The sequence below is a fragment of the Pseudoalteromonas sp. 2CM39R genome (genome assembly GCF_023161845.1).
On the sequence record NZ_JALNTM010000001.1, the window covers coordinates 1 to 115,343 of the forward strand.

Consider the following 115,343-nt stretch of genomic DNA (forward strand, 5'->3'; position numbering starts at 1 on the left):
TCTCCTCCATGAGTTGAACAATTTAAGTTTAGTCATAATTTTGAGAAGTGAGAAATTTTAAGTTGGGTGTCTAGTTATTCTTGTGGAAGTGTAGTGAGTAAAGTGGGTGTCTAGTTTTATGTTGAGGTTTTACTAAAAAGATAAAAGTGGATGTCCAATTAAGTATTCAATTTAATAGAGGGTATAAAAAAGCCAGTCGGAGACTGGCTTTTGCAAAGAGGTGTTTAAGGGTTATTAGCTTGTCATAAGCCTTAAACAAGTATTCTCTTATAGACGCTCAATTACAGCTTGAGTGAAGTCTGTAGTACCGTGGCTGCCGCCTAGGTCGCGAGTTGTACGGTCGCCTGATTTGATAACATCAGCAACTGCGCTGCGGATGCGCTCTGCAGTATCGCCCATACCTAGGTGCTCTAGCATTTGGATAGATGCTAAGATCACTGACGTTGGGTTTGCAAGGTTTTTACCAGCGATGTCTGGTGCGCTACCGTGTACTGCTTCGAAGATTGCTGCATCTTCACTGATGTTTGCACCAGGAGCCATACCTAAACCACCAACAAGACCAGCACATAAGTCAGATAGGATGTCACCGAATAAGTTTGTAGTAACGATTACATCAAACTCATCTGGAGTCATAACTAGTTTCATACAAGTTGCATCAACAATCATTTCTGTTGATTCGATTTGTGGGTAACGCTCAGCTACTTCACGTGCAACTTTTAAGAATAAACCAGATGTTGATTTAAGGATGTTAGCTTTGTGTACAGCAGTCACTTTTTTACGGCCTTCACGTACCGCTAGTTCGTATGCAAAAGTAACGATTTTTTCTGCACCTTCGCGGGTGATTTTTGACATTGCTTCTGCTTCGTTACCATCTTCAGAAACCACTTGGCCAAGACCTGAGTACATGCCTTGTGTGTTTTCACGAATAGTGATGATATCGATGTCGTCGTAACGAGCTTGTGTACCTGCGAATGACTTAACAGGACGAACGTTAGCGTAAAGGCCAAACTTTTTACGTAAAGTTACGTTGATTGAAGTGAAACCTTCACCAACTGGCGTCGTTAATGGACCTTTTAAAGTGATCTTGTTACGCGCGATTGTGTCGATTGTTTCTTGCGGAAGTAACTCACCAGTTTTTTCTAGGGCAGCAAGGCCAGCATCAACGAATTCATAATCAAAATCGCAACCTGCAGCTTTAAGGATCTCAAGTGCTGAATCAATAATGCTAGGACCAATGCCGTCGCCTTTGATCACTGTGATGGTTTGTTTAGCCATTTACTTTTCCTATTTATGAGTAGATAAACACGTAAACTTATCGCGAAATAGCATGCGATTTACTTGTTAGAGGGTTCACGTGGATGTGTTTGAAAATTTAAGCGGCTTTTATAGCAATTTATTCAGCTTTTTGCCAGTTTATCCTGTGAATACTGACTATAAACAGACTAAAGTTCATATTTATTTAACGTTTTCGCACTTTTTAACAACACAATCTAAAAATTGTCTGCAAATTCACAGTTTTTCAGATATGCATAAAAATCTGCTTTTGATTGCCATCCAGCAGCCGATAAGCTGTCGAAAATAATCTGTTCTTGCCAACTACTAAATAGCGCTTTGGGTTGAAAAACATAATAAGTAAATAGCTTAATCGCGACCCAATGTTTTTCATTGATATCGAGAGTTTGTTTTTTATGTTGCTCACTACCAAGTAAATGCTGTGTCCAACTGTTATCGCCAATCAGTTGATTTAAATACGCCGTTAGTGGCTCTTGGTTTAAGTGACTAATGCCAAACAAACAGGCAAGCGGTGGGCTTATTACTAGCTCTTCGGCCTGCTCAAATACAGTTTTACGAGAAATACTGGTTGCTTGATGTTCACAAAGATAAAGAACGTAGGCATATAAGGGCAAAGTAACTTGCTCAAATTGAATTGAATCGGTGTGCTTAAATAGCGCCTGAATAATGCGCACCATGTTCTCAAGGCGCTTAGATATATGCTGAAAAAGCGGGTGAGAGGTGGTTGCAACCAAGCGTTGAAATAATACTTTTTGAATAATCGCAGGGGCGTTATCGTATCCGACCATAGACAAACAATGGCGCAAGTCTTTAGCTCTTTGCTGCTCTTTATTATAGGGTTTAGAGGCAACGGTAAGCTGTGTAATCAATTCAGGGTAGGGGCTTAAAAGCTTATTTAAGCCACGAAAGCTATATTCTTGCGATACTTTTAACGTGCTAATTAACTCTAAATAGTGCTGCCTACGCTGCTGATTTATTGGCTGTGGCTCAGCAAAGTTAATGTTTTCACTAAACCAAACTGTGTACAGCAAACGAGAGTCTTTACAATGCCTTTGTTTGTCAAAAATAGTTAAGCTTGCTTTGAAGCGATGCCAACGAATTTTTTCAGGGCGGCTGGCATCAACCAATATATGGCGGCCATGTTCATCTGTGGCTAAATAAATAAGTATTTGTTCGGCGTACTTTACTTCACTAGCCGGAATGTAAGGGCCAATATGCGCAATCAGTGCTTTTATAGCATTTTGGGCAAATTCGTTAGGGGTGCGTAAATATATATCAGCCAAGGCTTTGTGAACACTAATGTGACCACCCGACTCGCGGTAAGTCGTATTCATGGCAATAATATTAGCCAAAGCAACTAAGGTTGTTGCGCCATCGTAAATCATAATTTTCGGCGCGCTTAATAAGGCTTGTTTATATTTATTTAAACGCGCTAATAAATGCTGAATAGAGAGCGTATGTGGGCCTGAGTCTTTTAGTAATTTTGCAGCTAACTGATGGCGGCACTGCCAAAGCTTTTTATCTTGAGCCGATAGGGTCTGTCCTGCCGCTAACTTATTACTTTGGGATTGCACGCAAAGGTAATTGGCTAAACAGCAGCTAATAATTTGTTCGCTAATGGCTTGGTTGTAGTTAAGGCTGCGGCACAAAATACAGGCTACAACACATTGGTTTACAACTAAGTTTGTGGTGTAACCATGATTCGGTACATACAAGCTTAGTTGTGCTTGCATACCTTTTGGGCAGGCTTGATACAGCTGGTAATATCGCTCAGCTAGGTTACTTAATAAAGGGAAAATTTGTGACCATTTTTGCTTTTGATGATAAAGCTTAAGTAGCTGGTGTGTACTATCAAATAAGCGTGCCAATTCCCGTGGCGTCACGTTTTCCATCATAAGCGGTTAGGTTTCTTGTTGATAGCTTTCATAGGCACTTGGCCCCCATAATACCAGCTGACCATTTTTAAAAAGTAGGCCTGTGCATTCATCGATGGTGGTTATGCCATCAGATTTAACATGCTGAGTGCGGTAAAAAATAATCTGCCAAACATTGTCTTCGACTCGTTTAGCATAGGTTAGATCGGGGCTACCTAAATAATCAAGCACCGCATTAAGGTTTTCAGGCTTATCAATCGATAGTTTTGCGATATAGCGTTTATTAAAAGCTTCACGGTCTTGCCAGATCATGGCTTGCGGATCATCTTTATAAAAAGTGATCACTAGGGTTGCTATCAGTGCATAAACACCTAACCCAAGTACCAGATATTGGAAAACCTTTTTAAACATGTGTAACTCTATAAAACTAACGCGAATTTTCAGTATACGCTCAGTTGGCAAACTGTGCTACGAGATTGCGACTAATTGAGCCTTAACTGCTTTAAACTAAAGCCTAAGTTAATATCTGTACGCAGCATAACAAGGTTTTTTGATATTACGAACATGTCCATTTCTGAACTCAGCTTACGTTTAAGAGTAGGGTTCAGCTCATCATCGTTCATGGCCGCTTCTATCGACTCATAATCGTTGATTAATTGCTGCGCCGTCTTATTACCTATCCCTTTAACGCCCGGGATATCATTGGTTTTATCACCAGCTAAAGCCCAAAAATCCGCAAGTCGATGTTTTGGTACATCAAAGCGCTGTTTGATATCTTCAAACTCAATATACTGCTTTTTAAAGTAATCAAAAATTGCAATTTGCTCAGATAAAAACGGCAAAAACCCTTTATCTGTCGAAACGATGGTAGAAGGCACATTATTAGTTGCGGCCTTGTAAGCAAGAGTAGCAATTATATCGTCGGCTTCATCATTATCAGGTGAAAACACCACAATGCCAGTGTCTTCAATTGCTTGTTTAAAGCGTGATAAGTTTTGTTTGAGAGTGTCAGGCATTGGTGAGCGAGTGCTTTTGTAGGCCTCAAAGTAGTGATAACGCCAACTTCTTTCACCATCAAATACGGCAATCGCGTGAGTCGCATTCGTTTGCTGGCGTAACTTTTTACAAGCATGTGCCACTCGGGCACAGCTTGCTTTTATCATATGCTCTTCACTGTGATGACTCTGATTACTATCAACAGCATAGATGCGCCTAATAAGATTTAGCGCATCTATTAAAAGTAATTGGGTTGTCACATAGGCTCCTGTTAGGCTTTTATCTCATAGCAAGGAATATACTTACTGCCAGGCAACTTCATTCGGCCTTGCTCAACAAATGCTGCCAGTAGTTTGTCCATATCAGCCATAAGCGCAGGTTCACCACTTAGCACAAAGCGGCCATGTTGTTTGATGGCTTGTAAGCCTTCGTCTTTAACATTACCAGCTACAATGCCTGAAAACGCACGGCGTAAATTAGCTGCGAGTTGCTGAGTTGGTTGATCTAAATGTAAATCTAAGCTCGACATATTAGCATGAGTTGGTGCAAACGGCTGTTGGAAATCATTATCGATTTTTAATGTCCAGTTAAAGTAGTAAGCATCACCTTGGCTTTTACGGTATTCGCGCACTTCAGCCATCTTCGCTTTAAGCGTTTTACCAACTCGTTCTGGATCATCGATGATCACTTCAAACTTATCTAGTGCCGCTTTACCGAGTGTTTTCTCAACGAATTTACACAGCTCAATAAAGTAGTTTTCACTTTCTTTAGGGCCAGTAAGGATCACTGGTAAACATTGTTTTTCGTTATCTGGGTGCAACAAAATACCTAAAAGGTATAACAGCTCTTCTGCAGTACCCGCCCCACCAGGGAAAATAATTATGCCATGGGCTGTACGAATAAATGCCTCTAAACGTTTTTCGATATCAGGCAAAATAACTAGCTCGTTTACAATCGGGTTAGGTGGCTCAGCGGCAATAATGCTTGGTTCGGTTAAACCTAAGTAACGATTATTAGTAATACGTTGCTTGGCATGGCCAATGGTTGCGCCTTTCATTGGGCCTTTCATTGCCCCTGGGCCACAGCCGGTACAAATGTTTAAGCCACGAAGGCCAAGCTCATAGCCAACTTGTTTGGTATATTTGTATTCCACTTCATTAATAGAGTGACCGCCCCAACAAACTATCATGCTCGGGTCACTATTTACTCTCAATGCGCCTGCGTTTCGCAGCATATCGAATACCATATGAGTAATGGCTTTTTGCTCTGTTAAGTCTTTTTCGTATTTTTGACAAATAAACAGAATATCGCGAATAACAGAGAAGATATGTTCATGAATACCGGTAATGATTTCGCCGTCAACAAAGGCAGATTCCGGTGGGTTTTCAAGTTCGATCTTAATCCCGCGTTCGCGGCTTAATAAGCGAATATCAAAGTCTTCGTATTTATTGTAAATTTCTAAGCTTGAATCGGTGTGGCTGCCCACATTGAGAACCGCGAGTACACAGTTTCTAAATAATTTATAGCGCTCGCTGGTGGATGATTGTTCGAGTAGATCAACTTCTAGTTGCGATAGTAAATCCAGTACACCTGTAGGATTCAGTTGTTTTAACATAAGCACTCTCCCGGCTCGTCTATGAGCCTTTATCATTGTGTGTCAAAGACCTCACATACTAGATGAGGCCTTTATTTGCTAATGCAAACTCTATTTCGTCCCTCATTCTTGGCTTTGTATAGTGCTTCGTCTGCACGGTCAAAGGCAATCAGCGGGGTATCACCTTTTTTCAACTGGGTTGCACCAAGAGAAATGGTGATTTCTACTTGCTTATTTTTAAATTTAAACGGAATGCCTTGAATTGTTTTGCGCAGTTTTTCAAGCGGCACAGTGGCATTTTCAATCGACATTCCACTCATTAGTAACACAAACTCTTCGCCGCCGTAACGAGCAATAAAGTCTGATTTACGAATTGATTTTTGTAATGCTTTAGCAATTACTTGCAGTGTTTTATCACCGGCACTGTGGCCATATTGATCATTGATTGATTTAAAGTGGTCTACATCAATCACTACAAAGGTAATGTCTGATTCTTGCACATTAAATAAGTTAAACTCATGATTAAAGCGTTCATCAAACGCTGCACGGTTTGGCAACTTAGTTAGGCCATCGAGTAAGCTTTTAAAGCGCTGCTCATTTAGGCGCTGCTTATAGGTCGAAAGCTTGGTTTCTAAATGACTAATTCGGCTATTAATATCGTTAAAGCTAGCGAGTAAGCTTTCGCGTTCTGTTTGTTCAAGCTTTTCTTTTGCGATTAAATCATCACTTAATGATTTTAATTCTTCTTCTACAAGCTCTTTAAGCGAAGAAATAGACGTCGCTTGCTGTGTTTGCGTATGCAGGTTTTTAATCTTTGCTTCAATTTGTTTGTTAAGCGTGTCGTATTCAGCGCTCAGAGATTCTGAATGCTTGCTGGTAGAAACAATGGAATGATGTAAATCTTCGATTGTTTGATTTAATGAGATCAAAAAGCTTTGCGCTGATTGGCGCTCTTTGCTCATATTGCGCGTAACGATGCTAATAATATTCAGTGCAGAATCAAGCAGATCGTCAACACTATCATTATGGGTTATTTTACTTTTGATAGTCTTAATTTGCTCGGCACTTTCATCTTCGAGCACTAAGTCATTGGCAAGAGAAAGCAGCTGTGTGGCAAGCTCTGGTCTTATTTGCGCCTCAGCTGTATTTGATGTTGTAAGCTTGGCTTGTAAGGCTTGATGATAAATTAAAATCAGCTTTGAAAGTAGTGGCACAAAGTCATGATTAGACTGAATATTATTTAATTCGTGATCGAGTAAATAACGTAGCGAGCGACGAGCATCTTCAGGCAAGCCTCGTACTTTTTGCAGCTGCTTGCCAGCGTCAGTGACACTTTCATTTAGCTCACGTTGCAGTGCCATTTGCTTAGTTTCTTGTTGTTTTAACAGGCCAAGCACATCATCGATAAAGGGGGTGAGTAATTCGAATTTAACCCCTTTTTTAAGGGCATTTCTAAATTTCGCTAAACGATTGTCTAGTTCAATGTCTAGTCCTTTACAGCTTAGCGATAATTTCGCTGCAAACTGAGAAAGAACTTCAACTTGATGTTTGCGCGCATCTTCGACCACTGTTCGAGCGTCGATCGCTTGCTTTAACTTTTTATTAAGAACATCATGCTGTTGCTGCACCTAGTAATACCGCCATCAAAAATTCAAATTTCTATTAGCTAAGTTTACAACAAATTAATACGAAATGTAGGTTCCAAGTCAAAAACTTAGCTATTTTGTCTATCAAACTTGTTGCAATGGCTGTTTATCGGTTTTTAATTCACATTTTTTCTCGCAATTGTTAGGCTATTTCGCAATTTTGATAGTAATAAAAAGAGTTGTTATGAAAAAGTTTTTGGCAATGTCTATTTTGGCGGCCTGTTCTAGCAGTGTGTTTGCAGATGTAAACTACTCACTGTCTATCACTCAGCCAGAGCACCATTTAGGTAATGTAAGTGTTGAGTTTCCGCAAACAGCACAAGCACATTTAGATATTAAACTTCCAGCTTGGCGTACTGGCCGTTACGAAATTTTAAATCTTGCCAATGGCGTGCGCTTTTTCGAAGCAAAAGATGATGATGGTAAGGCATTAAAGTGGGAAAAAATTGACCACAGCACTTGGCGTGTTCACCTAAACGAACCAACACAAGTCAATGTAGATTACCAAGTTTACGCTAACGAGCTAGGTAAACGAGCTCGTCATATTGATGACAGTCATGCTTTCATTGATGCTTCTGGCTTTTTCATGTTCAGCGAATCATTCCGCCAAGACCCAGTTAAAGTTGAGCTAAATGTACCAAAAGAATGGCGCTCAGTATCGGGTATGGAAAATGCGGGTTCTAAACACAGCTTTAAAGCCGGTGATTACGATATTTTAGTTGATTCACCAATCGAATCGGGTATCAATGAACTACACAAGTTCACTGTTGATGGTCGTGAATATGAACTCGTTATTTGGGGTGAAGGCAACTACGATGTAGATCAAATGCTAACTGACCTTAAAAAGCTAGTGACAACCGGTAATGTCATTTGGGATAACTACCCATATGAGCGTTATGTATTTATGGTACATGCTACGTCAGGTGCAGGCGGTGCGACAGAACATTTAAACTCAACAATTATCCAGCGCCCACGTGACCGTTTTGGTTCTCGTAAAGATTACCTTGCGTTTATCAGCACCGCAGCTCACGAATTTATTCATACTTGGAACGTAAAAGCATACCGCCCTAAAGGTATTGCACCGTACGACTACACCAATATTAACTACGCGAAAACATTATGGATTGCAGAGGGCTCAACCAGCTACTTTGAAGATCACTTAATGGTGCGTGCTGGCATTGAAACAACTGATGAGTTCTTCGGTACGTTAACGAAAACCGTTAATCGTCACTTACAAACACCGGGTCGCGAAGTACAAAGCGCAACTGAAACAAGCTTTGATAAGTGGATCAACCAAGGCGGCGACCACGCTCGCAACTATAGCACCAATATCTATTTAGAAGGTGCATTGATTTCAATGGCGCTTGATATTGATTTGCTAGAAAAAAGCGATGGCAAAATCAGTTACCGCGACGTTCACCGCGCGCTTTATAACAAGCATCGTTTACCAGATGGTTTTACGCCAGATGATGTTAAAGCAATTTTAAAAGAGCTTACAGGTCGTGATTATAGCGCTTGGTGGCAAGCGAATGTGGATGAGCCAGCTGCTATCGACTTTGATGAGCTACTTGCAAAAGTAGGCTTAGGTTTAATTCGCCCTGAAGGCGCAAAATCAGTACCTAGTATTGATTCGTTTGCAAAAAACAGCGGTGAGTTATTAACCCTAACTCATGTTCGCCGTGGTGGCGCTGCATGGCAAGCGGGCTTAACGACTGATGACAAAATTGTTGCGTTTAACAAAAAGCATGTTGGTAAAGATTTAACAGCCAGCCTCGAAACGTTTAAAGCAGGCGACACAGTGACTGTTGATTTCATTAGACGCGATGCATTACAAAGCACAACGCTAACACTTAGCGAAGACTTTGATAAAGAGAAAAAGGTCAAAGCATTAAAAGATGCAACACCAGCTCAAATGGCATTGTTTAAAGCGTGGATGGGTGTTGACCACCCAAACCAGGCAAAATAATAGGCAAGCTAAATAAATCTTTAATGATTTTTTATTGGTAAGAGAGGAGCTGCGGCTCCTTTCTTTTTGTTCGGTACTAGCTGCGCTTTTACAAACTGCTTTGTGTACTTTGTGTTTAGAAGTGCACTATGAAGTTGCTGTTTTTTACGTCGCCAGAACGACTTTTTAACTTTGGTTGATCTATCCCGAATATCGCTTTGTGAATTATCGGGTTGTGACACTGGGTAGGGCAGCAAAGAGTATCCATAAACACCCGTTTCCCACACATGCTGTAAATCGCAGTCAACGGGGCGGCCAAATGTGGCTGTGGCTTTTAACAGCGCTTTTGCACCTTCAAAACTAACAGCCGTTGCACAGCAGCCAGACATAAGCTTTTTATGAATGACTAAGTGTTGCTCATCAGCAAGGTGTTTTGTAAAGGCAATTTCCCTACTTCGGTCTTTATAAGCGGCCAATTTTATTAGCTGCCAAGGCTGTTTTAATGTACTAATGTTTTCAATTGCACTGTGAATAGAGCGGTCGAGCACAAAGTCATCTTCTAAAATAATGGCGTAATCTAATTGCCTATCGACAATGGTTTGCCATGCTTTCCTGTGACTCAGGTAACAGCCAATTTCACCTTTACTCAAGGGCTTATGGTATTTTTTTAGGTTTAAATCAGCACTATAGTGCTTGGTTATCTCTGTATCAGACAGCTCTCTACCATCAATTGCATCAAGGCGTTCAAATGCCAAATTTTGTGCATTTAGCTCATGGCTAACACGGTTTAATCGTTCAGTAGAGCTTGCTAAGTTAATTACAAAAATAGCGGTCATTATCGTTACCTGATGGTCAGTTTGAATCAGGCTAACAAGCTTTAATGACGCTTGGGTGTCAGAACTATTTCGCTTTTATGTCAGGGCGAGGAGTATTTAAAATCGCTTGCTTTTCTTGCTCGGATAAAATGATCCAATCAAAAATTTCATCATTACTGCGACCACAGCCAGTGCAATAGCCATTTAGGCGATGACATTGACCGATGCAATCTGTTTTAAATTGGCTGGTTGTTTTTTTTGATTTTGTCATAGTGATGTGAAGGCTAATGTAGCCTTCATGAGTGTATTACTTACCTTCAATTGGCTTACCAATTTCAAGAGTGGTAGACCAAGGCTGTTTACGCGATAGGGTTTTACCCGAATGAATTGAGATAACAGGGTTGTTTTCGTCAAGCACAAACGTGGTGCGTAACGATTCAGCTGACTCTTTTTGTGTTTGGTGCCAATTATTACCCGCTAAACAAGCTTGGGTAAAATTAACCGCACGGGTGTGATCAGCGACAGCTTGTTGCTGTTGCTCGTAGTTGCCTACACAGCGGTAGGTAACATTGTCTTTATCAAGCGCCGTGATTTGACAGTTATCGGCAATAAGGTTGTATTTCGCTGTCCATGTTTCCATGTATTTAGTATTTACACGGCTACGTTTTAAGCCTTCAAAGCGGTTGTCGTAAGCACCTAATAAGGCGTTAATTTTCTCGCAAGGGGTTAAGTTATCAATGGCCGTTTGTTGTTCAGTTGTTAGTCCTGTACAACCTGTTAAAACAAGGCCAGTTAGTAAGGCGGCGAGTGGCTTTTTCATATCAGGCTATCCTTTTAAATAGCAGTTCCTTAAACGTTTCCTAAAGGATACCTAAGCCCTTGTAAAAATGCTAATAAAGATTGGTAATTACAATTTAAAATGCCTTCGCAAAGGAAGGCATTTTAGTTGCTAAAAACTATAAAAGCGTGAGCTTACATCTTGGTTTTGCCTGCAATGTTGGTTACTTTTACTGAGCCAGAGCCATCACTTAGTAACTCAAAGTTTGCTGCAGTATCAACGCGAATGCTGCCTGAGCCATCTGAAACGACAACATCACCCGAAATATCATTTAAGTCGATACCACCAGAGCCATCGTGTACTTCAATATTGCCCTGTGCGTTGGCAACATCAATATTACCTGAGCCGTCATGAATTTTAATATCACGGCTGATATTACGTGCTTCTATGCTACCCGAACCATCATTAATTTCTAATGTGCCAGTAATGTCATTTGCGGTAATTGAACCTGAACCATCGTTGATCACAGTATTTGCAACTTTGCTAATGATAATTTCGCCAGAGCCATCATGCACATTTACATTAAATGAGCGAGGGATAGCAACGGTTAAATCAATGCGAGTTTGCTTATTGGTATGGTAATCACATTGACCTGCACTAAGTGCTGCGTTATTTCCTTTGGCTTCAAGGTTTAAGCAGTATTCATCATGAGGCTTTTCTTGATAAATCTCGGCTTTAACGGTTACTTCATAACTGTCACTACCGGTAATGTGTAAAAAACCAGAGCCCGCTTCTACTTTTAAAGCGCTTAATGAGGCTGCATCTAGCGTTAGGTTTTTAGTTTCTTGTAGTGGCATATCACCCCAAGCAAATGTTTGTGCTGATAATAAGCCTGCGGCAATTAGCGAGAGTGTTTTTACTGTACTTAACATGGTTCTTCCCTTTCATATGTGTGGTGTTATTAGCTTAGTCGCAGGTGCTGATAAAAAAGGTTTAAAGGCTTTAAAAACTTTTTTACACAAATAGGCAAGAAAGCGCGAGCTTCAGGCATTTATGGTTTTTCGCGATGCTTTAGACTGAAATAGTAGACTAAAACCTAAGCAACCCAAGGAGAAACATATGAGTGATTCAGCGCAAACAAACGATATGCAAGTAATTAAGTCAGGTTCTCAAGATCCAATCGCAGGGCCAGCAGAATGTTTCACAGGTAAAGTGCAAATCAGTACTTTATTTAATGCACCAGCACCTGCTCGCGTTGGTGTTGCTGTGGTGGAGTTTTCAAAAGGAGCTCGCACAAATTGGCATTCTCACCCACTCGGCCAAGTTTTATTAGTTACAGAAGGTCAAGGTTGGACACAGTGCGAGGGGGGTGAGAAAACAGTCATCAACCCAGGTGATTTAATTTGGTGTAACTGCGGAAAAAGGCACTGGCATGGTGCGACTGCTGATAGTGCAATGAAGCATGTAGCAGTTCAAGAAGCACTCGATGGTAAACCTGTTGATTGGTTCGAAGCTGTTTCAGATGAAGATTATTTAGCATAAGGTACATTGAGATGTGTGACAAACATGAAACGCAAGACTTATCACGTCGTAATTTTATTAAAACGAGTTCAGCTTTGGGTGCAGGTCTTTTACTAGGTGGCTTTGCGGCGCCTTCGTTTGCAGCATCATCTGAGCAGCTTGCAAATGGCAATATAAAATCTCGTGGCTATGCGGCTTTTGATAATTCAGGCTTACTAAAACCATGGGAGTTTGAAAGACGTCCAGTAGGCGATAACGATATTTTAATCGAAATTAAATTCGCCAGTATTTGCCACTCAGATATTCATCAGATGAAAGGGCATTGGGGCGCACAGCAATACCCTCAAGTACCAGGTCATGAAATTGCAGGTACCGTAACAGCAGTCGGTAAGAATGTGACTAAGTTTAAAGTGGGCGACCGTGCTGGTGTAGGCTGTATGGTTGATAGCTGTCTTGACTGTAATAGCTGTAAAGATCAAGGCGAGCAATATTGCCCAGAAACAAAATTCACTTATGGCTACCCTGATGAACGCTCACCGACTGGTATCACACAAGGTGGTTACTCGAATAACATTGTTGTTCGCGATCATTTTGCAGTGCATATTCCTGAAAACATTAGTTTAGAGCATGCTGCTCCTTTATTATGTGCCGGCATTACAACGTATTCTCCGTTGCTTAAATTTAACTTGAAAAAAGGCGATAAAGTAGGTGTTGTTGGTATCGGTGGACTTGGACACTTAGCTGTTAAATTGGCTGTGTCGCAAGGTGCTGATGTCTACGCGTTCACAAGCTCTAAAGATAAAGTAGCCGATATTAAAGCCTTTGGCGCTAAAGTGGTTGTTGTTGACGGTGAAGACGCTTACAACGAGCATAAGTCGCAGCTTGATTATTTAATTAATACCTTGCCAGTGAAATATGATATCGCTAAATATGCTTCATTAGTAAAACCATTCGGAACGTATACCCAAGTGGGCATGCCAGAAGAGTTTTCATTAAATATGAATGCATTAGCATTGGCTGCAAGCCGCGTAAACTTTAATGCTTCGTTAATTGGTGATATGCAAGAAACGCAAGAAGTTGTTGATTACTGCGCTAAGAATAATATTCTGCCAGCAACCCAGTTAATCAAAGCCTCTGAAATCAATAATGCATGGCAAAGCGTGGTGGAGAAAAAAGCGCGCTATCGTTATGTAATTGATGCCTCGACATTTTAATTTCAGTTTAGGTTGAGTAAGCCAAACGCCATACCTAGTATGGCGTTTTTTGTTGTTCCTTTTTAATTCGGTGATTTGTCGCTTACAGAGCGAATACTGCCGTAAAAACATATCATTATTTTTTTCTTTTGCTAACTTAAACTCTTTGGCCCCTAAGGAGTAATAATGAAAAAAATAACCTTCCTAAGTACGTTGTTGTGCACTAGCTTTTTTGTTTGTAGCGAAGAAACAGATACAACCTTGAACGCTTATGCCGCTGGGTACGTCGCCAATTTTACCTGTAGTGCCACGTTTAACGCTGGCAAAAGCAAAGATCAAATTGATATTGATGAACTTACCGGTATTTATCCTTTAATTGCAGATACTGTAAAAACACTAAAAGCGAACATTGATACTGAGCATAAACGAGTCATTGTTGATTACGATAAAGATAAGCAACGTATATCGGTGTGGCGGCCTCGTTTAGGCTGTGTTGATTTACCTGTAGGGGCAAGTCTTAAGGCTGCATCAATTGTGCAAGCACCATTTAAAGAAAACTTAGCCTATCAAAAGGATGATGGTAAGCCTTGGCAAACGCTAAGTGGTGTTAATAAAGCGACGGGCAATAAGGCACTTGATGAGGTTATTGCTCAGGCTTTTACTCGTCATTATGGCGAAGGTGCACGAACTTCGGCAATTTTAATAGCAAGCCCTGAGGCGATTCTAGCAGAGCAATATAAAGCAGGTTTTACCCCTGAAACCGCCCAGCGTACTTGGTCTGTTGCAAAAAGTATTGGCGCGAGCATTATTGGTGTGGCGGTAGCGCAAAAGCGACTTGATGTTACAAAGCCTGCGGGGCTTGAAAGCTGGTCTCACCCGCTTGACCCACGTGGCGAAATTACCCTTGAAAACTTGCTTCACATGGCATCAGGTTTAGACAGTAATAAAGCGGGCAATCGTACGGATCGTGTCTATATGGGCGGCGGTTTAGTGTCTGATACTGCGACACATACCGCATTAGAAGTAAAGCCTGGTAGCCGTTGGAAATACGCCAATAACGACACCATGTTAGCGCTACGTACCTTACGAGAAACGTTCAACGATGAAGCGAGCTATTTGCGTTATCCATATGACAACTTACTCGATAAAATCGGCATGCAGCACACATTTTTAGAGTCAGATTGGCAAAGTGACTTTATTTTGTCATCGCAAGTGTGGACTACTTCGCGGGATCTTGCTCGCTTAGGGCTATTACACCTGAATAATGGCCGCTGGCAAGGGGAGCAAATATTACCAAAAGACTGGTTAAGTTATATTAGTAAACCTGCCCCTGCTCAACCCCCTGTAACGGCACCAGGATACGGCGCACAGTGGTGGCTTTATAACGAACGTTTTCCTGAGTTACCAAACGATACCATTGCAGCGCGAGGCAACCGTGGTCAATTTTTAGTGATCATTCCAAGCGAGCAGTTAGTTATTGTTAGGCGAGGGTACGACCTTGCAGGACTTAAAGGCTTTAGTGAGCATGATTTTGCTCGTGATGTTTTAAAAGCACTGGGCAGATAAAGTCAGGCAATAAAAAAGCTGCTTTGTGGCGTACAGAAGCAGCTTTGCTAACTGGAGAGTTAGTATCTACTACAAGGGCTCTATAGTGACATCCGCTTGGCCTAAACTTTTAAAAAACTGACTATCGCCCGTTATTTTGCCAAGTTTTATCAGACCATTTGCATAACTTTGCTGCTTATAAAAGAGCGCAAGGTTACCCCAAGGTGCGTAATAAGTGATGTCTCCTGCGTCGGCATCGGTGCCAGCAGGTAAGCCTTGTAGATTTAATTTCTCTGGTAAAGTGGCAATTTTCTCAGTATTGGCGAAGTCTTCTACTTTTAAAGTCAATGGTAGAAGTTGATAAAAATGCTTAGCGGCATTGTTACTTTCTAGAGTCGCTTGCATAGTTTTGCCGTTACTGGTGAACTTTATTTGCATTTCACTTACCATCTTTACTGCTTTTTTAAATATTGCTTATCTGTTACTGGCTCTAACCAATCAACAACCTTACCGTCTTTTGATTCTTGAATAGCTAAGTGCATCATGGCTGTTTTATCTGTAGCACCGTGCCAATGTTTAACATTAGCAGGAATATGTACAACGTCACCTGGTTTTATGACCTGAGGTTGTCCATGCCACTGATTAACCCAGCCCATACCTGATGTAACAATTAAGGTTTGGCCAACAGGGTGGGTGTGCCAGTTTGTTCGAGCGCCGGGCTCAAACGTTACCATGGCACCAGCGGCTTTCGCTTCGCCATGAGCTTGGAAACTAGGCTCGACGCGTACTTTGCCCGTGAAATACTTGTCGAGCCCAGTCATTGGGTACTGAGTGCCATTTTTTTGCACTGTGATTTGCGGTAATTCTAAACGTTGTGAAGAGGCGTTTTCTGCATGACTAAATGCACTCATCGTTAAGATAAGGGTACCGATAATATACTTCATACTTTTCTCCATGTGTTTGTAACCGAACGAATCTTAATTTTGGCTAAAAACTGTGCCTTTAAAAAGTACAATGCACGCAAGTTATTGCCTATTAGTCCGAGGCGGCAAATTTATCACTGGTCAATACTGTATAACCGAGCGTATAGTTAAGTATCTTGAATTTAATTGGGTTGGTTATGCATTCAGATTATGATGCTGTTGCTAAAATGAGCGCCGCTTTAGCAGATAAGATTGCGCCGCTTATCGGTCAGCAAGAAACCGCTGATAGCGTGATTGAGGATTTGTTTTTTTATCGACAAACACAGGCTGCCACCTCTTGTTCAATGTGTGTGGTTGAACCAAGTATTGCACTGGTGCTACAAGGGGCAAAAAGCATGACCTTGGGCGAAGATGTTTTCAAGTATGACCCACACAAGTATTTGATTACCTCCATTGATTTACCTGCAAAAATGCAAGTTCTCGAAGCAAAAGACGACGCGCCTTATTTAGGTTTAGTGTTAAAGCTTGATTTGGCTATGTTAGGTGAACTGATTTCGCAAATACCGCTCGACAAATTAAACAAGCAATCACTCAATAAGGGAATGACTTTAGGTGAGATGACAGAACCGCTCCTTAACGCTTTTACACGATTAATTGAGCTGGTTGATGATCCGGAGTCTATGCCAGTGCTTGCGCCATTAATTAAACGCGAAATTTTTTGGCGTGTACTTAACAGTGAGCATGGGGCGGAGCTTCGCCATATAGTGTCAACAGGTAGCCAAGGGCTTAGAATTGCACGTAGTGTTAAGTGGTTAAAAGAAAACTATGATCAACCCTTGAGTGTAGAGGACTTAGCGGGTCTGGCGAAAATGAGTAAATCGACTTTCCACCATCATTTTCGAGATCTAACTTCAATGAGTCCGTTGCAATATCAAAAGCGTTTAAGGTTAATGGAAGCAAGAAGGTTGATGGTTGGCGAGAGTATGGACGCCTCAGGTGCTGCTTTTAAAGTTGGCTACGAAAGCCCCTCACAGTTTTCTCGCGAGTATTCCCGGTTTTTTGGTTTATCACCAAAACGAGATGTTGAGGCGTTTTTAGCAACGGCTAAATAGCCGGCTACTTATAATACCAATGGGCAATAATAGTTAATTAAGCGAATTGGTATAAAAAACGAATGGGCATATCCCTATGTCCCATTCGTTACCATGACACGTTTTAGTTAAAGACTTGCTGTGAAAAATTCAGCAATTTTAGTGAATGGAATTAAACCCACATCATCATATAAATCAACATGACCTGCATTTGGTACAACCAATAATTGTTTAGGTTCAGCGGCTAAATCATAGGCTTGTTGGCTAAACTCAAATGAGTGAGCGTGTTCACCAGCAACAAACAGTAATGGACGTGGTGAAATAGTCTCAATATCGTTAAATGGATAAAAGTTCATAAAACGCACATTGCTGCTTAATGTTGGGTGTGTTGTTAAATCTGCTGATGAACGCTCTGGTGTATATTCACCACGTTCAGTGCGGTAAAAGTCATAAAACTCTTTTGCAATTGGGTGTGAGCTTTCATCAATGTGATGCGGGCAGCCGCCGGTGTATTGTACTTCGCCACCAAGGTACTCAACATTACGTTGCTCTGCAGCTTCATCAAGCATATCTTTACGCATATCAAGGTCAATAGAGTTGCCTAAACCATTGCGCGTTGCGCCACCCATGTCATACATACTAACTGTTGCCACAGCTTTGATACGTGGGTCAATTTTTGCGGCACTAATGATGAAACCACCACTACCACATACACCTAAACCACCAATGCTTTCTTTGTTGACGTAAGAACGGCTAGCAAGGTAATCAACACCCGCACTGAATGACTCTGCGTATAAATCAGGTAGTACAGTATTACGCGGTTCGCCGTCACTTTCGCCCCAGAAGCTAAGATCAACTGCCAAAGTTACAAAGCCTAGCTCTGCAAGTTTAGTTGCATATAAAGTAGCACTTTGCTCTTTTACCGCACCCATAGGGTGACCAATAACAAGTGCTGGAAGGTTTGCACCTTTCTCTGCATTTTTAGGTGTAAAAAGGTTACCGACTACATTCATTTGTAATTGGTTTTTGAAAATTACTTTTTCAAAGTTAACAGCATCGCTTTGGTAAAAATTATCAGTTGAGGTTGTCATAACACTCTCCTATTTTGTGATTAACAGGGACTGCAATTTGTTTTCACAATGCAGCTTTGATGAGGTTATTGTCGGTTATTTGTGCAGTTTAGCGTTATATTAGAACAGTCGATTTATTGCCTAAAAGTGTCGAATGTATTTTTAGGTGCTTAAAATGAACATTAGGTAGCCCAAATATGAGCTACCTAGTGATTTTTTAGGGTGTTTTTATAGTGAAATAGCTGGCAATAGCTGCAAAAAATAAGATAGCTGCGCTAACTAAGAAGGTAATAGGGTAGTCATAAACATCGAATAATATGCCGCCGCATGTTGAGCCAAGCGCTATCGAAAATTGAATAATTGCTACCATCAACCCTCCTGCAACTTCAGCATCTTTTGGTAAAGCACGAGCTACCCAGCTCCACCAAGCGACAGGCGCTGCAGTTGCAATAAACCCCCATAATCCAAGTAATACGATGTTGATGTTAAAAAGGGATATTTGATTAGCTAAACAAAATGCAATTAAAGCCATAACCGCAGGAGCAGCTATTAATGCAAACGCTAAACTGAGTTTTATGACCTTACTGATCAATAAGGTGCCAATAAAGCCTGCAAAACCAATAACAAATAACACCATAGAGACTTGTTGGCTGGTGGCCTGAAACGCTGACTCTAAAAAGGGCCTTACATAGGTAAATAAAGTAAATTGCCCCATAAATAGCAGCGCGACAGCTAGCATACCAAAACGGACGAGTGGCTTTTTAAATAACTTAAATGCAGAAAAAGGTCCTTTTGATTGCTGCTGAGCTGGCATGCTAGGCAAAGCCTGCCATTGCCAAAATACAGCAATAGCAATAAATGGCACTAAACACATAAATGCGCCTCGCCAGCCAAGAACACTGCCTAAATAACTGCCAAGTGGTGCTGCAATTATCATGGCAAGACCATTACCACCATTAAATACTGCCAGTGCTTTAGGCACTTTTTCCTCGGGAACTAAGCGCATTGCAGAAGCAGTTGAAAGTGACCAATAGCCGCCAATAACTAAGCCGATTAACGCACGACCAAGCATATAAACAGCGTAACTATCAGCTACAGAGATTGTTAAAGTTGACAGTAGCATTATCAAGGTCAGAGCGACTAGTAAGGTCTTTCGATCACTTTTAGCAAATAAAGGACTCATGAATAGACTTGTGATAACCGCAAAAAAGCCCGATATTGCTAACCCCTGACCAACCATGCCTTTACTAATTGATAAATCTTCAGCCATAGGTGTTAATAAGCTTACAGGCATAAACTCGCAGGCTATTAAGGCGAAAATACATAATGTCATCGCAAAAACCCCACTCCAATTAGCTTGCTGCTCGATAGGGTGATCATCTTGATAGGTTGAGTAATTTGTCATGCTAGTCCATACAGTTAAATGTGATGGAGTATTTTTTCAGACATAGGTTGAATAGACTAGCTAATGAATACTAATATGCTTTATTAGTAATACTTATTAATAGGCTGGTGGATGATCAAACAAAACCTCAATGAATTGAACTATTTTGTCATTGTGGCAAGAACGGGAAGTTTTACGCGTGCTGCGGCCCAGTTAGGCGTAACTCAGTCTGCCTTGAGTCAGGCTATTCGTTCACTAGAAGCAAATTTAGATATTCGTTTGTTAACCAGAACAACTCGAAGCGTATCGCCGACTCTCGCCGGGGAGCGTTTACTCAATGCAATAGGGCATCGTTTTGATGATATTGAAAATGAGTTAGAAGCGTTAACTGAACTCAGAGATAAACCTGCGGGCACGGTAAAAATTACTTGTGGTGATTTTATAATTCAGAGCACATTACTCCCAAAACTGGCCAATGTATTAAAGCAATACCCAGATATTAATATTGAATTTAATGTTAACTATGGCTACACAGACATTGTTGCTCAGCGTATCGACGCTGGTGTTCGCCTTGGCGAAACTATAGATAAAGATATGATTGCAGTGCCTATTGGTAAAGAGCTCAATATGGCAGCTGTTGCAAGCCCTGAGTATTTTGCTAAGCATCAAAAGCCTAACACGCCAAAGGAGCTTACTGCACATAATTGTATCAACATTCGCTTTCCGACCCATGGCGGTTTATATGCATGGGAGTTTGAAAAAGAGGGGGAGGAGCTCAATGTGAATGTACGTGGTCAATTAATCTTTAATACCTCTCATCATATTGTTGAGGCTGCATTACAGGGGTTAGGTATTGCGTTTCTACCTGAAGAAGAGTTTGGTGAGCATATAAAAAATGGTAATTTAATTAAAGTGCTAGCTGATTGGTGCCCCGCATTTCCCGGTTATTATTTGTATTACCCGAGCCGCAGACAACCGTCTCCGGCATTTAAAATTGTGTTAGAAGCATTAAAACAGCAATAGAGTGCGGTATTGAGATACCACACTCTATAATTATTACTTATGGCGGCCTTGTAAACAGCTCACCACATCAGCCAATGATAGGCCTTGGCGCTGTAATAACACAGTTAAGTGATACAGTAAGTCTGCCGATTCATTGGTTAATTCATCGTTATCATGTTTCATAGCTGCAAGGGCAACTTCAACGCCTTCTTCACCCACTTTTTGGCAACTACGGCTTAAGTCTTTTGCAAACAAAGACGCTGTGTAGCTTTTACTTGGATCATCGTCTTTACGCGAGACAATCACTTGTTCAAGCTCAGCTAAAAACGACAAGCTAGGTTTAGCATCATCGCCGAAGCAGCTTTGTGTACCAAGGTGGCATGTTGGCCCAAGTGGGTTCGCTAGCACTAATAGTGAGTCGTAATCGCAGTCGGTGTGTACTGAGACTACTTCAAGGTAGTTTTCTGATGTTTCGCCTTTGGTCCATAAACGCTCTTTAGAGCGCGAGTAAAAGGTTACTTTTTGTTTGTCGAAAGTGGCAGCTAATGCGTCTTGATTCATAAAGCCTTGCATTAAAATGACACCAGAGCGTGCATCTTGCACAATAGCTGGGATCAATTCGCTTTTGGCAAAATCGACTTGAGAAAGAGTGTCTTTGGTTAATTGCATAGTCTTGCCGCTACATTATTATCAGTTAAAAATTGTTTTAGTTCGCCAATATCAATGACGTTCTTGTGAAATACGCTGGCAGCGAGCGCGCCATCAACTTGGCTTTGTTGAAACACATCAACAAAGTCTTGCATCGTACCTGCGCCGCCCGATGCAATTAGTGGAATATCGCACAGTGCACGCATTTTTGATAGCTGAACATTGTCGTAGCCTTTACGCACGCCGTCTTGATTCATGCAGTTGAGTACAATTTCACCAGCGCCTAGGTCTTGCACGCGCTTAACCCATTCTTCGGTTTTATAGCGAGTACGGCTTGATGCATTTGGGTCGCCAGTCAGCTGGTACACTAAATACTCGCCAGTGTTTTCATCATAAAAGCTATCAATACCTACGACCACACATTGTTTACCAAACTCATCGTGTAATTCTTTGATAAGCTCTGGGCGAGCAATTGCAGGGCTGTTAATACTGATTTTATCTGCGCCACGTTCTAAAACACGTGCTGCATCAGCAACAGACTTAATGCCGCCCGCCACACAAAATGGAATATCAATGTGGCGCGCAATGTTCTCTACCCAATTGACATCGAGTAGGCGTTTTTCGACGCTGGCACTGATTTCATAAAATACCAGTTCATCCGCACCGGCATCGCTGTAAGCTTTGGCAAGCGTTAAAATATCACCAACCACTTCATGGCCTTTAAATTTAACACCTTTAACGACTTGGCCGTCTTTTACATCTAAACAAGGGATTATGCGTTTTGATAACATGCTAACGCCTCCTCAACATTAAAGGCACCATCGAGCAATGATTTACCTAAAATAACACCGCCAACACCCAGTTTTTTCAGCTTTGCAATATCATCCAGTGAGCTTACACCGCCTGATGCTTGAACTTTAATCTCGCTGTTGTGGTTGGTTAAATCTTCATAAAGTGCAAACGAAGGGCCGGTCATGGTGCCGTCTTTACTGATGTCAGTACACAGAAAATCAACCACACCAAGTGCCACGTAAAAATCAACAAGTTCGAACAAGCCAAACTCAGATTCACTTAACCAACCATGTGTTGCTGGTGCCCAGCCGTTATCAGTTTTATTTACATCTAGTGCGATAACAAAGTGTTTACTGCCAAACTTTTCAATCCAAGCCTTTACTTGCTCACGCTTTTCAACGGCCATTGAGCCAATCACGACTTGGTTAGCACCGGCTTCAAGCCAGTCGGCAACATCTTGCTCAGAGCGAATACCACCGCCCACTTGATAAGGAACATTAAGCGCTTTAGTTGCAGCTTGAATGTGCTGCCACTGTTTTTTATTTGGATCGCGCGCGCCTTCTAAATCAACCAGGTGCAGCTTACCTGCGCCGCTATTTGCATACTCTTGTAAGCGTGCGCCAAGTTCGTAAGGGTAAAATTGTGCGGTATCATACTTACCTTGGTATAAGCGCACAATTTGGTTTTGTAATACATCGAGTGCTGGAATAATCACGTTTATTTCTCTTATTTTTTTGCTGCGCTTACAGCTGCCAATCTAAAAAATTTTGTAAAAGTCGGGTGCCTACTTTGGCGCTTCGCTCTGGGTGAAACTGCATGCCTGCGTAGTTATCTTTAGCAACTATCGCTGAAAAAGCTTGCCCGTATTCACCACTAACTAGGGTGGCCTCGTTTACTGTGTGAGCAAAACTATGCACAAAGTACACTTGATCTTGCGCCGATAACCCTTTGGTGAGGGCATGCTCTTTTAATACGCTTAGGTCGTTCCAGCCCATGTGCGGTGAAGTTAATTCACCTACATCTAAGTGCTTAACAATACCTGGAATTTTGCCAAGGCAATCAACGTTGCCTTCTTCAGTGCTGTCGCAAAGTAATTGCATGCCTAAACAAATGCCCATTAACGGGCGCTGATATTCATCAATTGCTTGCTGCCAACCACCGTCCTTTAAGCGTTTCATGGCAACAGAAGCATGGCCTACGCCTGGTAAAATAGCACGTTCAAAGCCTTTTAGTTGCTCAGGTGAGGTGATCACCTCAGGATTTTTACCTAAGCGTTCAAAGGCAAAACGAACAGAGTTAATGTTGGCACAACCGGTATTAATTATGGCAATCATAAACACCCCTTAGAGCTTGCTGTTTGTTGTGAAGCATCTTTTGCAATCGCAGCGCGAAGTGCTCTTGCAAACGCTTTAAATAGACCTTCAACTTGGTGATGACAATTACCATCGCTAACCGACAAAATAAGGCTCATGGCGGCATTATCACTTAAGCTTTTAAAGAAGTGCTCAACCATTTGTACGTCTAAGTCGCCGACTTTTTCACGGCTAAAATCAGCATTTAATACAAACGAGGCACGGCCCGATAAGTCAATTTGCGCTTCTGCTTTGCATTCATCCATAGGGAGTGCAAAGCCATAACGACCAATTTGCGTTTTTGTACCTAGCGCTTGTTTAAGGGCAAGGCCAAGTGCAATGCCGATATCTTCAACTAGGTGGTGCTCATCAATGTGTAAGTCGCCAGTGGCTTGAATATTAAGTCCGATATTGGCGTGTGTGCGAATTTGGTCAAGCATGTGATCGAAAAAGCCAAGGCCAGTGCTAATTTCGCCATTTTTTGTTTGGTCTAAATTAACTTGCACATCGATTTGTGTTTCTTTGGTGTTGCGAGTGACACGGCCTTCACGGTTCGCGGTTGTCAGCTTAGTGACAATGGTATCCCAACTGCCGTCGTACAAAATGCCTTCACAACATAAGTTATTGGCAAGTCCAATATCAGTTTGGCGGTCACCAATCACAAATGAGCGTGCTAAATCGACTTTACCCGAGCGCATTAGCTCAGTAAGTAAGCCAGTTTTTGGTTTACGGCAGTCACAATTTTGCTCATCAAAGTGAGGGCAGATCAGAACTTCATCAAATTTAATCCCTTGGCTATTTAAGATATCCATCATCTTGTCTTGAGCAATATCAAAATCAGCCGTTGGGAAGCTATCAGTGCCTAAACCATCTTGATTAGATACCATAACAAGGCGGTAACCTGCCGCTTGAAGTTGTAATAGAGCAGGGATCACATTTGGCAAAAACACTAATTTTTCTAGGCTATCAACCTGTTTGTCGGTGATAGGCTCTTCGATAATCGTGCCATCGCGGTCAATAAATAAATACGGGTTGCTCATGATAATTCCTGTTCTACTGTTTTACTGGTCAGTGATAAGCCATCTAACCAAACTTTTACTTGTTCTAGTTCTTGCTCGTTACCGATAGAAATTCGTAACCAATCATCTTCGCCATATAAGGTGAAGGCACGCATTACGAGTCCTTGCTCAAGTGCGATATTAAAGGATTGTTTGTCTTTTAATTTTAAAGTGACAAAGTTACCTTCACCGCTCAGCACTTTGATAACAGCAGGTGATTGCTCAAGCCAATTTTTTAGTTTGCTTTTTAAGCTATTTAGAATTGTCACCTGACGGCGCATTGAAGCGATGTTGTCACTACTTAATGCGTCTGCTGCAATGCTCGCTACCACTGTTGATACAGGGTAAGGCGCAATCACTTTACGAATAGGCGCAAGTAGCTCGCTGTTGGCTAATGTGAAGCCTGTTCTTAAACCCGCTAGTGCAAATGCTTTTGATAAAGTCCTTAGTACCACAAGGTTACTAAACTCGTTTATTAGGCTTGCCGCTGTTTGTTCTGGGCAAAATTCTATATAAGCTTCATCCACCACTACAATCGCTTTACCCGCAAGTTGTTGGGTGATTTTTCTGATTTTGTCTAGGCTTGTCATGCTGCCGGTAGGGTTATTTGGATTACAAATAAACACCAGCTTTGAATTAGCAACCGCAGTTACAATCTCATCAACCGTGCCTTTTAATAACAGCTCTTGAGTTAAACCGTTAATCGCGATGTTGTGGGTATCAGCTGTGACTTTGTACATGCCGTAAGTTGGCAAAAAGAGTGCAATGCTATCTTTAGCGGGGCTACAAAAAGTACGTACTAATAGTTCGATTCCTTCATCAGCGCCACGAGTCATCAGTACTTGCTCAGGCTCTAGGTTAGCATAGCAAGCGTAACGATTAATCACTTGCTGAGGCTGTGGATCTGGGTAGCGATTTAAATCAGCTAAATTGATATTTGGCGTACGTGAATACGGGCTTTCGTTGGCATTTAACCATGTTGTGCCTGTCAGCTTTTCACTTTTCGCCGAACTGTAGGCTGTAAGCGCTGCAATGTTATCTGGCAACAGTGTTGTTATTTTTGAATTATCGCTCATTGTTCATAGCCTCAAGACGAATCGAAACAGCGTTAGCGTGAGCATCAAGCCCCTCTGCTGCAGCCAAAGGTAAAATTGCTTTAGATAATTCACGTAAGCCATTTTTACTGATGGTTTGCACTGTGTAAGTTCTAAAGAAGTCTAGTAAGTTTAAGCTCGAATAGGTCGCACTGTAACCATACGTTGGTAGTACGTGGTTCGTGCCAGACGCATAGTCACCGGCAGACTCCGGGGTGTAATCACCTACAAATACTGAGCCGGCATTTTTCACTAAGCTTAAATAAGGCTGCGCATCAGCAAGTTGTAAAATAAGGTGCTCAGGACCATATTCAGCAGATACCGCAAAGGCTTGCTTAACCGAGTCCACTAAAATCAAGCTTGAATTAGCAAGGGCTTGCTCGGCAGTGTCTTTACGACTCAACTTTGCTAGCTGCTCTGTTAATGCTTGCTGTGTTTTTTCAATGATGCGCTCGCTGTTACATAGTAAAATAACTTGCGAATCAGCACCGTGCTCTGCTTGCGACAATAAATCTGCCGCAATAAACTCTGGGTTTGCACGTTCATCAGCAATCACTAACACTTCAGAAGGGCCTGCTGGCATATCAATCGCCATACCTGGAATGGTTTGCGCAACAAGTTGTTTTGCCATGGTGACAAAGCTATTTCCCGGGCCAAAAATCTTGTTCACTTTAGGCACTGACTCTGTGCCGTATGCCATTGCTGCAATTGCTCCGGCGCCGCCACTTTCTACAATGGTTTTAATACCACATAGTTTTGCTGCATATAAAATGGCTGGGTTGATAGTTTCGTCGGCTTTTACAGGTGTAGTAAGCACCACAGTTTGTGCACCACTTAACTGTGCAAGAACCCCTTGCATAATCACTGACGATGGCAGTGGCGCACTGCCACCTGGCACGTAAATACCTACCGCTTCAATGGCTTGATATTTAAGTTCACACAATACGCCAGGTTGCGTTGTTAACTTAATGTCTTTAGGTAACTGTGCTTGGTGAAAGCGTTTTACATTGGCATAGGCCGTTTCGATGGCGGCTTTTAACTCGTTTGATAATAACTGCTCAGCTTGGTTTATTTCTTCAATTGGCACTAATAAGCGAGGTGTTTCGCGCTTATCAAACTCTTTTGCCATTTTTAATAACGCTGCGTCACCCTCAGTTTTAACTGCATTTAAGATGTCGATGCAAATTGCTTCAACCTCTTTACTTGCAGTAACAGCAGGGCGGGTAAGAACCGCCTGCTGTGCTTGTTGATTTTCCTCATTCCAGCGAAACATGGATAATTACTCCATCATTTTTTCAATTGGCATAACAAGAATTGAGTTGGCACCCAGTGCTTTTAACTGTTCCATTGTTTCCCAGAAAAGGGTTTCGCTGCTAACCATGTGTAGTGCTACATAATCGTCGCTACCAGCAAGCGATAGTAAAGTCGGTTGGCCTGTGCCTGGTAGTAAGTCGCATACTTCATCAAGCTTTGCTTTTGGTGCGTGTAGCATGATGTATTTACTTTCTTTTGCTTGGCGCACACCACGTAAACGCGGCATTAACGTGTTGATTAAATCAAGTTTGCTTTGATCAGTAAGGTCTTTGTTTTGAATTAAACATGCATTTGATTCTAAGATGGTGTCGCCTTGCATTAAGCCATTAGCTTCTAAGGTTGCGCCAGTAGACACTAGGTCACAAATTGCATCAGCTAAACCAGCACGCGGTGCAACTTCAACAGAGCCCGTTAACATCACTGTGCTTGCATTGATGCCTTCGCGTTTTAGGTATTGGCTTAAGATTTCTGGGTAGGTAGTGGCAATGCGTTTACCTTCAAACCAGCTTTTATCTTGTGGACCAAGTTCTTGTGGCCATGCAAGTGCAAGGCGGCAGTAACCAAAATCAAGCTTAGAAAGTTTATTTACCTCGAATGCCACGCCTTGGCGTTCGCGTTCGGCTTGAACTTCAACAAGTACGTTTTCACCAACGATACCTAGGTCACACACACCGTCCATTACTAGGCCCGGAATATCGTCATCGCGCACGCGTAGTACGTCAATTGGCATGTTGGTAGAGTGTGCGATTAAACGTTGTTCACGAAGATTTAATTTAACACCAAGTTGCTTTAGTAACTCTTGGCAGTCTTTTGATAAGCGGCCGCCTTTTTGGATGGCGATTCGTAAACGGTTGGTATTGCTCATTATTCATTTTCCTTTAATTCAAAAACTAAAAACCCCGAGGGAACCTCAGGGCGAAAATAAATAATTTGGTTGATTACTCGCCAGAGGTTCCTTTTAGGAATAACCTCTCAGCGAAAAACCTGACAGGCTATTCCGGTGAATGATGGTGATGATGGATAGTTGTCAGATTGAAGCGCATAATTTTTCCTGTATTGAACTCGTTTGTGTAAACCAGTGCGTATATCTGTTTAAATAAGTTACGTATATAGATAAACATGCTTTGCTAATCTTTGGCAAGCATTTTTTTGCGAAATTAAAGTATATCTTATAACTGCCGATATATAATGGTTGGATAGTAGGTACAGTAGGAGGTGCAAATGGATATCATGATCCCCTTTTTAGGTCGAATAACGCGTTTACAGGTGGAGAGTAAAGGTGCGTTTCATATTGCGGGTTTAAAAGACGCAAACGTGCAGCGAATTGAGCTCGAAAAGCGTCAAAAGCGTGAAATAGAGCGCCGCAAAAAAGCCGCTGAAAATGGCGATAAAAACAGTAAAAATGCAATTGAAGAAGATGAAGAGGGTAATAAACACCTAGATACATGGGCTTAATACTCCATATAAGAATTTGTATTTATGCAACTGAGTGGTTTTTTCTGCTAACGTTAAGAGACACTTGTGTTGTTACTTACAAGGCAATTCAATGGAACGACCTTTATTACCATTAAACGAGCAAGCTAGACTTGAAGAGCTTCGTTCGTTGAATGTTTTAGACTCTCAAAGTGAGCCTGCCTTTGACCGAATCACTCGCCTTGCCCAACAATTTTTCTCTGTACCCATTTGTGTTATTAGCTTAATTGACGAGCATAGACAGTGGTTTAAGTCATGTGTGGGGCTAGATGTGACAGAGACCGCAAGAGATATTTCATTTTGCGCCCATGCAATTTTATACAAAGACCCGCTAGTAGTTGAAAATGCCTTAAACGATAAGCGTTTTGAAGATAACCCACTGGTAATGGGTGACCCAAATATTCGCTTTTATGCGGGCTGCCCAATTACACTTAAATCAGGAAATAGAATTGGTACTTTGTGCCTTATCGATCATCAACCACGCAGTTTTAGCAAACAAGAAACTAAAGCGCTAATAGACTTTGCTGCAATCGTCGAGCGAGAGCTTGCAATTATGCAGTTAGCCACTACCGATGAGCTTACCTTATTGCCTAATCGTCGCGGCTTTATTGGCACTGCAGAGCATTACCTTGATTTATGTATTCGCCAGCACTTAAAAGCTAAATTAGTGTTTATTGATTTAGATAATTTTAAAGCAATTAACGATAAATTTGGTCATGCTGCCGGGGATAGAGTACTGAAAGATTTTGCAGGATTACTAGAGAACTGTTGTCGCAAAGCGGATTTATTTGCACGTTTGGGCGGTGATGAGTTTGTAATTTTATTTACAGATTTAAATACCAGTGATTGCGATACCATAATGCAGCGCTTATTATTATCATTCAGTCACTTACCTAATAGCTTTAATAATCAAATTGAACTTAGTTTCTCTTATGGCATTGCTGATTTTTCTGATCAGCAGCCTTGCTCGCTGACTAAATTGCTGTCTGTTGCAGATAGTCGAATGTATGCAGAAAAAGCACAAAAAAAGGCTCGATAAACGAGCCTTTAAAGTAAAAAAACAGTGCTTAATTTTTCGCTTCTGCTGATTGAATACTACTTTGGATCAGCGGAGAAATTGTTAAACCTTGCACGATAATCGAAAAGATCACTACTACGTAGGTCACAATTACAATTAAGTTGTGAAGATCTGAGCCTGCAATCATTACTTGATCGCGTGGGATAGCAGCCGCCATTGCCAGCGCTAAACCACCCCGTAAGCCACCCCAAGTGAGTATTTTCACCGAGTGCTTATCGTATTGGCGATACTTTTTAAAGAACACAAATGGTGCACCTACACTTATAAAACGAGCTAGTAACACCACAGGTACCATCAGTAAACCTAAACCAATTTCTTCTAGGGTAATAGGCATAGTGACAATTAGCATACCGATGATCAAAAACAGCAATGCATTTAAAAAGCTATCGGTGGCATGCCAAAAGTCTTTTACGTAGCGAGTATCTTCAGGGCCTGTACGTTCTGTTGCTTTTGAACGAGTAATATTGCCTAGTAAAATACCACTGGTGACCATAGCAAGCGCACCTGAGATTTCCCAAATATTCGCTGCTGCAAAGCCGGCTGTTGGAATGGTCAGGGTTAGTAGTAAACGAATGTTCACATCGCGGCTATTAATAATTAAAAAATGCCCGACTAGTGCAATCACTAGACCAAACACAATACCGCCAATTGCATCAACCAAGAACAATTCAGCAACGTCAGTAAAGGTCGCTTCGGTGCCATAAAAGGCCACTGAAAATATCGTTGTGAAAATCACCAAACCAATACCATCATTAAACAAAGACTCACCTTCAACTTGCACAGAAATACCTTCTGGGGCTCGCATTTGTTTAATAATGGCTAACACTGCAATCGGATCGGTTGGGCTGATTAAAGCACCAAAAAGCAAGCAGTAAATAAACGGTACTGGCCAACCAACAAAAGCAAACAAATAATAGCTTAAGTAACCAACGATAACCGTTGAGGTAATGGTTGAAAATAACACTAATGCGGTAATTTCCCACCGTTGCTTACGAAGGGCTGCTAAGTTGATTTCCAGCGCACCTGCGAATAGCAAAAAGCCGAGCATACCTTTTAATAGCAACTGATTAAAGTTGATACTAGAGACAATTTGGGTCATTTCGAGGGCGGTAGTATCGCCAAGCATTTTAACGGCAAGAATAAGCAGCAAAGAAATAACAACAGAGCCAGTTGTTATAGCAATTGTGGTTTGCATTTTGAGGATGAATTGGTTAGCAAAAGCAATAAAAATAGCTAATGCTGAAAGAAAACAAATGAGGTACCAAGCATTCATTGTTTGACCTTAAATATTTTTATAACAAGACGCAGAAAGCAGTCACTTTCTGGCCGCATATAGTACGCCTCTAAAATAGGTATGTCACAGTGTTTATGCGATTTTCATGACATTTTAGAGTAAAAATTCAAGGCGCTGATTGCATATGTATAATCGCTGTTAATAATGTCTCAAAAGAGACAAAATAAACCTGACAAAAGCGCAATTATGATAAGTTCAGTTAGGTCAATCAGCCTGTTTAAACTGGGCTGATTCTTGGCTGGTATTAATAGCTCTGATTGGGTAAGGAATAACAATTCCTTCTTCTGCGTAACGTTGGTGTAATGCTTTAATAAAAGCTGATTTTACCCAAAAGCGATTAAAGTACTCTTTTGCTCTTAACATCACCGTAAAATTGATGCTTGATTGATCAAAAGTATGAAAAACCACAAAGGTTTCGTAATCATCGACGCCCCATTCATGGCTTTTTAATATCTGCCTAGCAACATCCAATGTAACCTGCTCAACTTTTTCAAGGTCGGAGCCATAATGAACACCCACCTCAACGGGAACGCTGAGCTCTTTTTCGGGATAAAAGTAGTTAATGATGCGCGATTTAGACAGCTGACTATTGGGGATGACTATCATGTTATTTGGCAACATTTTTACCCAGGTTGAGCGCCAACCAATTTTCTCAACAAAGCCTTGGTCGCCACTTTCAAGCTCTATAAAGTCGCCGACCCGAATAGGTTTATCAATCACCAACTGAACGCCAGAAAAGAAGTTTTCGAGTGTCGGTTGTAAAGCCAAAGCGACGGCAAGAGAGGTAATGCCCAAAGAGGCAATAATCGGAGTGATTGATATACCCAACGTGCCTAATAACACCAATAAGCCAACACACACAATTGCACAGCGGATCAAGCCTTTAATGATGCTATGACTATTCGAAACCACTACTGAGCGGGCGCTGTAATAATCAACGGTGCCAAATAAAAAATGGTCTAAAAATAACACTAAGGCAAAAATACAAATGGCTTTAGCGGTGGCCGCAATAGGTAAGGGGTGCTCAGACATAAAGCCGGTGATGTTTAATAACTGACCAAAAATGATCACAAGCACCATCATTGTGCACAAGGTCAATGGTGTAGAGAGTGAGTCAACCAGTAATGAGTCGAAAACAAAGTCGGTTCGTTGGGTCCATTTCCTTAAGCAATAGATGATTACAAACTTTAATAAAAACAGGGCTGTGGCAGCTAATACAGTACCACCAATGACGACCAGCCATGGCTCATTTAGCCATTCGTTTTGTATCAGATCAGTAATCATGCTTAGTCCTTAAACCCCAGATACTTGGCATTGCTGCAAGTTATGTACCCATACTTTTTATGGATACCTAAGCCTTTTGGCTGTGAATCACAAATAATGAGGTGAGCAAAATAAAAACAAATAAAAGGTACAAATGTTTAATAAATGTTATTATTTTGTATCAATAAATTTACACCCTCATTTGATTTGTTAACAATTGATAAACTTAAAATTTATTATCCTACTGTTAATTATGGACTTTTAATTTAGAGCTAATACTTTATTTGTAAATTTTTTGTTTCATTTTCAATTTCGCTCCATTCAATCTAGGCTGGTCACTAATCGGGAACAGTGCAGTCCGGTTACTAGGAAAATATTAAATACATAACAATCTAACGGAGCGTAAACGTGAATTTATCTAAAATCACATTAGCAACTCTTGCTGCTTTTGCTTTGACTCAAGCAACAAGTGCAGTAGCTGCGAACAAGAAATACCTAAACGAACAAACAGGGATTAACCAAGCTTTGCAAACCAATGCGTCATCAGTATTGAGTGCAAATCCAAATCAGTTAGTTGGTTTAGGTGCAGGGAATGATTTAGTTGTATTAAAAGAAATCAAAACCAGTAACGGCAACACTACGCGTCGTTATCAACAAATGTATCAAGGTCTACCAGTTATCGGCGATACGGTTAGCCTTACATTTGATGATAATGGTCAATTAAAACGTGCACATGGTGCAGCGGTGTATGATATCGCCGCCGACATAGATTCAGTGTCTCCGGCACTTAACAAGAAAAAAGCAATGGCAAAAGGCCTTGCTAATTCACCTGCTGCAATTAAATCGGTTGGGTTAAAAAAGCATAATGAACAGTCACGTTTAGCAATTTGGCTTGATGAAGACAGCGTTGCACACCTAGTGTATGAGGTATCTTATGTGACTTATGGCGATAACCCATCTCGTCCGTATCAGATTATTGATGCCAACAGCGGTGAAGTTTTATTTAGCTTCGATAACTTACAACATGCTAGTGCAACAGGCCCTGGTGGTAACTTAAAAACCGGTAAATACATCTACGGTACTGACTTTGATAGTCTAGATGTTACCCAATCTGGCAATACTTGTACGATGAATAACGCCAATGTAAGAACCATTAACTTAAATGGTAGTACAAGTGGTTCAACAGCGTATTCGTTTACATGTCCTGAAAATACCTTTAAAGAAATTAACGGTGCGTACTCGCCTTTAAATGATGCGCATTATTTCGGTAACGTAATTTTTAATATGTATAACGATTGGGTAGGCACTGCACCATTAACTTTCCAATTAAAAATGCGCGTTCATTACGGCAGTAATTACGAAAATGCGTTTTGGGATGGCAGTGCTATGACCTTTGGTGATGGTCAAAATACCTTCTATCCACTGGTAAGTCTTGACGTATCTGCGCATGAAGTAAGCCATGGTTTTACCGAGCAAAACTCAGGCCTCGTTTATTCTGGTAAATCAGGTGGTTTGAATGAAGCGTTCTCTGATATGGCAGGTGAAGCGGCCGAGTTTTACATGAAAGGCTCAAATGACTGGTTAGTGGGTCAGGAAATCTTCAAAGGTAACGGTGCATTACGTTACATGAATAACCCAACCCAAGATGGCAGCTCGATTGACCATCAAAACAATTACTACTCTGGTATGGATGTGCACTACAGCTCAGGTGTATTCAACAAGGCATTTTATAACCTTGCAACCACACCTGGTTGGGATACGCAAAAGGCGTTTGTTGTGATGGCGCGCGCTAACCAACTTTACTGGACTGCCAGCACAAATTGGGATTTAGCAGGTAACGGCGTGATGGATGCAGCCTGTGATTTAAGCTATGACCCAGCCGATGTTCAAGCGGCTCTTGCGGCGGTTGGTGTGACTTCAAGCTTAAGTGCGGGTAGTAGCTGTGGCACGACTGAGCCACCTCCGGGCGGTGATGAAGAGCTAACCAATGGCGTTGCTCGCACAGGGATCAGTGGTGCTGCTAAAGATCAAATGTTCTTTACTCTTGAAGTACCAGCAGGTGCAACGAATTTACAATTCAATACAACTGGTGGAAGTGGTGATGCAGACCTTTACGTTATGTACGGCGCAAAACCAACACTGAGCAACTTTGATTGTAAAAGCACTTCATCTACTAGCACAGAAAGCTGCGCTATCAGTAATGTGCAAGCGGGTACTTACTACGTAATGGTAGAAGCGTGGAATCAAATTTCAGGTGTATCACTTACTGGTAGCTTTGATTCGGGCAGCGGTGGTGGTGTAACACCAATTAACCGCACTGAGTCTAATTTAAGTGTTGGCACAAATAGCTGGACTCGTTTCACGCAAGACCTAGATGCTGGTTATTCATCACTTGATGTGACTATTTCTGGTGGCTCTGGTGATGCTGACTTGTATGTGAACTTTGGTTCTCAATCGACAACATCGAGCTATGACTGCCGTCCTTATAAAAACGGCAATAGCGAAACTTGCACATTTACAAACCCACAAGCGGGTACTTGGTATATCGACCTTCGCGGCTATCGCGCTGCAAGTGGTGTAACACTCACCATTTCGGCTAACTAGCCACCCTTTTAGGGAGCTTCGGCTCCCTTTTTTATTTTCATTAAAATGCAAATCATAAAAGGATTGATTATGACAACCCGCCTAACACAGTGCTTAGTGGGCTTTGCCACACTGTCACTGAGCCAACTAAGTTATGCAGCGCAAGACGAAACAATTTGGGTCACCATTGATGCCCTTGCTGCAGAGCACTTTCAACAAGATACACTGAGTAAACGTAAATTAAACAGCAATTTTGCGATGCAAAAATCGGCTTTGAATCAAGTTAATTTTATGCGCGTTAACAAGCAGGATATCGCTGGTTTAAGTGAGTTTATGCACGATAACTATCATCGCTGCGGTGGTTTTGTAGCCCATGACTCATTAGCAGATGCCGAGCTCTATACTCAGCAATTAAATGCTGTATCTCAGACAGCTATGAATGCGACCCTAGTAAACTACAGTATTGATAATGCCACGACAGTTAACGCGCTAATATCATCGATTGATAGTAGTGAGCTGAGCGATACGGTTAATAGCATGATGAACTTTCATAACCGATATTATTCAGTGCAAAGTGGTGTTGATGCAGCTGATTGGTTAAAGAGCCATTGGCAGCAAATAGCCAGTAGCCGCAGTGATATAAGCGTTGAGTATTTTAACCATAGTTTTTCGCAATCATCAGTTATTGTGACCATTCCTGGTGCAGAAAAAGCAGATGAAATCGTCGTTATTGGTGGTCATTTAGACTCAATCAATCAGTCTAATCCAAGTAATGGTAGTGCTCCTGGTGCAGATGATAATGCCTCTGGTATTGCAGTGCTCACACAAACCCTCAAAGCAATTGTAGAAAATAACTACCAACCTCAGCGAACCATTCAAATTATGGGGTTTGCCGCTGAAGAAGTAGGCCTTAGGGGCTCAAAAGATATTGCTCAGAGTTATAAAACTCAGGGTAAGAATGTTGTAGGTATGGTGCAGTTTGATATGACTGGCAATAACGGCAGCAGCACAGATATTGTGATGATGACCGATTACACAAACTCTTCGCAAAATCAGTATTTATCGCAGTTGCTCGATGCTTACCAGCCCACAGTGAGCTATGGCTTTGATCAATGTGGTTATGGCTGCTCAGATCATGCCTCTTGGTATCAACAAGGGTTTGCCGCCTCAATGCCATTTGAATCAACAATGAGTGATATTAACCCATTGATCCACACATCAAATGATGCCCAATTTGATGCGGCTCACGCGAGTAAATTTGCAAAATTGGCAGTGAGCTATGTTGCTGAAATGGCAAAGAACGCTGGTGATGTGGTAACTGAGCCGACTAATCAGCTTGAAAATGGCGTAGCTAAAACAGGTTTGTCGGGCGCAGCAAAAGATCAGTTATTCTTTACACTTGATGTACCCGCAATGAGCAGTAACCTTGAGTTTGTAACCGAGGGCGGCTCGGGCGATGCTGATTTATACGTTAAATTTGGCAGTAAGCCGACCTTACAGGATTTTGATTGTAAAAGCACAACCTCTACAAGTAATGAAAGCTGTGTGATGTCGTCAGTTCAAACTGGCACGTATCATGTCATGGTTGAAGCGTGGAATGAGATTTCGAATGTGTCACTCACGGGAAGTTATAGCACCTCAGGTGGCGGCGAAAACGTTGACCGAACTGAGACAAACGTGAGTGTGGCTACCGGAAGTTGGCAGCGCTTTACTCAACAAATACCCGCAGGCCTCAGTAATTTAACGGTGACTATTTCTGGCGGTAGTGGCGATGCAGATTTGTATGTTAACTATGGCTCAGCGTCAACAAGTTCAAATTATCTATGTAGACCCTACAAAAATGGTAACGAAGAAAGTTGTCAATTTGATAACCCACAAGGTGGTACTTGGTACATAGATTTACAAGGTTACCGAGCTGCATCGGGCGTGACATTAACGATTCAAGGACAATGATTTAAACGCAATCATACTTTTAACCATGAGGAAGCAACGCTTCCTCATTTAGTCTTGCCCTTGGCAAGTCAGTTACGTAAAATCTGCCCATTACTTTTAATCTATTGGCGAAGTTTATCAAACAACTTTTCAGTGCCACTGGCCCCCTTGCACTTTCTCTTGATGGATATACTCCTCGGCAGCCACAAATTGACATGGCTGTTGCAGTTGACGATGCCTTAAAAAAACGTCACCAATTAGTGGTTGAGGCGGGCACAGGCACGGGTAAAACCTACGCTTACTTAGCGCCTGCGTTAAAATCAAAAGGCAAAACCATCATCTCTACGGGGTCAAAAGCACTACAAGAGCAGTTGTTCCACCGTGATTTACCCAACTTAGTCAAAGCACTGAGCGCCACTAAAAAAGTCGCCCTTTTAAAAGGCCGCGCGAATTATTTGTGTACGTATCGTTTAAGTCAGCATGTTGCGCATGTACCAACAGATGATCCTGATGTAATGCATCAACTCGCGATGGTGGCAAAGTTTGCAAGTGAAACCCGTTCAGGCGATTTAGCAGATTGTATTGGCATAGAAGAAGACGCTAAGGTACTGCCTTATGTTAGCTCAACCGCTGATAACTGTTTGGGTAAAGAGTGCCCCGATTTTCAAGATTGCTATATTCGTAAAGCCCGCTTAAATGCCATGGAAGCTGACGTGGTGGTGATCAACCATCATTTATTCTTTGCAGATATGGCTGTAAAAGACACAGGCTTTGCTGAATTAATGCCTACGGCAGACGCCTATATTTTTGATGAGGCTCATCAGCTCAGTGAAATTGCCAGTGACTATTTTGGTGAAAGTGTCAGCACCAAAAAGCTGGTGGATTTAATTAATGACTTACGAGCAATTTACCGTGCCGATATCCCTGATATGCTGCAATTAGGTAAAACCCTCAACAAGTTAGAAACCAGCGTGGCAGATTTACGCTTGCAGTTTGGGGTTGATGGTAGCCGTGGTGATTGGCGTGAAAAGCTGGCTGATAAAGATATTTGTGCAGCACTGCACCGAGTCATTAGCGACCTCGACTTTTTATACCAAGTATTAAAGTTATGCTTAGACCGCAGCGAAAAAATAGAGCATCCATTTGAGCGTACGCTGGCCTTTAAAGGTCAGTTAGAGCGGGTATTTGATACAGCCCAAACGGGCTATAGTTATTGGTACGAAACCACTCGCCGATACCTAACTGTGAACATTACACCGCTCAATGTATCGGCTAAATTCGCTCAGATGATGAAAGACACAGGAGCAGGTTTTGTATTTACATCGGCGACTTTATCGGTCGATAACGAATTAGAACACTTTAACGCTAGCCTTGGCTTAAAACCAACGCAAAGCATGATTGTTGAAAGTCCATTTGATTATCAACAACAAGCACTACTTTGTTTGCCACGCTACTTACCTGAGTCTCATGCGAATAATATGCCTCATGCTATTATCAAGCTGACCCTTGAGTTGATTAAATCAGCAAAAGGTCGCTGCTTCGTGCTCTTTACTAGTTATCGTATGATGCACTTAGTGGCTGAAGGTTTAACCACGCAAATGGATTATCCGGTTTATATGCAAGGACAAATGTCAAAGCGCATTATCCTTGAGAAGTTTACCCGTCATGGTAATGCCGTTTTACTCGGCACAGCCTCATTTTGGGAAGGCGTAGATGTTAGAGGCAGCACATTAAGTTGTGTTATCATTGATAAATTGCCGTTTGCCGCACCTGATGACCCATTATTACAAGCTAAAATGCAAGATTGCCAGTTACAAGGCAAAGACCCATTTGCACATATTCAATTACCTCAAGCGGTCATTGCATTAAAGCAAGGGGTAGGGCGACTTATTCGCGATAGTAAAGATAAAGGTGTGTTGGTTATTTGCGATAACCGCCTAGTAACACGCCATTACGGCCAAGTATTTTTAAAAAGTTTGCCACCTATGCGCCGCACGCGCGACTTAGCAATGGCAAACGCGTTTTTAGAACAGATCAATTAGAGTAACTTAGATGATTAAACACAATATTCTTGCCTTAGATGCATCAACTGAAGCTTTATCGCTGGTGCTACATTATCAAGGGCAAACATTTCATCATTTTGAAGAGTGCCCTCAGCAGCACAGCCAAAAGATTTTGCCTTTAATTGATGAGTTACTCGCAAAAGCGCAATGTAAACTAACTGATTTAGATGTGATTGGTTTTGGTCAAGGACCGGGTAGCTTTACGGGCGTGCGTATCAGTGTTGCGATTGCTCAAGGTTTAGCTTATGCCGCACGCTTACCTTTGGTTGGCGTATCAACATTGCAGATGATGGCGCAACAAGCATTTGAACAAGACCAAGCTAGCGATGTGTTTTCTGCCATTGATGCACGTATGGGTGAGATTTATTACGCTCATTATAAAGCTGATGATAATGGCTTAATGCTGCTTGTTGATGAAGAGCAAGTCATTAAACCTGAGTTGCTAACGTTACCTGAAGCAACGGCGGCAGCGGTGGGTACGGGTTGGAAAACCTATCCTGCACTTGTTACAGAACTAGCAAATGTAAGTTTAAATGAAAACATTTTACTACCTGATGCGAAGTACATGCTGGCCTCGGTTGCCACTGCATTCGCTAACGGTGAAACGGTGACTGCAGCTAATGCGCAGCCTAAATATGTCCGTGATACAGTGACTTGGAAAAAGCTACCAGGCCGAGAGTAACTGAAAGAATAACGGGACTTGCGTGCCCGTCAGTTATGGCACATAATTTAGTCATGTTTGATGTGGAATTACGAGTTTGACTTTACCTATTGGCTCAGGCTTTTATACCGGTGACATTCCCGGTCAATATAGCCGTAAAAATACCGTTACTGATAAGCCCAAAGCTATATCAGATCAAACGGCTGAGCAAAAATCGTCAACAGAGTATGTTAAATCAAGCCCTCAAGCTGTTGCTATTGCTGATGAATTTAAAGCTGAGTCGCAAAACTATCAGCAAACAATTTATGACAAACCAAGCAACCCAAAAACCAGTCGCGCTATTTCAACCTATACGGAATTTGCTAACTTAGAGCGCCGCGCCGAAGTGCAAAGCCTTATTGGGGTTGATGTATATGCTTAGCTAACTGGTAAAACATATCTACAAAAAAGCCTAAACAAAATGTTTAGGCTTTTTTTATGATTGGACAGTATTCAATATAAATTACTGTTTAATATAATCAATCAGTTTGTCGGCAATCGCAGTATTGTTTTGCGAACCGTAGAAATCTTCAGCACGTTTACCATAGGCAAATACTTGTACATCAATAGCGGTGTGGCCGCCAGTAGTCCAACCTGTGAAGCTGGCATGATTGATAATATCTTTTACTGCAAGTAGTAGTGCTTTATCACCCATTTTCTTAGCTTGGCTAAGCTTAATGCTGTTTGCATCAGTAAACTCGATATCAGAATACTTTTGCCATACTGCTTTTAAGTCATCGCTTTCAAGTAGATCTTTTGTGATAGTGCCAGCAGTTGCTTTAACACCTTTAACAACGTCTGTTTCCCACTTATATTGACCATGAGCACCTAGTGTTAAGCCACCTGTTGAGTGATCGGCAGTGATAACAAGCAGAGTATCTGGGTTTTTATCTACATACGCTTTTGCTTGTTCAATCGATTTAGCAAAGTCATCCATTTCGCCCATTGCACATGCAATGTCGTTTGCATGACCACACCAGTCAATTTGGCTACCTTCGATCATCACAAAGAAACCTTTGTCGTTTTGACCATCAAGTAAATCAAGTGCTTTAGTTGTCATTTGCGTAAGGCGCGTTGGATTTTCGTCAAGCGCAAACGGTAAACCAACTTCAGCGAATAAACCAAGCGCTGGAACTTGCTTCAAGTCATTCATTGCTGCAAAGTCATCGCTGTACTGATAGCCAGCCGCTTTAAACTCTTCTACAAGGTTACGGTCTTCACGAACGTAATATTTCGTACCGCCACCTAGCATTAAATCAACCGGTAATTTACCCGCAATTTTGTTATCGATATAGTCGTTAGCAATCTCGTCGTAGTTACGGCGTGATTCGTTGTGCGAAGCAAAGCTTGCAGGTGTAGCGTGGTTGATTTGCGAAGTAGCTACGAGTGCTGTTGTCATACCGCGCTCTTTAGCAACTTCAAGCATAGTTTTTACTGGTTTTTTATCAGTATCAACGGCAATTGCGCCATTATAACTTTTATGACCACTGCTTAGAGCTGTTGCACCTGCTGCGCTGTCTGTTACATAGGTATGATCGTCAGGGTAGGTATGTGCCATACCACGCAAAATAGTATCGAAAACAGTTGGGTCAACAACTTTAGTATTTGGATCATCTTTAAAGTAACGATATGCAGTTGTGTACGCCGGGCCCATACCATCACCAATCATATAAATGATGTTTTTTGGTGCTGATTCAGCCATTACTGAGCCTGCTGAGCATAATAATGCTAAAAGACTTAATTTTAATTTCATTGATGTAACCTTATTATTGTGCCCTTATTTATACTGCGAGGATTATTGTATACTAGCCAGACGATAAATAAACGCCTTTAAGTTGAAACGCTTAATAAATAGGAGTAATTGTGCAACCTTTTTCTTTTCAAACTGGCACTCAGGCAATGCATGGCCTAACCTTTGGTCATGGCGAAGAGGTTGTGATTGCCTTACATGGTTGGCTTGATAACGCACATAGTTACATACCTATGTTACAAAACGCGCAGTTAAACCAGCGTTGGTATTGCCTTGATTTTCCTGGCCATGGTTTATCTGATTGGCGAAGCAGTGACGCCCACTATTACTTTATTGATTATGTAGATGATGTATTTAAGTTTATTGAGTCACTTGATGTAACGAAAGTGCATTTAGTTGGCCATTCTATGGGCGCTATGGTCGCTGGCGTTTTTGCGAGCTGCTTTCCTGAAAAGGTGGCATCGGTAAACTTTATTGAGGGAATCGGCTGCGTTACAACCAACAGCAATGAAATGAGCGGCCAACTTCGCAAAGCGATATTAAATAGAGCGCGGGTAAACAGCAAAGGCCCTCGTGCATTTGACTCAAAAGCGCACATTATTAGTGCAAGGCTTGCAAGTGGCGACCTTGAATACCAACAAGCAGAGCTATTAATGACACGAAATAGTTACGAAAAAGCAGGTAAGTGGTATTTAACAACCGATCCAAAGCTTAAAAATCACTCAGGATTTCGCTTTGATGAGGCACAATGTATTGCAACTATCAAACAAATTAACGCACCATGTCAGCTTATCCTAGGGAATAAGGGTTACCCTTTTGTTAGAGATAACCTAGAGGCATATGGTAAATATTACAAGGAGTTAAAAATTCATGAGATACCTGGAGGTCACCATTGCCATATGCAAAGTCCTGCATTAACCTTAGAGCACATTCATGCATTTATTGGGCAGTATAAAGCAAGTTAATTGTATAATTGCACCAAATGTGGGATTATCTGCACCATTAGAGTATTTACTCCATTGAGAAACGGCCTTAGTTAGATTAAGGTTATTAAAAAATATAATTATAAACAGGAGCTAAGAGTGGAAAAAATCTGGCTTAAACGCTACCCAGAAGGTATGCCTGAAACAATCGACCCTGAGCATTATCACTCGCTACTCGACTTGTTTGAAAAAAGTTTTGCTGACTATAGTGACCTTCCAGCCTTTACCAACATGGGTAAAGTGTTGACCTATAGTGAGTTAGACAGTGCTACAAAACGTGTTGCGTCGTACATTCAAAATGATCTTGGTCTGAAAAAAGGCGATAAAGTAGCGGTGATGATGCCGAATCTACTGCAAACGCCTGTGACTATTTTAGGTATTCTTCGTGCAGGCTGTGTAGTGGTGAACGTAAACCCACTTTACACTGTGCGTGAATTAGAGCATCAGTTAAATGACTCAGAGTCATCAGCAATTTTCATTCTTGCTAACTTTGCCGATACCCTAGAAAAAGCATTACCAAAAACCAACGTTAAGCACATTGTGGTTACCCAAGTGGGTGATATGGTGGGCGGCCTTAAAAAGCACATCGTTAACTTTGTGGTTAAGCACGTTAAGAAAATGGTGCCTAGCTACTCATTGCCAAATGTAATCAAATTTGCCGATACACTTGCTGGTAACGAAGCGAGCTATAAAAAGCCAGATGTTGATTTAAACGACTTAGCATTCTTGCAATACACAGGTGGTACAACGGGTGTATCTAAAGGTGCAATGCTATCGCATGGCAACATGGTTGGTAACCTTGAACAAGTATCAGGTTGTCTAGATAACGTGTTAGATCGCGGAAAAGAAGTGGTTATTACGGCACTGCCGCTTTATCACATCTTTGCTCTGACAGCGAACTGCCTAACATTTATGAAATACGGTGGTTTAAACGTACTTATTACAAACCCTCGTGATATGCCTGGCTTTGTAAAAGAGTTAGCACAACACAAATTTACTGCGGTAACAGGTGTAAATACGCTATTTAACGGTTTACTAAATACCCCAGGTTTTGCTGAACTTGATTTCTCAAGCTTAAAAATGTCACTTGGCGGTGGTATGGCGGTACAGCGTCCAGTTGCTGAAAAATGGCAAGCTGTAACAAAAACCAAATTAATGGAAGGTTATGGCCTAACTGAGTGTGCACCACTTGTAACTGTTAGCCCTTACGACCTTGAAGGTTATAACGGTTCAATTGGTTTACCTGCTCCTAGCACTGATATTAAGCTTATGCTTGAAAATGGTGAAGAAGCAGCAAAAGGGGAGCCAGGCGAGCTTTGGGTTAAAGGCCCACAAGTTATGCAAGGTTACTATAACCGCCCAGATGCAACAGCCGAGTGCTTAAAAGACGGTTGGTTTGCAACAGGTGATATTGCAACTTACGATGATGAAGGTTTCTTCTATATTGTTGATCGTAAGAAAGACATGATTATTGTATCTGGCTTCAACGTGTTCCCAAATGAGATCGAAGAAGTTGTTGCTATGCACGATGGCGTGCTTGAAGTAGCAGCTATCGGTATCCCTCACGAGGTCAGTGGCGAACAAGTTAAAGTTTTTGTCGTGAAAAAAGATCAATCTTTAACTGAAAAAGATATAATAAAGCACTGTCGTGATAATTTAACGAACTATAAGGTGCCTAAACTCGTTGAGTTTAGAGATGAACTACCAAAAACAAACGTTGGTAAGATTCTAAGAAGAGCCTTAAAGGACGAACAAAAATAATTAAAGCCGGCATTAGCCGGCTTTTTTATGGTAAAGAAAGGGGTATAAGTGCAATATCAACTGATCGAAACGCAAAATCAATTAAATGATTTTGTAGAAAAAATAACAGGAAAACCGGTACTGGCAATTGATACCGAGTTTATGCGTCGTCGTACGCTTTACCCTGAAGTTGCACTTATTCAAGTATACGATGGTGAGCATTTAGCGTTAATCGACCCACTGGCTGAGTTGTCGCTCTTTGATTTTTGGCAAGTACTTAAAAACCCAGAGGTGTTAAAAGTATTGCATTCACCGTCAGAAGATATTGAAGTGTTTCAAAAATACGCTGGCTTTGTACCAACACCGCTGTTTGATACCCAATTTGCTCTACAAATACTAGGTCATGGAAACTGCATGGGCTTTGCCCACATGGTGAAAGAGTTACTTGATATCGAAATTGATAAAAGTGAATCGCGCACTAACTGGTTACAGCGCCCGCTAACAGAAAAACAACTAGATTATGCCGCTGCCGATACGTATCACTTACTGCCTTGTTTTGAAATTATTAAAAAACAAATTAATGAAGCTGGCTTTTTTGACATCGTGATCAGCGAAAGCGAGTTAGTAGCGCAAAAACGTGCTTACCAACCACCAGCAGAGCAGCTTTATAAAGACATTAAAAATGCATGGCAACTAAGACCGCACGACTTAGCGGTATTGCGCGAACTTGCCGCATGGCGCCGTGAAAAGGCAGAGCGCAAAAACCTCGCGCTTAACTTTGTGGTAAAAGAGCACAACATGGTTGAAATAGCTAAGCGTAAGCCTGCAAGTTTAAATGCGTTACGCAGAGTGCCAGGTGTTGAGCCAATGGAAGTGAATCGTTCGGGCGTTGAAATTTTAAAATGTATTGAGCGTGGTAAAGCCGTCCCTGTAAGCGAACAACCTGCACAACTAAAACGTTTAATCGATTTTCCGGCATATAAAAAAGCCGCTAAAGATATTAAACAAAAAATTACCAAAGCTGCAAAAGAGCAGGGTATTCCTGAAGATGTATTGGCCTCTAAAAAACAGATTAACCAACTGATCAGCTGGAACTGGAAGCTCGATGCCCATGAGCGTAAAGCCGCATCAAAGCCAGACCTGTTTAATTCATGGCGCTATGAATATGTGAAAGACGTACTTAAAGAGTGGCAAAACTAAGTAACTACTTCAAAGGGTTTTTGTGTGATTTGTATTCGTACTAGAAGCCCTGAAACTTGCTGCGTTTACGCGTTACCTCTAACCAATACAGCAAGTTATTATCATATCGTTTAAGTCGTTGTTTTTGTCTCGACGTTAAATAATAAAATGGCGCGAATATAAAATAGCCATGACCAATGATTACCACACAATTAAAACCATATTTAGAATATTGTTTAATTAGTTTAGTTTTGTTTGGCTCAATATGAACACTTCCAAACGCTGAACTGTAAAAAATTCCATGACGACATATAGTCAGCTCATTTTTACTGCTCAACACTAATAAAATAATTACTATTGATGTAAGCATAAAAGCCAGCAAAAGCAGGTCATAAAGTGGATGCTTTTGGGATGTCGCTTTTAGAATAGACAATGTTAAGACGGCTAAAGTCACGAGGATCGCAAGTGTGCTTTTCTCTGAACTCTTCCTTAAATTCAATACTTTCATTCTCAGTCCCTGAGAGGCTTTTTTAATATAGTACTTCGCTACTTAGATAAAACAATCTGCCGAACAAATGAAAGTAAACGCAATTTTTAATGTTTTATTATTAATTTTTAATGCTGTGTTTTATTTAGCTTGTTGAAATTAAATAAGATGTTGAACGATGAAAGATATAATAATAAATGTAAAATAGGTTGGTAGAATAAGCGACGTTATATATCTTCATTAAGGATAATGTTCCATTGAAAACTGCCAAGCAGTTCTTTGCACATATTCTTATGAAAATGATCGACGTGAGTATATTAATGTATTTAACTTTACATAAAAGATTTTAAAAAACTTGTGATAGCAATACCTTAAGTAATTTGTTAAAACTATATCAAAGAGGTAAGCCACATAACAAACCGCTGTAGATCTGGGAGGAACATGCTGGGATTAAAGAGTGTGAATCGTCCTCGCTTGTTAATATAGCCACCCTTTATGTCCCTATGCGAGATGGGTGGTACGTTTAAGGATATTCCCGTAATTAATTTTGACGTTGGTATTTTTAAAATATAAACAGATGCATTGAACGGAAATTTAGGAGTGCTTTTGTGAAAGGGACTGCATTCATTCTTCTCATCGTAGCAGTTTTCGGTATTCTAAAACTCATTGCTCCAAAGATTGTGGAGTTTTTGCCTGAGTGGGTAAATGGACTTATTTTTCTCATTGTATTTTTAGTTTTGTGTTTTCAATTTGGGCGATTTATCTTTAAACACCGAAGAAAGGACGATTAGCTGTTCGTTTTAAAGCGTATAACAAACAATTTAAGCCGTCGTTCGGTTGTTTTTACTGAATGTTTTTGACATCAATAGGATTAAGGTATGGGAAACTATGCACTAGCAGGCTTGGGGTTGCTAATAGTGTTCAATATTTTGATTAGTTTAGTAATTTATAAAAGAAATGATTTTGAAACTTTTCAAAAAGTAGCACAAATAGTGCTGGTTTGGTTACTCCCCGTCATAGGTGGAGCTGGAATCTTGATATTCTATAAAAGCATAGATAAACCAATCAGGAAACCAGAAAGCTTTGCAAAACGTACTGAAGGTAGTAGCTCTTGGCAAGATGAACCTTAATATAGAGCTATTAGTAAACGGCTACTTAAATTAAACCTCAATCATGAGCTCACTTGTTTAAAGCGAGCTCATTCCTAAAATAACCCTACAAACCAAGTAAAATCTTATCTAAGTTTTGTTTTGATTTAGCAACGCTTTGTAGTGGGGTTAATCCGTTTGGATATTCTTCTTGCTCAAGCACTAACCATTTGGTGTTTCCGTGCGACTCTAAAGTATCGATGATGGCAGGCCAATCAATGTTGTTTTCGCCGATTATCGGGCTCATGTTGCTCCCCTCAATCGTACGAACTTTAATGTGCGTAGCAAGAGTGCGGTTAGGGTACTTTTTGATAAAGTAGATTGGATCTTTAGCAGCGTAATTGACCCAGCCAATATCTAACTGCAATGGCATAGTCTTGGGTGTATTAGTGGCAATATAATCCCAAAACGTTGCGTTATTAAATGCATTAAACTCTTTATTATGATTGTGAAAACCGATCTTCATATCAAAGCGGGTTGCGTAATCACAGACTTTAGTGAGTTCTTTAACTAGAGATTTAACTCCCTCAGGGTGCCATGCTCTTTCATCCCAAGGTACATAAAGTGTAGTAACGCCAAGGGTCTTGTAAAACAGCAGGGTGCTATCAATAGTGTTTTCACTGAGTGCATCAAAGCCTATATGGGCACTACTGGCAACTAAGCCTAATTCACTGAGCTCTGCTTTTAAGGCTGCTGGGTTATGTGAGTATGGGCCAAAGTCTCCGGCAAACTCCACGCCGTCCAACCCCATTTCGGCAAGTGACTTAAGCGTACCATGAAAGTCATTTTTTAAGGTGTCTTTGACTGACCATAACTGCACACTCACTGGCAGTTTTGCGAATAATTGACCACTAAATACAAGGCTAATAATGAGCAATAAAATGCGGGTTTTAAACATACTTAAATCCTAAAAAAGCAGGGGGCTGACCCCCTGCACCGTGTTACAAATAACACAAGGGGGAAAGTTAATCGGTATAGGCGTACTCGCTTAAACCAAGCTCAGCTAAAACCTGATCTAAATGGGCTTTTGCTTCATCAGAAGGACCTGGGTAATCACCTGCAATAGGAACATTACCTAGGTAACCTATGTCTTTACAGCCTTCAGGTGTGCAGAAAAAGGCAGCAAGCACTAACTCTTTAAAGCGTAAAAATGCTTTACCAATACGCTGAAATTGCAGAGGTGTTTGCTCGTTTAAAAACGCAATATCGTCTAAAATCGCGCGGTGTTGCTTTTCATTAAGTGCAAAAAATTGTTTTTTAAAACGAAGCTGTGCTTCATCGTTAAGCCACGCTAGTGAGTTTAAAATTTTAATTCTATCGCGTTGTTGGCCTTCATAAGGCGCGCTCACCCACTCATTAATAACCGCCGGTACTTCTAGCTCACTGGCTGAGGGAATAGCGCCTTCGCGTGGCACAATGTAATCAGCTAATAATGCTACTAACGTAAGCTCGTCTGCGGTTAAGGTTAGTGGCCAAGGTGATTCTGGTGGCATCACCAAATTAGGGTCTTGACCATAGCCTTTAGTGGTTACAGGCTTAATATCTAAATCAGGCCAATGCTCTTTTGCAGAGACGGCACCGTCATCTTCAAGTGCTTTTGTGCAGCCAGCAGTTAAACCAACCGCCGAGCCTGCTGCTAATAAGCCAAGCCATTTTAAAGACTCACGGCGGCTCATGTTAGAAACATAGTTATATGAATCGTGTTCGTTACGATGATGCATAATTAAAGTACCCCGTTATCAATTTGTTGAGCAAGCCAAGTTGAATTACGCATTGCCAGTGTCATGATGGTGAGCGTACAGTTTTTATGAGGGTTAGAAGCAAATACACCGGCATCCATTACAAATAGGTTATTACAATCCCATGTTTGACCCCATTGATTGGTGACTGAGTCTTTCTTTGAACTGCCCATTCGTGTAGTGCCCACTTCGTGAATGATTTCGCCACCTTTTGAAATAGCCTTTTCAGCAGGCGGGAGTTCGCCAACGGTCGCACCCATGTTTTCTAGGATTTGTTTCGCGGTTTTTAAACCATGTTCGATTTGCTTTAACTCTCTGTCAGACCACTTAAAGTGAAACTTTGATACCGGAATACCCCATTTGTCTTTAACGTTTTCGTCAATCTCCATGTAGGTATCTTTGTTCGGTAACATCTCTCCACGCAGGGCAAAGCCAACGTAAGAGCCATATGCATCACGAATTTGTTGTTTAAGGGCAGGGCCATAGCCTTGTTTATTACCAGACACACCCGAGCCCGGCTGACCAAAGCCACTGCCAATTTCAAAGTGATAACCACGTGGAAAATCTAATTCATTGTTAGCTTGTGCTTGATGACCCCACCAAGGAATAAATAAGTGATTAGCGGTATGTCCATCTTCGTTATAACGTGGGCGACCTTTAAGTGCCGGAATTTGCGCACCTAACCACGCACCCGTCGAATCCATTAAGTTTCGACCTACTTGACCACTTGAATTAGCAAGGCCTTTAGGGTGCTTTTTATTCTTTGAGTTTAATAAAATACGCGCTGATTCACAGGCGCTAGCCGCTAAGATAACCACATCGGCATCAACAGCGTGCTCGGTTACTGAGTGCTTATCAACATAGGTGACGCCAGTGACTTTACCTTGATCATCAACCTTAACTGATTTAACCATGGCATCAGTAATAACTTTTAAGTTACCAGTGGCTTTTGCCATTGGCAGTAATGATGTCGTAGTTTGAAAGGCAGCACCAATTGAACAACCAGAACCACAAGGCGTTGCATAAAAACACGCCATGCGATCATCTTTCGGGCGAGTTAATACCGCGCGATGCATCGGTACTGCTTGAATGCCCATTTTCTTTGCAGAAGCGGCAATTAAAAGCTCAGGAACACGGGGCTTTGGTGGCGGCTGTAAAATACCCGGTGACGAATCTGGCATATCTTCATGGCCAGTATTGGTGCCACAGACACCCACAAGCTCTTCTGTTTTATCGTACCAAGGTGCTAAATCAGCGTATTCAAATGGCCAGTCGGCACCGTGACCATCACGGCTTTTACCTTTAAAATCGTGCTCACTAAAGCGTAATGAATAGCGGCCCCAGTGGTTTGTTCGACCACCTAGCATACGTGCGCGCCACCAATAAAAGTCGCTCCCTTTGGCGCTAGTATATGGCTCATCAGGTACTTGCCAGCCTCCATCAACGGTTGCGTCGTAAAAGCCAAAGTTTTTGTCTTTGTTACCTGCACCCATAAGTGGGGCTTCGTTGTTACGACGAAACATCGGGCTTTCTGTTTTCGGGTCATAATTACGGCCCGCTTCAAGTAATAACACCTTGTGACCAAGCTTGGTTAACGTGTATGCGGCCATTGCACCGCCAGCACCAGAGCCAACAACTAATACCTTATGTTTAAAATCAGACATCTTATAGCTCCTTGATTTTTATATTTTTAAACCACACTTTGTCACCATGGTCTTGAAGCCCGATATGACCTTGTTCAGCCGTTGCAAAGTTTTTCCAGGTTGCAAACTTACTGCCTTTTACAAGGGTGTTCCATGTTGTACTGCCAATCACAATGCTGGTGGTGCTTATACCGTTTTGCCAAACTTGTAAGTGGTTGTCTTGCATTTTAATGCGTACATGGTTCCAGCTATTTGCTGGTTTGTGCGCCGCAACTGGTGCAGCAAATAAATCGTAAATTGACCCTGCTAAGTGCGAGTCAATTTCGGTATCCGGGTGTTCTTCGTTATCGATAATTTGAATTTCAGGCGCATGAGAGTAAATCATCTGTCCGGTTTCATCAGCCAATACAAAAATACCGCTATTACCTTTGGTAGAGATTTTCCAATCAATCTGTAATTCAAAGTTTTGGTACTGCTTTTTAGTCAGTAGGTCGCCACCACCTTTAGTTAATGTCATAGCGCCATCTTCAACGACCCATGCAGGATTTAAAGATTCGCTTTTAAAATTACGCCATTGCGACATATCTTTGCCGTCAAACAACAACTGCCAGCCAGCTTGCTTTTCTTGTTGTGTAAGCTGATTATCAGCCGCATTAGCGAGTGCACAGCTACTAACGGTGAGCATTAAAGTCAGTGCTTTAAGAGATTTAAACATAGTGTTCCTCGACGATTTACTTGCTTAAGACGCACATTTTTCGGTGCGTTTGTTGTTATTAATTACTAAATGCAACCCAATGAATGCGACGATTAAAATAATTGGGAAGATCAGTAGGTTTTGTAATACAGCCTGTCCGGCTAAAATTTCAATTTGTTCAGCGCTAGCGCCACTTGCTTCTGCTGATGAGCGTGCCGTATCTATCCAGCTTCCAATTACAGGGTTCCAGATGCTCATAGCAAACATGCCTGCACCGCCCATTAACGACATACCCAGCGCCCCTGACTTTGGAATGTATTCTGCAACGCAGCCAAGCATGGTTGGCCAAAAGTAGGTAACGCCAAGTGCAAATAATATGGCCGCTATATAAATCATGCCGCCCTCGGCTTGGCTCATCATAAAGATACCTAAGCTTGCACAAATGGCAGAGCCAAGTAATACACCGGTAGGGTTGAGCTTATGCACAATAGGGCCTGCAAAGAAGCGACCAACCGCCATTAGGCCGGTGATCAAGGCTAACACCACCATAGGAGAGGCACCCGATGAACCTAAAATACGCTCAATCCATTGCTGTGTGCCAAACTCAGTGGTTGCGGTGAATGTCATGCAGGCAATTAAAAAGATGTATAACGGCGTGAATAAGTGGCGAATATTGCTGCTAGTTGAGTGAGTACGCGTATCAAAGCGTGGAAACTGCGCTTTGATCAGCATAGCGCCATAGATAACCGTAGGAACTAAAATTAAAGCCACTTGCCATTGCCAGTTTAAACCTGCTGCCGACATAAAATTCGACGCAAGTGCGCCAATCACAATGCCACCAGGGAACCAAACATGAAAACGGTTTAGCATAGTGGTGGTGTTTTTAGGGTACATTTCTGCAATCAGCGGGTTACAGCCCGCTTCAACAGCGCCGTTGGCAAAACCAATTAAAAAGGTAGAAACCAGTAAGCCCCAAAAACCATCAGCAGTGATGGTTAAAACAAGGCCAAGTAAATGACAGATAAACGCTAACGCCACTAATTTTTTCGCGCCAATGGCATTATAAATAATCCCGCCGACCATAGTTGCAACCGGAAAGCCTAAAAATGCCATGGCATTAACCCAACCTAATTCGGTGTCGGTTAAGCCAAACTCACTGCCAAGTTGACCCAAAATACCAGCACGAATGGCAAAGGTCATAGAGGTCACAATCAGTGCTATACAGCAAAGCCGAAAGACTATGCGGTTATAATTATTGTTGTCCATATTGTGTGTCCTGTGTGTTCTATTGTTGTCGGTTTATAAACCTAAAATTCGATTATTACGCTCAGTGTTTGTTGTGCCACTGGCAAAATCGTCAAAGGCTTTGTCTGTTGGGTTTATTAAGTGTGCTTTAATAAACTCAGCGCCTTCTCTTGCTCCATCTTCTGGGTGCTTTAAGCAGCATTCCCATTCAAGTACAGCCCAACCATCAAAACCATATTGAGTTAACTTGCTGAAAATTTGCTTAAAATCTACTTGGCCATCACCTAAAGAACGAAATCGTCCTGGTCGGTCTTGCCAGTTTTGAAACCCGCCATAAACACCTGAGCGGCCATTTGCGATAAATTCGGCATCTTTGACATGAAACGCTTTAATGCGCGAATGATAAATATCGATAAACGCTAAATAGTCGAGCTGTTGCAATACAAAATGGCTCGGATCATAAAGAATATTCACGCGTGGGTGATTATTGGTTGCCGCTAAAAAGCGCTCAAATGTCACACCATCATGTAGGTCTTCACCCGGATGCAATTCATAACATACGTCCACACCATGCTCGTCAAAGCAATCTAAAATAGGTAACCAACGCTTAGCTAGCTCACTAAAGCCTTGTTCAACAAGTCCTTGTGGACGCTGTGGCCACGGGTAAAAGGTATGCCATAAAAAAGAACCCGAGAACGTCGCATGGGTTGTTAAACCAAGGTTTTTACTTGCTTTAGCAGCCATCATCAGTTGCTCTGTTGCCCACTTAGTTCGCGCTGCAGGGTTATCTTTTACATGCTCTGCGGCAAAGTTATCAAACATTTCATCGTACGCAGGGTGTACAGCAATTAACTGGCCTTGCAAATGTGTTGATAGCTCTGAAATTGTAAGTCCATACTCTGTGGCAATACCAGTGACTTCATCGCAGTATTGCTGGCTTTGAGCTGCTTTTTCTAAATCAAAAATAGTCGGGTTTGAGGTTGGCACTTGAATTGCTTTGTAACCTAAACCGCTTGCCCACTCACATAAACTTTGAAAGCTATTGAACGGGGCTTGCTCTGAAATAAACTGCGCCAAAAATATTGCTGGCCCTTTGATTTTATTCATTCTTTATTATCCAATCTGTAATTTGTGCCATTTAGTATCTTGTTTAGCTGAAGCAACAACATGCTCAATAAACGCCATACCACGCACAGCCTCATTGATGCCTGGCACATCAAATGCTGAATTTGTTGCGTTATCGCCTTGCTTAAATGCATGGATCTGCGCTGCAAAATTGCTGTAAATGTTGGCAAATGCTTCAAGGTAGCCTTCTGGGTGACCGGCAGGGGCGCGCAGGGCATTTTGCGTGTCAGGGTGTAATTCACCTACGCCCGCTCTAAGTAATGTTGCGGCTTGATTGTGGCCTCGTAGCCATAAGCTATTTGGCTCAAGTTGCGACCACTCAAGGCTGGCTTTATCGCCATAAATTCGCAGACGTAAGTTGTTTTCATCGCCAACAGCAATTTGGCTTGCCAGTAAAACGCCTTTACAACCATTTTTGAATCTAAGTAGCACAGTGCCATCATCATCAAGTGCTCGGCCTTCAACTACATGGTTTAAATCGGCGCAAAGCTCGGTGATTTCGAGATCAGAGACATACTCGGCTAAGTTAGCCGCATGAACGCCAATGTCACCCATACAACAACTAATGCCAGCCTTACTGGTGTCTAGACGCCAGCTCGCTTGCTTTGAGCCCTCGTCTTCACGTTGAGATAACCAGCCTTGGGTGTACTCAACAATGATTTTACGTATGGTGCCGAGCTCGCCTGCTTTTACGCGATGCTTGGCTTCTTTGACCATTGGGTAACCGGTGTAAGTGTGGGTTAAGCCATATAAAACCTGCTGCTTTGCAATGATGCTTTCTAATTGCTCTGCTTCTGCGAGAGTGAGCGTTGCAGGTTTATCTGAGAGCACATGAAAGCCATACTCAAGCGCCATTTTCGCGACCGGAAAATGTAAATGGTTTGGGGTGACAATAGCCACAAAATCAATACGCTCATCAGCGGGTAATTTTGCTTCTTCGGTAAATAGCGTATGGTAACTGTCGTAGCAACGGCTGCTATCAAGCCCAAGTAGTTCGCCAGTTGCTTTGCATTTGTTTGCGTCTGAACTGAATGCGCCTGCAACAAGCTCAATCATTCCGTCTAACCGCGCTGCAATTCGATGAATAGCGCCAATGAAGGCACCATCGCCACCGCCTACCATTGCCATGCGGATCTTAGCTTTGATCATCTTAAGCGCTCCTAATTTAAATAGCGTTTGCTACTGTTAATATCATGTTATTGATAATAGGAAAGCTTAACCAATAAGCGCTAATAAAAATTCGGTTGACAATGCAACAAAATCGGCGTTTAAAATATGTGGGGCTATTCTTTATAGAGACAAATTTAAGCGATGGGTATTCAAGAAATAATAAAAAAAGCTGGCGTAAATCAGCTAATTGCTGCATTTGATTTACTGCCAGATATCCTCTTTTGGGTAAAAGACACAGATAGTAGAATCTTACATTGTAATCAGCATTTTATTGAGCATCAGGGTTATAAAACACTGGAGCAAATATTGCTAAAAACAGACTTTGATTTTTCGCCAAAGCACCTTGCGTTTCAGTACGTCAATGACGATAAACGGGTGATGGAAGGCTACATAGTAACCGACCGTTTAGAGCTTAACCAAACCCAGCAAGGCGAGCTTGGTTGGTTTTCAACATCAAAGCATGCTTTAAAAGATCACGATGGCAATGTGATTGGCACTTACGGAGTGACCCGACATCTACAAAAAACCTCAAAAGCGCTTTCTCATGTAAGGGCAATTGAAGAGCCGGTAAAATTTATTCGCGAGCATTATCATCGTCAGATCAGCATTGATGAATTAGCAGAGCTTGCGCATTTGTCGGTAAGTGCTTTAGAGCGTCGTTTTAAAAAGCACTTAGCAAAAACACCCAATCAATTTATAAACGAAGTACGCCTTGAAAATGCCCGCAAGCTACTGATTGAAACGCAACTGCCCATTTCACAAGTAGCCTACCAGTGCGGGTTTTCTGAACCAAGTTACTTCAGCAAACAATTTCGGCGTTTGTTTGGCGAAATCCCTTCACAAATGCGCTCGCAATTAGGTGATTAAATTGCAGCGCTTGCCATTAAAATAGCCCCTTGCTCTGCACTGGCAAGGGCGGGGGTTAAACGCGCTTTACTGGCATAAGTTAAGTAAGGCGTGATAGCACTAGCAATACCGCCCATCAAAGTAACGTTTTTAATGCCTTGCTTTTCAAAGTACGTGATATAACGGGTAATGAATGCGCACGCTTCATTGATTAATTGCTGACAAAAAGCATCGTCAGAATGGCTAAAAACGAGCGGCGCAAATTTGGCAAGCTCAGCCGGGCGCGCTGATATTAAACGCTGACTTAATGCTTGGCTTGAGTCGCAGTTAAGCTGGGTGAGTAGGGTATCTATTGCAGCTGAACTTTGCGCAACACCATCAAGCACTTCAAATGCTTTACGGCAAAGTTGTAAGCCTAACCAACCACCACTGGCACCATCGCTCAGTAATAATCCGTAACCACCTAATTCGTTAAATTGGTTTTGCTGCTGGTAGCCTGCGCAAAAGCCCGTGCCCAGAATAATCACCGCACCATCATGGTGTTGATGTGCGCCTTTACAGGCAATCAGCATATCTGTTGACAGGGTAAATTTAGCAAAAGGGTGCTGCCATTTGGTCATAGCTTGGTAAGCTGAGTCGATATTGGCACCGGCAAGTCCTGCATGCGCATAAGTGTTTTTCAGCTCGCTTAAGGTAAGCCCTGCCTCATGAAAAGCAAGTTCAGTGGCGTGAAGTATTGACTCTTGGCTTTGTTGGCAGCTGGTGGCCACGTTTGCTGAACCACTTATGGCTTCGCTAAGTAGTGAGCCGCTTTCGTTTTCTAAACGAACTTTACACTTACTGCCACCGCCATCAATACCTAAAAAATACGTTGCCATGATTAATCCTTTGAAAGAAGCTTATTGATAGCCTCAGCGTTAATTGCACCGTTATCGTTGTGCACACATGAGTGTACATGCACAGCTGCATTGGCTGAATGGTTCTTTATTAATTGCCAAAGTGCTTCCGCGTTTTCTATGGTCACACTACCTCCCATAACAATTTCTATTTGATTCGCGCTTTGCGTTAAGTATGTGTTGAGCTGATTTAGACCATCTACAGCACTTTGACCGCTTTGCCATGGCGTGCCTGCTGTTAATACGCGGTCAACGCCTAAGCTAATCAGTTTATCAAGTGTGCTTAACGGGTTTGTAAGAGTATCGAATGCACGGTGAAAGGTCACCATCAGGCCATGCTGTTTGGCTGTGGCAACTAAAGAGCGGGTCACTTCTAAATCAAGTTCGCCGTGCTTTACTGCACCAAATACCACGCCATGTGCCCCCGCATTCGCTGCCATTGTTATTTGTTTTTGCATTAGGTTGCGACATTCAGCACTAACAATAAAGTTGCCTGCTTCGGGGCGGATCATCACCACTAACTCTGCGTTATTGGTCAGGCTTTTTACAGCGTAATCAATTGCTTTAACACTTGGTGTCAGGCCACATAGGTGTAAATTACTGCACAATTCAAAGCGCTTTGTGCCTAAGTTACTAGCCATTGAAATGTTGTTAGCGAGTTGCTTAAAGCACCCTTCGTTTAGGCATACTTCGAGAAATTTACCATTGTTCATGGGCGTGTTTTTACCATATCTATTACACCTATTTTTTAGTTACTCAATTTGAGATTCATTAATAAATATATCGGAGCAATAATTGTTATTTATTATCAATGTGTTAAATGTATTTTTGAGTTTGTTTTTCTGATCTAGTTAACTCAAATTCGCTGAGCTTAACTATAATTCAGAAAATATAAAAATGAATATAAAATATTCCTAACGCCGATTTTGTCATATCTCTCACCGAATTTTTATTATCACTTTTTGACCACTCACCCTATTCTGAGTTTGAGTTTAACAAGCTGTTAACTACCAATAATCAGTTTAAAAACCGACAACAATAAATCGTTTTTTGAGAATTAAAGCCTCATAAACAAAAACAGAACACACAATTGGAGATAGGCATGGGCAAGCAAACTGCAATAAATACAAAAGGGCAAGGACGGCACTTTAAACGCAATGCAATTTTGATTTCGCTACTGGCGGCAATCAATACAAGTTACGCAGCAGAGCAAGCAAATGAAGATGTAGAAGTAATTGAAGTACGAGGTATTCGTTCCTCAACTGCAGAAAACTTAGCAATAAAACGACTTTCAACGGCGACAGTTGATGCAATCACCGCAGAGGATATTGGTAAGTTTCCTGATAAAAACGTCGCTGATTCATTGCAACGTGTATCGGGCGTTTTGATTGACCGCGACGGTGGCGAAGGTAGCCGCGTGAGTATTCGTGGTACATCACCGGATTGGACGCTCACTCAATTAAACGGTAATTATATTGCTTCATCAGGTTCTGGTACTCCAACCCGTAGTTTTAATTACACGTTATTGCCTTCAAGCATGATCAAAAGTGTAGAAGTGTACAAAAGTGCTGAAGCACGCATCGATGAAGGCGGTATTGGTGGTACGGTTATTTTACACACCCGTAAACCGCTTGAGATGGAAGCAAATTCAGGGGCACTAAGTGCCGAGGTGACTTACGATGATGTGTCTGAAGACACTAAGCCGCAAGTCAACGTGCTGTATTCGTGGAAAAATGACGACGAAAACTTTGGTGTGCTTGCCGGCTTTACTCGTCAAGATCGCACCGTAACAACCATCACTAACAACGCATCACACTGGCGTTTTCACTCAGATACCGTTGAAGGGGCAGAGCGTCCAGCGCTTGTAGACCAAGCCACTGGCGAAGTGTACAACAATGTGTGGGCACCGCGTGCGATGAGTGTTAATAACTCAAACCAAGACCGCACACGCGATGGTTATCAAGTGGCCGTTCAGTGGGTACCGAGTGACAGACTTGATTTAAACTTTAACTATTTTGGTGCCAAGTTAGGCTACGACCAAACAGGACAAAGCATTACTTTTGCCGAGTGGAACGATAATCACAACCCGTATTACGGTATTGTGCTTGATGGCGATACTGTGGTTGCTTACGGTAATGGCGATAATGGTTTACTTAATGATAATAACTGGGGTGATGCTGATGTAAATGGTGGTGTGGCTGTTCGCCGTGGTTTGTTATCACCGCAGTTAACAGGGCGTGAGCGTTTTGGCGAGTCAAAATCAAATACCTATGATTTTGAAGGCACTTATTATGGCGATACTTACAGTGTTACAGTAAAACTGGGTCATACTGAAGCTGAAGGCGGTACTTCAAAAGAAACCTACGCCAATATTGATGCGCGTTTAGGCTCAGTAAACAGCTGGTTATGGTCAATTGAAAACGGTAAACCAAGCTACGAAGTGTCGACTGATTTAGCCACCGATAAAGAAGCATATCAATATTATGATTGGTTTGACTCATACTCATCTGAAAATGAAGACTCAGAAGATTACATTCAAACAGATGTAAAATTTGACCTTGATGGAAACTTTTTCAGCCGCGTATATGTAGGTGCTAAATACCGCGACCACGAAATTAAAGGCATTCGTAACGACTTTCGTTGGGATGACGGTATAGCGGATAACGGTGGCTACCGCGGCTACTTACCAGGAACTGAGTGGTTCCATAATCCAGATTTTCACCCAGATGCACCAACATTGGTAAGCGACCATGTAGTTGATAACAGTGCAGGTGATACAGGTGCATTTAACTTCTTAGCGTTCGATTTTGGAGCCCTTGATAACTACTTAAAAGAAAACTTTAGCCAAACAGTGGTGCCAACACTTTCGGGCACGTACGCCCTAGAAGAGAAAATTTGGTCTGTTTACACCCAAGCTGATTTTGAATGGCAAGATTTCCGCGGTAATGTAGGTGTGCGTTATGTGAATACAGAGCTAAGCACTTTGACCTACGATGATGTCATTGGTCAAGATGATGATGACACCGATCCAAACGAGCGCAGTAGCGATGGCAGTGAAGTACTACCAAGCTTTAACCTTGCATGGGATGCAACCGAAGATCTTGTGGTGCGCTTTGCAGCAGCACGCACCATGGCCAGAGTGAGCTATTCAGACTTAAGCCAAGCCGAGTCTTACGGTCCACCAGTTAATATTAACTCACCAGATTCTTGGACAGGCCGTGGTAATGGTACCTCGGTAAACACAGGCCTTGAACCTATGTTATCTGACCAATTTGATTTAGGTATAGAATGGTATTACGGCGATGGTTCTGCACTGGGTGCCACGTTATTCTCAAAAGATATCTCTAACCTACCAATCTCGACAGTAGAAATTGTAGAGCGAGAACACGATTGTTGTAACGGCCCAATCGAAGTCGAAATGAACACCAAAGTGGGTGGGGGTGATGCAAAATCAGAAGGTTTAGAGCTGTTCTTCCAGCACTCATTTGATAATGGTTTTGGTATTTTAACTAACTATACCTACACAGATACCAGCACCAGCGAAGTCTCGACAGACGGGCAAAAAACAGAAGCCGAAATACCAGGCACCGCTAAGCACCAATATAATGTGTCGGTGTACTTTGAGAATGACGACTTTAGTGTTCGTGCGTCTTACAACTGGAAAGATGACCGTGCCAACGGTATTCACCAAGGCTACAACTTGTATACCAAAGACTATGGTCAGCTAGATGTAAATGCCTCGTATAACCTAACAGAAGATCTTTCGTTTACCGCGTCAGTGGTGAACCTAACGGAAGAAATAGAAGAAGGTTATTGGAAACAAAGCAATCGCTTTACCTATAACCAATATTCAGGCCGCCGTTTTTACTTAGGCGCAAATTATAATTTCTAACCCAAGAAATGTTGTTTGTTGCAACCTAAAAAGGTACTTTTATTAAAGTACCTTTTTCTTTTTTAAGACAATAATGATTAAATTTTTAGCAGCTACAGAGCAAGACAAAGCCTATTTACTCGACTTAAGATTAAATACCATGGTTGAGCACTTAGAAAATCAAGGGTTATTTTTATCACTTGAACAGCATCAAGCAAGAGTGGCTGAGCATTTTGAGCACAGTCATTTAGTGTTAAATGATGGGCAATGTGTAGGCGCTGCCAAATTCATCGTGAGTGACCAAGCAATCAGTTTATTACAGCTACAAATTGCACCTAAAGAGCAGGGCAAAGGGTTAGGCACTAAGGTGTTAGATGCACTAAAAGCGCAAACAGCAGAGATTAATTTAACGGTGCTAAAAGCGAATCCAGCGTATGGGCTATATCAACGGGCAGGGTTTAAAACTCTAGGCGAAGACGACTATGAGTTTCATATGCAGTGGCAGAAATAAAAAAGGGCGCTGTTAAAAAACTAAGCGCCCAATTTTGACTATTTCTTTTCTTCGTCAGGTAAGGTGACGTTTAGCTCAAGTACGGCTAAGTCATCTTCGTTTTGGTCAAACTGCACCTGAACTGCATCAGTGTTTACATTCACGTATTTACGAATAACATCAAGGATGTCTTGTTTTAGCTGTGGTAAGTAATCTGGTGTACCACGCTGTGAACGTTCGTGCGCGACAATGATCTGCAATCGCTCTTTTGCTAATGACGCACTGCTTTTCTTTTCTGAGCGGAAGTAGTCAAGTAAAGACACATTAACCTCCAAAAATCCGTTTAAATAAGCCTTTTTTCTCTACGTCTAAGAAACGAAAATCAACAGTTTCGCCTAATAAACGATTGATTGCATCTGTGTATGCTTGGCCTGCATCCGATTCACCATCAAGGATAACCGGTTGACCAGAGTTCGATGCACTAAGTACAGCTTGTGATTCAGGAATAACGCCCAGTAGTTTAATCGCTAAGATTTCTTGTACGTCTTCTACCGAAAGCATTTCGCCTTTTTCAACACGCTCAGGATTATAGCGAGTTAATAGTAGATGTTCTTTTACGCTTTCAAGGCCTTCTTCAGCACGTTTTGATTTGCTGTGTAAAATGCCAAGAATACGGTCAGAGTCACGTACTGATGATACTTCTGGGTTCGTTGTTACAATCGCTTCATCAGCGAAGTACATTGCCATCATTGCACCAGCTTCGATACCCGCTGGAGAATCACACACAATGTAATCAAAATCTTTTTTCAGCTCGTTTAGTACGCGCTCAACACCGTCACGGGTTAGGGCGTCTTTATCACGGGTTTGTGAGGCAGGTAAAATATGTAGCTTATCAACGCGCTTATCTTTAATAAGTGCTTGATTTAGGTTAGCTTCGCCATTGATTACGTTTACGAAATCATAAACAACACGGCGTTCACAACCCATGATAAGGTCAAGATTACGTAGACCGATATCAAAGTCGATAATAACGGTTTTAAAGCCTTTAAGCGCTAAACCTGTGCCAATCGCAGCACTCGATGTGGTTTTACCAACACCACCTTTACCAGAAGTAACGACAATCACTTTTGCCATGAGATTTATCCTTTAACCAAAGCTGAAATTTCTAATGAATCATTTTTTTGTTGGATTTGTACTGCGCTGCCCCAGTGTTCACCTTGTAGAGAGTCGCTGATCCAATAACTACCATTAATCGAAACAAGTTCTGCTTCTAATTTTTGGCAAAATATATTTGCTTCGTTGTAACCTTTAGCCCCTGCAATTGCACGGCCGCGAAGGGTGCCATAAATGTGCACGTTGCCATCGCTAATCACTTCGGCGCCATGACTTACAGCACCAATTACGATTAGGTCGCGGTCTTTTGCATACACTTGCTGGCCCGAACGTACAGTGCCATGAATAACTTGCGCAGGCAGGTGAACGGTTTTTTCAACGATAGATGTATTTGTTTGTTGTTTAGCGGTTGCACCCTTAACGTCTTGTGAATAATTTAACACCGACAGGCCCGCAGCTTTTGCGCTTTCGTTTTGCTCTTGAGAGCCATTACAAACCCCAACAGGGTTTAACGAAAGGCCGCTTAACATTGATTTTAAGAAAGAGAAATCAAGCGCTTCATCTTGTACGTCGCTTAAGTTGATTACGATAGGCGCACCGGCAAAGAACTTAGGTGCTTGGGCGATTTTCTCATCTAACTGCTTACTTAAAAGGGCTGTATCTGCTGAAAATAAATGTAAAACAGATAACGTAAAAAGGTTCCCTTTTAATTCAAAAATTTGTTCCGACATACACGCTCAATTGAATTGTCTGGATTAGCATCATTTAAGTATAAACACAGGCTGAACAAGGCATATACAGTAAAAATCTAATCTATTTTTTCTAACTTATTATATCACTCATGTTATAGTGTGCGCCTTCGTTAAGCAAGATATTATAGGGCCATAATGCTAACTGCGGTGTATAAAAGTATTAAAAAAGCGGATACATACCTTTTTGTAGAAAAAAGAGATGATTTCTCACGCGTACCTGAACCATTACTAGAAACGTTTGGTCAACCTAAGTACGTGATGATGATTAATCTAGCGAGCCGCGAAAAGTTAGGTGTGGCAGACTTAGACGCGGTTAAGCAAGCGTTAATTGACCAGGGGTTCTACTTGCAATTACCTCCGCCGGAAGAAAATCTGTTAACCCAATTTAAAAAAGACAAGGGAGTTGAGAGTGATTAAAAAACTTGCCGTCATTTTACTCAGTGCTTCACTAAGTACTTCAGTATTGGCAGAACAAAAGACACAAGCTGATTTTGACGTTTACGTTGCAGCATTAAAAAAAGAAGCACTTGAAAAAGGCTATGATGAAGCCTTAGTTGATCAAGCACTTGCAACAGCTAAATTCAAAAAGAAAGTGATCTCAGCTGATAAAAATCAGCCAGAAGTAAAAGAAACCCTCGAAACTTATTTACCAAAACGTGTGCCGCAATGGAAAATTGACCGCGCGCGTAAGTTATACAAAGAAAACCAAGACGTTCTTGAAAAAGTAGCCAAAGAATACGGCGTTCAAGCACGCTTTATTGTTGCACTTTGGGGCCTTGAAAGTAACTTTGGTAGAATCCAAGGTGGTCACAGTGTAATTGCATCATTAGTTACACTTGCTTTTGATGGTCGCCGCGAAACCATGTATAAAAACCAACTTTGGGCAGCGCTTGATATCTTAAAAGAGGGTCACATTACCCTAGATAAGTTCAAAGGCTCATGGGCTGGTGCAATGGGGCAAACGCAGTTTATGCCAACCTCATTTAACGCTTACGCTGTTGATTACAATGGTGATGGCCGTAAAGACATTTGGACCACAGAAGAAGACGCATTCGCTTCAATTGCTAACTACCTTAAACAAGCAGGTTGGAACGATGATTTAACTTGGGGTCGCCAAGTTAAATTACCTGAAGGCTTTGATAACTCAAATATTCTTAAGCGTGGCACTAGAACTCGCAGCCAATGGTTAGAGTATTGGAAAGATTCAGAGCGCAGCCTTGCTGATTGGCAAGCAATCGGTGTTCGTAAAATGGATGGTAGCGACTTACCAAACGTTGATGTTACCGCCGCAATGGTAATGCCAGATGACGTAAACGGCCGTATGTATCTAGCCTACGATAACTACAAAGCACTTATGCACTGGAATCGCTCGTATTACTTTGCAACCAGTGTTGGTTACTTATCAGATCGCATCGGTTACCCAGCGATTAAGTAATTGATTAATAAAAGTTAGCAAGTACCAAGGGTAAAGCTACAAGTTTTACCCGAGCAACTTGCTAACTTATTCGGCGTTAAAACGCCTCCTACAAACTTGCAAACTTTCCCCACGATACAATTTTTAAACCTTTACTTTGAGTGCTTTTTGCAGTGCATCAACGTCTTTACAGCCAAGGTATATGTTTTTTCCGTCATTTAAAGTTATTTTAACGGCTTGTCCAACTGACGCATTGTATAACCAGCCATCGCTTAGCACACGAATGCCAATTCCTTGATACCACTTTGTTTTGTAAGCTGAGGTGTCTGCAATCTGAGATAATTCAATATCTTTGCTAATAATCCCAAACCCAAAATACCAACGAAGCGTTTGCTCATCGATGACTATTGTTAGTGAAAAGAACAGCAAAGTAACAAGCAGGTTTATCGATAATATAATTATTTTGAGGCCAGCCAGTTCAGGCGAGAAAACTATAAAGGCACTAATTACTAATAAAATAATAATCAACGAGTAATTTATTTCTGTCTGTTTATACATAGCCTAAGATCCATTTAAGTCAGAACGTAAATAAACGCTTAGTCATTAGTATAGCAAAGGCAAGTGTAGTTATGATTACCCGTTCAAAACGCGCTAAAGCACGACCTACAAGGTTATGCGCGAAACAAGTTTCACGCCTATGATAGAAAACATTAGGCGCTAGGATTTAGGCTATGGGACGCGATATAAAATTGCTGCTACATGTTCGGCGTTAAAACGGCTCCTACACCAAGAGGTGATATTGATGTAGGTCGTCATTTATGGCGACACAATCTTGGACATTATTTTGTAGGAACGGCTTCAGCCGTGAAGGTTAAATGTTTGGTGTTGAAACGCCTCCTAAAAACTTTACTCTCGTAACTTGTAACTTTCCACTCAATCGCGCTAAAGCACGACCTACAAGAGTGCGCGCGAAACAAGTTTCACGCCTACGGTGAATCCCGTAGGAACGGCTTCAGCCGTGAACCTTAAATATTCGGCGTTGAAACGCCTCCTACAAATTTTACTCTCGTAACTCGAAACTTTCCCCTTGTAACTTGCTAACTTTCCCCTTGTAACTCGCTAACTTTACTCTCGCCCTTAGTAACTCGCTAACTTATTCCCCTTTCCCCGGCTTTTTCAAAATCTTGTCTTTAAAATCAAGTACCTTGCCAATGCCAGAACCTAGTTTCATTAGGCTTTGAAGTTGTTCAGGGCTTAAGCGTTGTAGCTCTGCTGACCACTTAGTAACAGTCTCAAGTAGGTCGTGAATTTCTTGCATTTGCTGCTGAGCAAAGCGTTCATCATCATTGTGGGCTTCTTCTAGAATGTTATCGCGAAGCAGGCTAAGGGTTGGGTCTATCTCGCGCTTTTTACGCTCTTCGAATACGCGGTTGGCCATATCCCAAATGCTGCCAGCAGGGCCGTAGTATTCTTTACGGTCACCCGGAATATGGTGCACTTTAATTAAGCGCCAAGACTGTAGCTCTTTAATGCCCATACTTACGTTTCCGCGCGAGATACTTAAAGTATCGGCAATTTCATTGGCGGTCATTGGCTCTTTAGTAATGGTTAATAATCCACACATTTGGCCAATGGTGCGGTTAAAGCCCCAACGGCTACCCATTTCACCGCAGTGCATAACAAAAGCTAAGTTTTTTTCAGATAGGCTCATAATTTTTAGTATTCAAAAATTTCAGAAATTAAATGCTAGCACGCTCGGGGTATAACTAAAAGAAATAGCCACTATGCAATCTGCTACTACTAAAGTGTAGATACATCATATTTTAAATTTAAGTTATTGAATTTAAATAATAGTTTAATTAAATGCCGCAGTGGTTAGCTATTTGATGTGGATCAATAATAGTGACAGTTAATAAGTTTATCGTATAGGCTGAATCGCAATTTATACCATGGAGGAACGTTATGAAAGCTGCAGTAAATAAAGAGTACAAAGGTAAATTAACTATCGAAGATATCCCATGCCCAGAGGTGGGAATTAACGATGTGCTAGTTAAAATTGCCGCATGTGGGGTGTGCCACACAGATTTACATGCTTGTCATGGAGATTGGCCAGTTAAACCAAAAATGCCATTAGTACCGGGCCACGAAGGGGTAGGTACTATCGAAAAAGTAGGCGCAAACATTAAACACTTATCAGTAGGCGACCGTGTCGGTGTTCCTTGGTTATATAGCGCCTGTGGTCATTGTGAGTTTTGTTTAGAAGGTAAAGAAACCTTATGCCTTGAGCAGCACAACACAGGGTATTCAGTCGATGGTGGTTACGCCGAGTACTGTGTAGCCCATGGTGATTACGTGGTTAAAATTCCTGAAGGATTAGGTTTTTCAGAAGCCGCACCACTATTTTGTGCGGGGGTTACAACCTATAAAGCGCTTAAAGTGACTGATGCCAAAGCGGGTGATTGGGTTGCAATTGTTGGTGTTGGCGGCCTAGGCCATTTAGCAGTGCAGTACGCAAAAGCAATGGGCTTTAATGTAATTGCCGTTGATACCGGCGAGAGCAAATTGGCACTGGCCAAAGAGCTTGGCGCAGACATCACCATAGATTTTATGAAGCAAGTGCCTTCAGAAACCATTTTTGAACAAGTGGGCGGGGCACATGGCGTTGTGTGTACTGCCGTATCAAAACCCGGTTTTGAGCAAGCTTATAAAAGCGTACGCCGTGGCGGTAAATGCGTGCTTGTAGGTTTGCCACCCGAAGATATGCCACTGCCAATTTTCGATACCGTATTAAATGGAGTGTCTGTTGTTGGCTCAATTGTTGGTACCCGTAAAGACTTACAAGAATGCCTCGACTTTGCAGCGAAAGGTAAAGTTAAAGCCATTATAGAAGAAAAACGCCTCGAAGATATCAACGATATTTTTGACGATATGCTCAAAGGCGATATCACAGGTCGAATTGTAATGACGCTTTAATCTGAGTCAGTTAACGCTGTCAGGTTTGTTTGAGTGATTAAATTGAATCTGACAGCAATATTGCACATGGTATCAATAAGTTAACCTGTTTAACTGAATATAAAACATCCATTTTATGTTAAAAAATATAATTGCTTATCTAGCTAAATTTAGGTGTAATGCATACATAATAACCGCTGATCATTGCAGGGAAAGCATGCAAAACACTAGCTAAGTTAATTAAATTAGCTAGGAAAGTGAGAACCTTCAAAAAGCAAATTCCCACAGCATAAACAACACCAACTCTGTCATACCGAGCAGGTAGCGGCTTAGTCCAACAAACGATTATGTAACACAAACTGCGTGTCGCATAAATACTAAAATGTTACACGTCATTTGCAGATACACAGTAATAAGTTTAAATGTGGTAATTAAGGTTATCCCTACAATTGTCTACAAGGAAAAAGAATTGAAAATTAGTAAAGTGCATTTGGAAGGTTTTAGGAATTTTTCCAACTCGATTATTAACTTTAACAGGAACACTTTAATTATTGGTGCTAACGATGTTGGGAAAAGCAACTTGCTCCATGCGTTAAGAATACTATTAGACAAAAGCTTATCTGAAGCGGATATCGAGCCAAATGAGCTTGATTTTCATATTAATTCCAACGGCGTTAGCGATGAAATATCAATTACCGTTGAGTTTTCAGATATTACGGAAGATGCTGTCATTTCGGTTCTCAAGGGCAGCGTCAGTGAAGATAATGAAACCTTTTTAAGATATACCGCAGAACGTAGCAGCCTAAGTTATAAGCTATTTATTGGGCCTTCAGTTGATAATTTCCAGGAAATAAACAGTCGTTTTTATCTAAAGCACATGCACTTAAAGTATATTGAGTCTCAACGTGATTTAGAAAAGTTCATCCGAAAAGAAAAGCGGCAGCTATTAAAAATTGCTCAAGAATCACTTTCTGAGGATGAGAGGCAAGAAGATGATGATTTACTTGGAGAGATCAGCAGTGACTTAGAAAACCTCAATGATAAAGTGTCTCAATTAGTTTATGTAGATAAAGCAACAAATGACGTTAATGATGAACTAAAGAAATTAGCCCATCATTATGCTAATTATAAGGTGCAACTTGATACGGGGGCAATTCAGGTTAATGACTTTATAGAAAAGCTACAGCTTGGTGCTAACAGCAATGGCTCTAATGTGATGCTCGGTGGAGATGGGAGAAATAATCAAATTCTATTAGCTTTATGGAAAGCAAAAAGTGCACAAGAGCATGATTTAGAAAACGAAGTTATCTTCTATGTTATAGAAGAACCAGAAGCACATTTACACCCTCATCAACAGAGAAAGCTGGCAACCTATTTAATTGATGAATTGCCAGGTCAAACGATTATTTCATCGCATTCACCACAGATAACTGTAAATTTTTCGCCTGACTCTATCATACGGTTAGTTCACCAATGTTCATCAACGGTAGCTGCTAGTGAGGGATGCTCATGTTGCATTGAGTCAGGTTGGGAAGATATGAGCTACAGAATGAGTATTTTGCCAGCTGAAGCATTTTTCTCTGACGGTATATTTTTAGTTGAGGGGCCATCTGAAATGCTTTTTTATCAGTCACTATCTAAAGCCTTGGGTATTGACCTTGATTTTGAAAACTTGTCAATTCTTTCCGTCGACGGTATTTCTTTTAAAGTGTTCATATCAATACTCGATGCACTTCAAATTCCATGGACGATGAGAACTGATAACGATATTTCAAAAATACCAGGCAAAAATGAATGGCAGCATGCAGGCATTAATCGTTGTTTAAGTCTTTTAGGTAAAGACCCATTCGATAGAAGCTATGCCGAGTTTTCTTCTCAAGATACTGTGGATAATGGAGACTGGCAGACTGCTTCTGATATGCTGAATGATAAAGGAATATTTTTATCTAAAGTAGATTTAGAAACTGACTTGGTTGAAGAGTTATCTGATGAAGTACAAACAGCAGTTGGAAAATCTGACCGTGATTCGGCTATCAGGTACCTCCAAGGGAAAAAAGCGCTAAGAATGAGAATGCTGCTCAAATCAATTTCAAGAGATCTTCATAAGCTGAATAATGGTGAATTAGCAAAACCATTACACAAGCTAGTAGAGATGAGAAGAACTTAGTAATGACTACCTTTAATCCAACATTCCAGCAGCAGGCCGCTATTGACTGTGAAGGTAGCATTGTTATTACAGCTTGCCCAGGTAGCGGGAAAACCACCGTGATGAAGGAAAAAATTCGAGGGGTTACACCGAATCTACCTAGCCATAAAGGTGTGATTGCTATTACTTTCACAAAAAAAGCGAGTGGGGAACTTAAGAAGCGCTGTAAAGAGAATGCTCACGACACAAAATTGAGCTTTTTCGGCACAATAGATAGCTTTTGCTTAAAAGAAATTATATTGCCATTTTTAGGTCGAATATGGGATGGTAAACCATCTAATTGTAATATAGTAAAGAAACTAGACTCTCATCAGCAACTTTACTTATCAGAAAAATACAATTCACCTACCTATGACGAACTTAGGTCTGATGCTGGTTTTAAGGCATTGTATGATGCAGGTATATTGTGGATGAGTAGCTTTGCAGCATTGTCATTATTCATTCTTAGCAACTCTGTTTCCGCGCGGCGCTATATAAGAGCACGTTATTCGCATGTTTTTATAGATGAATATCAAGACTCGTCTCAAGCTCAGCATGAACTATTCATAAAAATAAAGGAGCTTGGTTTAATCGCAACGGCAGTCGGAGACATTGATCAGTCGATATATCAATTCAGGGGAAGTCAACCAGAATTTTTGCTTGCATTAACCAAAGACAAGGCTAACTTCCAGCACTTTGAACTCGACTTAAATCATAGATGTCACCCATCAATAGTTAATTATGCTTCTCGTGTCCTTGATGCTGCATACAAATTGATAGTTCATGATGATATTTATGTATTTAGGCGCCTTATTCGTGGGAATTTAAAAAATGCTGCAGAACATATTTCGCCATGGATAGACGATTGGATAGAAAAAAACACAATTACCTACGCATCAGATATAGCTATCCTAGCCAAGAAAGAAATATCTTTAAGAGAATTTTCAAAAGGTTTAACGCATAATTACAGGCTATATATTGATACCCCACTCAATGACATAGGTACTGAATGTGCTGACGTTTTTTCAGATTTACTATCATATAAATTCGGAGCTGTTGCAACCGCTCAGGACGTGATAGAAAAGTATTTTTTTCAACTGCCAGAGAGAAATATGCCGGACTTACGAAAACAGTTAAAGGCTATCCGATCAGAAACTACACTAGAGGATTTTATTGATAAGAGTAACGGTTTACTTGAACTAATTGGCTTTGATGATTTTGAAAAAGAAAATAATGCTGTGAGGCTCATCTGGAGCCAAGATACATTGATCAAGTTGTTCAAACCAATAGCTTTAGATGAAGTCCAATTAATGACACTTCATAAATCTAAAGGACTAGAATTCAAAATAGTATTTCATTTAGATATGGAGGAGTGGTCCTTTCCACATAGAATTCCAGGTGATAACTGGGATGATGTTAATTACCCAAGCCTAGCCGAAGATACTAACCTACACTATGTTGGGATCACGAGAGCTGAGTTATGCTGCATTTTAATTCGTACATCGTTACGCAGAAACGCGCAAGGAAACTATGGAAATTCAAGACCATCTTATTTTCTAGGTTTACCTCAACTTGAAGGCTTATACCAATGAATCACATAGGAAGATTGAAGCAAACAAAACGGGCTTGGGAGTCGTCTAAATTACGTGTAACAAGCCAAAATACTCGGAAACCGAAAACGGTGACGATGTTTGAGGCGTTATAAGGAACAATGACTTGGAAATTATTCTTTTCTTTCTATTTTTTAGCATTGGGTTTGGACTTTGGATAAGGGCTAGTATAAGTTTAGGTCAGTTGTTTAATAAAGCTCTTGGAGAAGAGGGACTTGTTAAGCAAATCGAAAACCAATTGAAATACTTTGACCAGTTTTGGGGTTTGATTTTCGGAAAACCAGATAACTATAGCATTTATCGACCAGAACTAGACCCGTATATTAAAAAAGCGAAGTCAGATCTAAAGCAAGCTTTCGTGGTAATACTCTTTATTGTGATTTTTCTGGTAGGTAGTAGTGCCTTATAACAAACAAATTATGGCACTAGCTACCGCTCGTTGGGACGCAAAACCTTGGCGTGCGCTCTCGTGACTAATTTTAACCAAACATAGTAGCACATAGTTTTTCGTTATTTACTTAGAGAGCCTGAGTTAAATGGATGTATTGAGCAAGCTTCAAGAAAAAAATAAAATCCACTCTAAGCATCAGCGTAATGCTAGCTGGAGCGCAGTTTGGGTGTTTTTACTAATGAGCCCATTGTTATACAGCTATGGCAACGAATTTTACTTTTCTGTGATAAAGAACATTCAAATTGAGGCTCCGCACCCATTTATAGTCTTATTTGGCTCGTTATGTTTTGGTTTACCTTTATTAGCTATCGGTGACTGCATTCTTTTCAAGCGCGTTAAAAAATTACTTCTTTTAATTATCGCAGAAGCTTGGTTTATCTGGTTTTGGATTGTTACTCCATTATCTTGGTTGGCATTTTTACCGTTGATTCCTGCATTTGTGATATTACAAATACAGCTTCCTAAAATAAGGACACATAAGTAAAAGGTATATAACAAGGTAATAAATAGGGTAAATTCATAGTTGGCTGTTTTCACCATGTTCAACAGTGCCAGCGAACTATAAATTTATTTTTAATTAGGAGAGAGCTATCCATGGAAGCACTGAAGCAAATTACTGATAGCCTATCTAACTCCTGCAGTATTTCGCTAGTAGTGCATTAACAGAATCTGCACTATTAATTTCATCGTTATAATTTTTAGAGAACTCCGGCCATGTGAAGTATGTGTTTTCCATTGTGATTCCTTTAAATGAAACTAGCATTGCAACTAGAAAAATTGCCTTAAAATTCACAAAATCCCTCAAAATTATCTGTCATTTAAAATCTATCATCTTATGTTTAATATCAAAAATCCAAACAAAAAAGCGCGGCTTAACTAAGCCGCGCTTTTTGCTATCAATTCACAATTAAAGTGTGTAGCTAAAGGTTAATTTAGCATTACGCTCTTCACCTGGCATACCGCCTAAGAACATTGCTTTTGAGTAATAGGTTTTGTTAAACAAATTATTTAAGTTTAACTGTAGTTTCCAATCATCTGTTTGGTATTGAATTGCAGCGTCGTAAACCGTGTAGCTTGGCACGTAGCCATCAGGAATACCAAACGAGGTTGAGTTTGTGCTGCGGTCATCAACATATTGCACGCCTGCGCTGATTGTAAGTGGCTCGGCTAAATTAAACCATTTAGCGTCATAGCTTAACCAGCTGCTTGCTGTTACATAAGGCACACCTTTTTGACGAGTATCGAAAGATGATGAGTTAGGGTTTTTCTTATCGCGGGCGTCTTGATACACCGCGTTTACGTTAAGTTTCCACTGCTCGTTTAAATCGGCATTTAAATCAAGTTCAACACCTTTGGTTTGCTCTTCACCATCGTAAAAGCTTTTTGGTACTGAGGCATCAGATACACCGGCTTCATAATCTGGGTTGGCATACTCAAGGTTTGTACGGGCACTATCAAACACCACAAGTGATGCTAGTAGTTGATCGTCAAAGGCTTTTACACGCATACCAATATCGTTACTGACTGACTCGGCGTCATCGCGGTCTGCTTCGTTACCAGACACACTACCAAGTACACTGTAGGCTGTACGTCCTTTAGAGTGGTTTACAAAGAACGAAATATCATCGCTCAGTTTGTAGGTTGCACCTAGGTTGTAGGTCATGCCGCTGTCTGATGTATCTGCTTCTGGTGTTGGCTCGGCGGCACTAGCACGGTAGCGTGCATCAACACCAAAGTGTTCGTAGCTTTGTTTAATACGGTTAAAGGCAACGCCTACACGGGTTGTGAAAGTGTCGTCAATATAGGCAACATGTTGAATACCCACACCCCAAGCTTGAACTTTTTTATTGTAATCGCTGGTTTTTAGCGGGTCGTAATCAAAAAAGCTACCTTCGCCCCAGTTCGGGTTACGAATATCAAAAATGTAAGGTAACTGACCTTGGTAAATAACCTCTCCATCTTTGTTTTTAATGACCTTGTCGGCATCGTAAATTGAGTATTGTTTAAAACGAATATCGCGGTCTTCGTAGTTGGCGTTTACCAGTAATTCGTTATCAATACCGGCAAAGCTAAAGTCATAACGCAAGTCAGCAAAGTATTGCCATGATTTTTCGTCTGCTTCTACTTGGCGGTACTCTTGGCGACGAGCGGCAAATGGGTAAAGTACGTCATCAACCACTAAAGGAGCGCGCGGGTCGGCATTGATCACGCCTCTGCGGTTCCAATAAACATAGTTATAAGCACCCGTTTGGCGGGCAAAGCTTGATTCGTAATTACGGTATTGTAGTTGCTGATTTAAAAATAAATTATCTGTAATAAAGTAATTATGAGTTAACTTAAAGCGTAGTTCTTCGCCTTCGTTATCATTCGCCATTGGCGAGATAATACCGTTATGGCCAAAGGTGTAAGGTGTTAAGCCATCATTTGCTGCCAGTGAATCTGCTAATTGCTGGCGTTGCTGATCGGTTAGTTGCAGGCCTTTTGCCGTTGCATCGTTAATTAAATCAGCAGCGGTTACTTCACCTGCGGTTTTACCATTCACTGAGTCGCTGTTAAAAATACGAATAGGGTGGCCAATTGAATCAACGGCAATGGCATCTTTGATGTAAGCGGCCGAAATCATGATGTCTTGTTTGTCGCTTAATACGTATTTTAACGCACCATAAATTTCATCTCGGTCGTCTTTTAAGTCGCGGTAACCATCGCTGCGTGCGGTTTTTGCGTTAACGCGATAAGCAAGGTTGTCGGTTAATGCTGCTGTGCTATCAAAGCCTAATGAGTAGCTATCCCATTGACCAAGCTCGGCATTAACGGTGTGCTGCTCAGTAAATTGCGGTTTCTTTTCAATAAGGTTGATAACACCACCTGCGCTACCCATACCATATAAGCCCGTTGCAGGGCCTTTAAGAACTTCTACAGATTCAACGTTGGTCATTGAGCGTGTTGGGTTAAAAGTGTTACCTAGGCCTGCACCGCCATACATGCCATCGTATGTATAGTTTGCACCTAAACCGCGGATCACTAAGTTATCGCCGATACCATAGTTGTTACCGGCTTGGGTAACACCACTGATGTTACGTACTAAGTCTTGTAAGTTTGTTGCACCTTGCGAGTTGATAAGCTCTTGATCAACAACCACAACTGGGGCTGGCGTTTCCATTAGGGTCATATTTGATTTAGTGGCAAGGCCAGATTCAAGTACTACACGGTTTTGTTTGTCGTAAACGGTAATACGCTCAACTGAATCTAAATCGTTGGCGGTTGCATTGAATGCGCTTAAGCAGGCTAGAGCTAAAATTGAGTATTTATGTGTCGTCATTATAGGTAAATTATCGAGATTTTTTGGCAATGATAATGCGAGCTATTTTCATTTCAAGTTTTATTTATCTGTTTTGGGTAATTTCTTTATTTAGATACAAGTTGCTAACAACTAATTTTATGGTTGGTAATTTTGTTTACGATATAGATACAAGGAGGGTTGCTGACTTCACTAATGCAAAGCCAGCATAATAGCTTATTTAAAAACTTTACCGTCTTTCATAACAAATTGTACATCTTCAAGTACTGCAATGTTTTCAAGCGGGTTGCCTTTTACGGCGATAATATCGGCTAAGAAACCGCTTTTGATTTGGCCAAGTTGATCATCAGCTTTAAGTAGTTTGGCACTATTGATGGTGGCAGACTGCAATGCTTGCAGCGGTGTCATACCAAACTCAACCATACGTGAAAACTGCTTTGCGTTATCGCCATGAGGGTAAATCGCTGCATCGGTACCAAATACCATGTTTACGCCTGCTTTTACTGCGCGGCTAAAGCTATCGCGTTGCTTTTTAGATACTTGGCGCTCTTTATTAAGGTTTTCTTCTGCAACCCCATTTTGTTCACCAAAGGCAAGGGTGTACTCAGTGTTGTAAATGTCCATTGAGAACCAAGTGCCGTGTTTTTTCGCAAGTTTAATGGCTTCGTCATCAACAAAACTAACGTGCTCAACACTGTCTACACCAGCAACAATGGCTGCTTTAATACCACTGGTACCGTGCGCATGGGCTGCAACGGTTAGGCCACGCAAATGAGCTTCGTCAACAATGGCGTTCATTTCGTCTTGGCTATATTGTTGAATACCGACTTTTGTGCCTTTTGAAAATACCCCGCCTGTAGCGCAAAATTTAATGGCATTGGCACCGTACTTAATGTTTTCTCGCACTTTAGCGCGCACAGCCCATGGGCCATCAGCAACGCCTTCTGCGGTGTATTTCATTTCTGGTGGTAAACGGTTGTTATCACAGTGACCGCCAGTAACACCTAAAGACGGGCCAGCCGCCCAAATACGTGGGCCAACAATGTCGCCTGCGTTAATGCCATCGCGTACTGCAATCACGCTGTAGCCTTCTGCGCCTAAGTTACGCAGCGTTGTAAAACCTGCATACAGTGTTTTTTCGGCAAAGTGCGCTGCTTTAATTGCTTTACGCGGAATCGATTGACCAATTCGCTCACTGCGAGGCACGGTAGGGTCGCTCGTTAAATGCACATGCATATCCATTAAACCTGGCACCAGAGTCAGCTCTGGTAATTGAATGTGCTTATCGCCGTCTTTTAAGCTAGGCTGTTTATTACTTTGTACGGCTGCAATTTGACCATTATCTATACTGATAAGTGGTGATTTAATCAGTTTACCTGAATTTACATCTACCATGGCTTTTGCCGATAAGTAGGTGGTTGCGTAGGTATTTAAAGAGGTTAGGCAAGCTAGGCCTAGGCTAATAGCAAGAGCTGTCTTTTTCATTTTTATTCAAAATTGGTAAGTCGAGCCGCCACTCTAGCAATCAGCTTACAAAGTGTAAATAAACTGCGATAAGTTGCAGCGATACTTGCTAAATAGGGAACTAAACCCTCATAATTTACGCGTACTCAATATAAGGGCAGGGAAAGAATGAAAAACGTAAAACTAGCACTACTTAGTTCGGCGGTGATGTTTGCATTACTTGGTTGTAATGAATCAACGCCAAGCAACGAAAAACCAACTCAAGAAGTAAGCAAACAAGCACCTAGCGCAACGTCAGCCACAGAGCAACTTGATACATTACTAGCAGACTACTTTGAAGCAGGCTTAAAGTTTAATCCAATTGGTGGTACTTACATTGGCCGTAGCGAATATAACGACCAATTTATTGCACCTATCAGTAAAGCAAACCGCGACGAGCAGCTTAACTTTGTTAAAGAATACAAAAACAAACTAGCAAATATCGACAAAGCGCAATTAACAGGTCAATCATTATTGAGCTACGAAATTCTAGCCCGCGATTTAGACCTTGCGATTGAAGGCGCTCAGTTTCCAAGTTACTTAATGCCAATTAACCAAATGGGCGGGGCGCACAATACCTTTGTTGCGCTAGGCTCTGGGCAAAGTGCACAGCCTTTTAACACGGTTGAAGATTATCAAGCATTTGAAAAACGTGCTGATGGTTTCATCGCGTGGTTAGACAGTGTTGAGCAATCAATGCGCCAAGGCATGAAAGACAAAGTGGTTCTTCCTAAGCCGCTTGCTGAAAAACTATTACCGCAATTTCAAACTCATATTGTAGAAAAACCAGAAGAGTCACTATTCTGGGGGCCAATTGCTCAGTTACCTGAGTCTTTCAGCGACGAGCAAAAAGCACAGCTTACAAGCGCCTACACGGCGATGATCAGCGAGCGTTTAGTGCCTGCGTATCAAAAAATGGCTGACTTTTTAGCGAATGAATACATTCCAAATGCCCGTGAAAGCATTGGTTACAGCGACCTGCCAAATGGTAAAGCATGGTATGAGTATCAAATTAAACAGCATACTACGCTGAGCCTAAACGCCGATGAAATTCATGACATTGGCTTAAGCGAAGTATCGCGCATCTTATCTGAGATGAAAAAAGTCAAAGAGACAGTCGGTTTCGAAGGCGATTTAAAAGCGTTTTTTGAACACCTAAGAACCTCAGATGAGTTTTACTACGATACGCCAGAAGAGTTAATTGCCGCGTACGAAGCTGTAAAAGAAAAGATTGATGCTAAGCTACCACAAATGTTCGATATTGCGCCAAAAGCGCCATACGTTGTAAAAGCAGTTGAAGATTTTCGCGCTGAATCAGCTGCGGGTGCATCTTACCAGTCGCCAGCACCAGATGGTTCGCGCCCGGGTATTTTCTATATCAATACCTTTAACCTAAAAGCACAGCCTAAGTTTTTACTTGAAACCTTGTCTATTCACGAAGCCGCGCCGGGTCACCACTTTCAAATTGCCTTGCAACAAGAAATTGAAGGGTTACCACTATTCCGTAAATTCGGTGGCTACACGGTATTTGCAGAAGGTTGGGCATTGTATGCAGAAAGCTTAGGTAAAGAGCTTGGCCTATTTACCGACCCTTACATGTGGTACGGCCGTTTATCAGATGAGCAATTACGTGCAATGCGCTTAGTGCTTGATACTGGTTTCCACGCAAAAGGTTGGACACGTCAACAAGGTATTGATTACATGTTGGCTAACTCATCAATGGCCGAAAGCGACATTATTGCCGAAGTTGAGCGTTACATTGCATGGCCGGGCCAAGCGCTGTCGTACAAGTTAGGTCAGTTCAAAATTCAAGAACTACGTGACTACGCGAGCAAAGAGCTAGGCGATAAGTTCGACATTAAAGCTTTCCATACGCAAGTTCTGATTGATGGCGCATTACCTATGCCAATTCTTGAAGAGAAAATTAAGCGTTGGGTTAACGAGCAAAAATAGCTAAACTTTGCGCGCATTCTGGCTTTACGCTAGAATGCGCGCTGTTTAGGGGCTTTGAGTAATACCATGTTAGAAGATCAATTTTGGCTTAAGCGCTCGCTTGAGCAAATGTCACAACCCGAATGGGAAGCCATTTGTGACGGCTGTGGTAAATGTTGTTTAAACACATTTATCGACAGTGAAGACGAAGATGAATTTACCGCAACGGATCAACTTCGCGAGGGTGAAGAACTCATTTTCACTAATATCGTTTGCCAATACCTAGACAACGACACCTGTGGTTGTAGCGAATATGCGAACCGCCAAACCTTGGTGCCTTCATGTGTAAAGCTCACTAAAGAAAACCTCAAAGATATCTTTTTTATGCCGCAAAGCTGTAGCTACCGCCGCCTTTACGAAGGCCGTGGCCTTGCGTCTTGGCACCCGCTACTGAACGGTGGCAGTAAAGACATGATGCATGAGCTGGGTATTTCTGTGCGTGACAAAACAGTGAAAGACTGTGATGTAGACCTAGATGACTTTGATCTATACGTGGCCGAATGGCCAACCAGAGACATTGATTAATGAGCGCCCTTAAAGCAAGCATTGGCTTGTTAAACCCAAAAAGCCCAACCAATGTGGGTGGCGTATTACGTGCCGCGGGTTGTTACAATGCCAAGCAGGTTTTTTTTACTGGTAGCCGTTATTTACGCGCTAATAAGTACCATACTGATACCAAAAATGTGCTTGAGCATATTCCGCTAACGCAAGTCGAAAGCCTAGAGCAAGCAAAGCCTGAAGGTGCCACAACTGTGGTGATTGAGCTTGTTGAAGGTGCAACGCCACTGCCTGAATTTAAGCACCCTGAAAACGCATTTTATGTATTTGGCCCTGAAGATGGCTCAGTCAGTAAAGACGTGCTGAAATGGTGTGATGAAGTAGTGTATGTACCAACCATTGGCTGTATGAACCTAGCCGCAACCTGCAATGTTGTGCTTTACGACCGACTTGCCAAACTCGGTGGTATTGAGAGTTCAAACGACACCATTTGTAATAGTCGAGACACTAACAACTCACTTAAATGGCAACAAAAAAAGAGCGCAAAATAGCGCTCTTTTTAGATCTAAACTCAAAACTACTTTTTAGTAATTTGTACGTTACTTTCAAGTCCAATGCCGTTGTCGGTAATGTCTGTGGCAAAATAAACACCCACAGGTTGGTCGCGTAGTGAATCAAGCTCAGCCATTTCTTCATCACTTAATTGACCCGTTGCCGCAATCGTATCAAGCAAAGGTAATAAGATTTTTTGTACGTCGAATGCCATGTTCACAAAGCCATTTTTAGTGACACTTTGCGACTCTAAAGTCTCGGCAATCTGCTCTGACTTATCACCGGTGAAAATCACAATATGATTGCCTTTAAGGGCCATTTTTATATCAAAGTTAAGTGGCACAGGCGATGGAATGTATTCATTGATCAACACCGCATCACCATTGGCTGGTAGTTTTATGTTAGCAAGCGGCGGTACAAAACCTTGTGCAATTGAATACAAGCCATGGGCATCGGTCGCCGATAGGGTAACGATGGCATCAAGTTTGTCTATTTGTGGGCCATTGTAGTCATCGATAGTAAATGCAGCATCTTGAACGCTGACACTCATACCTTGCACGCCATTTGCAAATCCCGACATCATAGCAAGGCCAGCGGTGCTTACTTCTTGCATTTCATTTTGTAGTGCGACAATTGGGCCACAGTTAAACTCAGCTGACTTAATTGCACCGGTTAGTGTATTAGCCAGTGGCAGTACTTTTGCTACATCAATACCATAGGCAACACTCATCATTTGCCCGTCAAGCCCAGTGGTATGTTTTGGTACAAAGCCACGCACGGCTTGTAGTGTATTAAGTAAGTCTTGATCTGTGCTTTGCAGTACTGCTTTTACGTCAAAATCGGCGTAGTCGGCGGTAATACGGGTTTTTGTTGTGCCAGATACTGTTGCAGGCCATTTAGCGGCAATAGCTGCAATATCATCTTGACACTCAGGTGTTGAAATCATTGCTAATGCGTTTGATTGCTGGGCTTTATCAAGTAGCTCTTTGAGCATCTGGTGTAAGCGAGAGTCTTCTTTGCCTGTTACAGCATTGGCGATACGTTGATGATCAACAAAGCCAACCGAGTTACCATCAAGTGAGAAAGTTTTAATTAGCTCAGGCAGTTTTTTAGTTTCAGCCAGTGATTGAGCTGGTTTTTCTACGCCAAGGGCAATACGTAAATCTTGTTCGTTAGAAAGCGCAGTGGTCAGCGTGATGGTAGCCCAATTATTGTGAGTTGATGCAATTAGGTTGAAGTTATCTAAGCCTTCAAGCTCAATGGTAAAACGTGTGTAGCTTACGCCTTCAAGGCTTTCAGTTGTATACGCAATACCTGCTTCATCAGCAGATTGCTTAATGCTATTGATAATGCTGCTTTGATCAGCGACCTGAAAACGCACGATAGGCATTAAACCTTGCGCATACATCATGCCTTTGTAGTCATCACCAAAACCCCAAATCGATTTGAAGGCATCATAAGAGCTCAGTGATTGCTGGTATTTTTCCATCAGTGATGCAAGGAATAGGGCATTCTTATCATCAACTGTTTTAAGCTCAGCAATGATGGGCGTTAAATCGCTCGTGCCTTTCATTGCATCTGGCATAAGCGCAAAGTATTTGCTGTACGGAAACGGTTTAAGTTGACCATAAAAAACCGCCGTATCGGCAGGTACGTAGGCAAGCTCAGGTAAATCTACATCAACACTGGCTTTATTTTGTGAGTACAACAACGCACCTGCAACAATGGCAATCGCGCCCCCAGCAAGAAGCTTATTATTCATAGGATGAATTCCTTTTTCTTTAATTAGTTAAAAAACATACCATGAAATTTAAGCACTCTCCACTAGAGTGCTTAATAGATTTGTAAGCAATTATGAGCTGTTATATAAGATCTTCTGCGCTAGGTAATGATGCAAATGCACCATAACGGCTTACAGCAAAAGCGCCGGCTTTAGCTGCATAAGCAATGGTTTGTTCGATATTCGCTGGAGTTTGGCAAAACGCTTTAAAGCTTTGTTTGTTTTCACAGTGCTGACCAATCTTTGACAGCATGCCGCCAATAAATGCATCGCCTGCGGCTGTGGTATCAACCACTTTTGTAGCTGGTGGGCTAACTTGGCCTTTAAAGTCTGCGTGGTAAAAGCTGATTGCTTCGCCGCCATTAGTAACTAGCAAACAGGTCACACCGGCCTTTAAAATGGCATCGATAGTATGCTCAAGAGGCATTTCTTGATGGCTTTTTTGATTTAAAAACTCAAGCTCTTCAAATGAGAGTTTTACGATATCTGCAAGAGATATAACATGCCACATTCTATCTAGAGTATGGCGCATACTTGGCCATAGGTTTTCGCGCAGATTCATATCAAAGCTACAAATTGCACCGGCTTTTTTCGCCTGAGTTAAACCATAAATTGTTGTTTGATAGATGTTGTGCTCAGTCAAACTGTTGCTGCATACATGCATGATGGCGTGATTTGCAAACATTGCATGGTCAAAATCGTCTACGCGATATAGTAAATCAGCGGCTGGTGGGCGATAAAAGCTGAACGAGCGCTCGCCACTGTCATCAAGTGATACAAACGCCAATGCTGTTTTAGCTGCATCGGTGAATGTACAGTACTGGGTGTTTACCGCATGCTGATCAAGCTCTTGTTTAATAAAGTGACCAAACATATCATCGCCTAACATGCCGCAAAAGCTGGTGTTAAGGCCTAGTTTTGCTGCTGCAACAGCCACATTGGCAGGTGCGCCACCTGCATATTTGGTAAATGACTCTGGTTGTTTACCATCTGATAAAAAGTCGATTAATGCTTCGCCAAAACACACTAAACTCATTATGCATTCCTCAAGGTTAAGGTTCTTAATACTTCGTAGCAGGCACCCATAGTGTGGTAATCGGTTTTACCTGCTGGCGATTTTTCGTCACTGTATGGTTGGTTTTGTGCTGATAATATGCGATACCACGCACCATATTGGTGATCTACCATATGTTGCCAACTGTACTGCCAAATTTTTTCGTACCATTGCCAATAGCTTTCGTCATTTGTGGCATCAGCGAGTAGGGCTGCTGCGGCTAATGATTCGGCCTGCACCCAAAAGTATTTATCGCTATCACAAATTTGTTTATCTGGTGCAAAGCCATAGAAAATGCCCCCATGTTGCTGATCCCACGCGATGCTTAAGGTTTCATCAAACAGGCTTTTAGCGCGTGTTACCAGCCAAGGTTCATCAATATGGCGGTTTAAAATAAGTAACAGTTTTGCCCACTCAGTTTGATGACCTGGTTGAAATCCCCAAGGCCTAAATAAATGCTGCGGGTCTTCTTTGTTGTAATCTAAATCGATTTGCCAATTTTTAGAGTAGTGCTCCCACACCAACTGCTGGCTGTGGGCCGCCAGTTTTACGGTAAAAGTTTCGGCAAGCTCTATAGCACGCTTTAAATAACGGGTCTCGTTGGTTGCTTCAAAACACATAAGTAAGGCTTCGCATAAATGCATATTAGCATTTTGGCCGCGATAGTTATCTGCACAGCTAAAGTCGGTATTTTGCTCATCTAAATAGGCATTATGCTGTGGTTCAAAGTAGTGCTGCTCTAATAAATCCCATACCTGCGAAATGGTATTTTTGCAGTCGTTCACCCCTGCTTTTAAAGCAACCGCGTTTGCAAGCATTACAAAAGCGAGCCCATAACAATGGTTGGTGTCGTCTAACACGGTTACTGTGCCGTTATCACCTTGCTCAATAAGCCAAGCATAACCACCAGATGCTTGTTTATGCGCATGTTCAAGGTGGGCTAAACCATGTTTAGTGAGGCTTAAATATTCTGGGTCTTTAAACTCTATGTACGCCATAGCGTAATTAATCACAAAGCGGGTGCTCGAGACTAAATGGCGAGTGTGTTTATCGTAAATCGCGCCATTATCTTTAAAGAACTGATAAAAGCCAGCTAAACCATGGGCTGAATGATCAACACAATGGGGGTGATAAAAAGCAAGGGTATCTTGGATATGCTGCTTAAGAAAATCAGGGCTTTTAAAGTTAACTGTGGCCATGCGTTACTAATAAATCTGTGTTCATCTTGCAACTATAGCAGGAAATAAAAATATTGGAACGTTCCTAGTAAATCTTTGTGCTATTTTTACTTCAATGTGTAGAATCAAAGGTAACTTGTTAACGGAGTGAAAACCACGTGAGTGAAATTAATACAAACCAATCGTTTGTCGCCGATGGTTCGCAGCAAAATAAAAACTACCTGCTACCACTGACAGCAATGACAACCCTGTTCTTTTTATGGGGTTTCATTACAGTTTTAAATGACGTGTTGATCCCGCGCTTAAAAGGGGTGTTCGATTTAACCTACACAGAGGCAATGCTGGTTCAGTTTTGTTTCTTTGGTGCTTACTTTATTGTATCGCTACCTGCGGGTATGTTGGTTAAAAAAATGGGCTACAAAAATGGCGTATTAACCGGCTTAGTCGTGGCATCAATTGGCTGTATGTTATTTTACCCAGCGGTTGTTGTGCATGAGTACTGGTTATTCTTAGGTGCGTTATTTGTTCTAGCAGCAGGTATTACCGTATTACAGGTATCTGCTAACCCGTATGTTGTGGCGTTAGGTCCTGAAAAAACGGCGTCGTCACGTTTAAATTTAGCGCAAGCACTTAACTCACTAGGTACTACAGTTGGTCCATATGTGGGTGGTATTTTATTCTTTGGTACAGCAGGCACATTAGCTGCAAGCGCAGCAACTGCAGAATCTGTAAAAGTGCCTTACCTTATGCTTGCAGCAGCACTACTGACCATTGCTGTCGTATTTGCCTTCTTTAAATTACCAGTGATTGCAGAGCATACAGAAGAGCAAGACTGTAAAGCGAAAGGCCACAGCCTAGCTGAAGCACCTCATTTAATGATGGGCGTTGTAGGTATATTCTGTTATGTAGGTGCTGAGGTTTCAATTGGTAGCTTCTTAGTTAACTATTTTGGCGAAGAACACATCGCTGGCCTTGAAGAGCATGCGGCTGCAAGCCTGATTGCTTATTACTGGGGCGGTGCAATGGTGGGTCGTTTCATTGGCTCTGCAGCACTGCAAAAAATTGCGCCTTCAAAAGCGTTATTCTTTAATGCCATGATGGTTATTGTATTGCTGTTAGTGACTATATTCACTGAAGGTGATGTCGCGCTTTACTCAGTACTTGCGATTGGCTTATTCAACTCAATTATGTTCCCAACTATTTTCTCTGTTGCTATTGAAGGTTTAGGCTCACTAACCAGTAAAGGTTCGGGTTGGTTATGTTTAGCAATCGTTGGTGGTGCCTTAGTACCATTAGTACAAGGTGTAGTTGCTGATACAGTAAACATCCAACAAAGCTTCTTTGTACCAGTGATTTGTTATGCATTTATCGCTTGGTATGGCTTAAACGTTGTACGTTTAGCAGATAGCTGGAAAAAACGCATCGGCTAAAAATAACAATTAATAAAAACCCCGCACTGAGTTGCGGGGTTTTTTTGTGCCATTTTTTGCTATAGCGAACAAAACTAGATGACAAAATGATTTAATGAATACGTATTCAGGGGCGGTTTGAGTATTAATTTATAGGAACGTTCCAATTGGGTTTTTGCTGCTTTTTTATTAATGCGACTTAAGAAGTTGAAATGGCTGCCGTTAACAAAGTAATTGATTTTCAAAGAAAGCGTACTTTAATAAAAGGAACGTTTTTCTAGTTTTAGCTTAATTTTATAAGACAAAGAGCTTTAAATTTGTTAAATATAAAGAGGCTAACAACGAAAAAAATAACAAACAGGTTTGTCATGCAAAGCACTCTTAAATTTACCACCAAGGTAACTGTGGCTGCATCACTGGTTTTAGTGATAGTGCTCGGTTTATTCACCATTAATAACTTCATCTCTATGCGCAGCCAAACGCAGGAGCAGCTTTCGCTCGTTCTTCAAGAGATTTCTCAGTCAGTGTCGCAAAACATAGCTAACTGGTTAAATGCTAAATTAGCGATTGTTTCGTCAGTAGCTGATACCTATCAACTTGGTGATAGCAAAGAGCTTACGCTTACTCAGCTGAACACAGCCGACAAAGCGGGGAGTTTTAAAAATACCTATATCGGTATCACGGATGGCACCTTTGTATTAAACGACCAATCTGTTGTCTTACCGCCAGACTACGATGCAACAACACGCCCGTGGTACAAACTTGTTGAAAACAAATCAAACACTGCCTTTACTGCCCCTTATATTGACGTAACCACCAATGAACTGACTATTTCAGCTGTAGCGCCTATGCAAGCTAACGGTGTATTTAGTGGTGTTGCAGGTGCCGACATCGACATGAAAACCATTACTAAAATCGTCAATGAAATTGACTTTTTAGGGTTCGGTTATGGCTTTTTACTAGATAGTGAAGGGCGCATTTTAAGCCACCCAGAAACTAAATTTAACGACAAAAACATGAGTGACTTATTTGGTAAAAGCTTATCGTTACAATCTGAGTTTGTTGAAGTACAGGTAGGTGGCTTAGACAAATTAGTATCGTTTACCAAAATCAAAGGAATTCAAAACGTTGATTGGTATTTAGGTGTGGTAATCAACGAAGAAATTGCTTACTCATCAGTTGCCTCATTTAGAAATATGGCGGCTATTTACATGCTAATGGGTATAGCGGCGATTGTATTAATGATGCAGTTTTTACTTCGCTATTTAATGCGCCCAATGCAACGCTTAAACGATGCAATTAAAGATATTGCCCAAGGTGAGGGAGATTTAACCCGTCGTCTTGAGGTTGAAAATAATGACGAGTTTGGCGAGTTAAGCCATTATTTTAATGCGTTCATCGAGAAAATTCATACATCAATCGAACAAGTTAAAAATACCACCGTTGAGCTTGAGCGATTAGTTGAGAGTTTAGTTAATCAAACTCAAGGCACGCTCGACATGTATGCTGACCAAACAAAACGTACTGATAACGTTGCAACTGCAATCAATGAACTGACATCGAGTGCGGTAGAAATTTCAAATAGTGCAAGTAATGCGTCAACGTTAGCAACCAGTGCTAACAGCCAATCATTACAAAGCCAATCTGCATTAGCTGACAACTTAGCAGCTATTAATGCTTTATCTCGTAATATGGAGCAGGCGCAACAAACCATTAATAGTTTAGATGCACATACTGTAAGCATTGGCCAAGTGCTTGAAGTGATCAAAGGTGTGAGCGAGCAAACTAACTTACTAGCACTTAATGCAGCGATAGAAGCTGCACGTGCTGGTGAAGCGGGTCGTGGTTTTGCGGTTGTAGCCGACGAAGTACGTCAACTTGCGCACCGTACACAACAATCAACTCAAGAAATCGAAGACACCATTTCTCAGTTACAACAAGGCTCTGCGTCTGCCGTTGAAGTTATGACGGCCAGTATCCGCGACAGTGAAAAGAGTGTTGAGCAAGCTCATGTAGCTGGCGATAAAATGGCTGAGGTAACCCGTGCCATTGAATCAATTGATGAGGTGAACCACAGTGTTGCTAATGCCACGACTGAACAAAACCAAGTAATTCAAAGCCTAGACAGTGACATACACTCAATTAGTGAGCTTTCAAATCAAGGTCAAAGTAATCTTAATAACACCTTGAATGAGTGCACTAAATTGAAAGCCCAGTTCTATGAGCTTGAGCAATTGGTACTTAAATTTAAAGTTTAGTTGTTAAGAGACTGCAATTTTGGATCAAAATTGGCTTAATGCCATTACGTTAAACAGTGTCGACACGGCGGATAAACAGCGCCGTGCCTTCACGTTAGTTACTATGGCTTTTTTTGCCACCGTATTAATCACTTCGTTAGTGTTATCTAACTATCAAATTTACGCCTTACCGCTCACTATTATGTTAGTGGTGAGCGATATAACTATTGTACTGTGCATGCTCTATTACTTTCGCACAGGTGCTTTAGTCTCTGTAAGCTGCATTATTTTATCGATTATTTTGCTGCTTTGCGTGGCACTGGTGTACACCGGCGGCAAAGAAAACACCGCTTTATATTGGCTCATGTTTTACCCTATTGTGGCTTATGTCACTTTAGGGTTAAAAGTGGGCAGTGTGTTGGTTGGAATTATGTATGCTAGTGCAGTTGCACTGCTTTTTAGCCCCAACTTTGGCCAAGCGCATTACGGGCAAGTTGAAACTTCACGCTTTTTAGCCTCTTTCACTTTGGTGATTTTATTCTCTGGGATCAGTGAATACTTTAGGCAAAAAAGCCATCAAAAAATTGCTGATATTACTTTAATAGAAAAACGCGATGCATTAACAGACCCACTAACAGGTCTTGCTAATCGTCGTTATATTTATGAACATATTCAGCCGCGCCTTGAAGCTGAAGCGGCAAACTACTTACCTATGTCGGTATTATTAATTGATTTAGATAACTTTAAATCATTAAATGATACTTATGGTCATGACTTTGGCGATCAGGCATTAATTGCCTTTACCTCTATGCTGCACGATAAATTACGTGGCACAGATATAAAAGCCCGTTATGGCGGCGAAGAGTTTATTATTTTGCTACCAAAAGCGGGGCTTAACATTGCCCATGCCGTGGCCGAAAAGTTGCGTAGTTATGTCGCCGAAAAACAGATCCCCTATGATGTGGGGCAGTCTGTGACTATTACTTGTAGTATTGGTATTGCCAGCCTCGAGCGAGGCAGTCAATTTAGTAAAGCGATTAAACAAGCCGACGACAACCTCTATAAAGCCAAAGCAAAAGGGCGTAATGTAGTGGTCTCTGATTTAACTGAGATAAGCTAAATGGCAAAGCTAATTTATGTATACGACCCGATGTGTAGTTGGTGCTGGGGTTACAGAGAAACCTGGTTAAAACTAAAGGCAGCCCTTGGCGATAAACTGGCTATTGAATATAAAGTGGGTGGCCTTGCGCCTGATACAGATGAGCCAATGCTTAAAGAGATGCAGCAGTTTTTACAGCAAACATGGCAACGTATTGAACAGCAGCTTGGCACGCCATTTAATCATGAGTTTTGGCATACCGCGAAACCGCGTCGTTCTACTTACCCAGCGTGCCGCGCTGTGCTTGTTGCAAGGCAGCACAATAAAGAATGTGAAATGCTACACGCCATTCAAAAAGCCTACTACTTAGATGCACAAAATCCATCTGACATCAGCACTCTTGCAAGCCTTGCTGAGCAAATAGGGTTAGAAAAAAACGCATTCATTAACGAAATTGAAAGTGAAAAAATAAATTCGTTACTTTTGGCCGAAATAAACCAAGCGAGAAGCTTACCTATTCAAGGTTTTCCTTCTTTAGTCCTTGAAAATAAAGGCCTCTACGCTGCTATCCCTGTTAATTATCAAGACTGGCAAAGCACTTATCAGCAAATCCTATCCCATATTTAGTTCCCGAAACCCTGCAACTTTTGCCTTATCTTTGCGCAATATAAACTAATTGTTACAGCTGTCATATTTTTGTATTTTTTGCGCAACATGCTTGTCATTTTTCATCGTTATCCTTTCGCACAATAAAACAACCCAACTAGCAAATTAAGCTAACTTAACGAGTAAAGGTGTATGCGATGAAAGGCGTTAAACCACTGATTTTAGCAGGTATTGTAGCGGCATCTGCAGCAGTACATGCAAACGATCTAGATAAAGTAATTGATAAAAGCAGCGAGATAAACAAATCTGCAGCGCAATCACAAACTAAAATCGACAAGATTGCAGATTCAATGCAAGGTCGTTTACAACAATTCAAAGCCCTTAATAAAGAAATTGACGGCTTAACTGTTTATAACGCGCAACTTACTAAGCAATTAAATAACCAAATTGCAGAAATGGACGCGTTAAACGAGTCAATGGATCAGGTATCAGTTATTGAGCGTCAAATCACGCCGTTAATGATGCGTATGATCACAGGTCTTGAGCAATTCGTTGCACTAGATGTGCCTTTCTTAACTGAAGAACGTAGCAAGCGTATTGCATCATTAAAAGAAATGATGGACCGCGCAGACATCACTTCAAGTGAAAAATTCCGCCGCTTACTTGAAGCTTACCAAGTAGAAGTTGATTACGGTCGCACTATCGAAGCGTACACATCATTACTGAATGTAGATGGCCAAGAGCGCGAAGTAGATTTCTTACGCATCGGTCGTTTAGAACTTATTTATTTAACACGCGATGGCAAAAAAGCAGGTAGCTGGGATAAAGAAACAAAATCGTTTGTTGAATTACCAGATTCTGCAATCAGCCAAATCAACAAAGGTTTACGCATTGCACGTAAGCAACTTGCCCCAGATATGTTAACACTGCCAGTCCACGCTGCTGAATAAGAGGTTTGAGATGAAATTATTAACTAAAATGACAAAAATGGCCGTGTTTGCAGCTGGCCTTGGTTTTGCTAGTAGTAGCCTAGCGGCTGAGCCAATGGATTTAGACTCATTACTAAAAACATTAGAGCAAGGTAAAGCACAGCAAAGCGCTGAAAATAAACAACGTGAACAAGAGTTCATGGCGCGTCAAAACGAACAAGTACAAATGCTTAAAGATACACAAGCAAAACGTACTGCAATGCTTAACGAATCAGAGCGTTTAGAAACTCAGTTTGAAGAAAACGAAGTAAAGCTAGCTAACTTAACAGATACACTTTCAAACCGCATGGGTTCACTTAAAGAGCTATTCGGTGTGTTACAACAAGTAGCAGGCGATTCAAGCAACAAATTCATGACGTCAGTTGTTTCTGCAGAGCTTCCTGGTCGTAGTAACTTCATGGATGAACTAGCACAAAAAATGGGTTCAACATCAAAGCTTGCTTCTATCGATGATATCGAAAAAGTATGGTTTGAATTACAACGCGAAATGACTGAGCAAGGTAAAGTATCTCGCTTTACAACAGATGTAATCGTTGAAGGTGGCAGCAAAGCACAAAAAGAAGTGGTGCGTGTTGGTGCATTTAACTTAATCGCAGATGGTAAATACCTAGAGTACACACCGGCTACAAATACAATCAGCCAGCTTACACGTCAGCCTAGCAGCCGTTACACAGCAACTGCAGCTGATTTACAGCAAGCAAACTCAGGTGTTGTACCGTTTGCACTTGACCCTACAGGTGGTTCAATCTTAGGTCTTTTAGTACAAGCCCCAGATACTGAAGAGCAGGTTCACCAAGGTGGTACGGTTGGTTACATCATCTTAGGTGTTGGCTTAATCGCTTTACTAATCGCACTTGAGCGTTTTGTATCTCTAATGATTATGGGTAGCAAAATCCGTCGTCAGCTTAAAGATACAGTGGCACGTGATGACAACCCACTTGGTCGTGTAATGAAAGTGAAAGATCAGTACCCAGATGTAGCGTACGACACGCTTGAGCTTAAATTAAGCGAAGCAATCATTCGTGAAATGCCAAAAATTACTCGTAACCTGACGCTAATTAAGATTATCTCTGTGGTAGCACCACTACTTGGTCTACTAGGTACGGTAACCGGTATGATTAACACCTTCCAAGCAATTACCTTGTTCGGTACAGGTGACCCTAAACTAATGGCGGGTGGTATTTCTCAGGCACTTGTAACAACGGTACTTGGTCTGGTTGTGGCTATCCCAACAGTATTCTTATACACACTTCTTAACACACGTTCTAAAAACATGCTGTTGATTTTACAAGAGCAAAGCGCAGGTATCATCGCAGAGCGAAGCGAGAAAGGAGCATAAATCATGGTGCTATTGATTGATGCAATCAATGCTCTACGTGATTTCCTCGACACAGGTGGCCAAGTTCTCTTGGTCATCGGGGTCCTCATCTTCGCGATGTGGTTATTGATACTTGAGCGTTTTATGTTTTTCTTTGGTGGCTTTAAACGCTACAAGAAAGACGTAAAAAGCACTTGGAGCAATAGAGCAGAGCGTAACAGCTGGAACGCAGAGCAAATTCGCCAAGCGATGATTTCACGCGCTGGCATGCAACTAAATAATAACCTTGCGCTAATCAACGTAATGGTTGCGTTATGTCCACTTTTAGGTCTGTTAGGTACCGTAACCGGCATGATCGAAGTATTTGATGTAATGGCAATTACAGGCACAGGCAGTGCACGTTCGATGGCATCAGGGGTGTCTAAAGCCACTATCCCAACAATGGCCGGTATGGTGGGTGCACTTTCAGGGGTTTTCGCATCAACGTTCTTACAACGTCGTGCAAAACGCGAAGTGCAATTACTTGAAGACAACATGGTCTTAGACCACTAAACGAATTTTAGGGTGATGTGAGCATCACCCACTAGGAGACTAACAATGAGAGCGCCACTAGGTAACTTATTTCAAGAAGACGACGCTGAAGAAATTAACATGACGCCAATGCTAGACGTTGTTTTCATCATGCTTATCTTCTTTATCGTAACAGCATCATTCGTAAAAGAAGCCGGTATTGATGTAAACCGCCCTGAAGCGGCAACGGCAGTGAAAAAAGAGCGTGCCAACATCTTAGTTGCTATTTCTGACAAAGGTGAAATTTGGATCAACAAACGCCAAGTAGATGTTCGTGCAGTACAAGCAAATATCGAGCGCTTAAAAGCTGAAAACCCGCAAGGTAGCGTGGTTATTCAAGCTGATAAGAAAGCCACAACCGATGTACTTATTAAAGTAATGGATGCATCGCGTGCTGCAGGCGCATTTGATGTGTCGATTGCTGCGCAAGAAGCATCATAAGGAATGTGAGCGATGCGTTATATAGTTGCATTAATCATCGCTGGTATCGTGACTGTTATGCTGTTTTTAGGCATGCAGGCACTGATCACCGGTGGTGAAGGGGCCATGTCTGAGCCCGTAAAAGGAAACGTACTTGATTTTGTTCGTCTGAAAAAAGAAGAGACAGTGCAAAAGAAAGAACGTAAACCGCAAAAGCCACCAACGCCAAAAGAGCCACCTCCGCCAATGGAATCACCGCAAATGCAAAACAGTGATCCTAACGCGAGCAATGCCAACTTTGACTTTGGTGCCAGTGTTGAAGCCGACGTTAACTTAGCTGGTGGCTTAGCCCTTGAATCAAGCGACGGTGAATACCTACCGATTGTAAAAGTAGCGCCAGTATATCCGCGCCGAGCTTTATCGCGTGGTATCGAAGGCTATGTGATTGTTGAGTTTACAGTAACCAAGCAAGGCACAGTACGTGACCCGAAAGTTATTAAAGCTGAACCAGAGTCATTGTTTGACCGCGCTGCGATGGATGCAGCACTTAAATTTAAATATAAACCGCGCGTTGTTAACGGTGAAGCTGTTGAAGTAGCGGGCGTACAGAACAAAATTTCTTTCCAAATTAACGGTTAGAAAAGAGGAATGCGATTATGAAACCTTTAAAAGTTGCCGTGATTTGCGCGGCTGCTTTCACAAGCAGCCTTGTAGTCCCAAGCGTTGTTAGCATGTTACCAGGTGTTACACTGGCAACGGCTTACGCACAAGAACAAAAAACTAAACGAGTACCTGCACTGCGCGAAAAAGTGTATAGCCAATTAGCACGAGCACAAAAGCTAGCTGATGATGGAGATGCAAAAGCAGGGCTAGAAGCTCTTGATAGTATTCAAGAGCGCTCTTCAAGCATGAACTCGTATGAAATTGCCATGATGCATAATTTCTACGGTTTTATTTACTACAACGAAAACGACCTTGATAAAGCAATTGCGTCGTTTGAAAAAGTAGTAAACGAAGATGCGATTCCAGAAACATTACGTGTAAGCACCACCTTTAGCTTGGCGCAACTTGCAATGGCTAATAGCGATTACGAAAAGGTAATCAAATATTTAGCACAGTGGGATGTGATTAACGACAAGCCTAAAACAGATGCTTATTATGTATTGAAATCTCAAGCTTATTATCAGCTTAAAGATTACCAAAAGGGCATTGAGAATATTAACCTAGCTATCGCAGAAGCTGACAGCAAAGGTGAGATGCCGAAAGAAAACTGGTTAATCTTACAACGTGCAATGTACTACTCACTTAATCAGTCTGACAAAGTGGTCGAGGTGCTTGAGCGTTTAGTTAAGCTTTACAACAAGCCAGAGTACTGGGTTCAGTTAGGTGGCATGTACGGTGAAACGGGTGCAGAGAAAAAGCAATTAGCGATTTTAGAAGCGGCATACCAACAAGGTTTCATGAAATCTAAATCAGATTTACGTCAATTATCACAAGTGTATTTATACAACGGCCTGGCTTTTAAAGCGGCGAACGTGATGAGTAAAGCAATGCAAGACGGTGTCGCTGAAAAATCAGCGAAAAACTATGCCTTTGTTGCAGAAGCAATGGTACAAGCAAAAGAGGGTGAAAAGTCACTTCCGTACTTTGCAAAAGCCGCTGATTTAGTAACGCACGGTCAGTACGAACAACGTATTGCAGAGGTAAGCATTAATCTTGAAAAATACGAAGAAGCAGCGGATGCAGCACGTAAAGCCCTAGATAAAGGTGGCTTAGAGTTTGAATCGAATGTGTATGTTGCCTTAGGTATGGCGCAGTACAATTTACAAAACTTTGATGCCTCGATTTTAGCGTTTGAACAAGCGGAAAAACACAAAAAGTCGCAGCGTTTAGCTGAGCAATGGATCAAGTATGTGAAGCGTGAAAAAGTGCACGCCGAAACATTACGTACCGCTTTACTCTAAATCGTATTCAACAGGTAAGCGTACAAAAGAACTAATTTATAATCGCAACACCAAAGCTGCCTTCGGGCGGCTTTTTTCCGTTCCTAAAACTAACTAACTTACTCTTTTATATATAATTAATATTGTCATTTTATGTTTATTAAAGTGTAACTAGTTTGTCATACAGCTCCCGTAAGGTAGTCGCAGTTTAAAACTCAAGTGACCCAAAAGCATTAAGTTTCAGTGTTTTTTGGTGACTTGAGTTTATGCGCTAACACAATAATTAAATATCTATCTTAACGGAGTGAACAATGAAATTATCTGACTTATTCAAAGTTAGTTTGGTAGCTGCAGCAGTTTCTTTAGCTGGTTGTGGTGGTGATTTAGTCGTTAAAGAAGGCGACACCACTGTCAACGAAGGCGATAACGTCACTAACATCATCGATAATGGTGGTGACAATGGTGATAACGGCGGCGACCAATCAGGTCGTGATGATTCTCAAAACGCAACAACTGGTTTCCCAACTGACATCGAAAATGCCTTAACACAAGGTTTAGCAACAGATGTTTCTTCAGAATTCCCAACGATTACAGATAAACCAGTTTACCGTTTATCAGCAGACACTACATTCACAGCTGATGTAACACTAACAAACGATGCTCACTGGATTTTAAATGGTCGTACAGCTGTAGGTAATGACCGCGCTGATAACGCTGTTCTTTATATCCAACAAGGTACTACATTAATCGGTGAATCGGGTGATGACTTCTTGGTTGTTCGTCGTGGTTCACAAATCGAATCAGTAGGTACTGTAAGCCAGCCAATCACAATGACTTCGATTCAAGATGTGACTAATGTTGAGACGTCTATCGGTCAGTGGGGCGGTTTAGTACTTCTTGGTAATGCACCTGCAAACTCATGTGGTGACCAAGAAGGCGAAGCAACTGCAGACGAACTTGCAAACTGTGGTGTTGCTGCAGAAGGTGATGCAGGTCAATTCGGTGGTAACGTTGCAGATGATAACTCAGGTACATTGAAATACTTAGTTGTTAAACATGCAGGTAAAACACTGGGTAATGGTGACGAGTTAAACGGTATTTCATTTGCTGGTGTTGGTTCTGCAACTACTGTTGATTACATTCAAGTACACGAGAACTTAGATGATGGTATCGAGTTCTTTGGTGGTACAGTAAACGTAAGTAACGTGGTACTTACAAGCATTGGTGATGACTCACTAGATTGGTCATTTGGTTGGACTGGTACGGCGAAAAACGTATACATTCAACAAGCTGCGAACTTAGGTGACAACGCGATTGAAGCGGATAACTCAGAGTTTGATTCAGACGCTACACCACTGACGAACCCTACAATTGAAAACGTAACAATCGTAGGTGCAGAAGGTAACAATGGTATTCGCCTACGTGCAGGTACTGCAGGTATGCTGAAAAACGTTTTCGTTACAGGTCCTGCAACGTATGAAAACTGTTTACGTGTTGGTTCTGATTCAGTGCCTCGTGCAGAAGACGGCTCTCTAACTATCACTAACTCAATTGTTGCTTGTCAAACTGCTGCGAATAACTTCGGTAGCGAAACAATTAATGGTGGTACTGTACAAGCGTGGTTTGAAGGCCAAGACGATAACCAAACTCTTACACCAGCAGATTTAATGCTAGATGATAATGGTTATATGCCTTTAGCAGGTTCACCATTATTAGCGAATGGTCAAATCGGTGCATTTAGCGCAACAAATAACTGGATGGAAGGTTGGACTGTTGCTATCAATGGCGGTTTCCCAACGGATATCGAAAATGCAATGGCGCAAGGTCTTGCGACAGACGTTTCATCTGAATTCCCACAAATCACTGACAAGCCGGTTTATCGTTTAGCTGAAGATACAACCTTCACTGCAGATGTAACATTAACAAATGACGCTCACTGGATCTTAAATGGTCGTACAGCAGTTGGTGGTGACCGTACTGATAGCGCAACATTATATGTTCAAGCGGGTACTACATTAATTGGTGAAACAGGTGATGACTTCTTAGTTGTTCGTCGTGGCTCACAAATTAACGCAAATGGTAATGCAACAGCACCAATCACTATGACATCTATCCAAGATATGACAGGTGCAGAAACAGGCATCGGTCAATGGGGTGGTTTAGTATTACTTGGTAATGCACCGGCTAACTCATGTGGTGACCAACAAGGTGAAACAACACCTGAAGAGCTAGCAAACTGTGGTGTTGCAGCTGAAGGTGATGCAGGTCAATTTGGTGGTGATGATGCAGAAGACAACTCGGGTGTTGTTCGTTATGTTGTTGTTAAACACGCAGGTAAAACACTGGGTAATGGCGATGAGCTAAATGGTATTTCATTCGCAGGTGTTGGTTCTCAAACAAAAGTTGAATACATCCAGGTTCACCAAAACCTTGACGATGGTATCGAGTTCTTCGGTGGTACTGTCAACGTTCGTAACGTTGTACTAACTGATATTGGTGATGACGCGTTTGACTGGTCATTTGGTTGGACAGGTCGCGCACAGAACGTTTATATCCAACAATCATCTGTTGAAGGTGACAATGCAATCGAAGCTGATAACTCTGAATTCGATTCAAACGCTACACCATTAACTAAGCCACTACTTTCAAACGTAACGATTGTTGGTGCTGACGGTAAAAACGGTGTTCGTCTTCGTGCAGGTACTGCGGGTGTTATCCGTAACATGGTTGTGACAGGCCCTGAAGGTTACAAAAACTGTTTACGTGTAGGTTCTGACTCTGTAGCAAATGCTGAATCTGGTGAGCTTTCTATCGAGAACTCAGTGGTAGCATGTAGTGCAGACAATAACTTCGGTTCTGAAGCAATCGGTTCTGGTAATGTTCAGTCTTGGTTCGAAGGTCAAACTGGTAACCAAACACTTACTGCAGCGACATTAAACCTTGCTACAGATGGTTTCACACCTAAATCAACCTCGCCATTATTAGGTGCAGGTGTTGATGCGTCAGACCTTGACCCATTCTTCACTAAAACAAGCTACATTGGTGCATTTGACGGTGACAACAACTGGATGGAAGGTTGGACAGTTGCTGTAAACCCTAGCTTCCCTGCTGATATCACAAACGCAATGGAGCAAGGTTTAGCGACTGATGTTTCTGCAAGCTTCCCACAAATTACCGATAAGCCAGTTTATCAGTTAGCACAAGATGTTGTTTTCACATCTGACGTGACATTAACTAACGATGCTCACTGGATACTTAAAGGCCGCACAGCAGTGGGTGGTGACCGTACTGATAGCGCAACACTTTATGTTCAATTTGGTACAACGCTAATCGGTGAAAGCGGTGATGACTTCTTAGTTGTTCGTCGTGATTCTAAGATTGAAGCGGTAGGTACTGCAACTCAACCAATCGTTATGACATCAATCCAAGATATGACAGGTGCTGAAACAGGCATTGGTCAATGGGGCGGTGTGGTACTTCTTGGTAACGCACCAGCTAACTCTTGTGGTGACCAAGTGGGCGAAACAACGGCTGATGAACTAGCAAACTGTGGTGTTGCTGCAGAAGGTGATGCTGGTCAATTCGGTGGTAACCAGCCAGAAGATAACTCAGGTACTCTTAAGTATGTTGTTGTAAAACAGGCAGGTAAAACACTTGGTAACGGTGATGAGCTTAACGGTATTTCACTTGCAGGTGTTGGTAGCCAAACTGAACTTGATTATATCCACGTTCACGAAAACCTTGATGACGGTGTTGAGTTCTTCGGTGGTACTGCAAGCATCAGCCACTTAGTACTGACAAACATTGGTGATGACTCGCTAGATTGGTCATTCGGTTGGACAGGTAATGCACAATACGTATTAATCAAGCAGTCTTCATCTGAAGGTGACAATGCAATTGAAGCTGATAACTCAGAGTTTGATTCAGATGCATCACCTTTAACTACACCTACTATCTCTAACGTAACTATCATCGGTGCAGATGGTGTAAACGGTATCCGTTTACGTGCAGGTACTGCGGGCATGTTGAAAAACGTGGTAGTAACAGGTGGTGAAGGTTATAAAAACTGCTTACGAGTTGGCGCAGATTCAGCTCCACGCGCTGAAGATGGTTCACTTACTATCAGTCACTCAGTAGTTGCATGTGCAGCAGATAATAACTTCTCAAGCCAAGCAATTGGTACAGGTAATGTTCAATCTTGGTTCGAAGGCCAAGAAGGTAACTCTATCATGGACGCAGCAATGTTAGGTCTTAGCGACAACGGTTATCAACCAAGTGCAGAATCAGCACTACTTGGTAACGGTTTCGATGCTTCAAGCCTAAATAGCTTCTTCGACCAAGTAGATTACATCGGTGCAATGGATGCGCAAACAGACTGGACAGCAGGTTGGGTAAAAGTAGGTCTTAACTAAGCCCTTCTAATCCATGGTCGGGGGCAACCCCGGCCAGCTTCTAGTTTTGTTTTCGGAGTATAATAATGAAATCTTTTACCCCCTCTAAACTTGTGCGTTCAAAGATAAATCACGCAGTGCTTGCAGCATTAGTTGGCTTATCAGTGAATACTGCTTATGCAGCAGATGAAGCACAAGAAATTGAAGAAGTGGTTGCTGTAGGACAGCGTTTAAAAGGGAGTGCTGGCGCGGTTCTTCAAGAGCGTCAAAATCAAGCTTTCGTTGCCGATATCATGGGTGCAGAGCAAATCTCTCGTACTGGTGATGGCGATGCTGCATCGGCACTTCGTCGTGTAACAGGTTTGACACTTGTTGATGGCAAGTTCATTTATGTTCGTGGTCTAGGTGAGCGATATTCGAGTACTCAGCTTAATAGCATGTATGTACCAAGTCCTGATCCAACTCGCTCAGTTGTACCGCTTGACTTATTTCCATCAGATATTATTGAAAGTTTAAGTGTTCAAAAATCGTTTTCACCCGATATGCCTGCGCATTTTGGTGGTGGTAACGTAAATATTAGAACTAAATCAATTCCGACTGATTTTTTATTTAAAGTCGATATTGGTACTTCTTATAACACCAATAACAGTGATACAGGCTACTTCTATGAAGGTGGTGATGATGACTGGATGGGGCGTGATGATGGTACTCGTGCGTTACCAAGTGAGTTCATCGATGCCTTTTATGGTGCGGGCCTTGAAGGCGATATCAATACAACACTTGCTGAGCGCCAAGCATTGATGTCGGCTCTTGATTGGAACATTTCAGCAACAGAAAAAGACGTTGATCCTGAAATGAGCTTTTCAGTTTCATTAGGCGATCGATTTGAAAGTGAAATGGGCACATTTGGTGTGTTAGCTGCGGTTTCTTACGAAAATGAGTGGGAAGTAGCACAAGAAAAAAGTGGTACAAACCTCGGTAGCTTAGGATGTGAAGACAAGTGTTTTGCTCAGTATTACGATGGTACATCGACTGAACAAAATGTACGTTGGAGCGGTACCTTCAATATTGGTTATGAGTTTAATTCAAACCATAAAATTGAACTGACTAATATTGCCCTGCATGACATGCGTGACCGTGTTCGTAATCGTAATTTCTATGATGCCAACGAAACGGAAGAAGGTGTACGTGATCTTCGCCGTGTTGATGTTGTGTATGAAGAGCGTGAAATGTTCTCTAGCCAATTAAAAGGCACACACAACTTTATCGACTTTAACAACTTGTTTGTTGATTGGTATGCCGGTACAAGCCGAGCAAACCGTGATGCACCAGGTGGTGTAGACGCTGTTTTCCAACGTAACTACGACGATGGTGTGTTTGTTTCTGAGCAATTACAAGACGTTTCAGCAACTAACGTAACACGTGAATTCCAAGTGCTTCATGACGAAGTTGATACTTGGGGTTGGAACATGGGTATGCCATTTTATGGTGAAGGCTATGAGCTTGAGCTAAAAGTGGGTGGCGATTTCTCAGAGAAAACCCGTACAGCAAACAATACTACATTTGGTATTACACACCGCGGTATTTCAGATGATTATTCATTTGGTTCACGTTTAGATGAGATTTTTGCTTACGATAACATCAATAATGATGCTTTCTATGCAAGCTCAACGGGTTCTGGCATTTTTGATGACAGAACAACAGACGGCGATAAATACAGTGCAGCCCACAAGTTAGATGCTTATTACTTTATGGCTGATTATTTCCTAGACAACACGTGGCGTATTACTGGTGGTGTTCGTTGGGAAGATTTTGCTCAAGTATCAGTACCATTTCAGGCGCATAGTAACTTATTTGATGCCACAACGGATGAACTCGCTGAAGTAGCAATTAAAGAAGACGATTTTTATCCTTCTTTAGCTGTCACTTATATCATGGATGAAGAAATGCAATTGCGTTTAAATTTAAGCGAAACAACGATTCGTCCAGATATGCGTGATGTAAGTTCTACGTTCTTCGTTGACCCGTTAACAGAGTTCCTAGTTCGTGGTTCACCGACACTACAAAGTTCAAAACTGAAAAATGCTGACTTCCGTTTTGAATGGTATATGGCATCGGGTAATAACCTATCAGTTGCATTGTTCTACAAAGACATTACAAACCCTATTGAAATGGTAGAACTTGCAGGTGTAGGTGGTGCTGCGCCACAGTTATTAACTGCAAACGCTGAATCAGGTGAGTTAACGGGTATTGAAGTTGATTTCTTGACTGACTTTAGCTTTATCAGTGCAGATTGGTCGAGTGTGTTCTTGTCGGGTAACGTTACGCTATCTGATTCAACTGTGAAACTAGGTATTGATGATTCTGACGGCGTTGATTCGTTGTTTGAGCAGCAATTAAAAGATGCACTTGATGCAGATACAGTGTCTAACATTGTTACTAACGATGAGCGCCGTTTAGTGGGTCACTCTGAGTGGGTAGCAAACTTACAGATGGGTTATGACTCTGCTGATGGTTTCCATTCGACATCACTTGTATATAACGTGTTTGGTCCACGTATTATTGTACCGGGTACTCGCGGTAATGAAGATGCTGAAGAGAAGCCATTCCATTCGCTTGATTTAGTTTATTCTTACTTCCCGAACTTCAACACAAAAGTTAAGTTCAAAATTGAAAACATCCTTGGTCAAGATAAAGAAATTGAACAAGAAGGTTTATCGCTTTGGAAGAAAGAAGAAGGCACTAAGTTTAGCTTAGGCTTCAGCTATGAGTTTTAATTAAACTCCCCAAGGAAGGATACAATAATAAATCCTAACGTTGATTTAGCCCTGCACTAGCAGGGCTTTTTTGTTTCTATACCCAAACCACCTCAAGATGCAGAATTCAGCGTTTCACAGGTGCTTAATATCAAGGCGTTACTTTGCAAGAATGGCAGTCCCTTTTAAGAAGTAACAACGATGAGAGTAAGTGCCTGTGAAGCGCCCAAAGGGTTGGTTTAAAAGCGATTTATACTGCGTTATTGATTTTAACAATAGAACCACTATTACTTGCAATCAATGCCTTGCCTAAATCGCTTTTAATTCCAACTGAAACTCGCATCTTGAGGTAGTTTGGGTATATTAAACCATTGCGTGTTATGGTAGTTCTAAGTGTTAAAACAGGGATTAAAAATGGACTTACGGTTAATTATAAATGGTAAAAAAGCGGCTGATGAGCAGCTTCGTGATGCCATTGGTCAATTTCGAACTAGTCAGCCACTGGCGGTGCGTGTTACCTATGAAGGCGGTGACATTGAGCGTTTTATCAATGAAGCCGTCGCAGAGGGTGTAAAACGTGTTGTTGTAGCTGGTGGTGATGGCACCGTTAATGAAGCCGTTAATGCATTAATGAAACTGGAAAAGTCACAACGTTTAGAGCTTGCTATTTTACCTATGGGCACAGCGAATGATTTTGCTACAGCCGCTAAAATTCCTCCCGAGTACTTACCAGCATTGAAACTTGCCGCAGATGGTCAGCCCCATGCAATTGATACGGTAGAGGTTGATAAGCGTTATTTTGTGAATGTAGCCAGTGCTGGCTTTGGGGCAAAAATTACCGCAACCACACCGCCTGCACTGAAAAACTTACTCGGTGGTGGGGCGTATACCTTGGCTGGGCTTGTACAAGCGCTGAGTTTTGTTCCTTACAGTGGCGAGTTAACGCTGCCTGATGGTGAACGTACTTCGGGCGATATTATTGCCGCTGCCGTATGTAATGGCCGCCAAGCGGGCGGTGGCCAGCCACTTGCGCCACATGCGTACATAAATGATGGCTTGGTTGATTTAGTGGCGTTTACATCATTTGCAATTTCAGATGTACCAGCGGTTATCGAAGAGCTAAGTAACTATCCTAATTCATCACAACAATGGGTAAAACGCTTTCAAGTGCCTTGGCTTGAATGGCAAACACAAACAGAAATGCCAATAAACTTAGATGGCGAGCCAATCACCTCAAAACAACAGCGTTTTGAAGTGCATGCTGGTGCGCTAAACATGGTGCTACCAGACGCTTGCCCGATGCTAAGATGAAAAATTTTGATGTTACTCGGTTAGCGCTGGTTTTGCTTTGGCCGCAATGCTAGATTACCCCTGTAAAAATTAAATTCTCACGCAATGGACTTTAATTTTTAACAGTTTAGGTAATTTGAATGAATCAAACAGTGGAACAAACAATGAAAAAAGTAGGATTAGTCGGTTGGCGGGGCATGGTTGGCTCTGTGTTATTAGAACGTATGCAGCAAGAAAATGATTTTTCTAATATCGACACGACTTTTTTCACCACCTCACAAACCGGTCAATTAGGCCCTGATCTTGCGGGTCCTGCTAAACCGCTTTTAGATGCTAATGATATCGCTGAGCTTGCGAAGATGGATATTATTGTCACTTGCCAAGGCGGTGACTATACCAAAGCCGTTTACCCGCAATTACGCGAATCAGGTTGGCAAGGTTACTGGATTGATGCGGCATCGGCACTACGTATGAGTGACGACAGTATTATTGTGCTAGACCCGGTAAACAAAGATGTTATCAGTGCAGGCTTAGAGCAAGGTGTTAAAACCTATGTGGGCGGAAACTGTACCGTATCACTTATGCTATTAGCCCTAGGCGGTTTATTTGAACAAGACTTGATTGAATGGGTAAGCCCTATGACATATCAAGCGGCTTCTGGTGCAGGCGCACGCAACATGAAAGAGTTAATTGCGCAAATGGGTGCAATTCACGAAACAGTGGCAGACAAGCTTGCAGATCCAAATGCTGCGATTCTTGAGATTGATAAGTTAGTCACCGAAAAAATTGCCTCAAGCGATTTACCACAAGACCAGTTTGGTGTTCCTCTAGCTGGTAGCCTTATCCCTTGGATTGATGTACCAATGCCAAGCGGTCAAAGTAAAGAAGAGTGGAAAGCGCAAGTTGAAGCAAACAAAATTTTAGGTAGCAGCGAGCAACCAGTACCCGTTGATGGCTTATGTGTTCGCATTGGCGCAATGCGTTGTCACTCACAAGCAATGACAATTAAGCTGCGCAAAGACATTAGCGTTGAGAAAATTGAAGAGATTCTTGCTTCTCACAATGAGTGGGTAAAAGTGATCCCGAATGATCGCGATATTACCGCTACAGATTTAACCCCTGTAAAAGTAACTGGCACGCTGTCTATTCCGGTAGGTCGTATTCGTAAATTAGCGATGGGACCAGAATACATCAGTGCATTTACAGTGGGTGACCAACTGTTATGGGGTGCAGCTGAGCCACTTCGTCGTATGTTACGCATTATTGTTGATGGTCAACACTAATAACACAGCTCAATATTAAGGCTAGCATTTTGCTGGCCTTTTTTAGCACTAAAGGAAAGTAATGCACACCCCTAATAAATGGAAAATGACACCAGAGCGAGTGTCGCAGTTCATTAAAACCTACAGCTTTGCACTGATGGTTGATAGTGAGTTTGAGGCAACTCATTTACCTTTAGTTTATAAGCCCGATGAGGGCGAGTTTGGTACTTTATATGGTCATGTGTCACGGGCAAATCGTCATAGCAAAAGCTTGCAAGATACCCGTGTATTAGTGGTTTTTAATGGCCCACATAGTTACGTGTCACCGACTTGGTATAGCGAGAAGCCAGCTGTATCGACATGGAACTACGCTGCGGTGCATGCCAAGGGCACAGTAGAATACCTCGATGATGATCACACCTTAGCTTGCCTTGATGAGTTAATTAGCCAATACGAGCCGAGTATTTTAAACGACACCAGTTTATTGCCAGCTGATTATCAAGCCAAGTTACTCCGTGGCATTGTTGGTATTAAAATCGAACTTGATTCAATTCAGGCAAAAGAGAAGTTAGGACAGCATAAATCGGCAGCGGATCAACAAGGTATTGTAACAGGGTTAAAATCAGATAAACACCCAGATGCCCAAGCTTTACTTAACTATATGCTTAAACATGAAGTAGGAATAGGCAGCTAATTTGCATCCCGCAAATGCTGCCAATTGGTTGGAAAGTACCTAGCATGGCTTTGTTAAAAGCATGTTAATTACTAATGTTAAAGTTAGTACATTCCATGTGTCTGTCAACTAAATGTCATATTTAGAGAAGGTAAGTTTCAAGTTAAGGCAATCTAAGAAGGTATGTAAAATTCAATGATTTTATTTATCCTAATCTACTTTGCTCCGAAAAAATAAACACTTAATTATTTGCTGAACTTCCAAGGCCTCACTATATTTTCTTAAGTGCTTAGTTGGAAGTTGGCTATGAACATTTCAAAAAAATTAAAACTCGCCTTTGCGTCAGCCATTGCGCTGCCGCTTATCATCATTGCTGTGCTTGTAATTACACAAACAAGACAGCAGGCACTCGATAGTTTTGCCGAGCTTAGTGAAAGAGAAGCGAGACAAGTCGATAATGGTATCAGTATGTTTTTTGCAGAAATCGAGAAAAACGTCGATTACCTTGCCTCCCATGCCGCTATATTAGACGCCAAGCAAGGTGTTAAAACCCATATGCAGTCACCTAGTGCAGAAAAGCTTGATCATTTAAGTGGTAGTAACACCGAACAAAACGCCTTTAGTTTGTTTGATCACTTTGGCGCCACCCACCCGGGACTTGCATATATTTATATGGGTAATGAGCAAGGCGGTTATATTCAATGGCCAGAGGGTGAAGTTACAGCGAATTATGACCCAAGAGTGAGGCCTTGGTACGAAACAGGCAAAGCAGCAGATGGTAAAACGGTAAGAACCAATGCCTACTATTGGGCAGCCGATGACATGGTCATTGTTTCTACTGTTAAAGCGATTAAACAAGCGGGGGAGTTTATAGGTGTGCAAGGCATGGATGTATCATTGCAAGGCCTTACCGATATTATTGCGAACATTAAACTTGGTGAAACTGGCTATTTAATGTTGATTGAAGATAGTGGCAATGTACTCGTTGACGTTAAAAATGCTGATTACAGGTTTAAACAGTTAGCACAAGTCAATAACGGAAAATACAAACAGCTCGCTGATAATAATCAGGGTCAATTTGAAATTGACATTAATGGCAAAGGGTACTTAGCGAATATTTATACCTCACAAAAACTAGGCTGGAAATTTATAGGCTTAGTTGAAAAATCTGAAGTGATGAGTGCTGCAAACGCAATGACGATTACCATTTTAGTCATCAGTGCAATCTTGATTGCTGTGTTCATTTTAGTTGCTAGCTATATTTCTAAATTAATTTCTGCACCTATTGTTGAAGTAAGTGATGGTCTTACCGAGATATCACAAGGTGGTGGTGATTTAACGAAACGGTTAGTGATTAAAACACGCGATGAAACGGCTAAGCTGGCTAACAGCTTTAATTTATTTTTGAATCTAATATCGGATTTAGTCACGCAAATTAATGATTGTGCGCAAAACGTAAGTGATACCTCAGCGCAAACATCATCACAGGCGGGGCAATTATCTGGCTCAACATCACAGCAACAACAAGCTCTTGAAATGGCGGCCACTGCGATTAATGAAATGGCAGCGACTGCTAATGAAGTCTCTGCCAGTTGTGCCAATGCAGCCGAACTTGCATCGCAAACACAGCAGGCCTCTGAGCTTGGGCAAAGTGTTATATCTGAAACGGTTGATAGTGTTGTGTCTTTGTCTGAGGTGATCACCAAAGCAACCCAAGATATAAACCAACTCGACGCTGAAAGCGAAAACATTATGTCGATATTAAGTGTGATAAGAGGCATTGCAGAGCAAACCAATTTGTTAGCCTTAAATGCTGCAATTGAAGCGGCGAGGGCGGGCGACCATGGTCGAGGTTTTGCGGTAGTTGCAGATGAGGTGCGTGCGTTATCACAAAGAACCTCAGAATCAACAGAAGAAATAGCTAGTCAGTTAGATACGTTGCGTAAAATGTCTGATCAAGTGTCAAAAGAGATGACAACCAGCTTAAACCGCACAAATAAAACGGTTGATTTAGCCCATTCAGCACAGCAGCAATTTAGCGAAATTACCGCGTCTATCGTCAATATTAGCGATTTAAATACACAAATTGCCACTGCAGCCGAAGAGCAACAGCATGTAGCCGAAGACATTAACCGCAATGTTGTTGAAATTAAAAATGCGGCTGATGATGTAAGCGAAATTGCCGATAGTGCAAGAGGCAATGGAGAGAAACTAAACCTGTTATCGAATACACTGACTGATTTAGTGGGTAAATTTAAAGTGTAAGTGAGGCATTATTGAAACATTGTTGCTATTTGTTTTTAAGTAGACTTACGAGCTGGATCAATTTATCAAATAATAATTACCCGTTTTAGGTTCTAGGACTTGATTTAATAATACAATATGATTAAGTTTTAACAGCAACTAACAACACAGTAATGAGCTATGCAGGGAAGAACATTCAACTTTAACAAATTGCCACTTATTGTTTGTTTACTAATGTTCTTTCTAACCTGCGTTTTTCATGTGTCTGTAAGTTATTTTCAGGTAAGACACCAAAAGCAATTTTCGAACGTTTTATTAAATAAGGCTGAGCATATCTCTGCAGATATCTCATCAGCAATAAATGCCGCTTCACAGATATCATCTCTTCAATGTGACACTCAAACCATTAATAAATTACGGGTGATTTTGGCCAATTATGAATACGTCCATGATCTAGGTTTAATTAGAAAAGGTAAGGTTAAGTGCTCTGCAAATTGGGGTAAGTTAGACAAAACAACATTACTTACTCAGCAATTATATAATTCATCTTCAGGGTATGATTTTGCAGCAGAGGTTGCAGGTGTTTTTCCGGTAAAAACAAAGTATGACGTCACTAAACGTGACGATATCATCGCATTCACTGTAAACAAGCCTTTTAAACATATTGATGAATTAAAAAAGCACTTTGAATTTAAAATTATTTCTAAAAATAAAGAGTATGTTTTTCATCACTATGAAACCCAATATCAATTTAACAGCAAAACATTATTGCCAACGCAACAGGTAGAAACGTGTAGTACACAATTTTCTTATTGTGTTGTGACTGAGAATAATCGCCCAGGTATTTTATATTTCCCGCTGTACATATCTGTATTGATCATATGTATGCTTGGTTTAATTAGCTTTTTAATAGCGTATTCTTTGAGCTCATATTTTGATAAGCAAAACTCCATGGAATTCAGACTTCGAAGTGCGATCAAAAATGCACAGTTGTATCTTGAGTATCAACCAATCATAGATGTTAAAACTAACAAAATAATTGGTGTTGAGAGTTTAGTCCGCTGGAAAGACGAAATACATGGCCAGGTTTCACCGGAACTATTTTTAGGTGTTGCTGAGCAGTTATCTTTGTATCCTATGTTGGCCTATGAATGCGCGACGAAGGCCCTTCAAGAATTAGCACCAATTATGAAAACCGATCATGGTTTTTCTGTCGCAATTAATGTTAATGCATATGAAATTGAAAACCCAGAGTTTTTAGATTACTTACATCAGCTTTGTAGTGAGTATGAGCTAAGGAATGAGCAAGTAAAGATAGAGATCACAGAGCGCATTGGCTTGCCTTTAACTTTATTAGCTTGCTTCGCTTTAAAGGCGAAAAAATATGGCTTTAAAATAGCGCTCGATGATTTTGGAACCGGAGTATCTAATCTTGTATGGCTTACAGAAATCAACTTTGATGTAATCAAGATAGATAAGGTATTTACCCAATCAATTACAGATGGTGTAAAGCAAAAAATGGTTTTGGCGATAATGTCATTAGTCTCAGAGCTGAACCGAACTGTTATCTTTGAAGGGGTTGAAACTGAGGACGAGTACAATTTTATCGAGAGTCATAACGAGGATTACCAAATACAAGGTTGGTATTTTTATAAATCATTGTCTTTGCAAGAGTTACAAAATGCTTTGGTTGGTAATGACAATGCTCAAACGCTCTAGACTTATTTTGCTGTTACACATTAGTATGTAACCGGCAATCGCTGTAGAACAAAATGGAAAACAATGAAAGTAGACAATGCGACCGCTGAGGATTATCCAGAGCTACTCGCTGTATGGGAAAACTCAGTACGAGCAACTCATGATTTTATAACAGAAGACGACATAGCCTTTTTTAAGCCAATCATTATTGAGCAGGCGTTTCCTAATGTGACTTTAAAGTGCATTAAGGATGAGCATCAGGCAATTTTAGGCTTTATTGGCGTACATGAGTGCAAAATAGAAATGTTGTTCATTTTAGATGCCGCAAGGGGTATGGGGATAGGTAAAACACTCTTGAACTATGCGGTTGAGCAATTAGCAGCCAACAAAGTGGATGTTAATGAGCAAAACCCACTTGCAGTTGGGTTTTATCAATATATGGGGTTTAAAGTTGCCTCACGCTCACCTTTAGATGATATGGGCAAACCATTTCCAATATTGCACATGGAACTCGCGTAGGAACGGCTCTTATAAACAAACGCGCGAAACAAGTTTCACGCCTACGATAGAAAACATTAAGTACTAGGATTTAGGCTCTGGGACGCGATGTAAAATCGCTGCTGCTTGTTCGGCGTTGAAACGCCTCCTACAAACTTTACTCTCGTAACTTGTAACTTTCACCTCAATCGCGCTAAAGCACGACTTACAACGCGCGAAACAAGTTTCACGCTACGATTGAAAACAATAGGCTCTAGGATTTAGGCTATGGGACGCGATATAAAATTGCTGCTACTTGTTTGGCGTTGAAACGCCTCCTACAAACTTTCCCCTTGTAACTCGCTAACTTTACTCTCGTATCTTAAAAACTAAATAATCATTACTTGTCATACAAAATAATCTATTGTATTTTCAGGGAATTAAGGTTTAAAAATAAAAGGATTTTAGTAATGGTTAAACTAAATGGATTCACAGTTTTAATTTTGATTGCTATCAGTTCGCTAATAACTTATTTGGTTACTTCATCGAGCAACAATAGTGAGGTGACGGCTACCGTAATAGAGAGTCAAGTTAATAGTGATTCTAATAAAGAAGTGATCTCGGCGAATAACAAAGATATACATCAAAGCACTATTCAAGTTAAACAATTAGCCAGTTCAGATCCTGAAGGTAATAAGGTGAGTGAAGAGCAAGGTCAACAAACGAATTTAGCTGATAGACATTTTTCATCATCAGAATCTGTTACCAATTTATTCATCACTGATAATGAGCAAATTAAACAGCAAAGCGTGTTTGGCGCAATCACAATTCCTGAATTTCATGACTTTTTGAATAATGTACGAGGTGCAGAAGAAACCGATAACTCAATAGAAAGAGAAGTTAAGCTGCTCGAAATGTTGAATCAAATTCGCACAAACGATGTTTATGCTGAAGACTTTGCTTGCAGAGGTAAAGTCTGTGCTATGTCATTTTACCATGAGGCTAACTCTGATTTTGATCTTGATAAGTTGAGTACTTTTGATGAAAACTACCTTTTCACAAACACATCAAAAGACGAATCAGGTTCAACAGTGACAAGAGTCTTGTTTATTCAAACAGACAACCCATCTCAATTAGTTTTTACCAATGGCTAGTCTTTGTAAGTCGCTATTTATGGCGACAAAACCTTTAACATTTTCATGTAGGAACGGCTTTAGCGGTGAACCATAAATGTTTGGCTTTGAAACGCCTCTTATAAACAAACGCGCGAAACAAGTTTCACGCCTACGATTGAAAACATTAGGCGCTAGGATTCAGGCTCTGGGACGCGATGTAAAATCGCTGCTACTTGTTCGGCGTTGAAACGCCCCCTACAAACTTTAACCTTGTAGCTTTCTAACTTTCCCCTCAATCGCGCTAAAGCACTACCTACAAGACAACGCGCGAAACAAGTTTCACGCCTACGATGAATCACGTTGGAACGGCTTCAGCCGTGAATTTAGATATTCGGCGTTGAAACGCCTCCTAGAAACTTTCACCTTGTGGCTTTCTAACTTGCTAACTTTACTCTCGCAACTCGCTAACTCATAACATATCTTTTGCTTAATTTAATGAACGCGATATGCTGAAGCAACGAATAAAGCATTACATGGGAGTAGCAAATGAATCTCAATCAGGTGACGTTACCTGTAAAGGATATGAATGAAGCGGTGGTTTTTTACTTAACACTGGGAATGATTCAGATTGTAGATACCCCGCATTACGCACGCTTTCAATGCCCAGATGGTGATGCCACATTTTCGCTGTCATTAGAAACTGAAGAATTTAGTAATAGTGCGGTCATTTATTTTGAACATGAGCAGCTCGATGAGCTCTACGCAAGCTTTGTTGAAAAAGGTATTAGCTTTGAACAGCCGCCTACACCCCAACGTTATTTATGGACAGAAGCAATTCTAAAAGACCCATCAGGGAATAAAATTAAATTGTATTGGGCGGGAGAAAACCGCTTAAATCCTCCGTGGAAGGTAGAAAAGAGAGGATGATATGTAATGAATATTACAGCAAAAGTTACATTTTTAGTCATAGAACGCCCACCTCATGCATTTAGATATACTGGAAGTGGTTGTTACCCTCGAATTTCGTATTTGAACCGTGTTGATACCAGCTGTAGACTTATTTTTGAAGAGAGTAAAGAGTTCTTTGATGGAGAAACTGCTGATATATCCATAGAAATGTTGGATTCATCTGCACATCAAGGTATGTATATTGGTATGCCTTTTGAGTTGTTTGTATGTCATACAAAAATAGCAGAAGGGCAAATATTAAGCTTACTTTGATAATAATCGATGAATTTCAACAAGTGCTTTGAGGTTAAATGGTGAGCTTGATAACATTTATAAATAAATGCACAGGCATTATTGAATTGGGTTTGCTAGAGCATCCAGCTGCACAAGAGCAAGTGAAAGCTATAAAAGAAGAAATTATCGAGTTGGATCGTAAATTTTCAGGTTGAGTTCGATTGCAAAAAGCTGCTTCATATTTATAAGTTTAAAGTAGAAGCGCTAGAGTCTAGGTCCTAGCGCCCAATATCTAAAAACTATTATTTAAAAAACCTTACTGCTTTTCTTTCAGTAATTGTTTTAGTTCAGCCATTTCAGCTTGCAGCTGAGCAATTTGCCCTTTGGTTGCTGGCATGTCGGCATCAGATGTTTGCTCTTCACGGGCGTTACGATGCTCTTCAGACATGACCTCTAAAATTGCACCAACCATCATGTTTAAAAATACAAAGGCTGTTAAGAAGATAAACGTTAGGTAGAAAATCCAGCTGAGTTCATACACAGCCATAGTTTCATACATAACATCGGTCCAATCCTCGAACGTGGCGATTCTGAACAGGGTAAGCATAGAAATAGACACATCGCCCCACAGTACAGGGTTTATATCAGCAAACAGCATGCTACCCATGGCGGCATAAATATAGAAGATCACGAACATAAGCAGGGCGATATAGCCCATTTGTGGAATGGCTTTTAAAAGCGAGTTAACCAGCAGCCTAAGCTCTGGGATCATAGATACAAGTCGCAATACGCGGAAAATACGCAGTAATCGAGCGATAAAAATCGTAGAGCCAGCTGCAGGGTAAAGGCTACCCACCACGATTATAAAATCGAAGATATTCCAGCCTTTGGTGAAAAAGTCTTTAAAACCACGGCTTGCGATAAAGCGGATCACCAGTTCAACTAAAAAGAAAACGGTGATACCTAAGTCCATCCAATGCAAGGCAAGCTCAGCAGTTGGATGTAAAGAGTAGGTGTGTGCACCCACTGTTAGCGCTGAAATAACAATGACAGCAATAACAAATGATTGAAAAATTTTACTTTTATCGATACGCTGAAACAGCTGTTGTAACTGCGACAACATCATATAGAACCCTTTGGTAATAATATTTAAACCCACGCAATATACAGGAAAACGCAGCACCAATGTATAACTACATAAAGGAAATTTAATGTTTTTAAATGCCTTAAAATTGGGCGTGATTGCGACCCTTGCAATACTTTTATCATCTTGTAGCTCAGATGCCCGTTATCATGAAATTCAATCGGCGCGTTTAAGTGAATGCAATCATATGGCAGATAAAGAGTACCATGAGTGCGTAAAGCGCCAGCAAGACAGCTACGAAGAATTTAAAAAACAACAAGCAGAACATGACTAAAACTGAAAAGCGCCTAGATAAGGCTATTCGAGTTGCATTAACGCAAGCGTGCGAACAAGCAAAAGAGCAAGTACAAGAATTTTCATGGTTAACGCATACTGCTGATCTAAAAAAGCTACCGCAATCACTAAAAGTAAGTTGTTATTGTAAAGAGCTGCCGATAGCCGCTGAGCAAACCCAGTTAATTACCAGTTTAATTATCAAAGAATTGAGCGCTATAGATTTAGCTATCAATGCAAAAGCAATTGCGTTTTTAAAGGAATAATAATGTACGTAAATTTAACCCCTAAACAGATGGTTAGGTTAAATCAAGCCCTTGCTATGTTATTTATTTGTATAGGTGTGTACAGCTTGCAATCAGACTCATTACCTATTTCAAGTTTTACCGGTTTTATATTTGCTATCGGTTTTATGGTACAGGCCTACCGCTCAACAGAGAAATTTGCTGCCAAATCAGCGCTTAGTAAAACACTCACGGCAACAGACACAAGCTTAACGGTTAAGCAGGTTTATTATGGCGATAAAGAAGAGACTCTTGAATTAAGCCGTATTACGCAACTGAAAGTTTCTGATAACTATTTAGCCGTCATATTAGATGGCAACGGCCAAGGTTATGACTTTCAAATAAAAGGCAAAGCTGAAGCTATCATTGAACGTTTAAATGAGATATTGCCAAAGGAGCTGCTTAAAAACAGCCCAATCAAACAGGTTTAATTTGGTAAGCCAGCTGCAAATGGCTATAATCGGCAAAAATTATTGAAAGAGATATAGCAATGGCAGTGCCTACGCGTTCACAAATTTCAATTGGCTGCGAAGTCAACATTGTTTTAAAACAAGATCAACGAACTGGTCAGTTAACTCAAGGTGTGGTTTCACGTATTTTAACTAAATCCCCAAACCACCCGCATGGTATTAAAGTTCAACTTGATGATGGTCAAGTAGGGCGCGTGAAAGAGATTTTATCATGAGTGTTTTAAGCGAAAGTGAATTTTGGCAACTTGTGACCGCCGAAGATAAAACTGCTGAGCCTGAGTCTGTTTGTAACGCATTAAAAGCAAAGCTGACTGATTTATCTGACCAGCAGCTGATGGAATTTGATAAGCAGTTTAACCTACGTATGCGTAAAGCCTATACCTGGGACTTATTTGGTGCCGCTTATGTAATGGCTGGTTGTAACGACGATTATGGCTTTTCAGAGTTTTTATGTTGGCTTATTTCACGTGGTGAACAGGCTTTTTTAAAGGCGCTTGAAAACCCGGACTCAATTGCCGAGTGTACGCCAGTTTATCATTTAAACGAACAGCCTTACCCGTATTTAGATGAGTACGATTTAATTGCTGGTATGCTTTACGAAGAACGTAATGATGACGAATTACCCTTTGTGCCATCAGGCCTTGAGCAACCAAAAGGTAAACGTTTTAAAGATAAAGCTAAGTTTTTAAAACAAACCTACCCAAATTTATACGCCAAATATTGGCAACAACCGAGTTAATTAAAAGCACCTAAGGGTGCTTTTTTTATGTCTTTAGGTTACTTGTTCGTAGTTTTTCAGCAATTTCTTAGTACCCAAATTCAACCATTTTGTGTTATCTTATTCATGCTTAATTCAGCACTATTAACAACATAAATCAGCAGACTAGATTAAAACTGTTTGCTACAACACATATCAAAGGAAATGACAGTGTCAGAAAACGTATATCAAGCCCCAGAATCAAACCTTGCTACAGCATCAACAGAAACAACCACTTTAAGCATGAAAGAAATTTTGTTTTCTTTTAAAGGTCGTATTCCTCGTAAGACCTATTGGTATTCTTTCTTAGGTATTATTGTAGCTTCATTTGTTTTTATGTTCGTAGTTGCATTATTAACAGGTGGTAATGAAACAGCAATCTCTGTGATCACACTAATCTTTTATATCCCACTTATGTGGGTTTCGCTTGCGGTTCAAGTAAAGCGCTGGCATGACCGTAATAAATCAGGTTGGTGGGTACTGATTGGCTTAGTTCCAGTTATTGGTGGTATCTGGGCGTTAATCGAAAATGGCTTTTTAGCAGGTGATGAAGCTGAGAACCGTTTCGGACAACCTACTAGCTTATAAGCTATACTGTGTGCTCTGAATATCAGAGCACACAGACTAAACTTACCCGATGAAGCACTTTACTACGATTCAAATAGCTCGATTTATTATCAGCTTTAGTTGGCTTTATCATGGGCTGATGCCAAAACTTATTCACATTGCCCCCCTTGAACTAAAAATGACGGCCAGTTTTGGCTTTAATGCTGAAATCTCAACGCTCATTACCCGAGCTGCTGGCATAGGTGAAATTATATTTGCCGTGCTGTTTTTTATTTTCTATCGTTCAATGTTAATCAATATTCTCAATATAGCTGCTTTAGTTGGGCTAATGCTGTTTGTTGCTGTTTTACAACCTGCACTTTTAATCGAAGCGTTTAATCCTGTGACTACAAACATTGCTTTGATCGCCTTTAGCCTCGTATTAATTAAAGAACTCAAAGAACCACAGCTCAATGCTTAATACGCCGCACCAGTCACCAATAACTCAATTCACAAAAAAAGAAGAAAAAAAATTTTTATCTTCTTATTTATTTTTTATAGGGTTAGTACAGATTATTGCCGCATTCTATTTTTTGGATTTGCCTATAAAAGAGCAACTAATAGATGAGCAGGGCGTAGTACAACGCTTTTATGATTCACATAGAAATTGTGGCAAATTTAAATGTAAACTTATGACAGTTGTTGGTACTGAGAAAACGACTACATTCCTTAGACCAATTAACTTACCAATTGGCTTAAATGATAACGTTCAAATTTTGGCTTCTTATGATAAAAGTGCCGAAGCGTATAAAGTTCATCAATTAAAGCTCAATGGTAAGATGATTCAAAGTTATGAACAGGCGCTATTTAAAAGCAATATAGCTCGTATATTGCTTGGTATTTTAGGTCTGATTTTGATTGTTTTTAGCTTAATCAACAAGTTTAAAACTAAACCGCGTAACAACGCTTAATTTCATCAATCATGGCATTTGCTAAAGGCGAGCTGGCATTTGTTTTTGAGGTGATCAATACCACGGGAATATCGTAGTGATATTTGTTTGGCTGGATAGCTTTAAAAATTCCTTTATCAACCCAGAACTGTGCGTAGTGATCGGGTAAATAACCAATAAACTCACCCGATAAAATCAAATGTGCAATACCTTCATCGTGATAAGCAACAGCACTGTTTTGATAGTTTAATCCGTCGTTTCGGCTTTCTTTATCGCGCATGTAGTTACTGGTAATGACTTCGGCTTCTTTAATGAGTTCATCTATTTGTTTGTCATCACACTCAAATAATGGGTGACCGACTGCGCAATATAAAAAGTTAGTTTCGTTGTGTAAGGCGGTGTAATTTAATCCCCGAATATGATGGCGGCTAACACCAATCCCCACTAACGAGCGGCCATTGGCTACTGCGGTTTCTACCTCTCGTGCCTCGCATACATTAATATCGAACTGAATGTTTTTACCTTTGCCTTTTAACCTTGCTATCGCGCGGGGAATGGCACAGCGTGGGTCGCTGACCATGGTATCTA

Annotated in this window: 106 protein-coding genes (1 of these 106 running past the window's edge); 59 read left to right on the forward strand and 47 right to left on the reverse strand. The window is 41.3% G+C overall.

Annotated features, from left to right (window positions below; genetic code table 11):
* Positions 1-267: 267 nt before the first annotated feature.
* From MTF66_RS00005 to MTF66_RS00030, 6 genes are all read right to left on the reverse strand, one after another.
* The gene (locus MTF66_RS00005) at positions 268-1,275 is read right to left on the reverse strand and encodes an isocitrate dehydrogenase (protein ID WP_054563906.1); all 1,008 of its coding nucleotides are present in this window, start codon (positions 1,273-1,275) and stop codon (positions 268-270) included.
* 215 nt (positions 1,276-1,490) lie between these two features.
* Complete coding sequence (locus tag MTF66_RS00010; RefSeq protein ID WP_248525809.1) at positions 1,491-3,176, reverse strand: hypothetical protein; 1,686 nt, start codon at positions 3,174-3,176, stop codon at positions 1,491-1,493.
* 18 nt (positions 3,177-3,194) lie between these two features.
* Positions 3,195-3,578 carry a DUF3192 domain-containing protein gene (locus tag MTF66_RS00015; protein WP_054563904.1) on the reverse strand — a complete coding sequence of 128 codons (384 nt, stop codon included), beginning with the start codon at positions 3,576-3,578 and terminating at the stop codon, positions 3,195-3,197.
* Positions 3,579-3,649: 71 nt separating this feature from the next.
* Complete coding sequence (xni, locus tag MTF66_RS00020) at positions 3,650-4,423, reverse strand: flap endonuclease Xni (RefSeq protein WP_248525810.1); 774 nt, start codon at positions 4,421-4,423, stop codon at positions 3,650-3,652.
* Positions 4,424-4,434: 11 nt separating this feature from the next.
* Positions 4,435-5,778 carry a nucleotide 5'-monophosphate nucleosidase PpnN gene (ppnN, locus tag MTF66_RS00025; protein ID WP_054563902.1) on the reverse strand — a complete coding sequence of 448 codons (1,344 nt, stop codon included), beginning with the start codon at positions 5,776-5,778 and terminating at the stop codon, positions 4,435-4,437.
* Between the two features lie 71 nt (positions 5,779-5,849).
* Positions 5,850-7,385 (reverse strand): GGDEF domain-containing protein, encoded by a 1,536-nt coding sequence (locus MTF66_RS00030; protein WP_248525812.1) that lies wholly within the window; start codon positions 7,383-7,385, stop codon positions 5,850-5,852.
* 202 nt (positions 7,386-7,587) lie between these two features.
* Between MTF66_RS00030 and MTF66_RS00035 the strand changes: the two genes are divergently transcribed.
* Positions 7,588-9,369, forward strand: a complete 1,782-nt coding sequence (locus tag MTF66_RS00035; RefSeq protein WP_248525813.1) for a M61 family metallopeptidase — start codon at positions 7,588-7,590, stop codon at positions 9,367-9,369.
* 20 nt (positions 9,370-9,389) lie between these two features.
* On the opposite strand, the gene MTF66_RS00040 is transcribed toward MTF66_RS00035, so the two are convergent.
* The 4 genes from MTF66_RS00040 to MTF66_RS00055 form a co-directional block, all read right to left on the reverse strand.
* On the reverse strand, positions 9,390-10,184 hold the full coding sequence (locus MTF66_RS00040; protein WP_055021703.1) for a glycosyltransferase family 25 protein: 795 nt from the start codon (positions 10,182-10,184) through the stop codon (positions 9,390-9,392).
* A gap of 64 nt (positions 10,185-10,248) precedes the next feature.
* The gene (locus tag MTF66_RS00045) at positions 10,249-10,434 is read right to left on the reverse strand and encodes a DUF1289 domain-containing protein (RefSeq protein ID WP_058584158.1); all 186 of its coding nucleotides are present in this window, start codon (positions 10,432-10,434) and stop codon (positions 10,249-10,251) included.
* 36 nt (positions 10,435-10,470) lie between these two features.
* Complete coding sequence (locus tag MTF66_RS00050) at positions 10,471-10,983, reverse strand: hypothetical protein (protein ID WP_055021702.1); 513 nt, start codon at positions 10,981-10,983, stop codon at positions 10,471-10,473.
* A 152-nt stretch (positions 10,984-11,135) separates the two neighbouring features.
* The gene (locus MTF66_RS00055) at positions 11,136-11,873 is read right to left on the reverse strand and encodes a hypothetical protein (RefSeq protein ID WP_248525815.1); all 738 of its coding nucleotides are present in this window, start codon (positions 11,871-11,873) and stop codon (positions 11,136-11,138) included.
* A 187-nt stretch (positions 11,874-12,060) separates the two neighbouring features.
* Here MTF66_RS00055 and MTF66_RS00060 point away from each other — a divergent pair, with 187 nt between their 5' ends.
* The 3 genes from MTF66_RS00060 to MTF66_RS00070 all read left to right on the forward strand — a co-directional run bounded on the left by MTF66_RS00060 (position 12,061) and on the right by MTF66_RS00070 (position 15,221).
* Entirely contained in the window at positions 12,061-12,483 is a 423-nt protein-coding gene (locus MTF66_RS00060) for a cupin domain-containing protein (protein ID WP_055021700.1), read from the forward strand.
* A gap of 11 nt (positions 12,484-12,494) precedes the next feature.
* Complete coding sequence (locus MTF66_RS00065) at positions 12,495-13,676, forward strand: NAD(P)-dependent alcohol dehydrogenase (protein ID WP_248525817.1); 1,182 nt, start codon at positions 12,495-12,497, stop codon at positions 13,674-13,676.
* Positions 13,677-13,841: 165 nt separating this feature from the next.
* The gene (locus MTF66_RS00070) at positions 13,842-15,221 is read left to right on the forward strand and encodes a serine hydrolase (RefSeq protein WP_248525818.1); all 1,380 of its coding nucleotides are present in this window, start codon (positions 13,842-13,844) and stop codon (positions 15,219-15,221) included.
* A 69-nt stretch (positions 15,222-15,290) separates the two neighbouring features.
* On the opposite strand, the gene MTF66_RS00075 is transcribed toward MTF66_RS00070, so the two are convergent.
* Both MTF66_RS00075 and MTF66_RS00080 read right to left on the reverse strand, forming a co-directional pair.
* Positions 15,291-15,638: a cyclophilin-like fold protein gene (locus MTF66_RS00075; protein ID WP_248525819.1), complete on the reverse strand. Its 348-nt coding sequence runs from the start codon at positions 15,636-15,638 to the stop codon at positions 15,291-15,293.
* A 14-nt stretch (positions 15,639-15,652) separates the two neighbouring features.
* The gene (locus tag MTF66_RS00080; protein ID WP_105181850.1) at positions 15,653-16,144 is read right to left on the reverse strand and encodes a cupin domain-containing protein; all 492 of its coding nucleotides are present in this window, start codon (positions 16,142-16,144) and stop codon (positions 15,653-15,655) included.
* Positions 16,145-16,320: 176 nt separating this feature from the next.
* On the opposite strand from MTF66_RS00080, the gene MTF66_RS00085 reads away from it, so the two are divergent.
* Positions 16,321-17,235, forward strand: a complete 915-nt coding sequence (locus tag MTF66_RS00085; protein ID WP_058584161.1) for an AraC family transcriptional regulator — start codon at positions 16,321-16,323, stop codon at positions 17,233-17,235.
* Positions 17,236-17,342: 107 nt separating this feature from the next.
* Here the strand turns inward: MTF66_RS00085 and MTF66_RS00090 are convergent, their stop codons facing one another.
* Complete coding sequence (locus MTF66_RS00090) at positions 17,343-18,305, reverse strand: alpha/beta hydrolase (protein WP_058584162.1); 963 nt, start codon at positions 18,303-18,305, stop codon at positions 17,343-17,345.
* Positions 18,306-18,501: 196 nt separating this feature from the next.
* A complete protein-coding gene (locus MTF66_RS00095) occupies positions 18,502-19,689 on the reverse strand; it encodes an MFS transporter (protein ID WP_248525820.1) in 1,188 nt (395 codons plus the stop codon).
* A gap of 111 nt (positions 19,690-19,800) precedes the next feature.
* Here MTF66_RS00095 and MTF66_RS00100 point away from each other — a divergent pair, with 111 nt between their 5' ends.
* Positions 19,801-20,691: a LysR family transcriptional regulator gene (locus MTF66_RS00100; RefSeq protein WP_054563889.1), complete on the forward strand. Its 891-nt coding sequence runs from the start codon at positions 19,801-19,803 to the stop codon at positions 20,689-20,691.
* Between the two features lie 33 nt (positions 20,692-20,724).
* On the opposite strand, the gene hisIE is transcribed toward MTF66_RS00100, so the two are convergent.
* The 8 genes from hisIE to hisG are packed head-to-tail and all read right to left on the reverse strand — an operon-like array spanning position 20,725 to position 27,793.
* Positions 20,725-21,339 (reverse strand): bifunctional phosphoribosyl-AMP cyclohydrolase/phosphoribosyl-ATP diphosphatase HisIE, encoded by a 615-nt coding sequence (hisIE, locus tag MTF66_RS00105; protein ID WP_054552013.1) that lies wholly within the window; start codon positions 21,337-21,339, stop codon positions 20,725-20,727.
* On the reverse strand, positions 21,330-22,109 hold the full coding sequence (gene hisF / locus MTF66_RS00110) for an imidazole glycerol phosphate synthase subunit HisF (protein WP_054552014.1): 780 nt from the start codon (positions 22,107-22,109) through the stop codon (positions 21,330-21,332). The genes hisIE and hisF overlap by 10 nt, the downstream gene beginning before the upstream one ends.
* The gene (locus tag MTF66_RS00115) at positions 22,091-22,825 is read right to left on the reverse strand and encodes a 1-(5-phosphoribosyl)-5-[(5-phosphoribosylamino)methylideneamino] imidazole-4-carboxamide isomerase (protein ID WP_248525821.1); all 735 of its coding nucleotides are present in this window, start codon (positions 22,823-22,825) and stop codon (positions 22,091-22,093) included. Before MTF66_RS00115 ends, hisF begins: the two co-directional genes overlap by 19 nt.
* 28 nt (positions 22,826-22,853) lie before the next feature.
* Positions 22,854-23,444, reverse strand: coding sequence for an imidazole glycerol phosphate synthase subunit HisH (gene hisH / locus MTF66_RS00120; protein WP_248525822.1), 591 nt, complete (start codon positions 23,442-23,444; stop codon positions 22,854-22,856).
* Positions 23,441-24,502: a bifunctional histidinol-phosphatase/imidazoleglycerol-phosphate dehydratase HisB gene (gene hisB, locus MTF66_RS00125; RefSeq protein WP_138625307.1), complete on the reverse strand. Its 1,062-nt coding sequence runs from the start codon at positions 24,500-24,502 to the stop codon at positions 23,441-23,443. The genes hisH and hisB overlap by 4 nt, the downstream gene beginning before the upstream one ends.
* Entirely contained in the window at positions 24,499-25,596 is a 1,098-nt protein-coding gene (gene hisC, locus MTF66_RS00130; protein ID WP_248525823.1) for a histidinol-phosphate transaminase, read from the reverse strand. Before hisC ends, hisB begins: the two co-directional genes overlap by 4 nt.
* On the reverse strand, positions 25,586-26,887 hold the full coding sequence (gene hisD / locus MTF66_RS00135; RefSeq protein ID WP_248525824.1) for a histidinol dehydrogenase: 1,302 nt from the start codon (positions 26,885-26,887) through the stop codon (positions 25,586-25,588). Before hisD ends, hisC begins: the two co-directional genes overlap by 11 nt.
* 6 nt (positions 26,888-26,893) lie before the next feature.
* Positions 26,894-27,793, reverse strand: a complete 900-nt coding sequence (hisG, locus tag MTF66_RS00140; protein ID WP_054563881.1) for an ATP phosphoribosyltransferase — start codon at positions 27,791-27,793, stop codon at positions 26,894-26,896.
* 356 nt (positions 27,794-28,149) lie between these two features.
* Here hisG and MTF66_RS00145 point away from each other — a divergent pair, with 356 nt between their 5' ends.
* Together MTF66_RS00145 and MTF66_RS00150 are read left to right on the forward strand one after the other, a co-directional pair.
* Positions 28,150-28,383 (forward strand): hypothetical protein, encoded by a 234-nt coding sequence (locus MTF66_RS00145; RefSeq protein WP_248525825.1) that lies wholly within the window; start codon positions 28,150-28,152, stop codon positions 28,381-28,383.
* A 91-nt stretch (positions 28,384-28,474) separates the two neighbouring features.
* Entirely contained in the window at positions 28,475-29,440 is a 966-nt protein-coding gene (locus MTF66_RS00150; protein ID WP_248525827.1) for a sensor domain-containing diguanylate cyclase, read from the forward strand.
* A 28-nt stretch (positions 29,441-29,468) separates the two neighbouring features.
* Here MTF66_RS00150 and MTF66_RS00155 read toward each other — a convergent pair whose 3' ends face one another.
* Positions 29,469-30,752, reverse strand: a complete 1,284-nt coding sequence (locus MTF66_RS00155) for a sodium:proton antiporter (protein WP_062565648.1) — start codon at positions 30,750-30,752, stop codon at positions 29,469-29,471.
* A gap of 225 nt (positions 30,753-30,977) precedes the next feature.
* Positions 30,978-32,057, reverse strand: a complete 1,080-nt coding sequence (locus MTF66_RS00160) for a mechanosensitive ion channel family protein (RefSeq protein WP_248525828.1) — start codon at positions 32,055-32,057, stop codon at positions 30,978-30,980.
* A gap of 387 nt (positions 32,058-32,444) precedes the next feature.
* On the opposite strand from MTF66_RS00160, the gene MTF66_RS00165 reads away from it, so the two are divergent.
* The 5 genes from MTF66_RS00165 (at position 32,445) to MTF66_RS00185 (ending at position 39,696) form a co-directional block, all read left to right on the forward strand.
* Positions 32,445-34,640, forward strand: a complete 2,196-nt coding sequence (locus MTF66_RS00165) for a pre-peptidase C-terminal domain-containing protein (RefSeq protein ID WP_248525829.1) — start codon at positions 32,445-32,447, stop codon at positions 34,638-34,640.
* A 69-nt stretch (positions 34,641-34,709) separates the two neighbouring features.
* A complete protein-coding gene (locus MTF66_RS00170) occupies positions 34,710-36,572 on the forward strand; it encodes a M28 family metallopeptidase (protein WP_248525830.1) in 1,863 nt (620 codons plus the stop codon).
* A gap of 104 nt (positions 36,573-36,676) precedes the next feature.
* Positions 36,677-38,593, forward strand: a complete 1,917-nt coding sequence (locus tag MTF66_RS00175) for an ATP-dependent DNA helicase (protein WP_054563876.1) — start codon at positions 36,677-36,679, stop codon at positions 38,591-38,593.
* Positions 38,594-38,603: 10 nt separating this feature from the next.
* Positions 38,604-39,296 (forward strand): tRNA (adenosine(37)-N6)-threonylcarbamoyltransferase complex dimerization subunit type 1 TsaB, encoded by a 693-nt coding sequence (tsaB, locus tag MTF66_RS00180; protein WP_248525831.1) that lies wholly within the window; start codon positions 38,604-38,606, stop codon positions 39,294-39,296.
* A 76-nt stretch (positions 39,297-39,372) separates the two neighbouring features.
* Positions 39,373-39,696: a hypothetical protein gene (locus MTF66_RS00185; protein ID WP_058584175.1), complete on the forward strand. Its 324-nt coding sequence runs from the start codon at positions 39,373-39,375 to the stop codon at positions 39,694-39,696.
* A gap of 81 nt (positions 39,697-39,777) precedes the next feature.
* Here MTF66_RS00185 and MTF66_RS00190 read toward each other — a convergent pair whose 3' ends face one another.
* Positions 39,778-41,067: an alkaline phosphatase gene (locus MTF66_RS00190; RefSeq protein WP_054563873.1), complete on the reverse strand. Its 1,290-nt coding sequence runs from the start codon at positions 41,065-41,067 to the stop codon at positions 39,778-39,780.
* A 110-nt stretch (positions 41,068-41,177) separates the two neighbouring features.
* Here MTF66_RS00190 and MTF66_RS00195 point away from each other — a divergent pair, with 110 nt between their 5' ends.
* From MTF66_RS00195 to rnd, 3 genes are all read left to right on the forward strand, one after another.
* Positions 41,178-42,029, forward strand: coding sequence for an alpha/beta fold hydrolase (locus tag MTF66_RS00195; protein ID WP_248525832.1), 852 nt, complete (start codon positions 41,178-41,180; stop codon positions 42,027-42,029).
* A 117-nt stretch (positions 42,030-42,146) separates the two neighbouring features.
* Entirely contained in the window at positions 42,147-43,808 is a 1,662-nt protein-coding gene (gene fadD, locus MTF66_RS00200) for a long-chain-fatty-acid--CoA ligase FadD (RefSeq protein ID WP_058584177.1), read from the forward strand.
* A 48-nt stretch (positions 43,809-43,856) separates the two neighbouring features.
* Positions 43,857-44,987: a ribonuclease D gene (rnd, locus tag MTF66_RS00205; protein WP_248525833.1), complete on the forward strand. Its 1,131-nt coding sequence runs from the start codon at positions 43,857-43,859 to the stop codon at positions 44,985-44,987.
* A gap of 40 nt (positions 44,988-45,027) precedes the next feature.
* Here rnd and MTF66_RS00210 read toward each other — a convergent pair whose 3' ends face one another.
* A complete protein-coding gene (locus MTF66_RS00210) occupies positions 45,028-45,474 on the reverse strand; it encodes a hypothetical protein (RefSeq protein ID WP_248525834.1) in 447 nt (148 codons plus the stop codon).
* Between the two features lie 857 nt (positions 45,475-46,331).
* Between MTF66_RS00210 and MTF66_RS00215 the strand changes: the two genes are divergently transcribed.
* Positions 46,332-46,583 (forward strand): hypothetical protein, encoded by a 252-nt coding sequence (locus MTF66_RS00215; RefSeq protein WP_248525836.1) that lies wholly within the window; start codon positions 46,332-46,334, stop codon positions 46,581-46,583.
* Between the two features lie 85 nt (positions 46,584-46,668).
* On the opposite strand, the gene MTF66_RS00220 is transcribed toward MTF66_RS00215, so the two are convergent.
* The 7 genes from MTF66_RS00220 to MTF66_RS00250 form a co-directional block, all read right to left on the reverse strand.
* A complete protein-coding gene (locus MTF66_RS00220; RefSeq protein ID WP_248525837.1) occupies positions 46,669-47,499 on the reverse strand; it encodes a sugar phosphate isomerase/epimerase in 831 nt (276 codons plus the stop codon).
* A 67-nt stretch (positions 47,500-47,566) separates the two neighbouring features.
* Positions 47,567-48,322 carry a gluconate 2-dehydrogenase subunit 3 family protein gene (locus tag MTF66_RS00225; RefSeq protein WP_248525838.1) on the reverse strand — a complete coding sequence of 252 codons (756 nt, stop codon included), beginning with the start codon at positions 48,320-48,322 and terminating at the stop codon, positions 47,567-47,569.
* A gap of 2 nt (positions 48,323-48,324) precedes the next feature.
* Entirely contained in the window at positions 48,325-50,004 is a 1,680-nt protein-coding gene (locus MTF66_RS00230) for a GMC family oxidoreductase (RefSeq protein ID WP_248525840.1), read from the reverse strand.
* Between the two features lies 1 nt (position 50,005).
* Complete coding sequence (locus tag MTF66_RS00235; RefSeq protein ID WP_054552038.1) at positions 50,006-50,698, reverse strand: DUF1080 domain-containing protein; 693 nt, start codon at positions 50,696-50,698, stop codon at positions 50,006-50,008.
* Positions 50,699-50,722: 24 nt separating this feature from the next.
* Positions 50,723-51,943 carry a sugar MFS transporter gene (locus MTF66_RS00240; RefSeq protein WP_248525841.1) on the reverse strand — a complete coding sequence of 407 codons (1,221 nt, stop codon included), beginning with the start codon at positions 51,941-51,943 and terminating at the stop codon, positions 50,723-50,725.
* A 33-nt stretch (positions 51,944-51,976) separates the two neighbouring features.
* Positions 51,977-53,029: a sugar phosphate isomerase/epimerase gene (locus tag MTF66_RS00245; RefSeq protein ID WP_248525843.1), complete on the reverse strand. Its 1,053-nt coding sequence runs from the start codon at positions 53,027-53,029 to the stop codon at positions 51,977-51,979.
* Between the two features lie 6 nt (positions 53,030-53,035).
* Positions 53,036-54,196 carry a Gfo/Idh/MocA family protein gene (locus tag MTF66_RS00250; protein ID WP_248525844.1) on the reverse strand — a complete coding sequence of 387 codons (1,161 nt, stop codon included), beginning with the start codon at positions 54,194-54,196 and terminating at the stop codon, positions 53,036-53,038.
* Between the two features lie 162 nt (positions 54,197-54,358).
* Between MTF66_RS00250 and MTF66_RS00255 the strand changes: the two genes are divergently transcribed.
* Positions 54,359-55,084, forward strand: coding sequence for an AraC family transcriptional regulator (locus tag MTF66_RS00255; RefSeq protein ID WP_248525845.1), 726 nt, complete (start codon positions 54,359-54,361; stop codon positions 55,082-55,084).
* Here the strand turns inward: MTF66_RS00255 and MTF66_RS00260 are convergent.
* Together MTF66_RS00260 and MTF66_RS00265 are read right to left on the reverse strand one after the other, a co-directional pair.
* Positions 55,081-55,941, reverse strand: coding sequence for a BadF/BadG/BcrA/BcrD ATPase family protein (locus MTF66_RS00260; RefSeq protein ID WP_248525849.1), 861 nt, complete (start codon positions 55,939-55,941; stop codon positions 55,081-55,083). The two genes, MTF66_RS00255 and MTF66_RS00260, sit on opposite strands and share 4 nt — an antisense overlap.
* Positions 55,942-55,943: 2 nt before the next feature.
* On the reverse strand, positions 55,944-56,672 hold the full coding sequence (locus tag MTF66_RS00265) for a copper homeostasis protein CutC (RefSeq protein ID WP_248525850.1): 729 nt from the start codon (positions 56,670-56,672) through the stop codon (positions 55,944-55,946).
* A gap of 389 nt (positions 56,673-57,061) precedes the next feature.
* Between MTF66_RS00265 and MTF66_RS00270 the strand changes: the two genes are divergently transcribed.
* Positions 57,062-59,851, forward strand: coding sequence for a TonB-dependent receptor (locus MTF66_RS00270; RefSeq protein WP_248525851.1), 2,790 nt, complete (start codon positions 57,062-57,064; stop codon positions 59,849-59,851).
* 73 nt (positions 59,852-59,924) lie between these two features.
* Positions 59,925-60,341, forward strand: coding sequence for a GNAT family N-acetyltransferase (locus tag MTF66_RS00275; protein WP_248525852.1), 417 nt, complete (start codon positions 59,925-59,927; stop codon positions 60,339-60,341).
* A gap of 38 nt (positions 60,342-60,379) precedes the next feature.
* On the opposite strand, the gene minE is transcribed toward MTF66_RS00275, so the two are convergent.
* The 3 genes from minE to minC are packed head-to-tail and all read right to left on the reverse strand — an operon-like array spanning position 60,380 to position 62,164.
* On the reverse strand, positions 60,380-60,643 hold the full coding sequence (minE, locus tag MTF66_RS00280; RefSeq protein WP_054552047.1) for a cell division topological specificity factor MinE: 264 nt from the start codon (positions 60,641-60,643) through the stop codon (positions 60,380-60,382).
* 1 nt (position 60,644) lies between these two features.
* On the reverse strand, positions 60,645-61,454 hold the full coding sequence (gene minD, locus MTF66_RS00285; protein WP_054552048.1) for a septum site-determining protein MinD: 810 nt from the start codon (positions 61,452-61,454) through the stop codon (positions 60,645-60,647).
* A 5-nt stretch (positions 61,455-61,459) separates the two neighbouring features.
* A complete protein-coding gene (gene minC / locus MTF66_RS00290) occupies positions 61,460-62,164 on the reverse strand; it encodes a septum site-determining protein MinC (protein ID WP_054552049.1) in 705 nt (234 codons plus the stop codon).
* Positions 62,165-62,320: 156 nt separating this feature from the next.
* Between minC and MTF66_RS00295 the strand changes: the two genes are divergently transcribed.
* Entirely contained in the window at positions 62,321-62,602 is a 282-nt protein-coding gene (locus MTF66_RS00295) for a YcgL domain-containing protein (RefSeq protein WP_054552050.1), read from the forward strand.
* The gene (locus MTF66_RS00300; protein WP_248525853.1) at positions 62,595-63,620 is read left to right on the forward strand and encodes a lytic murein transglycosylase; all 1,026 of its coding nucleotides are present in this window, start codon (positions 62,595-62,597) and stop codon (positions 63,618-63,620) included. Before MTF66_RS00295 ends, MTF66_RS00300 begins: the two co-directional genes overlap by 8 nt.
* Before the next feature lie 123 nt (positions 63,621-63,743).
* Here the strand turns inward: MTF66_RS00300 and MTF66_RS00305 are convergent, their stop codons facing one another.
* Both MTF66_RS00305 and MTF66_RS00310 read right to left on the reverse strand, forming a co-directional pair.
* On the reverse strand, positions 63,744-64,157 hold the full coding sequence (locus MTF66_RS00305) for a hypothetical protein (RefSeq protein ID WP_248525854.1): 414 nt from the start codon (positions 64,155-64,157) through the stop codon (positions 63,744-63,746).
* A gap of 595 nt (positions 64,158-64,752) precedes the next feature.
* Positions 64,753-65,310 (reverse strand): GbsR/MarR family transcriptional regulator, encoded by a 558-nt coding sequence (locus tag MTF66_RS00310; RefSeq protein WP_054552053.1) that lies wholly within the window; start codon positions 65,308-65,310, stop codon positions 64,753-64,755.
* Between the two features lie 251 nt (positions 65,311-65,561).
* On the opposite strand from MTF66_RS00310, the gene adhP reads away from it, so the two are divergent.
* The 5 genes from adhP to MTF66_RS00335 all read left to right on the forward strand — a co-directional run bounded on the left by adhP (position 65,562) and on the right by MTF66_RS00335 (position 71,281).
* Complete coding sequence (gene adhP / locus MTF66_RS00315) at positions 65,562-66,572, forward strand: alcohol dehydrogenase AdhP (protein ID WP_054552054.1); 1,011 nt, start codon at positions 65,562-65,564, stop codon at positions 66,570-66,572.
* A 448-nt stretch (positions 66,573-67,020) separates the two neighbouring features.
* A complete protein-coding gene (locus MTF66_RS00320; protein ID WP_248525856.1) occupies positions 67,021-68,718 on the forward strand; it encodes an ATP-dependent endonuclease in 1,698 nt (565 codons plus the stop codon).
* A 2-nt stretch (positions 68,719-68,720) separates the two neighbouring features.
* On the forward strand, positions 68,721-70,328 hold the full coding sequence (locus MTF66_RS00325; protein ID WP_248525857.1) for a UvrD-helicase domain-containing protein: 1,608 nt from the start codon (positions 68,721-68,723) through the stop codon (positions 70,326-70,328).
* A gap of 124 nt (positions 70,329-70,452) precedes the next feature.
* Positions 70,453-70,755: a hypothetical protein gene (locus MTF66_RS00330; protein WP_248525859.1), complete on the forward strand. Its 303-nt coding sequence runs from the start codon at positions 70,453-70,455 to the stop codon at positions 70,753-70,755.
* A gap of 127 nt (positions 70,756-70,882) precedes the next feature.
* A complete protein-coding gene (locus MTF66_RS00335; protein ID WP_248525861.1) occupies positions 70,883-71,281 on the forward strand; it encodes a hypothetical protein in 399 nt (132 codons plus the stop codon).
* Between the two features lie 423 nt (positions 71,282-71,704).
* Here the strand turns inward: MTF66_RS00335 and MTF66_RS00340 are convergent, their stop codons facing one another.
* The gene (locus tag MTF66_RS00340; protein ID WP_248525863.1) at positions 71,705-74,116 is read right to left on the reverse strand and encodes a TonB-dependent siderophore receptor; all 2,412 of its coding nucleotides are present in this window, start codon (positions 74,114-74,116) and stop codon (positions 71,705-71,707) included.
* Between the two features lie 195 nt (positions 74,117-74,311).
* On the reverse strand, positions 74,312-75,580 hold the full coding sequence (locus MTF66_RS00345; RefSeq protein ID WP_248525865.1) for an amidohydrolase family protein: 1,269 nt from the start codon (positions 75,578-75,580) through the stop codon (positions 74,312-74,314).
* Between the two features lie 147 nt (positions 75,581-75,727).
* Here MTF66_RS00345 and MTF66_RS00350 point away from each other — a divergent pair, with 147 nt between their 5' ends.
* The 3 genes from MTF66_RS00350 (at position 75,728) to MTF66_RS00360 (ending at position 78,639) form a co-directional block, all read left to right on the forward strand.
* Positions 75,728-77,551: a DUF885 family protein gene (locus MTF66_RS00350; protein ID WP_248525866.1), complete on the forward strand. Its 1,824-nt coding sequence runs from the start codon at positions 75,728-75,730 to the stop codon at positions 77,549-77,551.
* Positions 77,552-77,617: 66 nt separating this feature from the next.
* Entirely contained in the window at positions 77,618-78,115 is a 498-nt protein-coding gene (locus MTF66_RS00355) for a YcgN family cysteine cluster protein (RefSeq protein WP_054552059.1), read from the forward strand.
* Positions 78,115-78,639 (forward strand): RNA methyltransferase, encoded by a 525-nt coding sequence (locus MTF66_RS00360; protein ID WP_054552060.1) that lies wholly within the window; start codon positions 78,115-78,117, stop codon positions 78,637-78,639. The genes MTF66_RS00355 and MTF66_RS00360 overlap by 1 nt, the downstream gene beginning before the upstream one ends.
* Positions 78,640-78,665: 26 nt before the next feature.
* On the opposite strand, the gene MTF66_RS00365 is transcribed toward MTF66_RS00360, so the two are convergent.
* The 3 genes from MTF66_RS00365 to MTF66_RS00375 all read right to left on the reverse strand — a co-directional run bounded on the left by MTF66_RS00365 (position 78,666) and on the right by MTF66_RS00375 (position 82,673).
* Positions 78,666-80,402 (reverse strand): hypothetical protein, encoded by a 1,737-nt coding sequence (locus tag MTF66_RS00365; protein WP_248525868.1) that lies wholly within the window; start codon positions 80,400-80,402, stop codon positions 78,666-78,668.
* A 100-nt stretch (positions 80,403-80,502) separates the two neighbouring features.
* On the reverse strand, positions 80,503-81,456 hold the full coding sequence (locus tag MTF66_RS00370; RefSeq protein WP_248525870.1) for a carbohydrate kinase: 954 nt from the start codon (positions 81,454-81,456) through the stop codon (positions 80,503-80,505).
* Entirely contained in the window at positions 81,456-82,673 is a 1,218-nt protein-coding gene (locus MTF66_RS00375; protein ID WP_248525877.1) for an AGE family epimerase/isomerase, read from the reverse strand. The genes MTF66_RS00370 and MTF66_RS00375 overlap by 1 nt, the downstream gene beginning before the upstream one ends.
* A gap of 137 nt (positions 82,674-82,810) precedes the next feature.
* On the opposite strand from MTF66_RS00375, the gene fucP reads away from it, so the two are divergent.
* From fucP to MTF66_RS00480, 21 genes are all read left to right on the forward strand, one after another.
* Complete coding sequence (gene fucP, locus MTF66_RS00380; protein WP_248525879.1) at positions 82,811-84,082, forward strand: L-fucose:H+ symporter permease; 1,272 nt, start codon at positions 82,811-82,813, stop codon at positions 84,080-84,082.
* Between the two features lie 347 nt (positions 84,083-84,429).
* Positions 84,430-86,319: a methyl-accepting chemotaxis protein gene (locus MTF66_RS00385; RefSeq protein WP_248525881.1), complete on the forward strand. Its 1,890-nt coding sequence runs from the start codon at positions 84,430-84,432 to the stop codon at positions 86,317-86,319.
* A 19-nt stretch (positions 86,320-86,338) separates the two neighbouring features.
* Positions 86,339-87,418, forward strand: a complete 1,080-nt coding sequence (locus MTF66_RS00390; protein ID WP_248525882.1) for a diguanylate cyclase — start codon at positions 86,339-86,341, stop codon at positions 87,416-87,418.
* Positions 87,419-88,024 (forward strand): DsbA family protein, encoded by a 606-nt coding sequence (locus MTF66_RS00395; protein WP_248525884.1) that lies wholly within the window; start codon positions 87,419-87,421, stop codon positions 88,022-88,024.
* Positions 88,025-88,200: 176 nt separating this feature from the next.
* Positions 88,201-88,953 carry a DUF3450 domain-containing protein gene (locus MTF66_RS00400; RefSeq protein ID WP_054552068.1) on the forward strand — a complete coding sequence of 251 codons (753 nt, stop codon included), beginning with the start codon at positions 88,201-88,203 and terminating at the stop codon, positions 88,951-88,953.
* A 10-nt stretch (positions 88,954-88,963) separates the two neighbouring features.
* Positions 88,964-90,331: a MotA/TolQ/ExbB proton channel family protein gene (locus tag MTF66_RS00405; protein ID WP_248525886.1), complete on the forward strand. Its 1,368-nt coding sequence runs from the start codon at positions 88,964-88,966 to the stop codon at positions 90,329-90,331.
* Positions 90,332-90,334: 3 nt separating this feature from the next.
* The gene (locus MTF66_RS00410) at positions 90,335-90,862 is read left to right on the forward strand and encodes a MotA/TolQ/ExbB proton channel family protein (protein ID WP_248525888.1); all 528 of its coding nucleotides are present in this window, start codon (positions 90,335-90,337) and stop codon (positions 90,860-90,862) included.
* Positions 90,863-90,907: 45 nt separating this feature from the next.
* The gene (locus MTF66_RS00415; protein WP_036971869.1) at positions 90,908-91,321 is read left to right on the forward strand and encodes a biopolymer transporter ExbD; all 414 of its coding nucleotides are present in this window, start codon (positions 90,908-90,910) and stop codon (positions 91,319-91,321) included.
* 12 nt (positions 91,322-91,333) lie between these two features.
* Positions 91,334-91,939 (forward strand): energy transducer TonB, encoded by a 606-nt coding sequence (locus MTF66_RS00420; protein ID WP_054552071.1) that lies wholly within the window; start codon positions 91,334-91,336, stop codon positions 91,937-91,939.
* 17 nt (positions 91,940-91,956) lie between these two features.
* A complete protein-coding gene (locus MTF66_RS00425; RefSeq protein ID WP_248525890.1) occupies positions 91,957-93,264 on the forward strand; it encodes a lipopolysaccharide assembly protein LapB in 1,308 nt (435 codons plus the stop codon).
* Positions 93,265-93,554: 290 nt separating this feature from the next.
* Positions 93,555-97,655, forward strand: coding sequence for a hypothetical protein (locus tag MTF66_RS00430; RefSeq protein ID WP_248525892.1), 4,101 nt, complete (start codon positions 93,555-93,557; stop codon positions 97,653-97,655).
* Positions 97,656-97,720: 65 nt separating this feature from the next.
* A complete protein-coding gene (locus MTF66_RS00435; RefSeq protein WP_248525894.1) occupies positions 97,721-100,411 on the forward strand; it encodes a TonB-dependent receptor domain-containing protein in 2,691 nt (896 codons plus the stop codon).
* 393 nt (positions 100,412-100,804) lie between these two features.
* Complete coding sequence (gene yegS / locus MTF66_RS00440; RefSeq protein ID WP_248525896.1) at positions 100,805-101,701, forward strand: lipid kinase YegS; 897 nt, start codon at positions 100,805-100,807, stop codon at positions 101,699-101,701.
* Positions 101,702-101,820: 119 nt separating this feature from the next.
* Positions 101,821-102,963: an aspartate-semialdehyde dehydrogenase gene (gene asd, locus MTF66_RS00445; RefSeq protein ID WP_055021636.1), complete on the forward strand. Its 1,143-nt coding sequence runs from the start codon at positions 101,821-101,823 to the stop codon at positions 102,961-102,963.
* Positions 102,964-103,024: 61 nt separating this feature from the next.
* Positions 103,025-103,636, forward strand: coding sequence for an FMN-binding negative transcriptional regulator (locus MTF66_RS00450; protein ID WP_248525898.1), 612 nt, complete (start codon positions 103,025-103,027; stop codon positions 103,634-103,636).
* A gap of 285 nt (positions 103,637-103,921) precedes the next feature.
* Positions 103,922-105,880, forward strand: a complete 1,959-nt coding sequence (locus tag MTF66_RS00455) for a methyl-accepting chemotaxis protein (RefSeq protein ID WP_248525900.1) — start codon at positions 103,922-103,924, stop codon at positions 105,878-105,880.
* A gap of 159 nt (positions 105,881-106,039) precedes the next feature.
* Positions 106,040-107,578 carry an EAL domain-containing protein gene (locus tag MTF66_RS00460; RefSeq protein WP_248525902.1) on the forward strand — a complete coding sequence of 513 codons (1,539 nt, stop codon included), beginning with the start codon at positions 106,040-106,042 and terminating at the stop codon, positions 107,576-107,578.
* A gap of 63 nt (positions 107,579-107,641) precedes the next feature.
* Complete coding sequence (locus MTF66_RS00465) at positions 107,642-108,076, forward strand: GNAT family N-acetyltransferase (protein WP_248525903.1); 435 nt, start codon at positions 107,642-107,644, stop codon at positions 108,074-108,076.
* A gap of 428 nt (positions 108,077-108,504) precedes the next feature.
* Positions 108,505-109,188 (forward strand): hypothetical protein, encoded by a 684-nt coding sequence (locus MTF66_RS00470; RefSeq protein WP_248525905.1) that lies wholly within the window; start codon positions 108,505-108,507, stop codon positions 109,186-109,188.
* Positions 109,189-109,695: 507 nt separating this feature from the next.
* Complete coding sequence (locus tag MTF66_RS00475; RefSeq protein ID WP_248525907.1) at positions 109,696-110,076, forward strand: VOC family protein; 381 nt, start codon at positions 109,696-109,698, stop codon at positions 110,074-110,076.
* Between the two features lie 6 nt (positions 110,077-110,082).
* Entirely contained in the window at positions 110,083-110,370 is a 288-nt protein-coding gene (locus MTF66_RS00480) for a hypothetical protein (protein WP_248525909.1), read from the forward strand.
* A 277-nt stretch (positions 110,371-110,647) separates the two neighbouring features.
* On the opposite strand, the gene MTF66_RS00485 is transcribed toward MTF66_RS00480, so the two are convergent.
* On the reverse strand, positions 110,648-111,454 hold the full coding sequence (locus MTF66_RS00485; RefSeq protein WP_171037160.1) for an ion transporter: 807 nt from the start codon (positions 111,452-111,454) through the stop codon (positions 110,648-110,650).
* Between the two features lie 88 nt (positions 111,455-111,542).
* On the opposite strand from MTF66_RS00485, the gene MTF66_RS00490 reads away from it, so the two are divergent.
* From MTF66_RS00490 to MTF66_RS00525, 8 genes are all read left to right on the forward strand, one after another.
* The gene (locus MTF66_RS00490) at positions 111,543-111,749 is read left to right on the forward strand and encodes a hypothetical protein (RefSeq protein ID WP_248525910.1); all 207 of its coding nucleotides are present in this window, start codon (positions 111,543-111,545) and stop codon (positions 111,747-111,749) included.
* On the forward strand, positions 111,742-112,014 hold the full coding sequence (locus MTF66_RS00495) for a hypothetical protein (protein ID WP_248525912.1): 273 nt from the start codon (positions 111,742-111,744) through the stop codon (positions 112,012-112,014). The genes MTF66_RS00490 and MTF66_RS00495 overlap by 8 nt, the downstream gene beginning before the upstream one ends.
* Before the next feature lie 2 nt (positions 112,015-112,016).
* On the forward strand, positions 112,017-112,463 hold the full coding sequence (locus tag MTF66_RS00500) for a hypothetical protein (protein WP_248525914.1): 447 nt from the start codon (positions 112,017-112,019) through the stop codon (positions 112,461-112,463).
* Between the two features lie 59 nt (positions 112,464-112,522).
* Positions 112,523-112,717, forward strand: a complete 195-nt coding sequence (locus tag MTF66_RS00505; protein WP_036971837.1) for a YwbE family protein — start codon at positions 112,523-112,525, stop codon at positions 112,715-112,717.
* Complete coding sequence (locus MTF66_RS00510) at positions 112,714-113,241, forward strand: DUF4240 domain-containing protein (RefSeq protein ID WP_062565591.1); 528 nt, start codon at positions 112,714-112,716, stop codon at positions 113,239-113,241. Before MTF66_RS00505 ends, MTF66_RS00510 begins: the two co-directional genes overlap by 4 nt.
* 189 nt (positions 113,242-113,430) lie before the next feature.
* A complete protein-coding gene (locus MTF66_RS00515; RefSeq protein ID WP_082665559.1) occupies positions 113,431-113,847 on the forward strand; it encodes a DUF805 domain-containing protein in 417 nt (138 codons plus the stop codon).
* 49 nt (positions 113,848-113,896) lie between these two features.
* Entirely contained in the window at positions 113,897-114,286 is a 390-nt protein-coding gene (locus MTF66_RS00520) for a DoxX-like family protein (protein ID WP_248525916.1), read from the forward strand.
* Positions 114,279-114,776, forward strand: a complete 498-nt coding sequence (locus MTF66_RS00525) for a hypothetical protein (protein WP_248525917.1) — start codon at positions 114,279-114,281, stop codon at positions 114,774-114,776. Before MTF66_RS00520 ends, MTF66_RS00525 begins: the two co-directional genes overlap by 8 nt.
* Here the strand turns inward: MTF66_RS00525 and MTF66_RS00530 are convergent.
* On the reverse strand, positions 114,754-115,343 hold the 3' portion of the coding sequence (locus tag MTF66_RS00530; RefSeq protein ID WP_248525919.1) for a LysR family transcriptional regulator. 307 nt of this gene lie beyond the right edge of the window; the window shows 590 of its 897 coding nt (coding positions 308-897); its start codon lies off the right edge, out of view — the gene reads right to left on this strand; the stop codon is at positions 114,754-114,756. The two genes, MTF66_RS00525 and MTF66_RS00530, sit on opposite strands and share 23 nt — an antisense overlap.

Bases quoted from the DNA above. Each gene is read 5' to 3' on its own strand.
- MTF66_RS00005 (WP_054563906.1), bottom strand. From the start codon at position 1,275: ATGGCTAAACAAACCATCACAGTGATCAAAGGCGACGGCATTGGTCCT.
- MTF66_RS00015 (WP_054563904.1), bottom strand. From the start codon at position 3,578: ATGTTTAAAAAGGTTTTCCAATATCTGGTACTTGGGTTAGGTGTTTAT.
- ppnN (WP_054563902.1), bottom strand. From the start codon at position 5,778: ATGTTAAAACAACTGAATCCTACAGGTGTACTGGATTTACTATCGCAA.
- MTF66_RS00035 (WP_248525813.1), top strand. From the start codon at position 7,588: ATGAAAAAGTTTTTGGCAATGTCTATTTTGGCGGCCTGTTCTAGCAGT.
- MTF66_RS00040 (WP_055021703.1), bottom strand. From the start codon at position 10,184: ATGACCGCTATTTTTGTAATTAACTTAGCAAGCTCTACTGAACGATTA.
- MTF66_RS00045 (WP_058584158.1), bottom strand. From the start codon at position 10,434: ATGACAAAATCAAAAAAAACAACCAGCCAATTTAAAACAGATTGCATC.
- MTF66_RS00050 (WP_055021702.1), bottom strand. From the start codon at position 10,983: ATGAAAAAGCCACTCGCCGCCTTACTAACTGGCCTTGTTTTAACAGGT.
- MTF66_RS00055 (WP_248525815.1), bottom strand. From the start codon at position 11,873: ATGTTAAGTACAGTAAAAACACTCTCGCTAATTGCCGCAGGCTTATTA.
- MTF66_RS00060 (WP_055021700.1), top strand. From the start codon at position 12,061: ATGAGTGATTCAGCGCAAACAAACGATATGCAAGTAATTAAGTCAGGT.
- MTF66_RS00065 (WP_248525817.1), top strand. From the start codon at position 12,495: ATGTGTGACAAACATGAAACGCAAGACTTATCACGTCGTAATTTTATT.
- MTF66_RS00070 (WP_248525818.1), top strand. From the start codon at position 13,842: ATGAAAAAAATAACCTTCCTAAGTACGTTGTTGTGCACTAGCTTTTTT.
- MTF66_RS00075 (WP_248525819.1), bottom strand. From the start codon at position 15,638: ATGCAAATAAAGTTCACCAGTAACGGCAAAACTATGCAAGCGACTCTA.
- MTF66_RS00080 (WP_105181850.1), bottom strand. From the start codon at position 16,144: ATGAAGTATATTATCGGTACCCTTATCTTAACGATGAGTGCATTTAGT.
- MTF66_RS00085 (WP_058584161.1), top strand. From the start codon at position 16,321: ATGCATTCAGATTATGATGCTGTTGCTAAAATGAGCGCCGCTTTAGCA.
- MTF66_RS00090 (WP_058584162.1), bottom strand. From the start codon at position 18,305: ATGACAACCTCAACTGATAATTTTTACCAAAGCGATGCTGTTAACTTT.
- MTF66_RS00095 (WP_248525820.1), bottom strand. From the start codon at position 19,689: ATGACAAATTACTCAACCTATCAAGATGATCACCCTATCGAGCAGCAA.
- MTF66_RS00100 (WP_054563889.1), top strand. From the start codon at position 19,801: ATGATCAAACAAAACCTCAATGAATTGAACTATTTTGTCATTGTGGCA.
- hisIE (WP_054552013.1), bottom strand. From the start codon at position 21,339: ATGCAATTAACCAAAGACACTCTTTCTCAAGTCGATTTTGCCAAAAGC.
- hisF (WP_054552014.1), bottom strand. From the start codon at position 22,109: ATGTTATCAAAACGCATAATCCCTTGTTTAGATGTAAAAGACGGCCAA.
- hisH (WP_248525822.1), bottom strand. From the start codon at position 23,444: ATGATTGCCATAATTAATACCGGTTGTGCCAACATTAACTCTGTTCGT.
- hisB (WP_138625307.1), bottom strand. From the start codon at position 24,502: ATGAGCAACCCGTATTTATTTATTGACCGCGATGGCACGATTATCGAA.
- hisC (WP_248525823.1), bottom strand. From the start codon at position 25,596: ATGAGCGATAATTCAAAAATAACAACACTGTTGCCAGATAACATTGCA.
- hisD (WP_248525824.1), bottom strand. From the start codon at position 26,887: ATGTTTCGCTGGAATGAGGAAAATCAACAAGCACAGCAGGCGGTTCTT.
- hisG (WP_054563881.1), bottom strand. From the start codon at position 27,793: ATGAGCAATACCAACCGTTTACGAATCGCCATCCAAAAAGGCGGCCGC.
- MTF66_RS00145 (WP_248525825.1), top strand. From the start codon at position 28,150: ATGGATATCATGATCCCCTTTTTAGGTCGAATAACGCGTTTACAGGTG.
- MTF66_RS00150 (WP_248525827.1), top strand. From the start codon at position 28,475: ATGGAACGACCTTTATTACCATTAAACGAGCAAGCTAGACTTGAAGAG.
- MTF66_RS00155 (WP_062565648.1), bottom strand. From the start codon at position 30,752: ATGAATGCTTGGTACCTCATTTGTTTTCTTTCAGCATTAGCTATTTTT.
- MTF66_RS00160 (WP_248525828.1), bottom strand. From the start codon at position 32,057: ATGATTACTGATCTGATACAAAACGAATGGCTAAATGAGCCATGGCTG.
- MTF66_RS00170 (WP_248525830.1), top strand. From the start codon at position 34,710: ATGACAACCCGCCTAACACAGTGCTTAGTGGGCTTTGCCACACTGTCA.
- tsaB (WP_248525831.1), top strand. From the start codon at position 38,604: ATGATTAAACACAATATTCTTGCCTTAGATGCATCAACTGAAGCTTTA.
- MTF66_RS00190 (WP_054563873.1), bottom strand. From the start codon at position 41,067: ATGAAATTAAAATTAAGTCTTTTAGCATTATTATGCTCAGCAGGCTCA.
- MTF66_RS00210 (WP_248525834.1), bottom strand. From the start codon at position 45,474: ATGAAAGTATTGAATTTAAGGAAGAGTTCAGAGAAAAGCACACTTGCG.
- MTF66_RS00215 (WP_248525836.1), top strand. From the start codon at position 46,332: ATGGGAAACTATGCACTAGCAGGCTTGGGGTTGCTAATAGTGTTCAAT.
- MTF66_RS00220 (WP_248525837.1), bottom strand. From the start codon at position 47,499: ATGTTTAAAACCCGCATTTTATTGCTCATTATTAGCCTTGTATTTAGT.
- MTF66_RS00225 (WP_248525838.1), bottom strand. From the start codon at position 48,322: ATGCATCATCGTAACGAACACGATTCATATAACTATGTTTCTAACATG.
- MTF66_RS00230 (WP_248525840.1), bottom strand. From the start codon at position 50,004: ATGTCTGATTTTAAACATAAGGTATTAGTTGTTGGCTCTGGTGCTGGC.
- MTF66_RS00235 (WP_054552038.1), bottom strand. From the start codon at position 50,698: ATGTTTAAATCTCTTAAAGCACTGACTTTAATGCTCACCGTTAGTAGC.
- MTF66_RS00240 (WP_248525841.1), bottom strand. From the start codon at position 51,943: ATGGACAACAATAATTATAACCGCATAGTCTTTCGGCTTTGCTGTATA.
- MTF66_RS00245 (WP_248525843.1), bottom strand. From the start codon at position 53,029: ATGAATAAAATCAAAGGGCCAGCAATATTTTTGGCGCAGTTTATTTCA.
- MTF66_RS00250 (WP_248525844.1), bottom strand. From the start codon at position 54,196: ATGATCAAAGCTAAGATCCGCATGGCAATGGTAGGCGGTGGCGATGGT.
- MTF66_RS00255 (WP_248525845.1), top strand. From the start codon at position 54,359: ATGGGTATTCAAGAAATAATAAAAAAAGCTGGCGTAAATCAGCTAATT.
- MTF66_RS00260 (WP_248525849.1), bottom strand. From the start codon at position 55,941: ATGGCAACGTATTTTTTAGGTATTGATGGCGGTGGCAGTAAGTGTAAA.
- MTF66_RS00265 (WP_248525850.1), bottom strand. From the start codon at position 56,672: ATGAACAATGGTAAATTTCTCGAAGTATGCCTAAACGAAGGGTGCTTT.
- MTF66_RS00270 (WP_248525851.1), top strand. From the start codon at position 57,062: ATGGGCAAGCAAACTGCAATAAATACAAAAGGGCAAGGACGGCACTTT.
- MTF66_RS00275 (WP_248525852.1), top strand. From the start codon at position 59,925: ATGATTAAATTTTTAGCAGCTACAGAGCAAGACAAAGCCTATTTACTC.
- minD (WP_054552048.1), bottom strand. From the start codon at position 61,454: ATGGCAAAAGTGATTGTCGTTACTTCTGGTAAAGGTGGTGTTGGTAAA.
- minC (WP_054552049.1), bottom strand. From the start codon at position 62,164: ATGTCGGAACAAATTTTTGAATTAAAAGGGAACCTTTTTACGTTATCT.
- MTF66_RS00295 (WP_054552050.1), top strand. From the start codon at position 62,321: ATGCTAACTGCGGTGTATAAAAGTATTAAAAAAGCGGATACATACCTT.
- MTF66_RS00305 (WP_248525854.1), bottom strand. From the start codon at position 64,157: ATGTATAAACAGACAGAAATAAATTACTCGTTGATTATTATTTTATTA.
- MTF66_RS00310 (WP_054552053.1), bottom strand. From the start codon at position 65,310: ATGAGCCTATCTGAAAAAAACTTAGCTTTTGTTATGCACTGCGGTGAA.
- adhP (WP_054552054.1), top strand. From the start codon at position 65,562: ATGAAAGCTGCAGTAAATAAAGAGTACAAAGGTAAATTAACTATCGAA.
- MTF66_RS00325 (WP_248525857.1), top strand. From the start codon at position 68,721: ATGACTACCTTTAATCCAACATTCCAGCAGCAGGCCGCTATTGACTGT.
- MTF66_RS00335 (WP_248525861.1), top strand. From the start codon at position 70,883: ATGGATGTATTGAGCAAGCTTCAAGAAAAAAATAAAATCCACTCTAAG.
- MTF66_RS00340 (WP_248525863.1), bottom strand. From the start codon at position 74,116: ATGACGACACATAAATACTCAATTTTAGCTCTAGCCTGCTTAAGCGCA.
- MTF66_RS00345 (WP_248525865.1), bottom strand. From the start codon at position 75,580: ATGAAAAAGACAGCTCTTGCTATTAGCCTAGGCCTAGCTTGCCTAACC.
- MTF66_RS00350 (WP_248525866.1), top strand. From the start codon at position 75,728: ATGAAAAACGTAAAACTAGCACTACTTAGTTCGGCGGTGATGTTTGCA.
- MTF66_RS00355 (WP_054552059.1), top strand. From the start codon at position 77,618: ATGTTAGAAGATCAATTTTGGCTTAAGCGCTCGCTTGAGCAAATGTCA.
- MTF66_RS00360 (WP_054552060.1), top strand. From the start codon at position 78,115: ATGAGCGCCCTTAAAGCAAGCATTGGCTTGTTAAACCCAAAAAGCCCA.
- MTF66_RS00365 (WP_248525868.1), bottom strand. From the start codon at position 80,402: ATGAATAATAAGCTTCTTGCTGGGGGCGCGATTGCCATTGTTGCAGGT.
- MTF66_RS00370 (WP_248525870.1), bottom strand. From the start codon at position 81,456: ATGAGTTTAGTGTGTTTTGGCGAAGCATTAATCGACTTTTTATCAGAT.
- MTF66_RS00375 (WP_248525877.1), bottom strand. From the start codon at position 82,673: ATGGCCACAGTTAACTTTAAAAGCCCTGATTTTCTTAAGCAGCATATC.
- MTF66_RS00385 (WP_248525881.1), top strand. From the start codon at position 84,430: ATGCAAAGCACTCTTAAATTTACCACCAAGGTAACTGTGGCTGCATCA.
- MTF66_RS00395 (WP_248525884.1), top strand. From the start codon at position 87,419: ATGGCAAAGCTAATTTATGTATACGACCCGATGTGTAGTTGGTGCTGG.
- MTF66_RS00400 (WP_054552068.1), top strand. From the start codon at position 88,201: ATGAAAGGCGTTAAACCACTGATTTTAGCAGGTATTGTAGCGGCATCT.
- MTF66_RS00405 (WP_248525886.1), top strand. From the start codon at position 88,964: ATGAAATTATTAACTAAAATGACAAAAATGGCCGTGTTTGCAGCTGGC.
- MTF66_RS00410 (WP_248525888.1), top strand. From the start codon at position 90,335: ATGGTGCTATTGATTGATGCAATCAATGCTCTACGTGATTTCCTCGAC.
- MTF66_RS00415 (WP_036971869.1), top strand. From the start codon at position 90,908: ATGAGAGCGCCACTAGGTAACTTATTTCAAGAAGACGACGCTGAAGAA.
- MTF66_RS00420 (WP_054552071.1), top strand. From the start codon at position 91,334: ATGCGTTATATAGTTGCATTAATCATCGCTGGTATCGTGACTGTTATG.
- MTF66_RS00425 (WP_248525890.1), top strand. From the start codon at position 91,957: ATGAAACCTTTAAAAGTTGCCGTGATTTGCGCGGCTGCTTTCACAAGC.
- MTF66_RS00430 (WP_248525892.1), top strand. From the start codon at position 93,555: ATGAAATTATCTGACTTATTCAAAGTTAGTTTGGTAGCTGCAGCAGTT.
- MTF66_RS00435 (WP_248525894.1), top strand. From the start codon at position 97,721: ATGAAATCTTTTACCCCCTCTAAACTTGTGCGTTCAAAGATAAATCAC.
- yegS (WP_248525896.1), top strand. From the start codon at position 100,805: ATGGACTTACGGTTAATTATAAATGGTAAAAAAGCGGCTGATGAGCAG.
- asd (WP_055021636.1), top strand. From the start codon at position 101,821: ATGAATCAAACAGTGGAACAAACAATGAAAAAAGTAGGATTAGTCGGT.
- MTF66_RS00450 (WP_248525898.1), top strand. From the start codon at position 103,025: ATGCACACCCCTAATAAATGGAAAATGACACCAGAGCGAGTGTCGCAG.
- MTF66_RS00455 (WP_248525900.1), top strand. From the start codon at position 103,922: ATGAACATTTCAAAAAAATTAAAACTCGCCTTTGCGTCAGCCATTGCG.
- MTF66_RS00460 (WP_248525902.1), top strand. From the start codon at position 106,040: ATGCAGGGAAGAACATTCAACTTTAACAAATTGCCACTTATTGTTTGT.
- MTF66_RS00465 (WP_248525903.1), top strand. From the start codon at position 107,642: ATGAAAGTAGACAATGCGACCGCTGAGGATTATCCAGAGCTACTCGCT.
- MTF66_RS00470 (WP_248525905.1), top strand. From the start codon at position 108,505: ATGGTTAAACTAAATGGATTCACAGTTTTAATTTTGATTGCTATCAGT.
- MTF66_RS00475 (WP_248525907.1), top strand. From the start codon at position 109,696: ATGAATCTCAATCAGGTGACGTTACCTGTAAAGGATATGAATGAAGCG.
- MTF66_RS00480 (WP_248525909.1), top strand. From the start codon at position 110,083: ATGAATATTACAGCAAAAGTTACATTTTTAGTCATAGAACGCCCACCT.
- MTF66_RS00485 (WP_171037160.1), bottom strand. From the start codon at position 111,454: ATGTTGTCGCAGTTACAACAGCTGTTTCAGCGTATCGATAAAAGTAAA.
- MTF66_RS00490 (WP_248525910.1), top strand. From the start codon at position 111,543: ATGTTTTTAAATGCCTTAAAATTGGGCGTGATTGCGACCCTTGCAATA.
- MTF66_RS00495 (WP_248525912.1), top strand. From the start codon at position 111,742: ATGACTAAAACTGAAAAGCGCCTAGATAAGGCTATTCGAGTTGCATTA.
- MTF66_RS00500 (WP_248525914.1), top strand. From the start codon at position 112,017: ATGTACGTAAATTTAACCCCTAAACAGATGGTTAGGTTAAATCAAGCC.
- MTF66_RS00505 (WP_036971837.1), top strand. From the start codon at position 112,523: ATGGCAGTGCCTACGCGTTCACAAATTTCAATTGGCTGCGAAGTCAAC.
- MTF66_RS00510 (WP_062565591.1), top strand. From the start codon at position 112,714: ATGAGTGTTTTAAGCGAAAGTGAATTTTGGCAACTTGTGACCGCCGAA.
- MTF66_RS00520 (WP_248525916.1), top strand. From the start codon at position 113,897: ATGAAGCACTTTACTACGATTCAAATAGCTCGATTTATTATCAGCTTT.
- MTF66_RS00525 (WP_248525917.1), top strand. From the start codon at position 114,279: ATGCTTAATACGCCGCACCAGTCACCAATAACTCAATTCACAAAAAAA.